Origin of the sequence: Pseudomonas monachiensis (genome assembly GCF_047345015.1) — a bacterium.
Taxonomy (GTDB): Bacteria; Pseudomonadota; Gammaproteobacteria; order Pseudomonadales; family Pseudomonadaceae; genus Aquipseudomonas; species Aquipseudomonas monachiensis.
Genome location: NZ_CP178857.1, coordinates 2,030,426 through 2,145,768, shown reverse-complemented (window position 1 = coordinate 2,145,768; position 115,343 = coordinate 2,030,426). Strand labels below are relative to the sequence as shown.

The following is a 115,343-nucleotide window of genomic DNA, read 5'->3' as shown; positions in this document are numbered from 1 at the left end:
TCCACCCGGTGGCCGGTCGTATGCCCGGCCACATGAACGTGTTGCTGGCCGAGGCCGAAGTGCCTTACGACCAGGTGTTCGAGATGGACGACATCAACTCCGAGTTCGGCCAGGCCGACGTGGTGCTGGTGCTGGGCGCCAACGACGTGGTCAACCCGGCCGCCAAGAACGATCCGAAATCGCCGATTGCCGGCATGCCGATCCTCGAAGCGTTCAAGGCCAAGACCATCATCGTCAACAAACGCTCGATGGCCAGCGGCTACGCCGGCCTGGACAACGAACTGTTCTACCTGGACAAGACCATGATGGTGTTCGGCGACGCGAAGAAGGTCATCGAAGACATGGTCAAGGCCGTCGAATAAACAAAGCTAGTATTTACTTGAGTTCCAGCGGTGCTCTGCTCTACGAGAGTCCAGCAACGTCCAAGGCACAGGCATACACCGCGGCTAACGTAGAGGCCCCCTTCGCCCTGCAACAACGGCCTCACGACGACACGCTGGTCCTTTCCGACGGCCAGTACGGAGACTGGACGCCGCGTGATCTGCGCCGTACCGGCGCGACCATGATGCAGGCCTTGGGGGTCAGCCTGGATGTCATCGATCGCTGTCAAACCATGTGCTGGCCGGTTCGCGGGTGAGACGCCACTACCTGCATCATGATTATGCCGAAGAGAAGAAGTGCACTAATGCCCTCTAACCTAGCTTCGTCGATGTATGGAAGCGGCTATTAGGGGGCAACATAGTCTCTATGGACCACTTGAAAAAAAGCGCATCCGTGCTAAAACCAATGTATTGAATATTATGTATTTCTGGATTCAATTAATGCGCACGACTCGTGTATTCGATGAGTCGGCCCAAGGACTGAGGGGCGGCGCAGAACGGTCGCGAGGTGCCAGGCGCCGGCTCATGGGCGCTACGCTCTTTTGCTCGTCATGTATCAGATGTTCGCCAACGTGGCCAATGCGCCAGTTTCAGGAATGATAGCGAGCTAATATGCCCTCCAAAAAATCATCATTAAGAATGAGCGGGCCTGGAGAAATTAGTACAAGCCCATTCCGTAGGTTCCCGGAAGTAGTTGACGCGATAGGGGGTTCCTCGCGAGGCGTTTTCAAAGACGCTGGTATCAGCCTTGAGCAATTTGCATATGAAGACAACCATCTCGCCTACATGGACGTTGCTCGTCTGTTCAACACGGCATTCGAACACACTCAGTGCCCCCATATTGGCCTGCTGATCGGTGAACGCTTTTCGCTGGAAAATTTGGGTCCGGTGGGTCAGCTTATGCGTCTTGCGACTACACCAGGCGATGCATTGAACGACCTGGTCGGGCATGCCAATCTCTATGATCGTGGCGCGACCCCACTGCTTCTTCCCTTGGCGGGCCAACACAGTTTGTTGGGATATGTCATTTATCGCCACGACCTGCCCAATCAATCATTGCTTGTCGACACTGCCGTCATGGTTGGCCTCCAAATGCTGCGGGCCTTATTAGGCGCTAACTGGACGCCCGTTCGTGTGCAGTTTTCATATCGCAAGCCATCAGACATCACCCCGTACATCAGAAAATTTCGCTGCAATATTCAGTTCAATACAAGCATTTCCGGACTTGTAATAAACAATCAGCAACTCCGACAAATTCAATGTACGGCGAATCCACGCTTACACCATCTACTTAAACTGACTATTTCGAGCGCCACGTCACATTTGACGATTTCAGAAAAAATAAAGAGTCAGGCATACGCTCTATTATTGCAAGGACAGGCAAACTCCAAGCACATCGCCAGTCAATTCTCATTGAATGAAAGAACGCTGCGACGCCGGCTGGGTGCGGAAGGTTCTCACCTCAAAGAACTGATCACCGACTCCAGAAGCAACTTCGCGCGGCAGCTCTTGAAAGATACGGATTTGCCGATATCCACGATCTCCCAGACCCTTCAATACCAGGATCCAAACGCCTTCTCCCGTGCATTCAAAACGTGGACAAATACGTCACCACAGCATTGGAGAAATGGGCTGGGGTAGCCTCCATTGGGGGTTGATTCAACCACATCCATACCCCCGTGATACCGCGCGCACTGTCCGAAAATGCAAGGTGCCTTTCTGATGATTGCCGTAAAGTGAACGCAACAACAGGCTGATTGCAAAGCTGATCTTCGGTTTTTTGTGTTGTTCATGAGGTTGGCGATTAGTTGCACCTGCGGGTGGAGTTCCGCGCAGACACTCAAGAAGGCCACACGAATAAAAGACGATGCCCAGGCCTTGGGGCGATGCAAGCGACATAGACTGAGTGATCTGATAGAGAGGGATTTCATGCAATTAAATAAAAGTGTGTTGTCGATTACTGTTCTTGGTGCGCTGACACTCTTGACCAGTGGCCGAAGTGTTGCCGGTGGCCTGATGTTGTACGAAATCGCCACCGACAACGTCGGACTGGCCAATGCCGGTGCAGCGGCCCGGGCACAAGGCCCTTCGACCATTGCCAGCAACCCCGCCGGCTTGAGCTACCTCAGCGGAACACAGATCTCCGCTGGCGCTCAGGTTCTTTTTGGTGACTTATCGTTCGATCGGGACAGTGAAACCAATACGCCGGGCACTGGCAGCGGTAACGCGCTCGATCCCATACCGGGTGGCAGTTTCTTCATCAGCCATCAACTGGATGATCGGTGGTCCGTCGGCTTCGGCTCCTATGGCGATTTCGGTCTGGCTGTAAACTACGACAATGACTGGTCCGGCCGTTATTTCGTGCAGAACGCGAGTATTGCGGGACTGTCACTGGTACCCAGTGTCGCCTATCGCTTCAACGATCAATGGTCCGTCGGCGTCGGACTCAAAGCCATGTACGGGATGCTGAAGAGCGAAGCCGCCATCGATCAGGCGCCGCTCGGACTGACACAACGGGGTGACGGCCAATACAAATACCGGGACAGCACCTGGGGTTACGGCGCCAACGCAGGCGTGATTTATGCCCCAAAGCCCGGTACCCGGATTGGCCTGGCTTACACCAGTCAGGTTGACCTCGACTTCGAGGATCGCCTGGATGTGAAGAGCAGTGCTCCGTTGGTGAGTCGCCTCAACAGCCTCAACACCAAAATCGACCTGAAAGTACCGCAAACGGCGACCCTCAGCCTGTACCAGCAACTGGATACGCAATGGGCCGTTCTGGCCTCGGTCAATTGGCAGGACTGGTCGAAATTCGGTGACATCGGCATTGACGTAGACACGTCCAGAACCGGTTCCCGGGCCGCTTCAATCGATGCGCATTACAAAGACACGTATCAATTGGCGCTTGGCGCTCAATACCAGATGAACCAGGACTGGGTCTGGGATTTCGGTGTCGCCTATGACACGTCCGCCGTGTCCGACGGTAATCGTACGCTCACCGTGCCCATGGGCGCCGCCTGGCGCTTCGCCACAGGCTTTACTTATTCACTGAATAAAGAGACAGACGTGAATTTCAGTTGGGTCACGGTGTGGATGGGGGACATGTCCGTCGATCAGCAAAAAACGTTGTCAGGCAATCGTGTCTCAGGCGAGTTCGACAACGCCTGGATTCAAGCCCTGACTGGCAACATGACTTGGCGCTACTGAGAAAAATCCAAGAGCGTTTCAGGTGTCATGCCTAGTATCTAGCCGTGGGCATGAACGCTCACGACACCGGCTTGTACAAAACTAACGAGGTGAAAATGAACAGGAAGTCTCACAGTGGCTGGACATTGGCTGCGGCGGTCGTCGTAGGTTCAACGCTTTTCACCGGGTGCACGAGCAAGCTCGATCCGATCACACAGGCCGACAAGGCCGATGTGGCCAAGGGCGTTCCCGCGCCGAGTCTGGAGCAAACCAAGGCGATCGCCGAGGAAGGCTTTATCTACGGCTTGCCGCTGGTCATGAACTACGCCGTAATGAACGAATTCGCGGTGGACTCCAAGTCCAGCCAGTTCAAGGCCCCCTTCAACCAACTGCACCACGATCATAAGGTCGCGACCCCCGCTGACACGGCCATCATTACCCCCAACAGCGACACGCCGTACTCCTTTCTCTGGACCGACCTGCGCGCCGAGCCGTTGGTGATCACCGTGCCGGCCGTCTCCAAAAAACGCTACTACTCGGTGCAACTGATCGACGGCAACACCTATAACTACGGCTACATCGGCAGTCGGGCCACGGCCAGCGCACCCGGGAGCTATTTGATTGCAGGCCCCGACTGGAAGGGTGCGACACCTCCAGGCATCGACAAGGTGTTCAGCTCCACGACCCCTTTCGCACTGACGCTGATCCGCACCCAGCTGTTCAATCCGGCCGACATGCCGAATGTCGAGAAGGTGCAGGCGGGTTACAAGGTCCAGCCGCTGTCCGCTTTCCTCCATCAACCCGCGCCGCCCGATGCGCCGAAGATCGCTTTCGTGCCGGCCACCACGGAGGGCATCAAGGCCAACTTCTTCGAGTACCTGTCGGCGGCGCTGCAGTATGTGCCGCCATCGGCTGAGGACAAGGCGATCCGTGCGAAGCTGGCCAGCATCGGCGTAGGCCCCGGTCGCAGCTTCGAATTCAAGGACCTCTCGCTCGAGCACAAGGCCGCGGTCCTGCTCGGGATGAAGGCCGGCGACGAGCAGGTCGACAAGTTCCTCTCGAACGGAATGAAGAATATCAACGGCTGGAGCGTCGGCGCGTTCTTCGGCGACCAGGCGTTCTACAAAGGCGACTGGCTGATGCGGGCTGGCGCGGCGAAGGCTGGTCTGTACGGCAATGACGCCGCCGAGGCGATGTACCCCTTTACGCGTACCGATGGCAATGGCCAGACGTTGAATACCGGCAAGCACAACTACACGCTGACCTTCCCTGCCGGCAAAATGCCGCCTGTCAATGCCTTCTGGTCGGTGACCATGTACGACGGCAAGAGCCAACTGCTGATCAAGAATCCGATCAACCGCTACCTGATCAATTCGCCGATGCTGTCGGCCATGAAAAAGAACGCGGACGGTTCACTGACGCTGTATATCCAGAAGGATTCGCCGGGCAAGACCAAGGAGTCCAACTGGTTGCCCGCGCCTGACGACACGGCCTATCTGGTGATGCGCCTCTATTGGCCGAAGGCCACGCCGCCTTCAATTCTTCCCGCAGGCAGCGGCAGCTGGCAGCCGCCGGCAGTGGTGGCATCGAAGTAACGCGACGCTTGCGACTGCTTGCAGTTAGCAAGCAGTCGCTCGATTGCTCAGGCTGAGATCCAGTGGGCCCTATTCCGAAAGGGCTAAGTCCACAGAGTCTGACCTTGAATAAAAGACATTCAGGAACACATCCCTCAAGGAGTACCGTTATATGAGCTTCTCGCACAAATGGATAACGAGTGCTGCACTGAGCAGCTTGTTATTGACCGGCTGCGTATCGAAAGTCACTGAAGTCGAGCAATACTCGGGCTACCTGTCCAACTACAACAACTTGCAGGAAGTCAAAACGGCAAGCGGCGGCACAACAATGCGTTGGGTCAGTCCGTCGTGGAACCCGAATGCCTATGACACAGTGGTGTTCAACAAGCTGGAGCTCTATCCCGCGCCCAAGCCCGATGAGCGGGTCAACCAGCAAACGCTGACCGACATCCAGAACTACATGACCAGTAAGGTCAAAGGCACCCTGGGTCAGAAATACCGTGTGGTTTCCAATACCGGCGCCGCGTCAGCGAGTTCCAAAACCCTGCTGATGCGTGCGGCGATCACCGGGGTGAATGCCGAAAACGAAGGGATGAAATGGTACGAAGTGGTGCCGATCGCCGCCGTAGTCGGAGCAACACAGGCCGCCACCGGCCACCGTGATCAGGACAGCACTTTGTTCATCGAGGCCGAGATTATCGATGCGAGAACCAACCAGACGGTCGCCAGGGTAGTCCGCAAGGTGTTTGGTACAACGCTGGAAAACGAAAGCCAGAAGATCACCGCCCAGGACTTCAAAGCGGCGATCGACAAGTTGAACGTCGATCTCTGGGCGTTCATTCGCAGTTAAGCCTTGATTGAACTGCCAACAGACGTTGGCTCAAGCATTGCAATCAAATACCAATAACGAGGTGCATCGCAATGAAAGTAATCCTGTCCTGGCTGTCAGTCACGTTGATGACGGTGCTGATAAGTGCCTGTTCCGCCGTCGGGTCAACCGATGGCGGCGCCGGTGAAATCGAGATTCGCTCAGGGAAGATCGAGCAGATATCGCTGACGCAGATGCAGACCAATCACGACAGTGGTGTCGGCGCCGTACTCGGTGGTCTTGGCGGCCTGGCGGTTGGCAGCTTGATCGGGGGCGGCACCGGGCGTGACGTCGCCATGGTTGCCGGCGCGCTCGCCGGTGCTGCTGGCGGTAACTACGCCGAGAAGAAAAAATATGACCAACCGATCGAGGCGCAACAAATCATCGTGCGGGTCAACAGTGGCGTGCTGGTATCGGTGACCCAACCGATCAATCCGTCCCTGACCAAGGGCTCGAAGGTGTATATCCAGGGCTCAGGCAATGATGCCCGCGTTGTGCCGCAAGGCAGTTAAGGCTGACTGTTCGGATTCGTAAAACACCGTACGTGCCTTCTTAACAAATTTTGTAGGAGCGAGCTTGCTCGTGATGGACTCAAGAGCGCTGCGTTTATTCTGTAAACACGCGATTCGTTAACGACCATCGCGAGCAAGCTCGCTCCTGCAAAACCTCCCACCGGCAACGGTAAACTTTACGCCCTCCTGCCTAGACCCGACAAATACATGACTGATTGGAGAAGTTAAACTTGTAAAGTAAGTAACCTCGGCATAATACAAGACGTATCAACAACAGAATGGGTGGCTGTTCGCTGTGCTTCAGTTAAGTACGGCCCACTGAGATTGAGGTATTCAAGTAACTTCTGCTTGTCGTTAGAAGGCTCCCGTTGATAGTCGAGGGGCCCGGGGCGATTGGTATCCAAGGAATTCGCATGAACAAGTACATTGAACGACTTTTGCTATCGTCTTTGGTTTTCGGTATTTCCGTTTCCAGTCAGGCCGACGATCAGGCGGAGCTGGCCAAACAGTCATTAAATCCAGTCGCGGCACTGTATAGCTTGCCCATCCAATACAACTGGAATCAGAAAATGGGGCCCTCTGGCAATGGAATCCAGAGCGTCACCAATATCCAGCCGGTTTTACCCTTCACACTTAATGACGATTGGAATCTGATCTCTCGCACGATCCTCCCGGTCATTGATCAGCATGGACTGGCACCGAGGGGCATTGCCGATAAAAGCGGAGTGGGCGACACCACGCAAAGCTTCTTTTTCTCTCCCAAAAGGCCCACCGAGGACGGCTGGATCTGGGGTGCAGGCCCCGCGTTGTTGTTACCGACCGGTAGTGATGAGCTACTGAGTAGCGAACAATGGGGGATTGGACCGACAGCGGTGGCGTTGAAGCAGGCCAACGGCTGGACGAACGGTATTCTGGCGAACCACATCTGGTCGCTGGACAACAACCCGGCCAATGACAAGGAGAAGGTCAATCAGACATATCTGCAACCCTTTCTGGTCTATACCACAGCGTCGTACACCAGTTTTGGCATTAATACAGAATCCACTTACGACTGGGAAGCCAGGGAGTGGAATGTGCCGATCAACCTGTTCGTGACGCAATTGTTCAAAGTCGGCAAGCAGCCCATGAGCCTTCAGGTAGGGCCGCGATACTGGGCGGACAGTCCTGAGGATGGTGCACACGGTTGGGGCTTTCGGGTGGCGTACACGCTACTTTTTCCTAAGTGAAACTATCCGTAAGACTTACTTTTAGCATCAGAGGACAAGTTGTTCTCATGTCAGCAGCGTAGTTTGATTTGCTGCTTATACTGACCGAGCAGTCTGAGCTTGTCATCCGTCGTGGTTCTCCTCGATCAGCGTCGCGCTTGCGCCGACCAGCTTCAGAAAAAAACAAAGACTTACAGCAAGAAAAGGAGCGTTATGAGATATCAAGTCGTGAGCAAACGCGACACTGAATATCCCCTGATCAGCAGTTAATCCCATCTAATGCGAAAAATGGAGTTTCAAGTTCATGATAACCACACTACCGAGAACATTTGGCTGTGCAATGGTATTGCTCGCGTCCTTTGGATTTACGCACGCCCAAGCAGCGGACATCACTCCCGCCGAAACAAAAGCCATCGCCGAGGAAGGCTACATCTACGGTCTGCCCATCGTGATGAACTACGCGACCATGTACGACTATGCCGTGGACAAGAACTCAGGCCAGTACAAGGCACCGTTCAACCACATTCACAGCATGCACAATGTCTTCACCTACAAGGACACGGCCATCGTCTCGCCGAACAGCGATACGCCGTATTCCTTGATGTTCATGGACCTGCGTAGCGAGCCGATCGTGCTCTCGGTACCGACGGTGGAGAAACCGCGGTACTACTCGGTGCAGCTCATCGATAACAACACCAACAACTTCGGTTACATCGGCAGCCGTACCACCGGCAGCGAAGCCGGCGATTACATGCTGGTCGGCCCAGACTGGAAAGGCGTGACCCCGCCTGGCATCAAGAAGGTGTTTCACTCCCAAACACAACTCCTCTTCGCGATCTTTCGCACCCAGCTCTTCAATCCGGCGGACATGCCAAACGTCGAAAAGATCCAGTCCGGTTATGCGGCCCAGCCGTTATCGGCTTATCTCAAGCAGCCCGCGCCGCCTGCCGCGCCGGCGATCAACTTTCCGAAGTTCGACAAGGCCCTGGCCAAGACCGACTTCTTCAAGTATCTGGGCTTTGCCTTGCAGTTTGCCCCGGCCACCCCGGATGAAGTGGCGATCCGCGCGAAGCTTGCCCGTCTGGGCATTGGCGCCGGCAAGGACTTCAACTTCCAGGACCTCTCCGCCGAGCAAAAGGCCGCTGTGGTCGAGGGCATGCAGGCTGGGCATGCGAAGGTTCAGGATGCAGTCAATCATCTCGGCACACAGGTCAATGGCTGGAACATCGTGAGTTCCGGCGGTAATGCCGCGTTTTACAAGGGTGATTGGCTAAAGCGCGCCGCCATCGCACAAGCAGGCATCTATGCCAACGACGCCGAAGAGGCCACGTATCCGATGGCCAAGATCCTGTCCGACGGGACGCCGCTTGACGGCAGCAAGCACAACTACACGATCACTTTTCCCGCTGGACAGCTCCCGCCGGTCAACGCCTTCTGGTCGGTGACCATGTACGACGGCAAGTCGCAACTGCTGATCAAGAATCCGGTCAATCGCTACCTCATCAACTCGCCGATGCTGCCTGACATGAAGAAAAATGCAGACGGCTCGTTGACGCTCTACATCCAGAAGGACTCGCCCGGCGCGGACAAGGAAAGCAACTGGCTGCCCGCACCGAATGATCTGATCTACATGGTGATGCGCCTGTATTGGCCGAAGACGGAAAACCCTTCCGTCCTGCCGCCTGGCAAAGGCACGTGGAGTCCGCCGGCGATCGTTAAAATCAATTGAGCACCTAACGACCGGTACAGCGGACGGCGCTGGCGTGCCGCCGCTGAACCGGGGCGTCAGGGTTTCACAGAGGCCCTGACGTCCGCTTTGATCACCCAAAGGCCAACGGTGGCCGCAAACCGTAGATATTGTTGTTTTGGCGTTATTTGCACGGCACTCCGTATGCCGCAATTCAACGCCATTGGATGGATCCCCCTCCTCAAGAGGGGGGCGGTGTGAGCACGGCCTGTTCACGATGCTCTTAACGCACCGTGTAAATCCTTCCACCGTCCAACAGAGAACAACAAGCATGTTTTATGAAAACATCGACACCTCCTCCATCAACGACGAGGACCTGCCGTGGGTTCCGTTCGCACCTTACAGCGATGAAATCTTCATCAAATACATCAAGTGCGACCCGGTTCGCGGGGAAACCATCACCCTGCTCAAGGCCCCGGCCGGGTCTTCTCTGCCCAAGCACCATCACTCCGGCACGGTCATCGTTTACACCATCAAGGGTGGCTGGAAATACCTGGAGCACGACTGGATCTCAAAACCGGGCGGCGTGGTGTTCGAAACCGCAGGTTCCAGCCATACGCCGATCGTGCTGACTGAATATGGCGATGAACTGATCACCTTGAACATCACCCAGGGCGACCTGCTGTATTACGACGATAACAACAACGTCGTGGCCATCGAGAACTGGAAATCCAGCGTGGATCGTTACCTGGCGTTCTGCAAAGCCAATGATATCGAGCCCAAAGACATCACCAGTTTTGCGGTCTGAGCAGCTCTCCAATCTCTCGGCCGTCCGGTGTTCGACCGGGCGGCTGCGTCGTTGCAATGAATAAAAAACGGAGACACTCATGTCCCAGAAGCTGCAACCCGCCGGACGTTTCACCCTGAAACTCTGCGCACTGTTGGCCAGCTCGGTCGCTTCCGCACAAGACTCGCTGCCCTTCCCGCCGACGCCTTCGGCCAGTGACGCCAAACCGACGCTGCAAGAATCCAAGCACCAGAAACGTCAGCAGCAATCCCGGCTTCCTGCCGAGGCCCCCAATATCCTGGTGATCATGCTCGATGACGCCGGCTTCGCGCAGTCCGACACCGTCGGCGGCGCAGTCCATACGCCGACCCTGAGTCGAGTCGCCGACAGTGGTGTGCGCTACAACGCTTTTCATACCGCTGCCATCAGCTCCGCTACTCGCGCCGCATTGCTTACCGGACGCAACCATCACCGGGTTGGCAACGGCGTCATCGCAGAGCTGGCCACTGACTGGGAAGGCTACACCGGCAAGATCCCCAAAAGCTCGGCGACCATGGCCGAGGTCCTCAAGCAATATGGCTACAGCACCGCCGCGTTCGGCAAATGGCATAACACACCACCCCTGGATACCACGGCGGCCGGTCCTTTCGATACGTGGCCGACGGCCTACGGTTTTGAACATTTCTACGGTTTCCTGGCCGGCGAAACCTCTCAGTACGAACCGCGTCTGTACCGCGACACAACGCCAATCGAACCGGCGCGAGATCCGAAATATCACCTCAGCGAAGACCTCGCCAATCAGGCCGTAAACTGGCTGCAAGACCATCAGACCTACGCGCCGGCAAAACCATTTTTCATGTATTGGACACCGGGTGCCGTACATGGTCCGCACCAGGTGAATGCGCAATGGGCCGATAAATACAAAGGCAAGTTCGACGGTGGCTGGGACGCCTATCGGGAGCAGACGTTCGCTCGCCAGAAAGCCCTGGGCTTTATCCCGCAGGACGCCGTCCTCACCCCACGCCCGGCGGAGCTCCCAGCCTGGGACAGCTTGTCTTCCGAACAGAAACAGTATCAGGCACGGTTGATGGAGGTGTATGCCGGCTTCCTGGAACATGCCGACACGCAGGCCGGCAAGATCCTCGACGAACTGGAGCGTGAAGGTAAACGCGACAACACGCTGATCTTCTATGTCTTCAGCGACAACGGCGCTTCTTCCGAGGGGATGGAGGGCACGATTAATGAGTTGCTGGCCCAAAACGGGATTCCAGTTCCCAAAGAGCAGCAGTTGAAAGTCCTCGACGAGATGTATGGCGGGTTGTCCGCGCTCGGCGGTCCTAAACTTGAAAGCATGTACAACGCCGCGTGGGCCTGGGCAGGTTCAGGGCCATTCGTAGGCACTAAACTGGTCGCCGGCTACTTCGGTGGTACGCGCACGCCGCTGGCCGTTTCCTGGCCGAAACAGATCAAGGCCGACGCCAGAGTTCGCGCGCAATTTCACCATGTCAACGACATTGCCCCGACGGTCTACGACGTGCTGTCGATCACGCCACCCAAAGAGGTCAACGGTATCGCTCAGGACCCAATGGATGGCGTCAGCCTGCGCTACACCTTCAACGACGCTCAGGTGAAGTCGAAAAAACCAGTGCAATACTTCGAAGTCTTCGGCAGTCGCGGCGTCTACAAGGATGGCTGGATGGCCTCGGTCTTTGGCCCGCGCAAACCCTGGGTGCAAGGCTTTGCGCAGTTCATGGGCTGGAATCCGGCGAATGACCGATGGTCGCTCTACAACCTGCAAAACGACTACTCCCAGGCCAACGACGTAGCCGCGAGCAATCCGGAAAAACTTGCGGAGCTGAAGGCCGAGTTTGACGTGCAGGCCAAGGCTAACCATGTCTATCCGATTGGTGCCGGTCTCTACCCCTTCCTCGATCCGACTGCACGAATCTCCAGCAGCCAACGCGAATGGCATTTCAGTGATCGTGTCCAGCGCTTTCCGGAGTTTGCGGCTCCGAACCTGCGCAATCAGAACAGCAAAGTTGTCGTCGACGCCGAGGTTCCAGCTAACGCCACCGGCGTGTTGTATGCCTTGGGCGGAATCGGTGGCGGGGTCAGCCTGTACATGGATGACGGTTTCCTGAACTACGAGTACAACGCGCTGGCTATCTCTCGAGTGAAACTGCGTTCGGCCGAACGAGTACCCGCAGGCAAAGTCAGTATCGAAGTGCTAACGACCCTGTCGTCAGCCAAGCCCGGAGCGCCGGCCAATCTGAGCTTGCGACTTGACGGGCAGGAAGCCGCCAAAGGGGTGACACCGTTCACTCCGGCACTGACGTTCACCGCCAGCGAAACCTTCGACGTCGCTCAAGACCTCGGTTCCCCCGTCACCCTGGACTATTTCGAGCGTGCGCCCTTCGCATTCAATGGCAAGGTCAAGGATGTACACGTGACGTATTTGCCTTGACCCTCAATGCCGCCCGGATAACCGGGCGGCAGACTGATGACTCCCGGACCCTGCCCCATGCCTACCCACGAAACCCCGCCCCAGGGCTTGCATCTCATGGCCAAACCCGTCGGGCCGATCTGCAACCTCGATTGCAGCTACTGTTTCTACCTCGAAAAAGAACAGCTTTACCCCCCTCGGGAACGCTTCAGCATGACCGACGAGGTACTGCGTCTGTATGTGCAGCGCTACATCGAGGCCCAGCCCACGCCTGAGGTCGAATTTACCTGGCAAGGCGGCGAACCGACGTTACTGGGGTTGGATTTTTTTCAACGAGCGGTCCTGTATCAACGCCAGTTCGCAGGGAACAAAGTCATTCGCAACACGCTGCAGACCAATGGCACGTTACTCAATGACGACTGGTGCGCGTTCCTCGCCCGTGAACGCTTCATGGTGGGGATCAGCCTCGATGGCCCGCGATTCGTTCACGACCTCTATCGCCCCGACAAGCGCGGACGCTCCAGTTTCGATGACGTGATGCACGGTCTCGAACTGCTCAAGCAGCATGGCGTCGACTTCAATGTGTTGGTTACCGTGGCGCGCGATGTCGCCAGATTTCCCTTGGAAATCTATCGATTCCTCAAGTCTGAGGGCGTTCGTCATATTCAGTTCAACCCCGTGGTGGAACGCAAGCCCAGCGCCTCACAGGTCAGTCTGGGTCTGCATTTCGCTATCCCGCCGGAATTGCGCTTGCACGTGGTGCCGGAGCCCGCGATGGTGACGGAGCAAACGGTCGCCCCCGAGGCCTATGGCGATTTTCTCATCACGATTTTTGACGAGTGGGTGCGCCAGGATGTCGGGGAGGTTCATGTCATGAACTTCGAATGGGCACTGGCCTCATGGTGCCAGCTGCCGGCCTCGGTGTGCCTGTTCAGCCCGCGCTGCGGCAAAGCGGCGATCGTGGAACACGATGGCAATGTCTACTCCTGCGATCACTACATGTATCCCGAGTATCTGCTGGGCAACCTGAAGACCGATGATCCTGCCGTGCTACTCGCCTCTGCTGCGCAACAAGCCTTTGGCGCCGCCAAGGAAGAGACACTGCCGACGTATTGCCAGCAGTGCGATTACCGCTTCGCCTGCCATGGCGAATGCCCGAAAAACCGCTTCATGAATGCGCCCAATGGCGAGCCGGGTCTGAACTACCTGTGTCCGAGCTACAAGAAATACTTTCGTCACCTGACGCCCTACATGAACGCCATGGCCCAACTGGTCAGCCACAACCAACCCGTGGCGTTGATCATGCAGGCCTTCGCCGGCCCGCTGATCGTGCCCCTGGATAAATAGCCTTTCAGCTCTGAAATCTGAAGTCGCGAAACTGTTCGCGAAGCTTCATCTTTTGCAATTTGCCGGTGGCGGTATGCGGCAGCGCTTCGACGAAGGCCACATCGTCCGGCAGCCACCATTTCGCCACGCGGCCTTGCAACACCGTCAGCAGATCGTCTTTGCTCGCGGTTCTACCAGGTTTGAGCACCACCACCAGCAACGGCCGCTCCTGCCATTTGGGATGAGGGATGCCAATCACCGCCGCTTCGGCGACGGCCGGATGACTGACAGCGGCATTTTCCAGATCAATCGAGGAAATCCACTCGCCACCCGACTTGATAACGTCCTTGGCGCGGTCGGTGATCTGCATGTAGCCGTCAGTGTCGATCGTTGCGATGTCACCGGTATCGAGCCAGCCCTCGCCATCAAGAATCTGCCCTCCTTCGCCGCCGTAATACTGGCTGGCGATCCATGGTCCCTTGACCAGTAGAAGACCGCTTGCCTTGCCGTCTCGCGGAAGTTCAGCGCCTTGCTCGTCGACAATCTTCATCGACACCCCAAACAACGCCCGCCCTTGTTTGGCCTGCAGGTCGAGCACTGCTTCCAGCGGAGCATCACGGTGTTTGGGCAGCGGATTGCAGATGGTGCCCAGCGGGGACATCTCGGTCATCCCCCAGGCATGCAAAACACGCGCATTGAAACGGGTTTCAAACGTATCGACCTGGCTGCGCGGCGCGGCGGCTCCGCCGATCACCACCCGGTTCAGGCACAGCTCTGTCGCCGGTTGCAAAGCCTGTGTCTCGACATGCTGTTGCAACATCATCCACACCGTCGGCACACCCAGCGCCAGGGTCACCTGTTCATCCCGCATCAGCGTGTAGAGGCTCTCGCCGTCAAGTGCGGCGCCCGGTAACACCAATTTTGCGCCACACATTGCGGCGGCATACGGCATACCCCAGGCATTGACGTGGAACATCGGCACGACCAACAACGCTGAATCCGCCGCCGATAGACCGAAACCATCCGAGGTACACAGCGCCAGCGAATGCAGGATCGAAGAACGGTGCGAATACAGCACACCCTTGGGATTGCCAGTGGTGCCCGAGGTGTAGCACATGGACGACGCCGTGCGCTCATCGAACTCAGGCCAGATGAAGTCATTGCTGTGCCCGGCGATCAGGTCTTCGTAGCACATCAAGCCAGGCACATCGATTGCCGGCATTTGCTCCCGCTCACACAGAGCGATGAACGCTTTGACTGTCTTCAGGCGCGGCGCGATCTGCTCGACCAACTCAGCGAACGACAGGTCGAAAAGCAGGTACTGATCCTCGGCGTGGTTGGCGATGAATTCGATCTGTTCGGGGAACAGCCGCGGGTTGATCGTATGCAGTACCGCGCCCATGCCCGACACACCGAAATACAATTCCATATGCCGGTAACCGTTCCAGGCCAGGGTGCCGATTCTGTCGCCAGGTTGTACACCCAACGCAACCAGCGCATTGGCCACTTGTTTAGCGCGTTCGCCGATGTCGGCGTAAGTGCAGTGATGCACCGCTCCATCTGCCATGCGCGAGGCAATTTCGGTGTGCGGATGCGCCTTCAGCGCATGTTCCAGAACGGAAGAAATCAACAGCGGTTGATCTTGCATCAAGCCCAGCATGGTTTTGTGTTCCTTTTATTCTTGTTTGATGTCGATGTTTCAGAAGCGGCAGAGACTCGCAGGTAGCCGAGCGGATAAAGCATGCAAGCAGCCGCTTCAAGGAGCACGACGGAGCAGGAAATACGACAGCGCCGGGATCAGCACCAAGGCGCCGACCATGTTCCAGATGAACATGAAGGTCAGCAGGATGCCCATGTCGGCCTGGAACTTGATCGGCGACCAGGCCCAGGTGATCACGCCCGCCGCCAGGGTGATGCCGACCAGCGCCACCACTTTGCCGGTGAACGCAACGGAGTTTTTGTAGGCTTCGGTCAACGACAGACCGGCACGCTGCTGAGCCAACTGAACACTGAGCAGGTACAGCGCGTAATCGACACCGATGCCGACACCCAAGGCAATCACCGGCAAGGTCGCGACCTTCACGCCCATGCCCAGCCAGACCATCAACGCCTCGCAGAGAATCGACGTCAGCATCAACGGCACGACCGCCACCACCACCGCTCGCCAGCTGCGGAAGGTGATGAAGCACAGCACGATCACCGCGCCATACACGTAGAACAACATGGTGCGATTGGCGTCGCGCACGACGATATTGGTCGCCGCTTCGATCCCGGCGCTACCGGCGGCGAGCATGAACTGCCGATCGTCGTTGCTGTGTTCACGGGCGAACTGATCGGCCACTTTGACCACGTGATCGAGGGTTTCGGCCTTGTGGTCGGAGAGATAAGCGATCACCGGCATCATCGAACAGTCACTGTCGAACAGTTCCGGGTTGTTCACCGAGGCCTGCTGCGCGCCGTAGTTGAGCACGTTCTGGTTGCGCGCTACGGTCAGCATTTTCGGGTTGCCTTCATAGGAACCCGCCGTGATCTGGCGCACAGCGTTGACCAGCGACACGGTAGTCTGCACGCCCGGTTGCTGTTGCAGCAGCCAGCCGAGACGATCGGCTTCCACCAGGGTTTCGTACTTCAGGCAACCTTCGCTGGCTGTTTTGACCATGACAGCAAACTGGTCGCTGGACAGCGAATAGTTGGCAGTGATGTAGGCGTTGTCGCGGTTGTAACGTGAGTCGGCGCGCAGTTCGGGTGCGCCCGGATCGAGATCACCAATCTTCAACTGCGTGCTGACCATGAAGCCACCTGCCGCCAGCAACCCGGCCACCACCACCGCCACCGTCGCCCAGCGACGCTCGGTAAAGCGGTCAAGCAGGCTCCACACATTGCCCAGCCCTTTTCCATTCACCTCCTGCCGTTCCTGACGCAGGCTGCGCGCCGCCGCCTTGGGACTGACACCCCAATAAGACAGCAGCACTGGCAGCAGCACCAGGTTGGTGAAGATCAGCACCGCCACGCCAATGCTGGCGGTGACGGCCAGGTCCTGGATCACCGGAATGTCGATCAGCATCAGTACCGCAAAACCCACGGCATCGGCCAGCAATGCGGTCAGTCCGGCCAGGAACAGACGGCGGAAGGTGTAACGCGCGGCGACCAACTGATGGGTACCGCGTCCGACGTCCTGCATGATCCCGTTCATTTTCTGCGCACCGTGGGATACCCCGATGGCGAATACCAGAAACGGCACCAGAATCGAAAACGGGTCGAGTGCATAACCGAACAAGGTGATCAGGCCCAGTTGCCAGACCACCGCAACCACCGAGCACAGAATCACCAGCGCGGTGCTGCGCACGCAACGGGTAAAGCCAAAGATGATGGCAGTAGCGATCAGCGCTGCGGCGCCGAAGTACATCATGATCAGCATCAGGCCATCGATCAGATCGCCCACCAGTTTGGCGAAACCGATCACGCGGATCTTGATCGGGCCTTTGCCCTCTTCACCGGCGAGGTGTACCGCACTACTGCCGGCAAACTCAAACTTGTTGCGTAGCTGCTCTTCAAGCATCCGCGAAAAATGGTGATAGTCGATTGCGGCGCCCGTGACCGGATCCTTCTCCAGCAGCGGCACCACAATCATGCTCGATTTGAAATTATTGCCGACAAGACTGCCGATGATGCCGGAACGGGCGATGTTCAAGCGCAGTTGCTCGACCCCACTGGCCGAGCCGTCGTAGGAGTCCGGCATGACCGGGCCACCACGGAAGCCCTCCTCCGTGACCTCGGTCCAGCGCACGGCAGGCGTCCACAATGACTTTATCCAGGCCCGGTCCACGCCCGGGGTCAGGAACAAGGTGTCATTAACCTGCTTGAGCACCTCCAGGTATTTCGGGTCGTAGATGTCGCCGTCGGTGTTTTCCACCACCACCCGAACCGTATTGCCCAGCCCGCGTAACGCCTGACGATTCTCAAGGTAGTTTTTGATGTACGGCTGACTCTGCGGAATCATCTTTTCGAAGCTGGCATTGAGCGTCAGCCCAGTGGCCGCGAAATAGCTCAGCAATACCGTCACGATCAGGCAGGTCAGCACCACCAGCAGGCGGTTGTTGAAAATCAGGCGTTCAAGGACATTGCCGGAGCGTGCATCGAAGCCCTTCAGCTCTCGGATCACCGGCATCGTATCGAGGTTGTAGTTACCCATGAAGTGGCTCGTCTCTTTTTATTATGTGGGATGTGGGCTCATTCGAAGGGCAACTGGCGCAAGCCCCGTGCGCCCGCGACCACCACGACGTCTGATGCGATGGCCTGCGCCGCAGCGGCGGGCCCCAGGCGGTCTTGTGGCTTTAGCGTGAAACTGGCGCCGTCGTCGGTGCTGACAAGCACATGCCCGGCCTGGCTGACCAGGATGATTCGGCCGTCGGCGGTGATCGTGCTCGCGGTGATGCTTGAGGACAGCCCCACTTCAACCTTGTCCCAGTTCACGCCGTGATCGACGCTGCGATAAACATTGCCCCGCAGGCCATAAACGAGCACCGAGCCCGGCTTGCCGGTGATGCCGAAATAGCTGCCGCCGTAGGGCGTCGGGAGGTTGATGAAGCGTTGCGTTGCCGGGTCCAGTTTCAATACCAGGCCTTGTTCGCCGACAATGAACAGGTCATCGCCGATTGCTCGTATCCCGTAGAAATTCAGTGCTCCCGGATTGTCGGTGCGATCCATCAACGGAACCCAGTTTCGGCCGCCGTCTTCAGTGCGGAAAATCAGATTGAACGCGCCGACGATATATCCGGTTTTATCATTGGCGAACCAAACGTCCAGAAAAGGTTTGTCAGCCCCTTCATCGACCATTCGTTGAGCCTCGGCCAATAACGCATCATTGGGCTGTTGCCCTTCTTGCTTCTGAAAATGTTCGAGCATGATCTGCCCCACCTGACGGCCATCGAGCTGACGCTTCCAGGTTTCACCCCTGTTGTCGCTGTGCAACACAATGCCATCGTGCCCGACCGCCCACCCCTGCGTCGGGCTCGGAAAATGCACGGCCACCAGATCGGAACTCACCGGCACTTCTGCCTGGTGCCAGCGGACGCCGTTGTCATCGGAATAAAAAATATGGCCGCGTTGGCCCACGGCGACCAGGCGCTGACCTGCACGGGTCAACCCGGTAAACACCCCGCCAATCGCCTTGTCACTCTGAATCGCGGGGCTCGACAGCACGTCGACAAAGTCAGCGGCGACGACGGATCTGGTGAATGGGGCAGCCAACGCCAAAATTAGCGCAGTGAGCGCAATCCATCTAAATGTATTCATGAGGTCTACTCGGCAAAAAAGCCGCCGAACAGTGCGATACACACTGTCGGCGACAAGAAAACACCTGCGTTATGGCTCAGCGAATACCCGTGCCGGCCAATGACTCAGGTGCCCATTGCGCTTTCGAAAGCGGGTCGATGTACTTGACGCCGCCGTACGGCCCGTAGATGCCGGTGATGTTGTAGCTGCCAGAGACCAGGTCATAAATCATGTGGTTATCAGAGTTCGGCGCCTGCACGTCATAGCTGTATGCCATGTGTGCAAAGGACCCGCGGTACAGCTTGCCGCTGGCGTCATATTCATCCGAAGCCAGGGCGATCCAGCTGTCTTCGTCGAGGTAGAAGGTGCGCTTGCTGTAGATGTGGCGTTTGCCCGGTTTCAGCGTGGCTTCGACTACCCACACGCGGTGCAACTCCCAGCGCATCAGGTCCGGATTGACGTGATGCGGCGTGGTGATATCCGCAGCGACCTTGTGATAGTTCAACTTGTACGTGTTGTAAGGAACGATCATTTCCTTCTTGCCGACGAGTTTGAAGTCGTAACGGTCCATTGCGCCGTTGAATACCCAGGCATCGTCATAGGTCGAAGCGCCGGCCGAGCCAGGGTTTGGCGTGTCGTAGGCGATATCCGGTGCGAGTTTCACGCGGCGCTGACCTGGCAGGTATTGCCAGCCACGACGCTCCATTTTCAGAGGGTTGACGGCATCCTGCACCAGGATGGCTTCGCCTGCGCGACGGGCCGGGGCCTGGTAGTAGAGTTTGGTCTTGAAGAACAGATCCGTTTCTTTCGCCGGGTCCATACGCTTGGGATCGTACAGCGGGTATTCCAGATAGGCATTACCGGACGTGGCCAGAATTGCCCTCCCGGAACTGTCGACGTTCCAGGAGTCATATTTCAAATTGGTGGCATACCCCTGATACCGCAGCAAGTGGTTCCACATGGCCTCATAGCCATCTTTCGGGATCGGGAACGGAACGCCCGGCAACGCGTTCTCCAGTGCTACCCCGCCTTCGAGTGTTTTAGTGCCGACGGCGTTTTTTGCGGTGTTATCCAGCAACCGTTGAGGCAGCGCAACGCTGCGATGAGTCGGAAACACATCGACCCGGAACGTCGGGTAACGCTTGAGCAGTTCTTGCGTGGTTGCGGTCAGTTTGTCGGTGTATTGACTGACGTTTTTGCCATCGACGACAACGCGTGGCTTGTCGGCCTCATAAGGGTCCGGACGGAACGAACTACCCGGTTGAAAACTGGCCGGCGCCGTGGTGAGACCGCCGGTGTAGGGCGGAATGGTGTTGTCGGCATTGCCGGTCTTTTCAGCGCCGACGCCTGTCAGGCTGTTGCCGAGTCTGGCTGCTTCATCGGGGGACACGGCTGCGTGTGCCGCACCCGCGATGGCAACGGTCAAGGCAGTGAACAAAAGCGTATTGACGAACTTCATGGAGTGACTCCTGCTATCAAGCAAAGACTTCGATCAAATGGTCGTTTTGAAGGTCAAAGTGACCATGCCCCGATCCTTGAGCTGAGGCTGAGTACCGCCGAAAGCAGTGGTCTGCCCCGGTACGCAGTTGTATTGGCCGTTGGCCCCAGGTGCGGCACCCTCGCCCTGTACACCTGCACCACCGGCTGAGCCGCAGGTGTCGAACGGACCAAAGTTGTCCACGTACTTCAGGTCAAACCGGTACTGGTTGTGCACGTCCATGCCAACGCCCACCGAGTAACTGCCGGAGTCCTTGTTACCCCCGAGCTGAACCGACGAGTTGCCCGCAAGGCCGACGCTGTAGTTGGCCGGCAGGTACATATCGATGCCGGGGAACACCTGATACCAGGTCGGGTTGAAGTTGACGCCCAGGACGTAGTTGTCCTTGGTGACCTTGTCGACACCGCGATACCAGTCTTCGCCTTTGAACAGCTGCTTGTTCTCGGTGACGTCCAGCCAGCGGCTGTAGGCGACTTCAACCAGCAAGGTCGAACTGTCCCAGACCGGTGTCGCACCGAAAGTGGTCAAGCCGTTGAGCACCGCGTGCACGGTGTTGCCCCGGGCCACGCCGTTATCACCATCAAAGCTGCTGATGAAGCCAGGCAAACCGGCAGCACCGGCTACCGGATTGACCGTTGCCGGCACGCTGGCCAGCGGCATGTTGTGGCGATAGTTCAGGTCGAAACCGACGCTGACACCTTCGATGCTTTTCGACAGGCTGATACCGTAGATATCGATGTCGTCGACATAGAACTGGTTGTAGCTGCCGGCATTGCCGGAGATCAGTTGCGCAGGGCCGACCGCCGTTGGCTGCAACACCAGGTTGGGCAGAATGTCGGAGGTTTTGCGGTAGTAGAAACCCAGCGTACCCTGCAGCCATTCCGGGCTCCACTTGGCCATCAGGCCAAAGTCACCCTGGTTGTCCGGGGTAAACGTATGCCCGTTGGACAGCCGTAAAAACTGGTTGGCACCCAGTGGGCCAGGTGTGCCGAACAGCGGGTTTCGGCCGCCGATCAACGACAGGTTGTGCCCGCCATTTTGAATGCCGTCGTTGAACCCCAGATAAGTGCCCGACTCCGGCAACCGCGCGGCGTCCCAGTCCAGGAAGTACTGCGCGGCGAGGGTCAGTTCCGGGTTGACCGTGAGGCTGGTGGACAACTGATTACGCGGAATGAACAGTTCTTTGGCTTCTGTTCCCGGGACCGCCAGCGACTTGGAAATATCCAGACCGGACTGGCCATAACTATTGCTATGGGCAAAGGCGAGGATGCTTTCACCCCAGTAAACGGTGTGCTTGCCGAGCTTGCCGCTGAGCAGTGACTCATCGCCGACTTCCGTGCTGCCAAACACGAAGGCATCAAGGATTTCCGAAGAAGGACCGTTGTAATACCGATCGGCGTAACCGCTTTGATGACGAGAGTCCGGCTTACCGTTGTTGAGCTGATTGGTCGAGGCGTTATCGCTGCCAATATCGTCGTAGGCGTGGTCGTACCAGGTGTTGGCGCTGACACGGAAACCGACTTTTTCTTTGTAAACCACGTCCAGTTCGGTCAGCACATCCAGTCGTTGAGAAACGGGACTGCCGGAGGAGAAGTTGCGATCCCCGTCATTGTTGTTCCACGAATTGGCCAACTTGCTGTTGGGGGCTTCCACGCGCTGGGCGTAGTTGAACTTCAGCGTGTTGTCGAAGCGAACCGCAAAGTCTTCATTCCCCGTGTTGATCTCCACAGCCCCTACGGGCGCGATGCCCAGGCCGGTGAGAATGGCGGAGGCCAACAACCCTTTGCGAAGGTTTGCATGGCAGATCTTATTATTTTTGTTCATCTAGCTTGCCACCTGCTCTATGGTTTACGAAAAGTCATGGGTTGAATCACGGCGTAGTGAGCCTCCTCTCAGGTGCGCTGCAAAAGGGTGACCGACACCGCCCGGCCCAGGGCGGTGCTATGTTGTAAAGCCGTGCGGGCACCAGCAATTTGCCTGCCGTCGGCCACGCCGCGCAGTTGCCAGACCAACTCGACCAGTTGCGCCAACCCGGTGGCACCCGGGGCGTGACCACGTCCCAGCAAGCCACCCGATGGGCACACCGCATTCATCTGTCCTTTCAGGCGGTGTCCTTGCTGCACGAATCGATCGATCTCGTCCTCCCGGCAAAAGCCCAGCGCGGCGCTATTGACCATGAAGTCGCCGACGCTTTGGTCGTGCAGTTCAACCACGTCGATGTCTTCCGCACCGAGGCCCGCCTGCTGATAGGCCAACTGCGCGACTCGCCGGGTGGTCGCCTGTCCGAGCACATCCAGCACGCAACCCGTTTCCTGCTCTGAAGCGCTGTCACTGCCCCTGACACTGGCCAACACGGTGACGTCCGCCCGAGCGCCGAAACGCAGGGCGAAGGCCGGGGTACAGAGCAGGATGGCCGCCGCACCGCAGGCGGGCGGGCACAGATAAGGCGGGAGCCAGCCGTCGCGATCCGGCACTCGGTTCAACACGGCGTAGGGATTGCGCCCGGCCTGGGCCCGTGCCCGCTCAAGCACTTGATCGAAGCTGCTTTGAGCAATGCCCATGCGTGTCAATAACCAACTGGTTTGGGCCGCGAACAGCAGCGCCGGTTGTTGTCGACGCTCGATAAAGCCGATGGGGTTCTCATCCTGCCTGAGCGTTGCCGACTCATCGCGAGCGAGATCTTTCAAACCGAAAAACTCACGATTGGAGATGTGTGCCGGCATGCACTCGACACCCACCAACAGGACACATTCAGCCTGGCCGCACAGCAGGCTATTGCGGGCCAGATGGAAAGCACTACTGGCCGACGCACAGCCATCGCCGAGGCTGAAAGTCGGCACCCCCGAGTAGCCAATCTGCGACAACATTTGCTCGGCGATACCGGCTTCTGCGTGTACGCAGGAAGTAAACACCTGGTCGACCAGGTCATAGTCGATCCGCGCATCGGCCAGCGCTGCACGAATAGCTTGCCCCGCCAATGCCGCATGACTGTCAGAGCCACCCAGCGGTAGAAACGGCACCATTGCTGCACCGGCGATCAGCACTTTTACAGACATAAACCTGCTCCCACTCACCGATACGTTGGTGCTTTTGTGGATTCAGACTATTGCGAAGTCGAAAAGCGTACCCCCCCATTGACTGGGGGGGTGGCTGGAAATCGGATTAGGGGGGGAGTTAAAGGATGATCCGAACGGATCACCTCGGGTGGTGAGTTCGCATCAGCTCGCTGTCTCGAGAATTCCCAGCATGTATGCGCGCGCGACTACATGCTGTCTTGTGCCGGCCTGGAATTTTCCAAACAGGTTTTTCAGGTGCCACTTCACGGTTTCCTCGCCGACATTCAGCGCCAGGGCGATTTGCTTGTTGGACAGGTTGCGAGCCAATAGCTGCAACACCTCGCGCTCCTTGGGCGTCAAGAGACGACTCGGGGACACGCTCAAGGGGGTGGATTCCGGTCGCGGAACAGGTGCGGGCGTAGAGGTCGCCGCAAGCAAATTGACGGTATCACGCTGGAGCGTCTGCTTCCATTTGATCAGGTCCGGATGGGTGTCCTGCACCACGCGTAACATACCGTTTTCTTGCGCGAGGCTGACAGCCTCCAGCAAATAGTCGGTGCCGCCCTGTCCGGTCGCCCGAAGTGCCAGCGCCCTGAGCAGCTTGATCTGCACGATGTCTCGCCCACGACGCAGGTATTCGGCTGTTTCGCCAACCCTGTCCAGCACCGCCAGCATCGCCTCCCAGTCACGTTGGGCCAGTAAGGCATAAGCGTTGGCTACCCCGGCCAGCAAGTCCAGCTCCGGACCCAGCAACCCTGCTCGCTCACGGGCAATAACCGGCGTGAAACTGTCCAGCCGGCGCCATAATGCCTGACAGGTATCGCTGCGTCCCTGCAAGGCATGCAGGCGTATTTGCTCTCCCAGGGAGGCAATGCAGAATCGTGGAATATTTCGCTCTTCTCCAAGGGCGAATAACGCCTCGAGCAGATCCTGCCCGCGATGCCCCTGCCCCTGAAGTGAGGCCAGTCGAGAGGCGGCGAGGAAACCCTGCACAATCGCATCGGGAGAGGCCAATCGCTCAACGATATCCAGCCTGTTCGCCAGCACCGTAGCGGTCTCCTGGACTTCCCCCTGTTCCAGCAACACCGTCGCCAGAGCGCTCGCTAACATGACCGCCACCGGACTGCGCCGACCGATGTCCCGTTCGGCATGCAACAGGCTGTCGTGCAACGCAGTACGCGCCGACACCATTCGACCCTCGTATAAATAGGCAAGACCGACCACCCACTCGCCATACCCGCGTATGGCATCAAGGCCAGTACTAGCCGCGTAACGCGGTGCTCGCTGAAGGATTCGTCGGGCTTTCTCCGGTTGTCCCTGCAACAGCGTCAGCCGGGCGATCTGGCTCGCGACAATCGCTTGCACCTTGATCGAGAATGAAGGCAATCGATCGACCCAAGGCATGATGAGTTCATGCGATTGATCCGGATGGTCCGCAAAGTAGGCGGCGGCGGCGGCGATGGCGGCCGCTTCACAACGTGTCGCCTCGTCGGCGGACGGATGCTGTTTAATGGCAGCAATCAATTGCGCGGCTTCTGCCTGACGCTCTCCCATGGCTAAAGTCCAGGCCGCCGCCAGGCAGATGCGCGGATGCGACAACACGTCAGCGGGACCAAGCTCCTCGACCCACTCCAGCACCCGACTGAACTGCCCTTGCAACATGACTTCGTACAGGCAATTGCCGATCAACGTATAGGCCGGTTGGGGCATGCCGGCCAACAGATATTGCCGGGCGGCCTGCTCCAGGAAACCGTGGTGCTCCAGCCACACAGCACCGCGCCGGTGATAACCCTGACGTTCCTCCAACGGCAAGTCGGCAAAACGACCGAGCAGAAATTCCCGCGCCAATGGATGGATGCGCACCCAGTCACTGTCGATGCTTTCAACAAAAATCGGTGTCGAGGCACATAACTCCTTCAGCAACTCACCCGAGCAAGCGTTGCCCGTCAGCGCCTCGCATAACAAGGGCTGGACCATTTCCAACACTGCAATGCCGGTCAGAAAGCGAACCTGCTCCTCCCGAAGATGTGCGAGTAAACTGTCGACGAAATAACGCTGGATATCACCCAGGCAAGTCGACAACTCTTCGACTGCCGCACTCCGATTCGGGCTCTTCTCCAACGCCGAAATCGCTAATTGCAGACCAAGCGGCCAGCCTTCGGTTATCTCGTGCAGTCGCACGCAGAGGTCGGCATCAACCCTTGTGCCGAAACGGTCATTGAGGATGGCGATCGCCTCTTCCACATTCAGTCGTAAAGCCGCAGTCATGATCGTCGTGAAAAGCCCTCTTGCCGCGAGGTCCGCCACCTGCAGATTCAACCGTGTGCGAGAGGCCATGATGATGCGCAAATTGGCCGGCGCGTTGTGCAGCAGGTACGTCAGGGAGTAACGGATCGTCAGCTCGGGCAGGGTATCCACTTCATCCAGAATCAATACGGTTTCGCTACCCAGATCGGCCACTTCCGCCAACCACTGCGTCAGCCCTTCCTGTTCGTCACGCCCCAGTCCCGCAATAGGTTCGAATGCGCGGGCAAACGATGGCCGACCGCTGCCAATTGCCATGGCAACTCCCAGCCCCTGGACAAAACGCGCACCATCATCCTGTGCATCCAGCGTCATCCAGGCCACCACGGCGCCGTGAGACAAACATTCACGACGCCATTGGGTCAGCAGAAAGGTTTTGCCGAAGCCTGCCGGCGCTTGAACGGCGATCACCACTTTGTCTGTCAGTTCCTGGGTCTGGATACCCAGGCGGTTTCGCATCCGTGCTGATTTCTGACTACGCGGCGGTGTGGTTTTGAGGATCAGTTGGGGTTCTATGCAATCCATTTCTTTCAGACCCTGGTGGTTGATAGACGCCTACCCAAGGAGCGTCTGAAGGTCGCTGGATACAGTTCCAAACGGTCGAACACTACCATGGAATGGTCCGGTGGTTTGAACCCCGGTGCAATCCAACGCAAGCCGCTTGCGTACTTTCGGTGCCGTGACCTGCTCGCCACGCAAAAGAATCCGCTACCTTCCAGCCAGGGCTCTGTATTCGGCCGGTGTACTGGCGTGCGCAACCTTGAACGCTGCCGTCAGGTGGCTCTGAGAACTGAAACCACACTCCAGTGCCACATGCAAAATAGGTAGATCGGTCTGCATGAGCAAATCACGTGCATGTTCCAGTCGTACATTCATCACATAGCGATGGGGCGGCATACCCATGGCGCGCTGAAACAGCCGTCGGAAATGAGCCGGGCTGACACCCGCCTGGCCAGCCAGCGTGCTGATCGACAGTTCCTGCCCCAGATGCTCGCGAATGAAGACCAGTACCGTATGCAGGCGCGCCAGATGAATATGCGGCGGATAAATACCTCTGCTCGCGTCAACTCGTAGCGCACGATACACCTGCTCAAGCATGACCATGGCCAATCTTGCCATGAACCCCTGATCAGCCCCTTTCCCAAGACTTAGCTCATCCATCAATTGCCGGGCCGCCGCGCTCACCAAACCATCACTGACGGGCAATGGCGCCTGCGCGCCAGCGCATAGCTCACGCAATTGTCGAAACACGCCATCAGTGCGCTCGGGCAGATAAAAAACCGCGAAATCAATGCTGCCGGAATAGTGCCATTGAGTGGCACAACCTGCAGGCAGCAGCATTGACAAGCGGGGCATCGATGTTGAGCGCAACTCGCCCCCTGCCCCCTCATCCGCCCGCGAGCCACCGAACTGGGTCAGCAGGGCCATGAAGTCAACGGGCGGGACGGATAAATCAGTCGTATGCAGGAAATAGCGCTCCGCATACAAGGGGATTTCACTGCACACCAGGCCGCCCAGCAAGGGCAATCCCAGTGTTTCATGGACCTGTTGCTGCGGATTCATGGGCATCTCGGGATGAGCATATTTTGACAAATATGACCGCTTTTCAGGTGAGTTGTCGATGTCGGGAAGAACAATAATCGGCCAAATATTCCGCCACTCGCCTTAATGCGAGGCGGGCACAACCGCTCGCCCGCATAACTGATCACAGCCAGGAGAACAGCGTGAGCAAGAAGACCGTCACTGTATTCGGCGCCACCGGGACTGCGGGCATCGCCTGCGTCAATGAGTTCATTCGCCAGGGCCTGGTCAATATCAATGTACTGGCGCGCCGCTCCGGCCAGATGGAACGCTCATCGTCGGGCATCAGCAAGAGTGAGGCGCAAAAACAGCTGCAGTACGCCGAATGGGCGCGTCAGGGCGTGACCATCAAGGAGGTCGACGTCACCATTGCCGAAGCGCTGGTCCCGGCGCTGCGCGGCACCGACTACCTGGTGTCCTGCGTCCCCCTCTACGCCACCGAATCGCAGATGCCGCTGATCTTTGCCGCCAAGGAAGCCGGGGTCGAACGCTTCGTGCCATCCGAGTACGGCGCGATCTACGAGTTCGAGCAGTTCTGGCAGACCGACACCACGCACCGCTTGATGGCCCGGCAGAAGGCGTTCATCCGGCGCATGATCGAATTGGCCGGCATGGACTACACCATCATTCCGGCTGGTGCCTGGATCGAGTACTACATGCTCGAGCCGGTGATGGTGATGGGCGATCCCGACGCCAGGCTGTCCTGGTCGACCGGCGCGGATGTCGGTCGCATCATTCCGCATGTGCTGGCCCACCCGGCCTCGCGCAATGCGATCTGTCCAGTCGCGGCCACGGCCTGGTGTTCGTGGAACGAGCTACTGGCCGCGCGCGAACAAGCCATGGGGCGCCCGATCGAGCGTAACGAGTTGACGCCCGAGCAGTGGCGCGCAGCCTACGCGGCTTCCCGTCCCGGTGCCATCCAGACCCTGCTGGCGATCGGCGTCGCCATGGTCGATACCCCAGCGGGCATGTCGCTGTGCGGCCACTGGAACAAGACCTTCCTCCCCGAGTTCAAGGGGACGCCGTTGCAAGAACTGTTCGTCGACACCGTAGAGCCTTTCGTCGAGGCCACGCGCGCCACGCTGATCGCCGCCGGCGAACTGCCGGCCGACGCCTGACGCGTCTCGAAAACCAGAGTGCAGGCCATAAGAAAAACCGAGTGATATGACGAGGCCCATCATGAAACTAAGCAACCGGATCAACCTGCCTGACATTTCAATAACCGGCTTTGAAACGCCCCTGAACGAGGTCGAGCGCGGCATCCAGGACAGCGTGCATCGCTTTGCCAGGGATTTCATGCGTCCCCTCGGCCAGGAACTCGACAAGATGACCGCAGAGCAGGTGGTCGCCCCCGGCTCGCCGTACTACAGCCTGTTCAGCGAAGCCGCCAAGTTGGGCCTGAGTTCCGATCTGCTGGCCGAACTGCCGCCGGAAACGGCTGTACGCGTCGAGTCTATGATCGGCGAGGAAATGGGCTGGGGCGATGCCGGCCTGGCGGTTTCCCTGGGCGTCAGCACCTTCCCGAACGAGATGGCCAAAGCCTTAGGGAACCAAGAGCTGATCGATCTGAGTGCCGGGAAAATCGGCTGCTGGATGATTACCCATCCGGACAAGGGCACTGACGCCGGCGCCTTCGACATGCAGCGCGACTGGGTGCCGGGGCAGTTGGGCAACAAGGGCAATCTCTTCGCCAAGGTCGGCGAGCACGAGATCGTCATCAACGGCCAGTGCTCGGCCTGGGTGTCCAACGGCGCGGTGGCCCAGGTGGCTCTGGCCTACATGACCGCCGACTATGGCAACGGCTTCTACGATGCCAATGGCTTGCCCTATGGCATCTCCGTCATCGTGCCCCTGGACTTGCCCGGTGTCAGCAAGGGCAAGCCGCTGGAGAAGATCGGCCAACGCGCGCTGCCGCAGGGCGAGGTGTATTTCGACAACGTGCGGATTCCCAAGCGCTTCGCCGTGGCCTTGCAGGACGAGTACTACGGCAACGTCGCTTCGACCTGGTCGTTCGCCGGCACCCACATGGCGCAATGGTTCACCGGCGTGGCACGTTCCGCCTTCGAACTGGCCCTCGCCTACTGCCATGAGCGCAAGCAGGGTGGCCAACTGCTGATCAACCACCAACTTACCCGCTACCGCATCGGCGACATGATGCGTCGTGTCGAGCTTTGCCGGGCTGTCGCCCGCCGCTCCCTGGCCTATGCGCGCCTGTCCCCGCAGGGGCACCCCTGTGCCACGGCTTCCAGCAAGGTCACCGTGACCGAAGAGGCCATGCGCGTAGTCAGCGATGCCTTGCAGCTGTTTGGTGGCAACGGCCTGACCCGCGAGTACCCCATGGAGAAGTTGTTCCGCGATGCCCGCGCCGCGCTGATCGAGGACGGCGAGAACATGATGCTCACCACCCGCCTTGGGTTCCTTGTCCAGGAGCTCTACGAAGACGGCTGGCCCCAGTACTGATCCAAAACCCGACTGACAATAAACTTTGGAGATAATAGAAATGGCTAAATTCCCCGTAGTTGTCTATGGCGCCAGTGGCTACACCGGCATGCTCACCATGGACTGGCTGATCGACCAGAACATCCCCTTCACCGCTGTGGCGCGCGATGCCAAGCGCGCGCAGGAAATGATGGCGCAACGTGTGGTACGCCTGGAGTCCGCGACCTATGAAATCATCGAGGCCGAGCACAACGTCGAGTCGCTGAGCGCCGCCTTCAAGGGAGCCAAAGTGGTCTGCAACACCGTTGGCCCCTTCGTCAACTTCGGTCTGACCACCGTCGAGGCCGCGCTCAAGGCCGGCTGCCACCACATAGATACCACCGGCGAGCAAAGCTACGTCCGTCAGGTTCGCGAGCAATTTGGCGAGCTCTATCGTCAGGCTGGCCTGCTGGTTTCGCCATCGCTGTCCTACATGTTCAGCTTCTCCGAGATCGCCGCCGAACTGGCGCTGGAAACCCCCGGCATCGACGTGCTGGAAACCGCCGCCCTGTGCCGCGGCCCGCGTGATGTCGCCGGGGTCAGCCTGGGCTCGGCGGCCTCGATTTTCGAATTGTTCCACCGGGAGCAGTTCTACCTGTGGGAAAACAAGCTGGTGCAGCACCCCGCCACCGCTTCGTTCAACATTGTCGACCCCAACTTCATGCAGCCGGTTTTCTGCCTGCCTTGGGGGGGAACCTCGCTGCCAATTTACTTCGAGCATGATCCGCGCGTGCGCGCCTGCACCTCCGCGGTCGGTTTCTACGACAACAATGTGATGCCAATGGTGCATGGCCTGAGCCAGAAGTGGGAAGCGGAATACAAGCACTTGTCCAAGGAGCAGCAGGACACGGTGGTGAAGAGCCTGGTAGAGGCCACCACGCCGAGCATGCCGCCCCGCGAACGCACCACCTTGCAACGCAGCGTCGACATCGCTATCGGCCGCGGTCACCTGTCCGCCGTGCGCGCTACCGTGCATGGCGTCACACCCTATATTTCCACCGGTGCCCTACAGGCCGCGGCGGCGATCAGGCTGCTCGACGACGACACCAACAAGGTCGGCTTCGCTTCCGGTTCCAAGGCTTTTGGACACCGCTATCTGCTCGGTTTCCTGGAGGAGCGCGGCCTGGCCCGTGCCACCGTTACCAAACTCTGATTACCGGCACAGGAACCATTTATGGCCATCATCGATTTTTACGATCGCGGCTGGGGCATCAACCCAGCCGGGGTCGCCTACATCCAGGGCGAGCGCTCTTACACCTTCAACGAAATCGGCGAGCTCTCGTGTCGCATCGCCAACAAGTTGCTCGCACTGGGCTTGCCGAAGGAAACCAAGGGTGCCGTCTGGTCAGGTAACGACGTCACCGCCTGGGCCTGCACACTGGGTCTATGGCGCGCCAACATGACCTGGATTCCAGTCAATGCGCGCAATTCCAGCGAAGAGAATCACTACCTCCTCGACGCATTCGACTGCGAGGTGATGTTCTACCAGAACGATTTCGCGCAAATCATCGCCGAGCTACGGTCCAGGCTGCCTAAGATCAAACACTGGATCTGTATCGATGCCGACGCTGTCGATGCACCTTCATTGGAGCTATGGAGTGCCGGCCAGCCGGCGAGCCGTCCCGAAGTCGCTTATGACATGGACGACGTGGTGGCGGTCTCACCCACTGGTGGCACTACGGGCACGCCAAAGGGCGTGATGAACACCCACCGCAGCGTGCAGACGTTCATCGCCCACTTCATGCTGACCTGTGCTTATCGCAATGGTGAAAAGCCGGTGAATATGGCCGCCGCACCGATGACCCACACTGCCGGCCTGTTGTCCGTACCCTGCACGGCGCAAGGTGGCACTGTAGTGGTCATTACCAAACCCGATCCGGCATTGATGTTGAACGCCATTGCGCAGCACAGGGTCAGCGAGCTCTTTCTGCCGCCAACGGTGATCTACAGGCTGTTGGAAATTCCCGGCATCGAGAAGCTGGACTTCTCCTCGGTGAAGTACCTGATGTACGGCGCGGCTCCCATGTCGGTAGACAAGCTGAAGAAAGCTATCGAGATTTTCGGCCCGGTCATGACCGGCGGCTATGGTCAGACCGAAGCACCGGCCAGCATCGCCAACTTTCGTCCTGACGAGCATCTGGTGGACGGCCAATTCGCCGACGACGAACGCCTGTCCTCGGTCGGCCGCCCTAACCCGCTGGTCCGCGTCGAAGTGATGAGCGATACCCACCAGATCCTGCCGCGCGGTGAAACCGGTGAAATATGCGTGCGCGGCGACCTGATCATGAAGGGTTACTACAAGCAGCCGGAGAAGACCGCCGAGACCATCGTCGACGGTTGGCTGCATACCGGCGACATCGGCCATATCGATGCCGAAGGCTATCTGCACCTCACCGATCGCAAAAAGGACATGATCATTTCCGGCGGTTTCAACGTCTATCCCAGCCAGGTCGAGCAAGTGCTGTGGGGACATCCGGCGGTTCAGGACTGTGCCGTGATTGGCGTGCCCGATGAAAAATGGGGCGAGGCCGTCAAGGCCGTGGTCGAGCTCAACCCAGGCCAGGAAACCACCGAGCAGGAGCTTATCGAGCTGTGCAAAGCCAGGCTGGGCAGCGTGATGGCACCGAAGTCGGTCGACTTCACGACCAGCCTGCCACGTAGTCCGGTGGGCAAGGTGCTGAAAAAAGAACTGCGTCAGCCGTATTGGAAAAACTCGGCCCGCAAGATCTGACACAACCGCGGATCTCAGGCCCGTCGAACGACCCGATCGGGAAAAAAATCGAGTCGATTTCAACCTCGGCCTGCACGTGGCCGAGATACGCCTGCCTGAACCTGGTAACGACCAGCAACTTCAGTAAGCCGCTGCCCAGGCGCACCCAACGTCAACCACGCCGTGGGGTGCGAACTGGACACTGACCCACTGAATATAAGGAATTTTCAATGAGCAATATCTATATCGCCGGCATCGCCATGACCGTCTTCGGTCGCCACATCGAACGCAGCCTCGACGACTTGGCACGCGAGGCTTTCCAGGGCGCATTGAAGGACGCCCACTGCACTGCCGCCGATCTCGATATCGCGTTTTATGCCGGCATGACCAATGGCCCATTGCAAGGCCAGCTCTCGATCCCGGGTCAGGTCGTGTTCAGCAAGATCGGTATTGAAGGCATTCCTATCTATAACATCGAGAATGCCTGCGCTTCGGGTAGCTCAGCCTTCAATTTGGCCGTGCAAAGTCTCAAGGCCGGTACAGCCAGTATCGCGCTGGCGTTGGGTGCGGAAAAGATGAACATCCCGGATAAACTGAAGGCCCTCTCGCTGTTCGAGGCTGGTTGGGACGTATCTCGCGCCGAAGAGAATTATCAGACGCTGGTAAAAATGGGCGAAGGTGTAGTGCCGCCCGCCGGGTCGGAATCGGACAAGCCTTACAGTAAGTTCATGGCCATCTATGCCGCATTGTGCCGCCAGCATATGAAAACCTACGGCACCACGCAGCGGCAGATCGCAGCGGTGTCGGCAAAAAACCACACTCACTCGGTCCATAACCCCTACTCGCAATTTCGCAAAGCCTTCGGTATCGACGAAATCCTTGCCGCCCCTCCGATCACTTATCCGCTCACCCTGCCAATGTGCGCGCCGCTGTCGGACGGTGCAGCAGCAGCCATCCTGTGCACCGAGGAAGGACTCGCACGCATCGGTGCCGACAGAAGCCGCTGCATCAAGATAGCGGCCAGCGTCATCCGTAGCTTCAGCCATCGCCGGCTCGATCAGCCGGAACTGAACGTCGGTCACCTGGCAGCTAACCAGGCCTATGAACAGGCGGGCCTGGGGCCGCAAGACATGCATGTCGCCGAAGTCCATGACGCCTCGGCGATGGGCGAAATCATTCAGGTCGAAAACCTGGGCCTGGTCCCGTTCGGTCAGGGCGGACCTGCGGCTGAACGTGGCGAATTCACGCTGGGCGGGCGCATCCCGGTCAATACCTCAGGTGGCCTGGAATCGAAAGGCCATCCACTCGGCGCTACCGGGATCGGACAACTCTACGAACTTGTGACGCAACTGCGCGGAGAGGCTGGCGCACGCCAGGTATATGGCGCACGCCATGCAATCCAGGAGAACGGCGGCGGTTTGCAGGGTATCGAGGAGGCAGCCGTCGCGATCCACATTCTCAGCAAATAGTTCTTGTCAGAAAAATTTGTAGTGGCCAAACCAATCAAAACAAGAAGGATAAAAAACATGTTCCAAAACAAAGTAGTCGTCATCACCGGCGCAGGATCAGGCATTGGTCGGGAGTTGGCTATCCAGATGGTGGAAGCTGGCGCACATGTCGCCCTGTCGGACATCAACCAGGTGGGTCTCGACAAAACCATGAAGCTATTGCCTGACGCCAGCAAAGCGAAAGGTTACCTCCTGGACGTATCGTCCTGGGATGCCTTCCAGGCTCATGCCGACGAGGTAAAGCGAGATTTTGGCACGGCGCACTTCGTCATCAATAACGCAGGTGCCGCAGTCATCGGGACAGTTGCCAACACCTCCATCGATGAGTACGAGTGGCAACTCGGTATCAACCTGTGGGGCGTGCTGTACGGTACCAAAGCGTTCCTGCCGATGATGCAGGCCCAGCGAGAAGGCTGCATCGTCAACATTTCCAGCGTATTTGGCCTGGTGGGTTTCCCGATGCAAAGCGCTTACAACATGTCGAAGTTCGCCGTACGGGGTCTCACCGAAGCGCTTTGGTCGGAACTTGAGGACAGCGGCGTGCGCGCCGTGTGTGTGCACCCCGGAGGAATTCGAACCAATATCGAGAAGTCCGGACGACGTTGTAAGGCCGCCGGCAAAACAGAAGAAAGGTTCACGGCACTGGCAGACAAGATGCTGCTGACGCCAGCGGCGGATTGTGCCAGCGACATCATCAAGGGGCTGCGCAAAGGAACCAAGCGCATTATCACAGGGAACAAGTCGAGCACCTTGTTCTGGATAAGCAGGCTGTTCCCCAATAGCTATCCGGCATTACTCAAGCTGCTTGGCTGAGGCCCGGAAGTTACAAGATGTCTCAGCGCGACGCGAAGCGTCACCACCTCTCAGGAACAATTCCATGACCGACAGTTATACCCGCAAGCTGTTTATTTCTGCCGCTTGTTTCAACGTACTCGCGGGTCTTCCATTACTTGTGGCTCTGCGACCCGTAGCTGCACTGTTGGGGCTGCAAATTACCCCCACCTCAACCCTCTTCATTCAACTCACCACGTGCCTGGTTATCATATTCGGCTGGGCCTATTGGATGATCGCTCGCGATCCGCTGCAGTATCGTCCCTATATCCTGCTCGGGATTATCCTGAAAGTACTGTTTGTTGTGGTGGTCTATGGTCACTGGCTGGCGGGCAGCATCCCCTGGCCATTGCCAGTAGCGGCATCGGGTGACATCGTCTATGCATTACTGTTCTGGCGTTATTTCCAGCGCGCTGAGCGTTGAACTTCGTCGTGCTGACCGTCGGTGCTGCTGGAGCATCAAGGATTGAGCCAGGAAAATTCGAACGCACCCAGCAACCAGGCCGGCCGGTAGGCCGCCTCGGTTGCTGTTGCGGGACACGCCCCTCGTGAGGCCGGGCGGCGTTCCGTTTTTACAAGTGACCCGCCGTAAGGGCGCAGCCCTGAGCGGCGGTTACCGCAGCAACGGATATGTACACCTTCAAAAATCCACACTGCCTGAAAATCAACGTCCTTGATCTCACACTTTGTTACCCCATACCCCAGCCGGGTGTAAAAAACTGCTTTGGTAACAGCCTCGCAGGCGGCCTCCCGCCCTGCACTCACTTGCCTGAAAAGCCCAGCCCAGAGCGCTGTACGCGCTTTCTCAAACGCCCACTGCGCGAATTGGCCGGGTGATTGCATATGCTTGTCTGTACAAGTATCTGCGTGTGCATAAGACATCTTGCCAAACAGTCAATATGCTTTTGCGTCACAAGCGCTTCCGATGGTCCCTGGGAATAAAATAATGAAAAAAGCATTTCTCACCCTTTCTGCATTAGCTTTGTGTGTGGCTGCCGGTTCTGCGCTGGCCAAGGAGTACAAAGAGTTGCGCTTTGGCGTCGACCCCTCTTATGCGCCATTCGAATCCAAGGCCGCCGATGGCAGCCTGGTGGGCTTCGATATCGACCTGGGTAACGCGATCTGCGCAGAGCTGAAGGTCAAGTGCAAGTGGGTCGAAAGCGACTTCGACGGCATGATTCCCGGCCTCAAGGCCAACAAGTTCGACGGCGTGATCTCTTCCATGACCGCCACGCCAGCGCGCGAGAAAGTTATCGATTTCTCAAACGAGCTGTTCTCTGGCCCGACCGCGCTGGTATTCAAGAAAGGCGTGGTCATCGGCACCGATCAGGCCTCCCTCAAGGGCAAGAAAGTCGGCTACGAGCAAGGCACCATCCAGGAAGCCTACGCCAAGGCCGTGCTGGACAAGGCCGGGGTAGAGACCCAAGCCTACGCCAACCAGGACCAGGTGTACGCTGACCTGGTCTCCGGACGCCTCGATGCCTCAATCCAGGACATGCTGCAAGCCGAACTGGGCTTCCTGAAGTCGCCGCCAGGCGCCGACTTCCAAGTCAGCGCGCCGATCGAAAGCCCCCTGCTGCCAGCCAAAACCGCCGTGGGTCTCAGCAAAGGCAACGCCGAACTCCAGGCATTGCTGAACAAAGGTATCCAGGCACTGCACGACAATGGCACCTATGCGGCCGTCCAGCAGAAGCACTTTGGCGATCTGAATCTCTACAGCGGCAAATAATGACCCTGCGCCCATTTTCGGATGGGCACTTTTCTGATTGACGTAGGGCTGCTCAATGCTAGAAAACCTATTGCAGATTCTTGGGCTGTCAGGCTTCAGCCTCAAGGGCTTCGGCCCGCTGTTGCTACAAGGCTCCTGGATGACTGTCAAATTATCCTTTCTGTGCTTGTTGGTAAGCGTTGGCCTGGGCCTGATCGGCGCCAGCGCCAAGCTTTCGAAATCAGCGCTGCTGCGCGTCCCTGCGCAGGCCTACACCACGCTGATCCGCGGGGTGCCGGACCTGGTGCTGATGCTGCTGATCTTCTATAGCCTGCAAACCTGGCTGACCTCGTTTACCGATTTCATGGAATGGGAATACATCGAAATCAATCCCTTTAGCGCCGGGGTCATTACCCTGGGATTCATCTACGGGGCTTATTTCACCGAAACCTTCCGTGGCGCCATCCTTGCCGTACCGCGAGGGCAGATGGAAGCGGCTACCGCCTACGGCCTGACCCGCGCTCAGCGCTTTCGCCTGGTGGTGTTCCCGCAAATGATGCGTTTTGCCCTGCCGGGGATCAGTAACAACTGGATGGTGATCCTCAAGGCCACGGCGCTGGTGTCAATCATTGGCCTGGCCGACCTGGTCAAGGTGGCCCAGGATGCGGGCAAGAGCTCCTATCAGCTGTTCTTCTTCCTGATTCTGGCCGCCTTGATCTATCTGGTGATAACCACCGTTTCGAACTACGTCTTGCGCCGGATGGAAATCTTCTACGCCGCAGGTACCCGGGAGGCCGTGCGATGATCGAACTTCTACAGGAGTACTGGAAACCTTTCCTGTTCCAGGACGGCAATCACATCACCGGGCTGGCCATGACCCTCTGGCTGCTGAGCGCCTCGATCTTCTTCGGCTTCGTGATGTCGATCCCGCTGTCGATTGCCCGGGTCTCGGACAATGTCTGGGTGCGCTGGCCGGTGCAGTTCTACACCTATCTGTTTCGGGGTACTCCACTCTATATTCAGCTGCTGATCTGTTACACCGGCATTTACAGCCTGGCCGCGGTGCGTGCCCAGCCCGTGCTGGATGCGTTCTTTCGCGATGCGATGAACTGCACCATCCTGGCCTTCGCCCTGAACACCTGCGCCTACACCACGGAGATCTTCGCCGGGGCCATTCGCAGCATGAACCACGGCGAAGTCGAAGCGGCCAAAGCCTACGGCCTGACCGGCTGGAAGCTGTACACCTACGTGATCATGCCGTCAGCCTTGCGTCGTTCGCTGCCTTACTACAGCAACGAAGTGATCCTGATGCTGCACTCGACCACCGTGGCCTTCACCGCGACCATTCCGGACATCCTGAAAGTCGCGCGGGACGCCAACTCGGCGACCTTCCTGACCTTCCAGTCGTTCGGCATCGCCGCGTTGATCTACCTGGCAGTCACTTTTGCGCTGGTCGGCCTGTTCCGCCTGGCTGAACGCCGTTGGTTGTCTTTCCTCGGCCCGGCTCACTAATTCAGGATGCTTGTTCATGTACAAACTGAGCGTTGAAAACCTGCACAAAAGTTATGGCAACCATGAAGTCCTCAAGGGCGTTTCGCTAAACGCCAGGACCGGCGATGTGATCAGCCTGATTGGCGCCAGTGGTTCGGGCAAGAGCACCTTTCTGCGTTGCATCAACTTCCTGGAAACGCCCAACGACGGCGCCATGAGCCTGGACAACCAGCCGATTCAAATGGTCCATGACCGCCACGGCATGCGCGTGGCCGACGCCAATGAACTGCAACGCATCCGCACTCGCCTGGCGATGGTGTTCCAGCACTTCAACCTGTGGAGCCACATGACCGTGCTTGAGAACATCACCATGGCCCCACGCCGGGTGCTGGGCGTCAGCAAGAAAGACGCAGAGGATCGCGCCCGACGCTACCTGGACAAGGTCGGTTTGCCGGCACGGGTGGCCGATCAATACCCGGCGTTTCTCTCGGGTGGTCAGCAGCAACGGGTCGCCATTGCCCGTGCCCTGAGCATGGAACCGGAGATCATGCTGTTCGACGAGCCGACTTCGGCCCTGGACCCTGAACTGGTGGGAGAAGTGCTCAAGGTGATCCAGGGGCTGGCCGAAGAAGGCCGCACCATGATCATGGTGACTCACGAAATGAGCTTTGCGCGCAAAGTGTCGAACCAGGTGCTGTTCCTGCATCAGGGGCAGGTCGAAGAACAGGGTGCGCCCGAGGACGTATTGGGTAACCCCAAGAGTGAGCGTCTGCGGCAGTTCCTCAGCGGCAACCTGAAGTGACCAGAGCGCCTTCGAGCAACCGCAGGGTCGCTCGAAGGCGCTGGTTCAACCCTCAACACGGAGGGCTGATGGTCCTCAATGACTCTTTACATCTCAACCTGCGTGCCCAACTCGATCACCCGATTCAACGGCAATTTGAAGTACTTCAGATTGCTGTTGGCATTCTTCAGCAAAAACGCGAACAGGCTTTCTCGCCAACGGGCCATGCCAATGCGCTTGGTCGGGATCACCGTTTCACGGCTCAGGAAATAGGTGGTGCGCATCGGGCTGAAGTCCAGCTCGGCCAAGTGGCAGAGACTCAACGCCAAGGGGACGTCGGGCTCCTCGATAAAGCCGAAGTGCAGGCTGACCCGGAAGAATCCTTCGCCATAGGCTTCAACCTCAAACCGTCGATCAGCGTTCACACGAGGGCTGTCTTCAGACACCACGGTGAGCAACACCACTTGCTCATGCAAAACCTGGTTATGCAGCAGGTTGTGCAACAGCGCATGCGGAACGGCATCGGACCTGGCCGTCAGAAACACCGCCGTACCTTGTACCCGATGAGGAGGCTGCGTGCGGATGCTACCGATGAACAGTGGTAGAGGCAGCGCGGTTTCGTCCAGCCGTTCAACAATGATCTTGCGGCCCCGTTTCCAAGTCGTCATCAAAATGAACAGGCCAATGCCGGCAATCACCGGGAACGCACCGCCCTGGAAGATCTTCGGTGCATTGGCCGCGAAGTACAGACTGTCTACCAGCAGAAAACCGAGCAGCATCGGAATGGCCAACCAGCGCGGGGTTTTCCATAGCAGCAGGACGACGGCCGAGGACAGGATGGTGGTGATCAGCATGGTGCCCGTCACAGCGACCCCATAAGCGGCAGCCAAAGCACTGGAAGACTCAAAACCAAGCACCAGCAGCACAACACCGACCATCAACGCCCAGTTGACCGTGCCGATGTAGATTTGCCCCTGCTCCTGGCTGGAGGTGTGCTGGATAAACATGCGAGGGACATACCCAAGCTGGATGGCCTGGTGGGTCAGGGAAAATGCGCCTGAGATCACGGCTTGAGAAGCGATGATGGTCGCCAGTGTGGAGAGTGCGACCATTGGCAGCAATGCCCAGCCCGGCGCAAGCAAATAAAATGGATTGCGCACCGCCTCAGGGTTTTCCAGGATCAAGGCACCTTGACCAAAATAATTGAGTAGAAGTCCTGGCAGTACCAAAATGAACCAAGCGCGGGCAATGGGCTTGCGACCGAAGTGCCCCATGTCGGCGTACAGTGCTTCGGCGCCCGTGAGCGCGAGTACCACTGCCCCAAGGATGGCCACACCGATTCCCGGATGAGCGATAAAAAAATGCGCTCCCCAGTACGGATTGAGCGCTTGCAGTACTTCCGGTCTCTGGAAAATGCCATAGATCCCCAGTGCACCCAACACCACAAACCACAGCACCATCACCGGGCCGAACAGGATACCGATGCGAGCCGTGCCGTGTTTTTGTATCAAGAACAGCGCCACCAGCACGATCAATGACAAAGGCACCACCCAGTGCTCTATTCCATCAAACGCCAGCTGTAGTCCTTCAACCGCAGAGAGCACCGAAATAGCCGGGGTAATCATGCTGTCCCCGTAAAAAAGTGCCGCACCAAACAGACCGAGCAGCACCAGTGCCTTGCTCATGCGCGGATAAGGTAAGGCCGCGCGGCGGGCTAACGCCGTCAACGCCATGATGCCGCCTTCGCCCTGATTGTTGGCCCGCAGGATAAACAACACGTATTTGATCGAGACCACCCAGATCAACGACCAGAAGATCAACGATAGAATGCCCAGCACGCCATCGTGGTTGGCCTGGACACCGTAGTGACCGGCAAACACTTCCTTTAGCGTGTACAGGGGGCTGGTGCCGATATCTCCATACACCACTCCGACAGCAGCGATAAGCAGTCCCGCCGCTGAAGATTTGCGATGAGGTTTTTCAATGGCATGGGGCGATGTTTCGCTCACTTTCTACGTCTCGAGTATTGAGGGCCGAAAACGCATTCCGTGAGAATTCAAGGCCGGTGGACTTCAGTGAAACTGCCATCAAATTCAGATGAGTCGTAAAGACCGTCGTCCTTGCACAGCCAAGTGATCACTCGTTCTGAAGGGCCTGCGACAGACCCGCACCACCTTCTACTCCCCCGCAAGCAACATTGAACAGCCTAAGGAAATCTTGAGGGTAAAGACGAAGAAGCCGAGAGTTGCGAGGCATAAAGGCAATGTCAATTTTCCCGGCCAGTATCGTTGCGAGTAACAAAAGCCATCGTAAAAAAAGCGTAATTTTTCCGCCGCCATACCCTCCGTCATCAGTCGGCATCTTTAGTCCTGCGTCCTCATAGCATCGTTATTCTTCCGATACTCATGGTCCCCCCCAGAGAGGCAACCTTCGACATTTTCCATGGAGAGGGCTTCGAGCAGCACCTGCTCCAGGATGGCAAAAAAACATTTGATGTGAGCCTGTTTCAATGCCTGAGGCCGGGTCACCAGATAGACTTCCATATCTGGAAGTTGGAGATCCGGGAACAACTCGATCAAGTCCTTTGCCAGAATACGGGGCAGTACGGCCACACCCATTCCTCGCCTCACCGATTCGAGCTGAACCGCGAACGCGTTCACACTGATCTGCGCGCGGTCCAGACCACCGGCCTTTGCCGCACGCATTTGCGGCAACATGTCCAGCGGGGGAAGCAAGGCAATATTGACCGCAGTGGCCGGGGTCACCCCTGGAAACCGCTTCAGATAACCTGCATCAGCGAAGACACCGTAGGCGAGCCGGCCTATTGGTCGATAAATCAGCGACGGCTCACCCAGATGAGTTGTACGTACAGCAATGTCTGCCACGCCGCGGACGATCTTGTGAAAGTCGGCTGTTACCATCAGCTCCACCGAGCAACGCGGGTGCAGAGAAGTGAAGCGACTCGCGGCCTCCAGCACACAAGACGAGAACCCCTCTCCTGCGCTGACCAGGACACTGCCAGATAACTCTGTGTGTACCCCGGATAGGCCAGCAGCGGTTTGACGCCTCAAGCCAGTTTCCGCGGCCAGGGCAACTTCCACGAGGGATTGGCCCCGTGAGGTCAACCAGCATCCTTCAACGCCCCGTTCGACGAGTGGCTCGCCCAGTGCGACCTCAAGTTGGGTCAGGCGGCGGGACACGGTAGACGCCGCGATACCCAGCAACTGGCCAGCTTGAAGAAAGCTGCCACGCCGCGAAACTGCCAACAGCAGACGAAGATCGTCCCAATTTGCTTGCAACGCCATGCGTCCTGTCCTCCCTGGTCTGCATATGTGCAAATCCATTATGCAGTAGTCGCTGTTTTTCGAGGGAGGCCTCAAAGGTATATCTACAGGCCCTCGAAACGAATGGAATGGATTGTATGACTACTGGCCCCAACGACTATGCGGAACGCGCCGCAAGAGCCTTCAATTGCCGTGATGTGGAGGCGATGCTTGCGTTGGTTTGCGAAGACTTCATCTACGTCGATGGCATGGGGGTTCAAGCCGGTCGTGAATCCATGCGCAAAAGAGAGACTGCGCTGTTCTACGCATTCCCCGATGCCCAAGTGACCTTCACCCCATTCATGGTCGCTGACGATCGTTTGGCGCTGACTGCCCTGCTGACCGGCACCTTCGCCGCCCCCCTGGTGCTGCCAGGCCGGGTGATTGCACCCCATGGACGCCATATTACCGTGCACTACGCCGCACACTTCACCTTCAAAGACGGACTGGCCATCCGTGAAGAGGTCTTCTTCGACAGTGCGGTGTTGATGCCGTTAGCCGGACAGGGTGAGGGTTGAGCCATGCGCAGCGCATTTGTTACTGGAGCAACCGGCTTGCTGGGCAACAACCTGGTGCGTGAATTGGTCGCTCGTGGCTACAGGGTCAAAGGCCTGGTCCGCTCAAGAGCCAAAGGTGAACAGCAGTTCAACAATCTGCCGGGTGTGGAGCTGGTCGTGGGTGACATGGCCGATGTCGACGCATTCGCCGCATCGCTGCAAGGCTGCGATACGGTGTTTCACACCGCGGCGTTCTTTCGCGATAACTACAAGGGTGGCAGGCACTGGCAGGAACTCGAAAAAATCAATGTCGCCGGTACGCGGGACCTGATTCACCAGGCCTACCGCGCCGGTATACGACGGTTCGTCCATACGTCTTCCATTGCCGTGCTCGACGGCGCACCTGGCGCGTCCATCGATGAGACATGTCTGCGGGCCGACGCCGACGCGGATGACTACTACCGCAGCAAGATCCTCGCCGACCGTGTCGTCTTGTCATTCCTGGAAGCACATCCCGAGATGCATGCCTGCATGGTCCTGCCCGGTTGGATGTGGGGCCCTGCCGACATTGGCCCGACCTCTTCGGGACAGTTGGTCAACGATGTCGTGAACGGCAAGTTGCCCGGGCTGATCCCTGGCAGCTTCTCCGTTGTCGATGCCCGTGATGTGGCATCGGCGCTGATTGCCGCAGCCGAACATGGCCGACGAGGTGAGCGCTATCTCGCGGCGGGCCGGCATATGACGATGGGTCAGCTGATCCCGGTTCTAGGACGTATAGCGGGCGTCAAGACGCCCGTTCGACAACTACCGCTGCCGTTTCTATACACCCTGGCGGCTGTGCAGGAGATCTATGCACGCCTTACCGGCAAGCCCATTCTGCTGAGCATGGCCACGTTGCGCCTGTTGGTACGAGAGAAGGACCGCACCTGCTTCAACCATCGCAAGAGTGAACAGGAGCTTGGCCTGAGTTTCCGGGCGCTAGAGCTGACAATCACTGACACCGTGGCGTGGTACCGTGATCACGACTGGTTTGAAAACCACGGTGCTGGCACACGAGGCGTACCTTGAGTTCCCGAGACCGCACTTACTGGTCATTTACCACGCACCAGAACAAGGACGTAAATTTGTGAACAGGGAAATAATCCTGATGCGTCACGGCCAGCCAAAACTGGCCGCTACCGACAAAATCTCAGCGATCGAGATGAAAGAATGGATCGAGCAATACAACCGATCCGAAATTACCCACCACCCGATCCCGCCTGCCAGTATGCAACTCGCCGCAACCGCCACGGTGATTGTTTCAAGCAGCGCGCCTCGTGCGCTGACCTCCCTCCAGGCGCTCGGCCTGAAGCCTGCACTGGTCGACGCACTTTTCTGCGAAGCACAACTACCTTGTGGTCATTGGAAGCTGCCACGGTTATCGCCGTTTACCTGGGCATTTATCCTTCGAGTCTTATGGCTGTGCGGCTACTCACGCAACGTCGAATCCGCCAGCACTGCGAGGATCCGCGCCAGCACGGCAGCCAAACGATTACAGTCCCTTGCCAGTGATGGACCGGTTCTGCTGCTCGGTCATGGTTTTATGAACCGAATGATCGCCAATCAACTGGTCGCTGACGGTTGGGCTCGGCAAAAACGTAACGACAGCCAGTATTGGAGTGCGACCGTGTATCAGTACGACGGTGTGTAAGAGGCGCCACCTGTACAGTTCGATGCCCGGCATCCACACATCGACTGCCGCACAGGCCATGGCCAGATCGTTGTTGGCGCCCGTGGTTTTCAACATGTCCCAGACCACTGTGGTAACGGTGTCGAATACCGGTTCAGTTAATCATCACCTCGTCCAGTGCCTGCGCGAGGGTGCTGACCGTGCGCTCGATATTGTGCAGCTTTTCGAGTCCGAACAGACCGATGCGGAAGGTCTGGAAGTCGGCCGGCTCGTCGCATTGCAACGGCACTCCGGCGGCGATCTGGAGGCCGTGCTCGGCAAATTTCTTGCCGCTCTTGATGTCGGCATCATCGGTGTAGCTCACCACTACGCCAGGGGCCTGAAAGCCGGCTGCGGCCACGCTTTTGATGCCTCTGCCGCTCAACATTGCGCGCACCCGATCACCCAGGACCTGTTGTTCGCCGCGGACCTTTTCGAAACCATAGGCTTGCGTCTCTTTCATCACCTCGTTAAACCGCGCGAGGGAATCGCTGGGCATGGTCGCATGGTAGGCATGCCCGCCCTGTTCGTAGGCCTGCATGATCTGAAGCCACTTTTTCAGGTCGCAGGCGAAGCTGCTGCTTTGCGTCTGCTCGATGCGCTCAAGGGCCAAAGAACCGAGCATCACCAGGGCGCAGCAAGGGGAGGCGCTCCAGCCCTTCTGCGGCGCGCTGATCAGCAGGTCGACTGCGCATTTGCGCATATCAACCCAAAGCGTGCCGGAAGCGATGCAGTCCAGCACGAACAGGCCACCCACCGCATGCACGGCGTCGCCGACGGCCCGCAGGTAGTCGTCGGGCAGGATAATCCCTGATGAGGTTTCAACGTGGGGGGCGAAGACAATCTGCGGCCTCGAAGCCGCAATGGCTGCCAGCACTTCGTCCAGAGGGGGTGGGGCGTAGGCAGCCTGGCGACCGGTGTCGACCGGTCGGGCTTTCAGCACCGTGGTGGCCGCCGGAATGTTGCCCATCTCAAGGATCTGGCTCCAGCGATAACTGAACCAGCCGTTGCGTATCACCAGACACTGCTGGTCGGTGGCAAACTGTCGCGCCACCGCTTCCATGCCGAATGTGCCGCTGCCCGGGACCACCGCGACAGCCTGGGCGTTGTAGACCTGTTTCAGGGTCCTGGAAATGTTCTTCATCACGCCTTGAAATGACTGCGACATGTGGTTAAGCGAGCGGTCGGTGTAGACCACTGAGTACTCGACCAGCCCCTCGGGATCGATACTGGGATATAGCTTTGACATAGGGTGACTCCTTTGGCAGAGATCTCAGTGGTATCGACCCTGCCCTAAGCCTTGGCAAATGACAAGATTGCTCGGGATTGAATTGCGACTTCTGTCGAGCAGCGCATCATTTTTTTGATCCGGCGTGATCACCACGCAATCAAGTTCGTTCAAGCCAGGCACGGGCGATTTCTTCGCGCGTAGCAAACCAGACATCGCTGTACTGCCTGGCATACTCGATGAATTGCTTGATCGCCCTTACTTTCCCGGGACGGCCCACCATGCGTGGATGCAGCCCGATCGACATCATGCGGGGTCGCTAGCGCCATATCGGCAATACCAGCCCACGGGACGTTTGCCACAGGTACGTTCGAAAAATTCGATTGCCAGGCGCATGTGCTCTCTCGAACCATTGCCTATGCGGAATTTGTGCCGGTTTAGAGGGGGTCAGTCTTGCTTCAGCTCGTGGGTCAATTCGGCGCGAGCATCAACGCTGGCCATTACCTCGCCGATTTCTATAGCCCGATTGGGCGTCCGTCGGAACGGCGGGCGTCGATTCAAGGCTAGATCCAGGATAACCGTGGGAGTAAATGTGGGGGTAATTTTGCAGGCATGAAAAAGCCCAATCTTTTCAGATTGGGCTAAGTCAGTGAATTATATGGTCGGGACGGAGTGATTCGAACACTCGACCCCTGGCACCCCATCTTCTTTTTCATACTTCTTGAAAGCTTTCAAAATTTTACTCTGGAATATTCAAAGCTAGTATTTACTTGAGTTTCAGCGGAGTTCTGCTCCACAAAGGTCCAGTAACGTCCATCAAGAGCCGACGTTTTTGTGGGGGGAAAAGTAGGGGGAACCGATTTTATGGCCAAAATCACCATAAAAGAACTCGAGTCGCTGACCGCCAACGATGCCGGTCGAATCCTCCGGGAGGATGGCAATCTGGCCGGTCGAATCTCAATGCGTAAGGACGGTGTGTCGGTCAGCTTTTTCTATCGGTATTGCTGGGGCGACCAGAACAAAGAGTACTCCTGCGGATCCTGGCCGCGCAAATCCCTGACGGATATCCGCAAGGCGCGCAACCAAGCCCGTGCGCTTATTGATGAGCAGATCAATCCCAACGAGCACAAGAAAACCGCGAAGGTGCAGGCATACGCCGCCGCTAACGTAGAGACCGACACCTAAAAACAACGAAGGTGCAAACACTGACCGTCCAGGATCTGGTCAAGGCCTGGCTGCTGGATGGTGTCGCGCGTAAAGACGGCAATGCCGAGTTGCAACGACGCTTTAACAAGGACCTTATGCCAGCACTCGGCAAGACCGCAGTGAGCAGCGTCTCCGAACATGATGTCCGGGCGCTGATCCAGGCCGTGGTCAACCGCGGCGCTCACCGGCAGGCCATCAGCTTCTTCGCCGACCTCACCCAGTTGTTCAACTAGGCTAGAAAGCGCCAACCTTGGCGGGCGTTACTGGTTGAGGGTGATCCGACTGAACTGGTCGACATCTCCCCCCTGATTGCAAACCTCCAGTCCTTGAAGAGGGCCGCTTCCTTGATGGAGGTGAACCAGGCTGGTCAGTGGTTCCTGGACGCAGCTCAACTATCAGCTTGCCTTCATCAAGGCCTTGGCTATGCCCTTGAGCAAAGCCCTCTGCCAAGCCTTCGGTTTTACCCTCCGGGCGCCCTTCAGTCCGCCCCTCAACGCGGCCCAGTTCCACTCCATGGCCTCTACCCGACTCGAAGCCCTCTCCTACGCCGACCAGGTGCTCAGCTTTCCAAGCCGAGCGCTGCTTGAAACCTACGGCGTCGAGAATGAGGTTGGCGAGACCACTGAAAAAGCCACCCTTTACCGGCATCACGCTTCTGTCAGGGACGGGCGATTTTCCTTCTGCCTCGGCCTGGGCCAGAGGTGATGGGGAATTAGGGTCTGTTGTTGGTGAATCCACTAGCTGAAGGCTCCCTGCTGTCCTAGAGCGTGCCTGACAGACGTGGCACGCCTTTGTGAAGAAAGGTCAGAGGTTAACACCATAATTGTAACGCCAAGCTTCTAACGCCTGGGTTTGCTCTGACGGATGAAATGCAAACTACGAGGCAGAGGCGCCATGAGAGCGTCTGCGGAGCTATGGCGGGCCAGGGTGTTTTGGATTGCTTTGCCCTGAAAAAGAAGCGTAGTGTCTGCTGCTAACGCCTCACCAACGGAGATGGATCAATGAGCAAAAGTTTTCGTGACCGCATCCAGACAATGAATGCGATGTACAAGCTGCCCATCCATGAGGCTCCGCACCTCTTCCCGGATGCAGAAGATCGCCTCCTGAAATTCAAGCGGACGCTGCTCGACGAAGTCGCCGAGATCGATGACATTACTGAGCAGATTCGTCGAGGAGACGATGCCATCGATGTTCAGGTCGCCATTGCAGACCTTCTCGGCGACGTCATCGTGTATTGCCGCTCCGAGGCAATGAAGTACGGCATCCCTCTTGAAGCCGTACTGGAGCTGATCATGGACAGCAACGAGAGCAAGCTAGGTGCCGATGGCAAGCCTATCTACGATGAGAATGGGAAATTCCTCAAGGGCCCCAATTACTGGAAACCCGAGCCCCAAATCAAGCAGCTCCTGGCAAGCCTCCCGGCCCAAAAGTAACCCTACGTTTCAGAGGTGATAGCTTGGCAATTAACCACGTGGGGAAGTGCCGGAGCCTGGTTGAGATTGAGGAAATCATCTCCCAGATCGAGTACTCCGACAGCGATACCGTGTTTCGCTTCCCTATAGACACCCTCGGCGCTCGACATAGCCCGATGCATGACGCATCGCGACTGCAGATGGTCGTTACGCTCGCTCGCCAAAAACTCGAAGATGACTATCTGGACATTCATCCAAACGCTCAAGAACTGGATGCTCAGCAGGCTGTTTGTGATTACTCACCTGGGATTGCAGGGGTTCGGCTGTCCAAGGGAATACGGATTGGTAGCAAGGAAATTGATCGCCGAGACGTTCTGACCTTCGCGACCAAAAGAATGCAAGCGATGGATGCTCAAGAGTTTGACGACCTTGTCAAGGGGCGCTGTATAGACCTCCTGTGCGTCGGAGGTTCCAAAATCCAGTATCTGAAGCCGCTGTTTTCTTCGCGAGGCAAGGCTAAAGAGAAAGACGGCATGGCCCCAGTGATGCGCACGCTAGTGGATCGTACAACGCAGCAAAGCAGGGCCAAAGTACCTGAGTCCCTGGTCGATGCGCTCGCTTTGTTCTCTGCTGAGCTTATTCAAAACACCCAAGAGCACGCGATCACAGACCATACTGGCAGGCCGTATCTCTCGCATGTCGAGGGGGTGCTGATGGGCTGGACACGGTTTTACGAGTCGACCTTCAAAGACGATTTCTCTGGCCACCCCGATCTGAACAAATACTGGAATGATGAAGCTGCTAGAACCGAAACCGGAGCCAAGAGCCTCCGGGCATTCGAGATCAGCTATTTTGACTCAGGGCCAGGGTTAGTCAGCCGCTTCACTGGCAAGCGCGTGCAAGAGATGTCACTCGAAGATGAACGACGAGCGCTTCTCCGTTGCCTGCAGCACAAATCAACGTCGAAATCCCAGACAGCAGCAGGTGAAGGCTTGCCCTCGGTCTTGCAAGAGTTGAGGCAGATCGGCGGGCTGATGAGGATCCGCACGGGAAGGCTGTCGATGTTCAACGCCTTCACGCCTGGCGATAACCGTGACCTCTTTGCTTTCAATGACTGGACTGAAACCAACCTTTCGCCCGTTCAAGGTGCGGTCATTTCTATTCTCGTACCGCTGAGGGCTCAGTGATGGAACGCTTTTATTCCTGGCGGCACCTGAAACACTGCCCCACGCACGGCAGCATTGAAGCCCTAGTGCTCTGCTATAAACGCTGCCAGCTGACCGAAGGCAATGTGTATACCGATGTAGAGACCGCCCTCAAGAGTGATGCCAATCTTCCCGATTGCGTGTACATCGTGGGCTCTACCGAGCAATGCAACACGTTCAAGGCAGCCTGGGATCCGGCCAATCTGCACCTGCAAACCATGATCAAGCGCGGCATGAAGGCTGGCTTTGACTTCGTGAAGCAATACACCTTCGTTGAGTGGGATGGCACAAACTTCAATCAACACGCCCTTGGAGCGCATACGGGCCCTTACAACGTGGATCTGAAGCTTCTCATAACCCGTGGCGTAAACAGCCTTATCGAGAAGAACAGTGCTATTCACCAGGCCCCCTCTGGCCATGTGTTCAAGCACCCTTCCCAACGCCGGAACAAGGTCTTCATCCAAGCAAGGGAAATCGCCTCAGGCGAGGCAGAGTTGTACGTCGTCGCATACTTGATCACGCTATGCCACGGGCAGGCCCTGCAAGGGAGCACCAAGGTTTTCATCGATACCATGGGTATCTATGCTTACGTCAAATGCGCTCTGGCCCTGTGCCGCTCCGAGGCAGAGATAGTCAGCTTCCACTCCTATGATGAGTTGGAGAAGATCAATCCTCCATCAGATCCCTATTTCTGCATTGTCTCCGCCTCGACGTCCGGAAGCATGGCAAAGAAGATGGCAAGCAGCGTTTGGGATCCTCAGCGAATCGCCACCATCGTCGATGTGACGTCCCAGGGACGAGCCGGCGACGTAATGGTCGCGCTTGATAATATGGGGGTCGCTTTCCCTGACTTGAAAGTCAGCGACGGCACCCTGATCGAGATCATCGGCGAAAATTTCTCGTCAAAAGCCAAGCCTCCTCGACCAGTCGTTCTCGGACAGCCACATACTCCGAAAGCATTGGCCGATTTCCATCAGTTTTTTGGCTTTTCGATACACCCTTTCAATACCCGAGTTGGAACGAAGAGCAAGCTGCTGCAGCTTGATGTCATCGAGTTGCTGGAACACGCAGAGTTTAAGAAATGGCTCGACGCAGAAATTGACTGGTCATTCCCCCTGACCGTAAGTCACGTTATCCACGCCGATGACGAGGCTTCCAAAGCTCTCGCAGTGATCGTCGTGGCTCGCCTGCGCACTCGCTTGGCTGCTGGTTCGTCGATTACGGTGCTTCCATACCACGAACTGGAGAAGGACAACTGCAAAGACGCCACCGGCGTAGTGATCGTTTCCACCGTCGCCCGAGATGGCGGCGTGCTTCGCGAAATCAGTCGCGATCTGCGTTCGTACATCAAAGCGTACATTCCGAGGCATTTTCTTTCCCCGATCGGTATCCCCCAGACGAACGCGTCATGGAACCAATTGCGTATGTTCTTGGTTCGCAACCCCACGACCAGGGAGTACGGCTTTTCCAACTGGATACAGCTCCCACTTGGTGAAGACTCCAATGACAACTCTTGGCATCGCTTGATCGAAACTCACAAGGCTCATTCGGAACAAAACATCCATGACCTAGGCCTTGAGCACCTGCCCAACACCTCCAACATCCTGCCGTCCCTCGATCTAGCTGGAAAGGCAGCCTTAAGTGCGTTTCGAGGATTTTTGCTTTCGCCACGAGGCAACCCGCTGCGGCTCTCAGAAGGTTTTCTCTTTTTCGGAAACAAAACTGAGATTGCCAGGCGCTACGCTGACGTTGAGCCCAGCATGGTGCACCTCACCATGGCAGCCGTGCTCCAAAACGCCCGGGAACACAAAGATCACGAAAGGCGTCTCTGCCCCAACGGCTACGAGTCGGTCGTATTGGCCCCAGAGTGCTTCCTCAGATTCAACGAGGCCATCCTGCAAGCGTGCATGCTGAGGGCATGCCACCCAGCGGAGTTGGACTACTCATCCAGCCCTGAGCTCAGCAAGGTGATGAAAGAGCTGTTAGTGAAGGTGTTTGCACGTTCGGACAAGGACTTCGGCGACGCAGCCCTTGAGTTCGCTGCTGCCATCGCCGTAGGCTCGCTTCGGCTGGCGAAAACGGATATGGAGACTCTGCTGGACGATGCGCTGAAGCAGCACGCTGGCAATACGTCCGAATTGCTCGGGATGCTTGTGCTGGCCAAGCAAGCTAATCACTAGAATGACCCGCTGAAAGTCGGCTTGCCGGCCATGGCATGTCGAATACAGAGAGACCAAGCAGTAGTTCAGGCAATGAAGTGGCAAATTCGATGGGCCCAATCAACGGCTCACTAATCTTGCTGGGCTACGGATCTGCGAGCCAGACGGTGGCGTCCGTTGGGACAGGCAGCATGAGCTGCCTGGTCTCGTTAGGCTGAAAACTCCTAGCGCGGCTGATGGATCAATTGAGCCACGACTCAACAGTTTCCGCACCATACTGTACTTTCCAGGCCTTCAGACCTTTGTGATTTCCCCCTTTGGTCTCTATAAATTCACCCGTGTGGGGGTTTACCTGATAGTGCCCCGGCAACATCGATTCGACAGTGCACCACGGCAATTTTTCGGTCTGAGCGATGGCGTCCACACTGTACAGTGGACGTCATGCATGCCATCGGAGCTGATTCGTCGTGAGCAGTGACGATCGCGTTGATCTAGCCAGAGACGGTGACCTCTCCAGGCCATCCTCCGCTGAGCCACCAATTGAGCAGTGCAAGGATTCGCGATGCCCAGATACCTCAGTAACAGCGCAATACGTCTTTTGGAAGCGAGCCAAGAATCTTTGGCCTTGGCGCTGCATTGCCTGGGCACTCCAAATCGGGGAAGCCTGAGAGTTGAGGTAGCTCGATACTCCCCCGCGATTGGATTGATCGGAGCCGCCGCTGAGCAGGCTTTGGCTGCAATTATCGTTCAGGTTCGGGGCGATGAGGCTCTGGCTGCGTCCCCCACCCAGTACAAAAGCGCGCGACAGATTTTGTCGGACATGAGGGATTTACTCCGCGCGCCCATTCCTGCCAGCTCTTTCCTGACCGCAGGCGTAGCCGACCCCGCTCAACACCGCGAGTCGATCCTGCAGGCATCAGAAGGATTTTCTGTGCTTTTCACCTACCGGGCGACCGGGCTCCATGCTGGCCTTGGCTTGTCTCGCACAGTGACACTGAAACAAGCCGTGAAGGTTCACAGTTTCCTTGAGCTCCTAACCAGGTCAACTCGTATCCGCGCCTATATGGATCGGTTGCCGATACCACCAGATGAAGTCATCGACCAGACTGTATTGATTGATGACCTCATTCAAAAATTCCAAAGCACCGATGCAATTACCGAGCGGGTCAACGCCTTACGATCTTTGTTCCTGATCCTCCCCGAAGTCCCCCCAGAAGCACCGGAGTGGCTTGAAGCGTTTGACCGCTCCGTAGTCTCGCCACGCCCTGCTGACATCACTTTGCTTTTGGAAACACTTGAACGCGCGGCACCAATGAGGTTCCGTCGCATGAATGCAGGGGGCCAAGCACTACCAGTAGTTGTCCGGCCAAACGACCCAAATGCGTTACCTATCGCCTTGCAGGACATGCGCCAAGCCTTTGGCCACGCGCGTGAGCAGTTTGGCGCAGACGTGGGAAATGCAAATGGACGGCTCGATCAAGGTATTCTGGATCTGCCCCCAGAGTCCTTCTTGCTCGATTTGTGCCTCCAAGGCCCTGAGCAGCTACGCGAGACTCTGGATCGGCAAACGCTCACCGGTCAAGAGGTGTGGCCTTTCGTGGCTACTGCATTGAGCCAGCAAGGAACAGAGCGCCCATACTGGTTCTTGGTATCGATGGTCGACGACATCGGTCAGCTAATCGGCCAGCTTCGCAGGGCTTCGGCGGTATCGGCTCAGGGACAGTTCAAAGAACGCTGTACCGCAGCCATCAGAGCCCTTGAGGCCAAAAGACAGGAGCGCACACTTCCGCCAGCTACTGAAATTGCGACCTTTACCGTCACACAATCTGCTGCGGCTGAAACCGCACGAGAAAGCATCCCCGACTCGATGGAGCGCAACGAAGGCACTGTTCGTGAAGCCTCTTTGGAAGCAATGCCGCCACTAGCCGCGTTATATGCCGGCGAATTCACTGCCGGTCAGGCTTTTCCTGCGGTGTATGCGTCCGAGAATCCAGATTCTAAGAAATACTGGACTCGCCAGTTGCTCATAGCAGCGACCGATGCCAGCGACCGCTCAATGCTCATCACTGCCCTGCGAGACCCTGAATTCGCCAACCTAAAGACGGATGCTCGAAAAGCGCTGCGCCTGGTAGATATTCTGACCTACGGGCCGAATATCGAACTAGGGTGACCACGATCCGTTCAACGACATCGGAGCCCCCCTGCGCATGCCTCGAACCCAGCAAAACCTCACCAGCCTGCGAGATACCTTCAGTCAGATCTTGGGCAACCAGAAAGACCACTACACGGATACACGGATCCCTGAATTGCTTTTCAGGCTAGGGCTGGATGATTGCACTGAGTACAGCTCCAAAAGGCAACACCTTGAGAAAGCAGTAGAAGCTTCAAGTGATGCTCAAATGTTGGCTGCCGCTCAGACGGCCTTGGAACTGATCGGCTTTGCGGCTCATGAGCGAGACCAGCTTCAAGAGCTGGTGTGGGACGATGGAACAGCGCCTGTCATCCCCGGTCGTTACCGAAGAGAGCTGGCAGAAAGGCTCAACCCCATCGAGCTATTCATAGACAGGGCTGCTTTTGAACACGTGCTCGGTGAGTTCTGGCAAATCGACACGATGTCGTTTGTGAATTTGCTGCGACCGACCCCGACACTTCGCCAAGAAATTGTCCGCCACTACATCGAAAATCCCGATTGGGATGCGGTGACAATCTTCGACAAGCTCGGAGCGTTTCAGTCCTCGCATGCCCGATTTGGCCGATTCGTCGAAGCCTTGGCTTCCTCGCGGGTATTGCCCAGCGAACCCGCTCAGCGAAAATTCATTGAGATCGTCAACGATACCCTCAAAACGTGTGGAGTCCACATTGTCGTCGGGGTGGGGGACGATGCCTTCCTGACGGCCTCCTTGGCTTACGTAGGATCAGCCAAGCAGTCCTCCCCCAAGAACCTGATCTTCGCCTCCACCACGAAGCCAGATCTGCGACTCGGCAACGCCCTGGACAACGATATCGAGGTGATGTCCGACCCAACGGATATCCTGATCTATGACCGACCTATCGGAAGCACCGGCCTCTTGTGGCGCGACCTACAGGCTTGGTATGCCAAAACCTATGACATCGAGGAAGGCCAGGCCAAAAATCGCCTATATCGGCGCCTGGAGGCCTGCCTGCCTAAATCATCGCCCCCTCAAGCGCTAGCCTTCAGCAGCTTTTTCAAGGCCTTCACGACACACATTCCTGAACTTCCAGTCTTACTGCCCGAGGTCTGGTTTCACTGGGATCCCCTGACGGTCTCACGGCGCGGCAAGGAGGCATTGCTCAGGTCGCGCATGGACTTCCTTCTACTATTGCCGGGCGGGGTGCGGGTTGTCATCGAGATTGATGGCAAACACCACTATTGCGATGCAACCGGACGCTCAAGTCCCCGCCTCTACGCCGAGATGATGGCAGCTGACAGGGCTCTAAGGCTGGTGGGGTATGAGGTCTATCGATTCGGTGTTCACGAGCTTCAGCAGCCTAATGCCGAGGAGGTGCTGATAATATTCTATCGCTCGCTGTTTGAACGTTACTCATTGCTGCCGGCACCGTGATTCACTGATCCCATAAGCCGAAGATCGCTTAGCCTTTCCGCGAAGTAATTGATCAACGCCGATGCTTGCGGCCTCTTCCTGGATTCACATTGCTCCTCCAAATCCACAGATGGCACCATGTGGAAGACCTGATCATCACGATAGAATTTCAGCGAGACGCTGGGATGCTCACCCTCGCCCCCCGAAGGCTCACATTCTCAAAATCTACCAAGGAAATCGAAATTCATGAACAGTGTTTTTGAAGGTACCTTCCCTACTGACGCGAGCCCAGAGGAAATCTTCCCGCAAAACGCGCTCTCAATATTGCCATTCGTTCCGGAGGCCATATCAGCCTGGGCGTCAGGAAACGACCTGCATACCTTCATTCACAAACTACTTGAAGGTACGGGTTATGAAGATCAGGCAGATGAAAGGCTGGAGGGAGCGATCAACCAAGCCCTGGCTTTGGCAGACCACTTTGCAGAGACCGCGAGTCATTCAATGCCGGCGCCTGGTGCACGAACCCAAGCACCCGTGATGGTCGACTTTGAGCATGACCCTGTGTTCGGACGGTTAGCCAAGACATTGATAGCTTGGCAAGAGACCATCGGCAACGTCTTGTCCGAAGCAGGATATTTTTCTCTTTCACACATGCTTGAAACCCGGTCTGATCTGATGTGCTCTGTACAGCTGGCGGGCGCGCTGTACTACCGTCAGTCCATGCAAGTGCTGCGCGGATTCATCGAAAGCGTCATTTTACCAATCCATTTTTGCAGACGGCCCGAGCTGTTCAAGAAATGGAAATCTAACGAGTACCAAGCGCCTTCGATACGTGGCAAGGACGGAGTTCTATCGCGCCTGAAAAAAGATGGGATCATTTCGACAGAGCTGGAAACTACCATCTCCGATGCCTACAGCCTGCTCAATGGGTATATCCATGGTAGCGAAGAGAAACTGAACAACACTGGCGTGGATCGAGGCGAGTGGGAAGGTCATACATTCCAACAGGCGCGGTTCGAGGCATGGGCGCAGGTCTTTGCCTCACTCATCGAGGCCTCCCTCCCTCTCGTCAAAATCAATTTATCTCAGTGGGCAACAGCCAGGTTAGATTGGGAATTGTTCTGTAGCATATGCCATGGTCATGACCTCGAAACCAAGCAGCAAAGAATTGACCCACCGATGACTCAGCATCAGTGTAAGCAATGCAGTCATACCTTCTGGAGGAATGAGGACGGCCAGCAATTCGTGCATGCAACCGTAGAATTTCTCGACTGATCATTTCATGCGCTCAGGGCTGTGGAGAAGACCTCAACAGCCCGCCATGCAAACAGACTTTTCAGCTGACCTGCACGGGGATAGCCCAAGCCAAGCCCACGAGTTAATATTTGGGCGTTATTAGCTCTCCACGACTCCATGACTCGGGACTCAAGACTCAGGGCTCCCATGACGCTGATCGGGAAGGTTTAAGCTTTGGCCTGTACCTTCACCCAAACCAATCATTCGTGTTTACAGAGAGCCGAAAGCTAGTAAGTCGATCACCGCGCCATGTAAGGGTGACCGACAAACTATACAGTCGGATCAGCCTCGTAGTGGGAAGAAGCCGTATCTCCCACTCTTTCTGCTTTTCGTGAAGTGCTGATAATTCAAATGAGGGATGAGCGCCATATCAGGCTCCTTGTTCTCAAATACAATCACTTGAGAATCTTTGAAGTTGTCGGCAATATCCTGATAGAACGCATAAATCACGTCCGCTGCCACTTCCTCAACATCTTCCTCAGGCTCCGGATCCCCTTCTTTGTATGTCGTCAGTGGCGAATCAAGCACCACAAAACCAGGGTGGCGCCCAGAGAGTTTTAGTAGATTCATCAGCCCTAGAGCAAATGCAGAAGACGCGATGGCTCGATACCCCTTGCCAAAATTGCCTCTCGCACTCCCACCAATGGTGATGTCCCGTGCTTTGAAGTTGAATTCCACCGGGGCGTGATTCGGGAAACTCCAGCGCTGCAAGATATCCTGAATCGCTTTAACCAAAGGCTTGGCAGACTCCTCAAAGCTTTCAGGGGTGTATTTGTTTTGCTCCTCAAGCAGCAATACACCCAGCTTTTTCAGCTCCCCTCTTAGCTTGGCCTTATTCGTAACGTACTTATCCAGCGCCGAGTGATCCTGGTTGAGGCATGAGGCTAGCTCCTTCAGATCGCTCACCAGCTGCACTGAGCTCTGAATCTCTGTGGAGATCAACTTCTCCAGTGCTGCGATGGACGTTTTGGTAGTCTCAGCGGTGGAAGTATTCCGTTCAATCGCTGCCGCCAGGGATCCCTGTGCCTCCCCAAGCTCATGGAGGTTTTTCGAAATTCGCTCCAGCTCGAAGGAAACCCCCTTCTTGATGTCATCGACATCGGTTGTGCATGATTCGGAGTCGAAATGATTGCCACAGGTTGGACAAAGCACCGCGTCTGACTCGTCGAGTAAGACTGCCGCTTGCTCAATTCCCTGTAGACGCTGGCGGTCTGATTCATATTTCTGGCCAAGCATGCCAAACCGCCCCAGTAGGGCCCTATCTTCAGCAATTTTTCCTTCGACCACTTCCAGTTCGGAGATATAGCTGGCCTTTTGGGTGAATAGCCCTTCACTCGAATGAAAAGCGCCTTCCAGCTCAGTTTCAGCCACCTTGAGCCGAAGCTTAACTTGGGTCGTAAAAGAACTGAGCTTCTGGAGTTCAAGCGCCTCAGCCGCGTCGTCACCTGGATAGAATTGCTTGATAATGTCTTCGACAGCAGCTGCCCTGTGCCTCAATGCCCCTTTTGACGCCAACTCCTTTTTAGCCTGTTTAACCCCGGTGTCGTCTTTCCCCGTCAGCAACAGCTTCAGAATGGATGTCTCCATAGTGCGCTCATCTTTCTGACCCGTACCCAGTGGAGAGTACTCAGCCACGATTCGCGTTTCATCCATCAAAAATACTTTTTCGAAATCACGAAGAGAGAACGAAGCGTTATTGAGAGAGGCTGTACCTTTCAACAACAGCTTTCCATTCAACCCCAACCTATCCAGAAATTGATTGGAGATCGAATTCATCTTTGTAGGGTTATGTTTCACCCCCAGGGTTTGAACCTTCCCCTCTTCATCGTAAAGGGTAGGCTTAGAACTTTCTGAAAGGTGCCTCTCAATGGTGAAGGAGCGCCCATCATCATGCACAAACTTAACCTTGAGAGTGGTGTAGCCCTGCGACTCGTTGATAGGCTTTGGAGGCGTATTTGCACCAAGGGCAAACTTCAGGCACTGAACAATGTAGGACTTACCAGTGTTGGAGCCGCCTTGAACAACGTTCGCACCCTTCTCAAAATAAACAGCGGCGTCTGCACGGTCAGGGCCACTCACGACAACGCTTTCAATATACATCAGACCACCCTGTCAATTTTATAAATAGTGCGGCGTTGAGCAGCGAGAAAATCAACATTAGCCTCGACCCAAGAAACACGTCTTCTGAAATCCACATGGTATTCAGTACTCAACTTGGCGGCAAACACACTACCCGCACTGGTGATAGAGTATCGAACACCTTTCTCATCAACTTGGGAAGTAATCAAACCTTTAGCGGTAAATAGTTTTATGGCGTCTGGGAAAATTTCTCGCCTACGCACAAGTTCGGCAAGTCGATTCAAAAGGACTGGATGCAGGCTTGCATCCCCTTGAAAGTCACTACTATAAATAGAGGCATAGTCAAAAAAGATAAGTTCGTCGAGATCAAGCTGCCGGGCTAAGCCTGCAAGCAACAGAACAATGCGTGCACCAACTTCCACAGGGCTGTTGTACAAATCCTTTGAGCTCGTCATCTATTTCTTAATCCATTTAAACTTTAGGTCATTCACCAGTTGATGACATAGCCCCTTTCGATCGGAGGTCTGCAAGAAATGCCGAAGTGGATGAGAGTCATATGGAATATTAACGGACTGCGTGCTTACTTCGAGAAAACGTTGATACCCATCATCGAATTTCTTACGCACCACGCTGTGCAAGCCTTCGTGGCACTCACCTTTGAGGCTTTCATAGCATCCTGTAGGAAAAGCATCGCGCGAAAATATCTCCAGTGACTCAGCGCTGAAAAAGTTAATCCGCGCTCGCTCAAGATCGTCCTTATACTCAGAGTCCATGACGCTACTGAATGAATACTCTGCACCATCGGCATCAGAGAACGCATCTAAAAGCGCATCAATATAAATTTTCTCATTATCACCAACAGCGCTGGGCTCAGGCTTCCGAACCTGCGGTCGCTTAAGATGATAGCTTCCAAACCGCGTCGTGTGATATGGCGTCAGGGCGTGCCTATCAATTAACTCCTGTGAAGACATTTCATCAACAAATGAAAAATCAAGGGTATTTATATAATCCAACAGACCACCCTCAAGAGGAATGGACTCCGTCTTCGTAATCTTATCCTTACATACCTTATCCCAACGCTTAATGATCTCAGCCTTGATGCGAGACTTCTTGGACAGCATATCGATGCAATCAGAGCTGCAGCCTTTCGGGGAAACAAAGCGGTACTCACGCGGCAGGGTGTAATCCTCCCTCCACGTGTAGTAAACCAGCTTACCCAGCTCCCCAACTACGTTTGCTACGCTCAGTTTATCTTTGTAGTGCTTGCATTGGTAATTGTCCCACCCCGTTGCATGCCGCGCGATGACATCGCGCCCCTTGTCTCCCGCACCAGCACAGCGAGTGACCGATTCGTAGTCTTTACCTAAGTAAGAGACGAACTCCAGCGTAAAGATTTCCCAAGTATCCGAAGACATGATCTGCAGGCGATCCAGGGGATGAACTGTTTCACCTTTTTCTACATCCAGTGCTGTGAGCTCGAATTCCGGGGGTGGAGGGAGCTTAATGACATTTTCACCAAAAGACATTAGCTACTCCTCTGCGACAAGGTGCTTTGCTTGCTAAGTTGTAATTAGCCCATATCATAATCCGAGGTCGCGCTCCACCTGTAGAGTCTGGATACGATCTGGCATCTCACCAAGGATTTTATTTGGATTCTTCCGCAAGGCGCCCGTGAGCTTCTTCAGGAAACGCTGATTCAACTCCATATTCCCCATCAGTTCGGCAATAATGATTTCAGGGTCAACGTCAGCTTCTTCCAGTCCAATTGCCAGCGCCGCGCGGGCTGCGCCGATGGGTTTGTCCATCGCGTATTCGACTAGATCGGCAGGATGAAAAGCATATTCCTGCTTCTGTTCCTGGCCCTTTTCCTGCTCCTGCTCACTCATGCATGAGTTCCTTAGTTGTCGGCATATTGTTCGTCTGGGGATTCGTCTGGGTTCTTGAGTTATTGGGCTTTCAGGCTTTCAAGCGGGTGCTCTTCTAATCGCATGCACGACTAAGACTCCCAAATAGCCGCCTCGGGATATGATGGTCGTCTGTCTGCGTTTCTGTGGCGTAGCTGATCCATGCCGAATTCCTACCGCCCTACTCTCCCCTTAGGCGGGGGTGGCTGGGCATCTAAGTGTCCATAGGTAATGGCACAATACTATCTTTAATGCGCCGTGCTGGGGAACCCGACGGGGCGCCTGGAGGGCTAACTGGAGGAGTCGTGCGGGGCACTTGGGGACTGAGGGTTATGGAATTGCGGGCTTTGTGTGGGGGGGGGGTGTAGCCGGCATGTTCATCGATTTTAGAAAAATGGACAATGGACAAAAAAATAAGCTACTGATTTGTATAGATTTGACATGTCCATTTATGGATTTAGCTCACACGTACAGAACTTATCGGACGCGGCCACGACTTTTTCCTAATCGTCGAGAACAAGATTTCAGCCGATTCAATAAAGAGACCACGCGTGAGCGCTAACGCCTGCGTCTACCCACGTGAAAGCCGTGAGAATTCCACCCAGAGCCAGCGATTTTGTGGGGGTAAAATCGTTCACAAATAAAAAGGGTCGCGAGATAAAATCTCGCAACCCTTTGAAAAATATGGTCGGGACGGAGTGATTCGAACACTCGACCCCTAGCACCCCATGCTAGTGCGCTACCGGACTGCGCTACGCCCCGACTAGGCGTGAAACTCGTCCCTCACCTCGAGGAACGCTCAAGAATATATCGCAAGCTTTTGAAAACTGGAAGTATTTAAAAGCGAGAATTTATTTCTTGAGCACCACCAGAACATCTTCGAGCTCGGCGATCATCTGGCGGATCATTTGCTTGTATTGGGTGGTGTCGTCTTTGGCTTCATCACCGGACAAACGCAAGCGCGCTCCGCCGATGGTGAACCCCTGATCGTAAAGAAGCGCGCGGATCTGCCGGATCATCAGCACGTCCTGGCGCTGATAATACCGGCGGTTTCCGCGGCGTTTGACAGGGTTGAGTTGAGGAAACTCCTGCTCCCAGTAGCGCAGCACGTGCGGTTTGACCGCACACAGCTCGCTGACTTCACCAATGGTGAAGTAGCGTTTGCCCGGGATGACGGGGAGTTCGTCGTTATGACTTGGTTCCAGCATAAGCCTCAACTCGGGCCTTCAACTTCTGCCCTGGACGAAAGGTGACCACACGGCGAGCCGTGATCGGGATTTCTTCCCCCGTTTTCGGATTGCGGCCAGGCCGCTGGCGTTTGTCCCGAAGGTCGAAATTGCCGAAACCGGACAATTTGACTTGTTCGTTGTCTTCGAGAGCGTGCCTGATTTCTTCAAAAAACAGTTCGACCAATTCCTTGGCCTCCCGTTTGTTCAGGCCCAGCTCTTCATACAGACGTTCCGCCATCTCAGCTTTCGTCAGAGCCCCCATACGTCACTTCCTTAACGTGGCGTTCAACCTTTGTTCGAGCGAGGTGAGGATGTTTTGCGTTGCGGTATTCACCTCATCGTCATTAAGAGTGCGCGATGGATGCTGCCAGGTCAAGCCGACTGCAAGGCTTTTTCTATCAGGATCAATGCCTTTACCCTGATACACGTCAAATAGCCTGAGGTCTGTCAGCCATTCGCCTGCATTTTCACGGATTACGTCCAGTACAGCCGTGGCTGCAACGTCTTTGTGCGCAATCAGTGCAAGGTCACGACGCACTTCAGGAAAGCGCGATAACTCGTGGAATTTAGGCATTTTGCCCGACGCCACTTCCGCCAGAACCAGCTCGAAGACGAAGACTGGACGGTCGAGACCGAGGGTTTTCGACAATTCAGGGTGGATCGCGCCAATGAAGCCGACCAGACGACCGTCACGCTCGATGCGCGCGGTTTGACCTGGGTGCAGCGCCGGGTGCTTGCCCGGTACGAAAGTGAACGCATCCAGGGCACCGGCGAAGCCCAGCACCGCTTCCACGTCAGCCTTGACGTCGAAGAAGTCGACGGTATCGCGACCTTGCGCCCAGCCTTCCGGCAGACGACTACCGCAAACAACGCCTGCCAACATCGGCTCTTGCTTCAAACCTTCAAGCTGACCAACGAAACGCAGGCCGCTTTCGAACAGACGCACGCGATCCTGCTGACGGTTCAGGTTGTGCTGAAGCGCCTTGACCAGACCCGGCCACAGCGACGAACGCATGGCGGCCATGTCATTGGAGATCGGGTTCGCCAGCAGCAACGGCTCCACACCCGGATTAAACAGTTCGAACTGTTTCGGATCGATGAAGCTGTAGGTAATTGCTTCCTGATACCCACGGGCAACCAGCAGTCGGCGCAGCTCAGGCAGGTCGCTACGGGCTTCTGCCTTGGCTTGCGGCGCCAGACGCGCTTGCGGGTAACGAACCGGCAAACGGTTGTAGCCGTACAGGCGTGCCAGTTCTTCAATCAGGTCGACTTCCAGGCTGATATCGAAGCGATGGCTTGGCACTTCTACACGCCACTGCCCTGCCCCGTCGGCAGTAATGGTCAGGCCCAAGGCATTGAGCAGACGCTCCACTTCAGCCGAGTCCATTTCCATACCCAGCATCTGGGTAATGCGCTGGGCACGCAGGGTGATCGGAGCAATTTTCGGCAGGTGCTGTTCGCTGACGGTCTCGATGATCGGACCCGCTTCACCACCGGTGATATCGAGCAGCAAGCCGGTCGCGCGCTCCATGGCTTCGCGGGCCAGCTGCCAGTCAACGCCGCGCTCATAGCGATGGGATGCGTCAGTGTGCAGGCCATAGGAACGGGCCTTGCCTGCTACGGCGATCTGGTCGAAGAAAGCGCTTTCCAGGAACACATCGCGGGTGGTCGCGGAGACACCACTGTGCTCGCCACCCATGACACCGGCGATTGCCAGTGCGCGGGAGTGGTCGGCAATCACCAGCGTATCGCTACGCAGGCTGACTTCCTGACCGTCGAGCAGTACCAGCTTCTCGCCCTCTTCGGCCATGCGCACACGGATGCCACCGTTGATTTCGGCGAGATCGAAAGCGTGCAGCGGCTGACCCAGTTCCAGCATCACGTAGTTGGTAATGTCGACGGCAGCGTCGATGCTGCGCACATCTGCACGACGCAGGCGCTCAACCATCCACAGCGGCGTAGGCCTGGACAGGTCGACATTACGAATCACACGACCGAGGTAGCGCGGGCACGCGGCGGGCGCCAGCACTTCTACCGAACGCACTTCGTCGTGGGCGGCAGGAATCGAGGCCACCACCGGACGGACCACAGGAGCGGCGTACAGTGCACCCACTTCACGGGCCAGACCGGCCAGGGACAGGCAGTCGCCACGGTTCGGGGTCAGATCGACCTCGATGCTGGCGTCTTCCAGGTCCAGATAAACGCGGAAATCCTCGCCCACCGGCGCATCGGCCGGCAGCTCCATCAAGCCGTCATTGCCTTCACCGACCTGCAGCTCGGATTGCGAGCACAGCATGCCGTTGGACTCAACGCCACGCAGCTTGGCCTTCTTGATCTTGAAGTCGCCCGGCAGCTCGGCGCCGATCATGGCGAAAGGAATCTTCAGGCCCGGGCGCACATTTGGCGCACCGCAAACAACCTGGAAGGTTTCCGAACCGTTGCTGACCTGGCACACACGCAGCTTGTCGGCGTCCGGGTGCTGCTCGGTGCTCAGCACCTCGCCAACGACCACGCCACTGAAAACACCGGCGGCCGGCGTAACGCTATCGACCTCAAGACCGGCCATCGACAGACGAGCAACCAGCTCGTCGCGACTTACCTGCGGGCTAACCCAGCCACGCAGCCATTGTTCACTGAATTTCATCCTGCTCTCCTAAGAATTCGTTACGACTAGCGAAATTGCGCGAGGAACCGCAAGTCGTTGTCGAAGAACAGACGCAAGTCGTTCACGCCGTAACGCAGCATGGCCAGACGCTCAACGCCCATGCCGAAGGCAAAGCCCGAGAACTCTTCCGGGTCGATCCCGGACATGCGCAGCACGTTCGGGTGAACCATGCCGCAGCCCATCACTTCCAGCCAGCCGGTCTGCTTGCAGACGCGGCAGCCTTTACCGCTGCACATCACGCATTCCATGTCGACTTCAGCCGATGGCTCGGTGAACGGGAAGTACGAAGGACGGAAACGTACCGCCAGTTCCTTTTCGAAGAACACCCGCAGGAACTCTTCGATGGTGCCTTTGAGGTCGGCGAAATTGATGTCACGATCGATCAGCAGGCCTTCGACCTGGTGGAACATCGGCGAGTGGGTGATATCGGAGTCGCTGCGGTATACACGGCCTGGGCAGACGATGCGGATCGGCGGCTGTTTCGACTCCATGGTGCGGACCTGTACCGGCGAGGTATGGGTGCGCAACAACATGTTCGCATTGAAATAGAAGGTGTCATGCATCGACCGGGCCGGGTGGTGGCCTGGGATGTTGAGCGCTTCGAAGTTGTGATAGTCGTCTTCGACCTCAGGGCCTTCGGCGATGCCGTAGCCAATACGGGTGAAGAACTGTTCGACGCGTTCCAGAGTGCGGGTAACCGGATGCAGACCACCGGAGGTCTGACCACGGCCAGGCAGGGTCACGTCAATGGACTCGGCAGAGAGTTTGGCAGCCAGATCGGCTTCTTCAAACAATGCCTTGCGCGCATTAAGGACCTCTGTGACACGCTCCTTGGCAACGTTGATCAGCGCACCGACCTGCGGACGCTCTTCTGCCGGCAAATTCCCCAGGGTCTTCATCACCTGAGTCAATTCACCCTTCTTGCCAAGGTAGTGAACCCGGATTTGCTCCAGGGCATTGATATCTTCAGCGCTTTGCACAGCCTCTAGAGCTTGAGAGACGAGCGCATCCAGGTTTTCCATGTACAGACTCCAGATACAAAATAGGGGAAGAGCTTGAAGGCTCTTCCCCTATTTATGACGTTTAACACCTGGCCCCACAGATGCGAGGCCGGGTGACTGTCGGGGGTACTTAAGCCAAGGTGGCTTTAGCTTTCTCGACAATCGCAGCAAACGCCGCTTTTTCGTTCACTGCCAGATCAGCCAGAACCTTACGGTCGATCTCGATGGACGCTTTTTTCAGGCCGGCGATGAAACGGCTGTAGGACAGACCGTTGATACGAGCACCAGCGTTGATACGAGCGATCCACAGAGCGCGGAACTGACGTTTTTTCTGACGACGGTCACGGTAGGCGTATTGGCCTGCCTTGATTACCGCTTGCTTGGCAACACGGAATACGCGGGAGCGTGCGCCGTAGTAGCCTTTAGCAAGTTTCAGAATTTTTTTGTGACGCTTACGGGCAATGACGCCACGCTTTACACGAGCCATGAGTTACTTCCTCTATTCTTGACTAAAATTAACGAAGGCGCAGCATGCGCTCGACTTTTGCCACGTCAGACGGATGCAGCAAGCTGCTACCGCGCAGTTGACGCTTACGCTTGGTCGACATTTTGGTCAGGATGTGGCTCTTGAAAGCGTGCTTGTGCTTGATACCGTTAGCAGTTTTCAGAAACCGCTTAGCAGCACCACTTTTGGTCTTCATTTTTGGCATGTTCGGATACTCCGCATTCAGTTGATAAACATAATCAGAAGGCCTGCCGTGCCCTGTTGATTACTTCTTCTTTTTCGGGGCGATGACCATGATCAGCTGGCGTCCTTCCATCTTAGGATGCTGTTCGACCGAACCGTACTCGAGCAAGTCACCTTCAACTCGCTTGAGGAGTTCCATCCCCAGCTCCTGGTGGGCCATCTCACGGCCGCGGAATCGCAAGGATACCTTGGCCCTGTCCCCATCACTCAGGAAACGTACCAGGTTGCGCAGTTTTACCTGGTAATCCCCTTCCTCCGTCCCTGGACGAAACTTGATTTCTTTAACCTGAATCTGCTTCTGGTTTTTCTTGGCCGCAGCAATCTGCTTCTTCTTTTCGAAGATCGACTTGCCGTAGTCCATCAGTTTGCAAACAGGGGGTACTGCATCGGCGGAAATTTCCACCAGATCCAGCTTGGCCTCTTCAGCCTTAAGAAGCGCGTCTTCAATTGACACAATCCCAAGCTGTTCACCTTCAGCCCCAATTAACCGAACCTCGCGTGCCGAGATATTCTCGTTGATCGGGGCTTTCGGTGCAGCTCGTTTATCTTGTCTCATTTCACGCTTAATAATAATTACTCCGAATCTGGGCGACCACGCCGGGAAACCGCTTGCGCGAGAAACTCAGCGAACTGGGCGACGGGCATCGAGCCCAGGTCAGCACCTTCACGAGTACGCACAGCGACAGTCTGCATCTCGACTTCCCGATCTCCGATAACCAAGAGATAAGGAACCTTGAGCAAAGTATGCTCGCGGATTTTAAAGCCGATCTTTTCATTTCTCAAGTCAGACTTGGCACGAAATCCGCTTTCGTTGAGGGTTTTTTCAACTTCAGCGGCAAAATCGGCCTGTTTATCAGTGATATTCATCACCACTGCCTGGGTCGGCGCCAGCCACGCAGGGAATGCACCCTCGTAGTGTTCGATCAGGATTCCGACGAAGCGTTCGAAGGACCCCAGGATCGCCCGGTGCAACATGACCGGGTGCTTGCGGCTGTTGTCTTCGGAGACGTATTCGGCTCCCAGACGGACAGGCAGGTTAAAATCGAGCTGCAGGGTACCACATTGCCAGACGCGACCGAGGCAATCTTTCAGCGAGAACTCGATCTTCGGACCGTAGAACGCACCCTCGCCCGGCTGCAGATCGTACGGCAGGCCCGCGCTATCAAGGGCTGCGGCCAGTGCAGCTTCGGCGCGATCCCAAAGTTCGTCGGAACCGACGCGTTTTTCCGGACGAGTGGACAGCTTCATTTCGACATCTTTAAAGCCGAAATCGGCGTAGACGTCCATGGTCAGCTTGATAAACGCAGCGGACTCGGCCTGCATCTGCTCTTCGGTGCAGAAGATGTGGGCGTCGTCCTGAGTGAACGCGCGCACGCGCATGATGCCGTGCAAGGCACCCGACGGCTCGTTGCGATGGCATGCACCAAATTCGGCCAGGCGCATCGGCAACTCGCGGTAGCTCTTCAGGCCCTGGTTGAACACCTGCACGTGGCAAGGGCAGTTCATTGGCTTGATCGCGTAGTCGCGGTTTTCCGACTGGGTGGTGAACATGTTGTCGGCGTAGTTGGCCCAGTGCCCGGATTTCTCCCACAGGCTGCGGTCAACGACTTGCGGCGTCTTGATTTCGAGGTAGCCGTTATCGCGCTGAACCTTGCGCATGTACTGCTCTAGCACCTGGTACAAAGTCCAGCCGTTCGGGTGCCAGAACACCATGCCCGGAGACTCTTCCTGGGTGTGGAACAGGCCCAGGCGCTTGCCGATCTTGCGGTGATCGCGCTTTTCGGCTTCTTCAATGCGCTGGATGTAAGCCGCCAGTTGCTTCTTGTCCGCCCATGCGGTGCCGTAGACGCGCTGCAATTGCTCGTTCTTGGCATCGCCGCGCCAGTAGGCGCCGGACAGCTTGGTCAGCTTGAAGGATTTAAGGAAGCGGGTGTTCGGCACGTGCGGACCGCGGCACATGTCGACGTATTCTTCGTGATAGTACAGGCCCATGGCCTGCTCGTTCGGCATGTCTTCGACCAGGCGCAACTTGTAGTCTTCGCCACGGGCCTTGAACACTTCGATCACTTCGGCGCGCGGAGTGACTTTCTTGATCACGTCGTAATCTTTCTCGATCAGCTGCTGCATGCGCTGTTCGATGGCCGCCAGGTCGTCCGGAGTGAAAGGACGCTCGAAGGCGATGTCGTAATAGAAACCTTCATCGATGACCGGACCGATGACCATCCTGGCGCTCGGGTACAACTGCTTGACCGCGTGGCCAACCAGGTGGGCGCAAGAGTGGCGAATGATCTCCAGCCCCTCTTCATCCTTTGGCGTGATGATTTGCAGCGACGCATCGCTGTCGATGATGTCGCTGGCGTCGACCAGCTTGCCATCGACCTTGCCGGCAACGGTGGCCTTGGCCAGGCCTGCACCAATGGATGCGGCGACCTCGGCTACGGAAACCGGGTGATCGAATGAACGTTGACTGCCGTCGGGAAGAGTAATAGTTGGCATGGCGCCTCCTCTCCTAGTGGTGACCCCTACCAAAGGTCACGTGGGTTGGGATGAGCCAGTACAAGATCCGGTCCAGGCCATTCAATGACGAACGCCTGCCTTACAGCGGCAGGAGCCTTGCGGCCAACCGGAAAACCGAACCAGAGTGACTGGGATTCAAATCAGGGTTAATCGTGCATCTGCCGCTACCGGGACTGAAGGTCCGCCGGAGCCTGCAAACGCCCGAGCGAGGCATGCTAGCACAGATGAACGGTCGTCGATGCACACAGACTTTGTACGGGGGCAAATCGGGCATTTTTATGCCAGAGTGCTGAACTTGAACACCGCTTCGCCCCTCAGATAACACGTCATTGACCCACAAGGAGCATCCCAGCATGCGTCTGAACCGTTTGTTCGCCGTAGTTGCCCCCATCGTTCTGCTGCTGCCATTGGCCGCCCACGCCGATTGGCCAAAGGGTGAGCGCGAGAAATACATGGCGCAATGCGTCCCTGCAGCGGCACAAAAGATCGGTGATGCGAAGGCAAAAGCCGTCTGTGGTTGCGGCGCCGACCAGCTCAAATCCTATCCTGCCAAAGACCTTCAGGCATTGATGGACGGCAAGGCAAGTCAAGAACTGGCAAATCAGGCGATGCAGAAAATCGCCACTTGCAGGGTCGATACCGGGGCGAAGAAATAAGCGTCTGGCATTGATTTTTTCACCTGCACTGACCGAAAAAACAGACCGAATGTCACTTTGACTGAGATTTTTTGAAGGTTTTACAGCTTTTTTTTCGTCTTTTCTTTCGGCTGAAAGCCTTTTAAAACGGGGCCTCCAGCGATAGGAAGCACCAAAGACCGCTCGACAGCAAGGCAAACAGCTCGCCCGGGGGGCTCCCAAAGCGAACATTTCGACTATGATACCCGGGTGTGCCCAGTTGGCCTGAGCAGCACAGTACTACTGAAAATATATGTTTCTTGGAGATACACCATGTCTAATCGCCAAACCGGCACCGTTAAATGGTTCAACGATGAAAAAGGCTTCGGCTTCATCACTCCTCAAGGTGGCGGTGACGACCTGTTCGTACACTTCAAAGCTATCGAAAGCGACGGTTTCAAAAGCCTGAAAGAAGGCCAGACTGTTTCCTTCGTGGCTGAGAAAGGCCAAAAGGGTATGCAAGCTGCTCAAGTTCGCCCAGAGTAATTTCCAGGCGCACTAAAAAAACCCCGTCCATGTGACGGGGTTTTTTATGGCTGAAACAAAAGCCGAACGATCAGCCGCAGTTGACGCGCGTCACTACCCGGCTGGCATCGGTGTTCAGGTTCAGGCGATCGGAGCGGTACTCCAGCGTCACCATATCGGTTGGCAGCAGGAACCGTGCACTTTGCGCCCCTGCGCGGGTACGCGCCTGCTCAAGCAGCTGCGGCGATGCCTGTTTACCGATAGTGAACTCGGCAGCCTTTGCCTCACAGCGACTGTGACCCGTGTCAGTTGTCGCAACATCCGTTGTTGCCGACTCCGTAGAGGGAGTGCTGCAACCGGCCAGTGTGGCAACGGCCAACAAAGTACCCAATGACGCGAGCTTCCAAGGCATGAAGCCTCCTTATTCAATGATTAAGCTGAGATCGTGCGACAACCAGACTGGCGTTTGGTTTCACAGGGAGCACCCTGCCCATGATCCGGACGAGCCGCGATTCTGCCTGAGCGTCGCCCTGCCCTTAACCACTGAATCGTGACTGAATATGAACGACGCTCAATAGACGTCGATGTAGTCGTAAGGAGGATTGGGCCAGTTCTCTTTCAAGGCATTGAAGATTTGCATGACCCAGACTTCATCGCTGGCCGCGACCCGCCCGACATAACCTGAGCCCTTGGCCCAGGTTTCGAGCCGGAACGACAAGCCGTCGATATCGGTACCGCCCACGACACCCGAGGAGATGTAGGCGATGCCTCCCTTGGTGACCCGCAACTGGGTGTGCTCATCGTCACTGGCGCCGGCCAGCAACTGACGCACCGCCTCGAGGGTCAGGCCATCCGGGGAGTTCAAATCGATCTGCACAACGTGCTCCTTGAATATTCGACAAAGGCCAAGTGTCGCATAGCCCTCCTTTCATACCTAAGTCGGCGTGTCAAAAGCCCCGCAAAATGGTTAACTCGGCACTCAGACTTCCCCGACTTCACGAGCGCCATCATGACCACCGTAAGCATCGACGCTGACATCAAGGCCAAGTGGCAAGACGGCCACAGCTCCTACAGCCCAAGCAGCACGGAAGAGCTCGCCATTATCGGTATCGACCTTCTGGTCAGGGACCTTGGAACCGAAGCCGCCCAATCGTTCATCGAGCAGATTTTCGAGAAACACCTGTCGGACCAAAAGACCTGAGCAGTTAGCGCGAGGGAGTGAAACCCGCAGGCAAGCGCCTGCGGCAGATGATGCTTACTTCAGGCGGGCCAGGCGCTCGGTCAGCAGATCGAAGAAGCCCTGGGCATCGCCGCTTTCTACCCAGAAGGCATTCTTTGGCGCTTTCAAGCCGTCATACCAGTCGACGATGGTTTGTCCAAAGGTCGGTCCTTCGCGGCTGTCGATCACCACGTTGACCGAACGACCGCTGAACAATTGCGGCTTGAGCAGGTAAGCGACAACCGTGGCGTCATGCACCGGGCCGCCCGGAAGGCCATAGTGCTCCATGTCGCCCTTGATGTACTCATTGAGAATACTGCCCACCAGACGACTGGCGTTGTTGTTCAGCGCGGCAATCTGATTCAGGCGCGCTTCGCTGGTAAGGATCTTGTGGGTCACATCCAGCGGCAGGTAGGTCAGCTTCACACCACTGTTGAGCACCACTTCGGCCGCTTGCGGATCGGCGAACAGGTTGAACTCGGCCACCGGCGTGATGTTGCCGCCGTTGAAATGCGCGCCGCCCATGACCACCACTTCCTTGATGCCCTGAACGATACCCGGCTCCTGGATCAACGCCAGGGCCAGGTTGGTCTGCGGGCCAAGCATGGCGATGGTAATGCTGTGAGGCTCGGCAGATTTAAGGGTATCGATCAGATAAGGGATGGCACTGCCCTTGGCCAGGCCTTTGCCGGGCTCATACACGGCAATGCCCGACAACCCTTCCTTGCCATGAATATCCTCGGCATAGATGGGTGTGCGCACCAGGGGTTTCGGCGCCCCCGCATAGACCGGAACCTCTTCGCGCCCCGCCCACTCGCGGGCCAGTCGAGCATTGCGCGAGGTCTTGTCCAGGCGAACGTTGCCGGCAACGGTGGTCAATGCCCGGACATTCAGCTCTTGCGGCGATGCCAGGGCGAACAACAGGGCAACGACGTCGTCAGCCCCCGGATCGGTGTCGATGATCAGGTCGATCTTTGGGGCCGCGTGGGCGTTGGTTGCGGTCTTCAAGGTCAAAAGCAGCAGGCTCCGGAGCAGTGGGTGCAGTTTCTGAGCATAGCGATACGGGGCGCACGCCTTGTGCCAGGGACATCAAAACGCGTACAGCCCGTCAAAACGTAACCCCGGCGACCAGCACAATGTTGCAGTACGGCTGGCATTCGCCTGTACGAACAATCGCCCTGGCTTGTCGGCTCAGGACCTTGAATTGTTCATGAGTGAGCAACTCGCGCCGCCCCAACGCACCTTCGCCGTCCAGCTCTTGCAGCGCGACCAGGGCCGACGGCTTTTTATCCAGGATTTCCTCAGCCAGCACATGGCTTTCGACCTGCATCTCACTGAGCACCACCTTCAAGGTACTGACAAAATCCGGAATGCCATGGGTCAGGGCCAGGTCGATCAATTCAACGCCCGGTGGAACCGGCAGCCCGGCATCACCGATGACGACCAGGTCGCCATGCCCCAATGAAGCGATCAGCCGCGATAGCGCAATGTTGAGCAGAGGTGTCTTTTTCATGGGGTTTTAAACGCCTGTACATCGCTCAAGACGGGAATCGAAGGTTGCGCGCCAGCACGGGTGACCGACAGCGCCGCGGCCACCTGTCCGAAGCGGATCGCCTGCGCCTCATCTTGACCCGCGGCCAGTGCCGCAGCGAAACCGCCGACAAACGTGTCGCCGGCCGCCGTGGTATCGACAGCCTTTACTACGGGCGCGGGGAAATGTTCGAAGCGATGGCCATCGGCAAACAGCGAACCTTGCGCACCGAGGGTGATGATCACTTTGCCGGCGCCCAGGGCAATCAGGCGGGTCGCCGCGGCTTGCGCAGTTTCGAGGGAGTCCACCGACACACCGCTCAGTGCCGACGCTTCGCTTTCGTTTGGAATCAGGTAATCGATGGACGCGTACCAGTCCGACGGCAGCGGGCGGCTGACCGGTGCCGGGTTGAGGATGACTGTCTTGCCCAGTTCGCGACCGCGCTTGAGCGCATGGCCAACGGAAGCATCGGGCACTTCCAGCTGACAGATGAGCACGTCCGCCGCCTGTATCACCGAATCAAAACGGTCGATGGCTTCAGAGGTCAATGCCCCGTTGGCGCCGGGGACGATCACGATGGTGTTCTGACTGCTGTCGTCGACCACTATCAACGCCACCCCACTGGAACCATCAACGATGCTCACCGCCTGGCAATCGATCTGCTCGGCCAACAGCGCCCCGCGCAGCACCTCACCATAAGCGTCATTGCCCACGCAGCCGATCATCGACACCTGGCCCCCCAGCCGCGCCGCAGCCACGGCCTGATTGGCGCCCTTGCCGCCGGAGACGGTGGTAAACGACTGCCCAATCAGCGTTTCACCGCCCTTGGGCAAGCGTGGCGCCCGGGTCACCAGGTCCATGTTCAAACTGCCTATCACCACTACTTTTGCTGGCATACATTGCTACTCATCGATTCTGTTTCGGCGGCGCTGTGGGTTCAGCGGCTTTCTGTTTTCAATGGCTTTTTGTTTCAACGACTTTCTGTTTTCAACGGCACTGGGCAAACACGCCAGCCAGCGGCGCCGTCGATTCACGTATGACGATACTCGGCGTCACGATCCGCTGATCGGTCGCCAGGCCCGGCGTGGCGATCCGCCGTAAAAGCACTTCGGCAGCCATTTCGCCGAGCTGCAGGATCGATTGCCCGACCGTGGTCAACGACGGGTAGACATAGCGACTCATCTGGATATCGTCGAAGCCGATCACCGACAACTCGCTCGGCACGCGAATATTGCGCTCGGCGGCGGCCCGCAGCACGCCGATGCCGATCATGTCGTTGGCGGCAAAAATGGCGCTAGGCGGATTGCTTTCCAGCAGAATCGCGGCGGCGCTGTAGCCGCCGGTGCTGGTGAAATCGCTTTCCAGCATGCGCCCGGACGAGACTTCGATGCCCGCCTCCTTCAAGGCCCGGCGATAACCCGCCAGTCGCATCTGCGCCACGCTGGTGTTTTCCGGCCCGCTGATGGTGGCGATATCCCGGTGCCCCAACTCCAGCAGATGTCGGGTCGCCAGATAGGCGCCGTATTCATGATCGATACGCACCAGGTCCGCATCGACACCGTCCAGTCCGCGGTCGACGATCACCATGGGCGTGCGGACGCCTTTCAGGCCTTGTACCAGGCCACTGTCGCCACCGGCTGAGGCGACAATCAGGCCGTCGATGCGTTTTTCCAGCAGCACGCGCAGGTAGCTGCGCTGCTTGTCCGGATTGTCGTCGGAGTTGCACAGGATGACGCAGTAACCGTTTCGCTCGCAGTAATCCTCGATACCCCGGGCCAGTTCGGCGAAATACGGGTTCAGGCTGTTGGGCACCAACAGGCCGATGGTCGCCGTGGTCTTGGCCTTGAGCGAACGGGCCACGGCGCTGGGGACGTAGTCGAGGGTCTGGATTGCCGCCTCGACCTTGATCCGGACTTCTTCACTGACCGGGCGGGTCCTGTTCACCACATGGGAAACCGTGGTGTAGGAAATGCCGGCAAGGGCTGCCACATCTTTGATAGTCGCCATGACTCAGGTCCGCCGGCTTGCGCGTTGACTGCGATAAGTATCCAGCACCACCGCCACCACGATCACCGCACCGGTAATGATGCGCTTGGTCGGCTCGGTTGCCCCGATCTGCGCCAGCCCCGCGGCCAGCACGGAAATGATCAGGACGCCAAAAAACGTGCTGATCACCGAACCGCGCCCGCCCATCAGGCTGGTCCCGCCGATCACGACGGCCGCGATCACCTGCAACTCAAGACCGGAGCCGGCATTCGGGTCGGCGGCTTCCAGGCGAGAAATCTGGAACAACGCGGCAATACCGGCCAGCAACCCCATCAGGCTGAAGACCAGGATCTTGTATGGCTTGGGGTTGATCCCCGCCAGCCGTACGGCCTCTTCGTTGGTACCGATCCCGATCAGGTAACGACCGAACACCGTGCGGGTCAATACGGCCTGGGCGACGAAAATGATCAGCAACGCAATGATGAACGACGGCGAAATGCCGAAGGCGATCGGATTGGACAACCAGGCGAACGCATCGCCGATGTAGGCCGTACGCGAACCGGTCATCTGGTACGCCACCCCGCGAGCCATTTCCAGCACGCCCAGGGACACGATGAACGACGGAATCCGCCACGCCACCGTGATCGAGCCGGTGACGGTACCGGCGAGCGCCGCGACGGCCATGCCCAGCAGCGCCGCCGGCAGTACGCCCCAGCCCCAGCCGAGAATCGCCACGCTCACGGTCGAGGCCGCCAGCGCCAGCACCGAGCCAACCGACAGGTCGATGCCACCGATGATCAACACAAAGGTCATGCCGACCGCCAGCACCATCAGGTCCGGAATCTGGTTGGCCAGGGTGCTGAAAGTATCGTAGGACAGAAAATGACTGCTCAGCACCGAGAACAGCACGATCATCGCCAACAAGGCACCCGCCAGGCCCAGATAGGTGCCCAGGCCGTAGAAGTTGCCACTGCGTTTGCCGGCGGAAGAAACGGTATTCATGGAAGATCCCTAGGCGCGGCTTCAACGAGCTGCGCATCACGTTTTTGGTAGCCGGCGAAAGCAGCGGCGAGCAATTCATCCTGGGTCCAGCTGTCGCGATCGAAGGTATCGATCAGGCGCCCGGCCGACAGCACGCCGATCCGGTCGCAGATCAGCATCAGCTCGCGCAAGTCGCTGGAGACCACCACCAGCGCCTTGCCTTGGCGAGTCAACTCGCCGAGCAGGTTATAGATATCGAACTTGGCGCCGACGTCGATGCCGCGGGTCGGCTCGTCGAACAGCAGCACCGAGCAATCGCGCTCCAGCCAACGGCCGATGACGACCTTCTGCTGATTGCCGCCGGACAACTCGGACACCAACTGTGCCGGACCGGAACTGCGAATGCGCATGGCGTCGATCTGACGCTGGGCCAGGGCGTTCTCGCCATCGTTGTCGACAACGCCCGCGCAGGAGATGCCGGGCATGTTGCCCAAGGCGATATTGGCGCCGATCGATTGCGTCAACAAAAGGCCTTCGCCCTTGCGATCTTCGGTGATCAACGCGATGCCATGCCCGACCGCATCCACTGGCGAACGCACATTGATGACCTGCGCCGGCGCCCCCAGGGCAACCGTGCCGCTGTCGGCGATATCGGCACCGAAGATCAGGCGCAGCAACTCGGTGCGCCCTGCGCCAATCAAACCGGATATCCCGAAAATCTCTCCGGCACGGACTTCGAACGACACGCCGCGAACCTTGTCGGCACGGCTCAGGCCCTTGACCGTCAACATCGGAGCGCCGATCTTGCGCGCCCCCATATCGATGTGTTCGCCGAGCTCGCGACCAACCATCAAGGTAACCAGTTGCTCGCTGCTGTAGTTGGCCATCGGCTCGACACAGACCAGGTTGCCGTCGCGCAGCACGGCAATGCGCTGCGCGACCCGCGCCAGTTCTTCAAGGCGATGGGAGATATAGATGATCGATACGCCGCGCGCCTGCAGGCGGGTGATCTGCTCGAATAGCATTTCGACTTCACGGGCAGTGAGCATCGCCGTCGGCTCATCGAGAATCAGCACATGACAATCGCCAATCAGGTTGCGGGCGATCTCGACCATTTGCTGATGGCCGATGCCCAGTTCGCCGACCAGGGTGTCCGGGTCAATGGCGTCGAGCCCGACATGAGCCATGGCCTCGATGGCCGCCTTGCGCAACTGCTTGCGACTGATCCAGCCGCCTTTGCTGGGCAGGTTGTCGAGAAACAGGTTTTCCGCCACCGACAAGGTCGGCAGCAGATTGAGTTCCTGCATGACCATGCGGATACCCAGCGCTTCAGCCTGAGCCCGGCTACCCGGACGATAGTCCTGCCCCTGAAACCGCATCTGGCCGGTGGTCGGCGTGACCAGCCCGCCAATAATCTTCGAAAGCGTGCTTTTGCCTGCACCGTTCTCGCCGGTCAACGCCAGCACTTCCCCGCGCATGAGCGTCAGGTCGATGCCGGTAAGAACCGGCTGGGCGTAGGTCTTGCCGATACCGCTGACCGAGAGGACAGCGTCCGGAGCGCAAACTGACATAAAAACTCTCCATGCGCCCGTCCGGCTGGACGAGCGCCGTTGCGTCGCCAGAAGGTTACTTGGTGACCAGCTCTACCGGCGTTTCGATCACGCCATTGGCGCCGCCTTCGACCTTCTCGCCCTTGAGAATCTTCAATGCAGTCTCGATGCCGAACACCGCCTGTCTGGCCGCGAACTGGTCCGCGGTGGCCAGCACGCGACCGTCCTTGAGCATTGGCTGGATGGCATTGATGTTGTCGTAGCCGACCACTTGCACCTTGCCGGCCTTGCCCGCGGCGCGCACGGCGGATACCGCGCCGACCGCCATGCTGTCGTTGCCGGCCAACAGGGCCTTGGTTTGCGGGTATTCGCTGAGAATCGACGCGGCGACCTTGTTGCCCTTGTCGATTTCCCAGTCACCGGATTGCAGGGACACGACCTTGATCTGCGCCGCCTCCATCGCATCTTTGAAACCCGCGGTCCGCTGCTGGGCATTGGTGGTCGTGGACACACCTTCGATGATGCCGACTTCGTCACCGGCCTTCAGCTGTTTGGCCAGGTAATCCCCCACCAGCCGTGCGCCCTTGCGGTTGTCCGGGCCTACGAACGGAACATTGATGTTTTTGCTTTTGACGACGGCGGGGTCCAGTTGGTTGTCGATGTTGATCACGGTGATACCGGCATCGATGGCTTTCTTGATCACCGGGACCATGGCCTTGGAGTCTGCCGGTGCAATCACCAGTGCATTGACCCTGGCCAGGATCATCTGCTCGACGATGCGCGTCTGGCCTGCGGTGTCGGTTTCATCCTTGATGCCGTTGGAGATGAGCTCGAATTCGCCGGAGTGATCTTTCTGGTACGCCTTGGCGCCATCTTCCATTGTCAGGAAGAATTCGTTGGCCAGGGATTTCATGACCAGTGCGACTTTCGGCTTTTCAGCGGTTTCAGCAAAAGCCGAAGAGACAGGCAATGCAGCGGATGCGGCAGCCAGCATAGCGACAGCGAGAAGACGTCCAGCGAATGGCAGCTTCATGGGTTCACTCCGATCTTATGATTATTGTGAGCAACGCTTGCGCTGGCGTAAGCTTCACGGCCCACCGCGATGAAAAGCCATCATTGGAGCCGCGCAAACGTTTGCGTGAACCAAACTATGCGAACCCTGCCGGATTTTGTCAACGACCTGAAAAATGCTTTCAGAGATGCGTGGCGAAAAAACGGCATTCAACTCATGCCGTGGTGTTGACCACCGATCCCGTGCCGGAACCCTTGGCCAGCTCCTTGATCAGGCTCGCACTCACTTGCAGGATGGCGCCGTTGGTGTCGGCAACCTGCCCCTGAATGGCCGCTACCGCGGTGGTCTTGACTTCCGGACTCGGATAGGACGCCGCCTGGGCTTGCGCCAGCTGCTGTTGTTGCTCACGCAATTGCTGCTGCAATTCCTTGAGGCGTTTGAGCAAGACCTTCACCGCCACGCTGGTGTTATCGCTGGTTTGCGATTCGGCCTGTGCGCCGGCACTCTCCCCCAGACCAACCGGGCCCGTCTTGACCTGATTGCCGTCGCTTTTTTTTGCACCCGGCGCTTGAGCAGCCGCATCAGCTGTCGCGTCGCTCAAGGCACGAAGGGTAGTGGCCGATTTGCCACCGATGGTGACGCCGGCGGCATTGGGAATGCCAACAGATAACGACATGTGAACTCCTGAAGAAAAAGATCCCTTGAAGGAGCATCGACCGACGCGGCTGTTTCTTTAATGGTCACTGATGATTTGACGCGTTGAAATCTTAAACAGAACTGCAATCCGTTTCGGAGAGCCGAACGCAAAATCTGCATATGTTCGGCAATCCGAACATCCAGACTCAAAATCACACCTGACACAAACAGCAATACCATTACAAATCATTAACTTAAGCGTGTTTTTTCGATTCTGAGTATTACTGGTACAGATCCTGCTTTTCCCTCACACCCCCAGCGTTCAGGTTCGTCTGGGGCGTATCTAGATGAACTTGCATCTGCACCGTCTCACAACTAGAAGAGAAAAATAATGACATCTGCACTTAAGACCTTTGTTCCGGGCGCCTTGGCCCTCCTGCTGCTTCTGCCCACTGCCCTTCAGGCTAAAGAAGCCGAAACCCAACAGAAACTGGCCAACGTGGTAATCCTGGCCACGGGCGGCACCATTGCCGGTGCGGGCGCCAGCGCCGCCAACAGCGCGACCTATCAAGCGGCGAAAGTCGGCATTGAACAGTTGATCGCCGGCGTCCCAGAACTGAGCCAACTGGCTAACGTTCGCGGCGAACAGGTCATGCAAATCGCCTCCGAAAGCATCACCAACGAAAACCTGCTGCAACTGGGTCGTCGCGTAGCCGAACTGGCCGACAGCAAAGACGTCGATGGCATCGTGATCACCCACGGCACCGACACCCTTGAAGAAACGGCGTACTTCCTGAACCTGGTGGAAAAAACCGAGAAGCCGATCATCGTCGTGGGCTCCATGCGCCCAGGTACCGCGATGTCCGCCGATGGCATGCTGAACCTGTACAACGCGGTGGCCGTGGCCAGCAGCAAAGACGCGCGGGGCAAAGGCGTGCTGGTGACCATGAACGATGAAATCCAGTCGGGTCGCGACGTCAGCAAAATGATTAACATCAAGACCGAAGCGTTTAAAAGCGCCTGGGGTCCGCTGGGCATGGTGGTCGAAGGCAAATCCTACTGGTTCCGCTTGCCAGCCAAGCGCCACACCATGGATTCCGAGTTCGACATCAAGAACATCAAGAGCCTGCCTGACGTCGAGATCGCCTATTCCTACGGCAACGTCAGCGATACCGCCTACAAGGCCCTGGCTCAATCGGGCGCCAAAGCCATCATCCACGCTGGCACCGGCAATGGCTCGGTATCCTCGCGGGTAGTCCCTACCCTGCAAGCCCTGCGCAAGGACGGCGTGCAGATCATTCGTTCCTCCCATGTCAACGCCGGTGGCTTTGTATTGCGCAACGCCGAACAGCCTGACGATAAATACGACTGGGTCGTTGCCCACGACCTGAACCCGCAGAAGGCCCGGATCCTGGCGATGGTCGCACTGACCAAGACCAACGACAGCAAAGAACTGCAACGGATGTTCTGGGAATACTGATTTGCCCTCGCCCGACCGGATCCGGTCGGGCACCCCGTGCGCCATTCGCCAGTTTTGGCGAGTGGCTGCCGCTGGATCTTACAAAAAAACTCCCTTCGCCTTACGCCAAACGGAACAAATCGCTGTCAGAGGATTTTCTTGGTTTTTAAGCAGTTGCGAAATGGCCTACAGTTAAATACTGTATGCACGTACAGCTTAATAAGGATAATTCCGTGGACACCACCTCTACCTCTCCTGACACCTATGTACGCATGGGCCTGCGCGTTCAGAAAATCATCAACTCTCCCACCGCACAAAAGGCCAGGGCAGCATTGATCTTCCGCCTGCCTGACGAACCGGTGGACGAATGGGAACGCTTGCTGGAAGAAATCGACGAGAACGACAACGTCACCCTCGCCTATCGCGACGATGGCGGCGTGCAGATCTTCTGGGTTGTGCCGAAGGAAGATTGAGTCGATGAGTGTCCGCTGGTTTGCCTTGCTGTTTCTGTTTGTTGTCATGGGTGCGCAAGCCGACGCGCCGCGCACCTTCACCGAAGCGAAAAAGGTCGCCTGGAAGCTCTACGCGCCCCAGTCCACCGAGTTTTACTGTGGCTGCAAGTACACCGGTAACCGGGTGAACCTTGCCGCCTGCGGTTACGTGCCGCGTAAAAATGCCAAACGCGCATCCCGCATCGAGTGGGAGCATATTGTTCCGGCCTGGCAAATCGGTCATCAACGCCAGTGCTGGCAAGCGGGCGGTCGCAAGAACTGCACCCGCTACGACCCGGTTTACCAGAAGGCCGAGGCTGACTTGCACAACCTGGTGCCCAGCATTGGCGAGGTCAATGGCGATCGCAGCAACTTCAGCTTTGGCTGGCTGCCCGAGCAGTCGGGGCAATATGGTTCATGCCTGACCCAGGTCGACTTCAAGGCCAAGAAAGTCATGCCCCGCCCTTCCATTCGCGGCATGATCGCCCGTACCTACTTCTACATGAGCAAGCAGTACGGCTTGCGCCTGTCGAAACAGGATCGGCAACTGTACGAAGCCTGGGACAAGACCTATCCGGTACAGGCCTGGGAACGCCAACGCAACCAGAGCGTGGGGTGCGTCATGGGGCGCGGCAACGAGTTCGTCGGCCCGGTAGACATGAAGGCCTGCGGTTGAAATCCGGAACGAGACACCTGAAACGACAAAGGCCTCGAGGTTAAACACCCAAGGCCTTTTTTGTTTCTTCAACGCCTGCGCTACAGAACGCTATTGAGCGACCGGACGCTCAAGCACCAGCAATTCGATGTTCTGCTTCTTCGCGCGAGTGAGCGCCGCGCGGACTTCATCCTGCTTGGTTTCGGCCTCGGCTTTCGAATTGAACGGCCCCATCAGGACTCGGGTATTGCCATTCTCCTTGACGACGCTGGACATGAAACTGTGCTCGATCAGCCAGCCACTCAAATCGCTGACCGCCTGAGGGGTTTCACCTCGCACCTCAAGATCCCATTGGGGGCCGGATACCGGCGCGGGTACGGCCGCCATGGCCGGCTTGGGCTTCGGCGCATCCACAGTGCTGCCCTCGCCACATCCCGCCAATGCCAATATCGCGATGACCAAAACCATTTTGCGCACGACGCTTCCCTCCAAATGCATAAAGCGGCGATTTTAACACCCATGAATACTTCGCGAGTGCCGCAAAATGGGCTTAAAACAACGAGAATGATGGTTGCGGCCTCTGTATAGTTACGCCTTGGGAATTAATGCCGCATCTGCGCGTCAGAAAGAGGCACCCAAACCGCGAGACTTCGCACTAATCTATACATAACACCGACCTCTGCACTGTCCGAATCAGGTGCCCCACAAAGCAATCAAGGAGAAGACCATGCTGATACTCACCCGCAAAGTCGGTGAAAGCATAAACATAGGTGATGACATTACGATCACCATCCTCGGCGTAAGCGGCCAGCAAGTCAGGATCGGCATCAACGCTCCGAAGGACGTTGCAGTGCATCGTGAAGAAATTTACCAGCGCATTCAGGCCGGCCTGACCGCCCCGGAAAAGCCGCAATCCTGAATCCTGTTGCAGTCAGTAGCCAGCCCGTTCAGTCCGGAATCACGGCTGGCTAAAGATTCAGCACCCCATCGCCCTGCTCATTCGCCCCACTCAAACCCCAGGGGTCGATACTAGCGGCAAGTTTTACTCTATTGCTGTCAGACTTTTCTGGTTTGCCCCAGGGAAGGATGCGTTCACTGCGCGGTCAACCAAGCATCACGCCTCGCGCCATGCCCGTCGCCGCTACCACCATCAGCAGCACCAGCAGCGCCTCTATATGACTGATCCGTGCAAACAGCTTCGCACGGCCGGTATCGATCGACACTTTACGGGCAAGCGCTATCCGCCACTTGATCAGTGTCACCATAGGCGCGATTTCCAGTAGCAAGATCAGGACGAACAGCGACATCTTCAGATGAAACAACGGCTGATGCAGGTAATAGTCCGTGCCCTTCTCGTACCCGCCAAACGCTCGCATCCCGCCACTGATCAATAAAACGACAGCTGAAATACCCCAGATATTGTCCGCCATCAGAACACTGCGCACCTCCGCAGCCCCATCGGCCAAGCGCCGAAAAGCCGTGCCTCGAACCAGCACCGCCCAGAATCCCAAGGCAAATGCCAGAAGATGAACCGCCGCCAGAAACCAGTGAGTCAGCATAGAGAAACCCCTGCCAGGTCGAAGTTGTATGAGCCTGTCAGTAGTAGCCCATGAAATGGCTGCGTGCACGGCATCCAGGGACAATGCCCGGAGCACAATACGACAGACCAACTAGACTCCACTGCGCTGGTATTGAGCGTCCGCGACGGTACCCGCCCCAACAGCAACTCACTCCCACCGCGTTGAACTGAGTAAACAAAATCATGTGTGAATCATGTGATTCAAGCTCTGCTTCAAACACAACAGGCCGTCGTCGTTTTCTTCAATTTGCCGGATTGAGCGCAGGCGCCCTGCTGCTGACCGGCACACTGCCCGGCAAGATCATCCTGGCAGCCGAAAAAGCGACAGCCCCACCCAAACCACAAAACGTAATCAGTCCCGACATGGCGTTGAAAAGACTGATGGAGGGCAATGCACGATATGTAGGCGGCACTTCCACAACCCACGACTTCAAGGCAGAGCGAGAGGCCCTGGTGTCCGGCCAGAATCCATTCGTGGCCGTGCTGAGCTGCTCCGACTCGAGGATCGCCCCGGAATATGCGTTCGACACTGCGCGCGGCGATCTTTTCTCCATCCGCGTCGCGGGCAACTTCGTTACGCCGGAAGGCCTGGCCAGTCTTGAATACGGCGTTGCCGTACTGGGCGCCCCGCTGATTCTCGTACTCGGGCATGAGAGCTGCGGCGCCATCGAGGCCGGTATCAAGGCGGTCAAGGACCAGACGATTTTCCCCGGCCATATCCCGAAACTGACTGACGCACTCAAGTCAGCAGTCGAGGCAGTACTCAAGCAGCCCGGGAACCTGATGGAAAACGCCACCGCGCAAAACGTCAAGAATTCGGTCAACAGCCTGAAACAGGCCTCGCCATTGCTGACTGATGCGCAGAGCAAAGGCGCGCTGAAGATCGTGGGCGGCATCTATCGCCTGGCGAGCGGCAAGGTAGAGTTGATCGCCTGAACCGCAACGCGCACAGCGTCAGCATCGGTGCATAAGCCCGCATGCAAAGAGCCCAGCGCGACGGCTGGGCTCTGATTATCTTCGGTTTTGCATCATTTTATCCGCGAGGACCCTGGCCCTCTCGATCAACAGGTTCTGCCTGTCCTCATGAGTAGCCTCGCCCACAATCGGGGCAGTCAGATTGCTTTCGGCAATCAATGCAGCGCAGAAATATCGATCCCAGACAGCCGTGTCCACAGGTGCCTGCTTGCTCATTTGATCGGCGTTCATAGGCGGCTCCTTTTGATAAGGTCGCATTGCCAGTTTACGCCTGAATGACAAAAAATCCGGACCATCATTCACAGTCACCTGCCATTCGTCGCCTGCCAGAACACAACGAGGAATTCGCCCCTATCCATGGCTTGAGGCTTGCTAAGATCGCCCGTAGCAGCGCCGCAATGACAGGATTCTGACGCCGCAGCCATTCAATCAATGCTTAAGGACGCCAGCGATACGCTTGGTCAGTCACCGGGAGATGTAACGTGTCAACGCTCAACGAAATCGCAATGAACCACGCGAGAATGGCCAAGGAACAAGCAGGAAAGTCGACCGAACTGAGCGAGCGCCACCTCCAGATCGTAGGGAGCTTCGAAGTACCGTCCATTGAAGTACAACAGAACATCCCACTGCACCTGATCGCGGGAGCCCAGGAAGGCCACCATGGCCTTGCAGCTACCTTTGCCCTCTGACACCTACTGAGGCTGGCGACGATCTGAACGGTTTACCCGGCAATCATCCGGCATCCGCTCAGCAATCGTCGCGCCTTGATGGCCCGGCACTACTTTTCTGATCCGGGCATCTCATCTTTCAAATACCGCGAAGTGATTGCCAGCCGAATGCAATGTTCAGCAAAAACACGCAATGACTTGTGGATTGAAAATCCATGAACTAGACATAACTCCACAGTCCGCTTCCCCAAAGATCGGTAACGATTCTTTGGACAACAAAAAAGGGCCCACCTTTCGGTGAGCCCTTCCAGACCGCCCAGCAGAGCGGATTTTGTTTGGTAGGCGCGATTGGACTCGAACCAACGACCCCCACCATGTCAAGGTGGTGCTCTAACCAACTGAGCTACGTGCCTGCTGTGAGGCGGCATTCTACGGAATTCCGGAGGGGTGTCAACACCTTTTTTCGCGCTAACCCTATGAATATGCAAAATATTTAATTTTGCCGCTACAAAGAAGATTTTCCGGGTGGCTGGCGGGGGATTTTCAACTCGGGTAGGATCAACGCACTCGTAAAATATATTAAACAGAGGCTGCCGGATGGCTAACACTCCCTACCCCGAGTCCTACTACGCCGCATCGGCCAATGCGGTTCCGCCGCGCCCGGCGTTGCAGGATGACGTGGAGACCGATGTCTGTGTGATTGGCGCCGGTTACACAGGGCTATCCTCTGCCTTGTTTCTGCTGGAGAACGGTTTCAAGGTCACGGTGCTCGAAGCCGCCAGGGTAGGTTTCGGGGCGTCCGGGCGTAATGGCGGCCAGATCGTTAACAGCTATAGCCGCGATATCGATGTCATCGAACGCACGGTCGGTCCCAAGCAGGCCCAGTTGCTGGGCCAGATGGCGTTCGAGGGTGGGCGAATCATTCGTGAACGGGTCGCCAGGTACGACATTCAGTGCGACTTGAAGGACGGTGGCGTGTTCGCCGCGATGACCTCCAAGCAAATGGGTCATCTCGAATCCCAGAAGCGCCTGTGGGAGCGTTTCGGGCACACCCAGCTCGAGTTGATGGATCAACGTCGCATCCGCGAGGTGGTCGCCTGTGATCAGTACGTCGGCGGGATGCTCGACATGAGTGGCGGCCACATCCATCCGCTTAACCTGGCGCTGGGTGAAGCGGCCGCGGTCGAGTCCCTGGGCGGGACGATTTACGAGCAGTCGCCGGCGGTGCGCATCGAGCGCGGCGTGAATCCGGTAGTGCACACGCCGCAGGGTAAGGTCCGGGCGAAATTCATCATCGTCGCCGGTAACGCTTATCTGGGCAACCTGGTGCCGGAACTGGCCGCCAAGTCGATGCCTTGCGGCACGCAGGTGATTACCACCGAGCCCCTGGGTGAAGAACTGGCGAAGACCCTGCTGCCTCAGGATTACTGTGTCGAAGATTGCAATTACTTGCTCGACTACTACCGCCTCAGTGGCGACAAGCGTCTGATTTTCGGTGGTGGCGTGGTGTACGGCGCGCGGGATCCGGCGAACATCGAAGCGATCATCCGGCCGAAGATGCTCAAGGCCTTCCCGCAACTCAAGGACGTGAAGATCGATTACGCGTGGACGGGCAATTTCCTGCTGACGTTGTCGCGCCTGCCTCAGGTCGGACGGCTGGGCGACAACATTTACTATTCCCAGGGTTGCAGCGGTCATGGCGTGACCTACACGCATTTGGCGGGCAAGGTGCTGGCTGAAGCGTTGCGCGGCCAGGCAGAACGTTTTGATGCGTTTGCCGACCTGCCCCATTACCCGTTCCCGGGCGGCCAGTTGCTGCGCACACCGTTTGCGGCATTGGGTGCGTGGTATTACGGATTGCGGGATAGATTCGAGTACTGACTGCTAAAACAAAAGGCCCGCTGCGATGCGGGCCTTTTGTTTAGATCAACATCGAAAGATCGCAGCCTGCGGCAGCTCCTACATGGGAATGCGTTCTGCGTAGGAGCTGCCGCAGGCTGCGATCTTCTGATCTTAAAGCCGGTCCCGTGGGATACCGCTGCGAATCCGCAGGATGTCCGCCAGTACCGCCAGGGCAATCTCGGCTGGCGTCTTGCTGCCCAGGTTCAAGCCGATTGGCGCATGAATCCGCCCCAACTCGACATCCCCCAGTCCACCAATACGCCGCAACCGCTCGAAGCGCTTTTGCGAAGTCTGCATGGAGCCCATCACACCGATGTAAAACGCCTCGGTGCGAACGGCCTCCATCATCGCCAGGTCATCGATACGTGGATCGTGGGTCAACGCCACCACCGCCGTGTCGCTGTGGCACCCGCCGTCGGCAATGAACACCGAAGGCAGTTGGCGACGAATCTCCACGTTTTCCAGCACGACGCCTTCGAGCACTTCGTCCCGCGGGTCACATAGAATCACCTCGAACCCAAGCCCCACGGCAAACTCCGCACAGGCCTGGGCGACACTGGAATACCCCGCCAGCAGCAAGCGCTGGGCTGCGCCGACGCGCACGCGCACCCGGTCGATTTCACGCTCGATACGCACACCCTGTTCACGATCATCGAACAGACTGCGCGCACCGCTTTGCAGATCGACTTCGCGGATCAACCGACGCCGGCCCAACAGCGCCGACTCCAGCTCCCGCAGATGCGCTTGCACCTCGCAATCGGCCTCAAGCTTCTCGACCAGCACATCCAGCACCCCGCCACAGGGCAGGCTGACGCGCGAGCGTGGGTCGTCGCCTTCGCCATAACGAACAACGCTGACCGGCTCCAGAAACGCGCCCTCGGCGACTCGCTCGAGAAAGTCTTCCTCGACACAGCCACCGGACAACGAGCCAATCCAGTGCCCCTGCGTGTTTACCGCCAGCAGCGAACCCGGTGCGCGCGGTGCCGAGCCGTAAGTGGCCAGCACCGTACACAGCCAGATGCGCTGACCGGCCGCCGACCACTCCAGCGCCCGGCGCACCACTTGCAGATCCAGATGCTGCATATCAGTGGGCCTTGTGCTCGAGCGGCGGCGCATCGGCCCGCAACTTCTGCACGTCGTTTACAGCCAGATCATTCGGCTGACCGCCCCAGCCTTGTCGCAGGTAGTTCAGCAGGTCCGTGAGCTGTTCGTCGCTCAATTTCGCGGCGAACCCCGGCATCGGTTGCATGTGTTCGAAACCGGAGAACTTTTGCTCACCAATACCGTCGTCGATCACCCGTACCAGATTACGCGGATCTTCCAGGCGCAGCGTGGTGTTGCCGCGCATGGCCACGGCGATGTGCGGCTTGCCCTCACCGCCCGGCGCATGGCAACCGGCGCAGACATTCAAATATTCCTGACGGCCACGCTGGGCACTCGGGCTCAGCTTGTCCAACGGCACTTCGGTGAGCACCTTCGCCGCCGGTGGCTGATCGCCGAGCAGGAAGGTCGCCATCGCCGCCAGGTCCGGATCGCTGAGACCCTGGGTGCTGTTGTGGAACACCGGGAACATCTCGTTGAACATCGTGCCCTGGGCGCTCATGCCGTGCTTGAGGAACGAGCTCAGGTCCTGATGATTCCAGCCACGGGCCGCCAGGTCAGTGGCCAGCAGGCTCGGCGCCAGATAGCCATTGAGAATGCCGCCGGTCATGCGTTTGTCCATCTGCATCGCACCGGGCAGGCCGCGTGGGGTATGGCACTCGCCACAGTGACCCAGCACGTCGACCATGTACTGGCCGCGCTTCCAGGCTTCGCTCTTGCCTTCAGCCGGCTCCAGCTTCACGTCCTTGCCGTACATCATGTTCCAGCCCATCAGGCCCGGGCGCACGTTGAACGGGAAGCTCAGGCTGGTGACTGGCGCGGCACGCTCGATCGGCTCGACGGTTTTCAGGTAGGCATGAATCGCGTCGGAATCCGCACGCGGGATCAGGTGATACGAGGTGTAGGGCATCGCCGGATACAGGTTCGCGCCATCGCGGCGCTTGCCTTCGGTCAGCGCGGCGAAGAACTCGTCATCGCTGTACAAGCCAATGCCGTGCTCTTTGCTCGGGGTGATGTTGGTGCCGTAGATCGTGCCGAACGGCGACACGATCGGCAGGCCGCCCGCATAGGGCGCACCACCCGGTGCGGTGTGGCACGCCATGCAGTCGGCGGCGCGGGCGAGGTACTCGCCTTGCTTGACCTGCGCATCATCCGCGTGAGCTGCCACCACAGGCGCAGCCAGACCAACCGCCAACGCCAGGCGGCTAAGTAGAAGCTTCATGCTTAACCCTCCTTGACCAGGCCGAGATCGGTCAGCACGTTGCGGGTGGCGCTGTAGTAGCGCACGTACCCGGTGCAACGGCAGATGTGATGACCGAGGCTGTCCTCGATGACTTTTTCCAGTTGGCTTTTGACGATGGGCTGACGCTGCAGCTTCTCCACCAGCACGGTCGCGGCATTGACGAAGCCCGGCGCGCAGTAGCTGCACTGGAAGGCGAATTCATCGACGAAGCGCTGCTGGATCGGGTTCAGCTCGGTGACCTTGCCCTGCTCGTCGCGGGTCGCATGGCCTTCGATGGTCCGCACTTTCTTGCCTTCGAAATAGTGTGCGCCGGTGATGCAGGTGCGCACTTCTTCACTGGTGCCGTCCGGGTTGTCGACGATCACCACGCAGGCGTGGCAGATGCCCTGGCCGCAGCCCAGGCGCGAACCGGTGAGGTTCTTGTATTCGTGCAGGTAGTCGATCATCGGCAGGTCATCAGGGATGTCCAACGGGCCGACGGATTGACCGTTGAGGGTCAGTTGAAGCGGACGGTTAGCCATTGAGGGCCTCCTTGATGCGTGCAGAAGTGATAGGCAGGTCGCGGACACGTTTACCGATGGCATGGGCCACGGCGTTACCGATGGCGCCGACCACCGGGATCATCACCACCTCGGCGATGCCCTTGGACGGGTCGCTCGGCGACAGCGGCGGCAGGATGTCCGCCGTCTGTTTCCACACCGCAACGTGACGCGCCATTGGCAGGCGGTAACGGTTGAAGTTCCAGTCCCCCTCCCCCGGCCCGCCTTCGTACAACGGCATCTCTTCCATCAGCGCGTGGCCGATGCCCATGGCGATCCCGCCTTCGAGCTGGCCCCTGACCAGTTCTTCGACCAACACCCGACCGCACTCGACCCACGAGTGATGGTTGAGTACCGACACTTCGTTCGAACCCTTGTTGACCTTCACTTCCACCAACGTCGCGACCGGGCTGTAGTAAGTCACCGCCGCGTTGTTCAACTGGGTTGCCGGGTAGGCGATACCCTGCCGATCCAGCAGATGGAAACCGGCGCTGTTCATCTGCGCCTTCTTCGCCTTCGGTGCACCGTCGCCGTACTTCACGGCCAGGCCGTCGAGCGGCAAGCGCTCACGCACGCCGTCGATGCTGAACTCGGCCTCGGCCCAGCTCCAGCGGTTGAAACCGTGCACGGTGGCGCCGCTCACCAGGCCGCGTTCGTGAACGCGCTTGGCGAGCATGGCGAATGGCAGTGGCTCCATGCCGTTGGCCGTGAGCTTGCCGTCGACCCAATGGGCGTCTTCGCGGCGCACCACGTAAGGGTTGGCCTGGCCGCCGTAAGGGCCTTGGCGCCAGATCTCCATCGCCGCTGGCCACAAGCCGTGGTTGAACAGCACGCGCGCCGCTTCACGGGTGGCGTGACTGAAGTAGTACGCCGAGTTGGTCGCCGACGAGGCCGATGCAACCTTGCCGACCCAACGTGGGTTGCGCAGGAAATTGTCCTGCTCGGCCTGGCTCATGATGTACGGGTTGCCGCCACTGACCAGCTGCAACTCTTTCCATTCGGTTTCGCCGGTCTTCACTTCGTGCGCCGCAATACCGAGGAAATCGGCCACGACCATGGCCTGGGAGGTGGACATGCCAGTACCGATTTCGATACCGATGTGGCGCAGGCTGATGCGACCTTCGGCAGTGAATTCAATGCTGGCCATCGGCGCTTCGGAACCGGTACCGAAGTCCTTCTGGCAGATGGCGAAACCCACCCCGTACCAGTTGTCCGGATCGGCGGCTTCGCGTTGCTTCTTGATCGCGTCGCGGTTTTTCCAGGTGTCGTGGACCGCCGCCTTGTCGAGAATCTCGTGCAGGCGCAAGGCACCGGCCGGGATCGCGCCCTGGGTGTTCTTCATACCCGAGCGCAGTGCGTTCTTGCGGCGCAACTCGATGGCATCGACACCGAGGCGACCGGCGATTTCGTCGACCATCATCTCGGTCGCCGCCATGCTCTGCAGGGTGCCGTAGCCACGCATCGACCCGGCTTCAACGGCGCGGGAGTGATAGGCCGTGACCTGCAGATCGTTCTGCGGCATGTAGTAGATCGACTGTGCCGCCGTGGCGCCCACCGCCGCCACCGACGGGCTGTAGTTGATCCGCCCGCCACCGTCGACGCTCATCTCGGAGCGAAAAATCTTGAAGCTGTGGTCGTTCTTGTCCACCGCCAATTGGTAGCGGATGTCGAACGGGTGACGCTTGATGCCGCTCTGGAACTGCTCGTAGCGGTCGTTGGCCAGGCGTACCGGCACACCGGCGCCGTACAACGCCGCCAGCGCTGCGTAGTAGACGAAAATGTTGTGGTCTTTGGAGCCATAACCGACGGTGTAACCCGGGTGCATGTTCAGGTTGGCCAGGCCGAAACGCGACGGCGCGATCATCTTCGCGGTCTCGGTCGCGGTTTCCAGCGGGCACTGTGTCGCCACCACGAAATGCAGGGTCTTGGTCGCCGGGTCGTACCAGCCGTTGCCGTTGTCCGGCTCCAGGGCGGCCGGTTCGATCGACGGGGTCTTGTAGCGCTCGTCGAATACCAGCCAGTTGTCCGGCGGCGTATCGATCTGCTGCTTCATGCGGTCGGCGTAGAACAACCCGCGCTCGGTCAGGTTGCCGTGCAGGTTCGGCTGGGAGTTCCACACCGGACGACGGTTTTTCAGCATCGGGAACAGGATCGAATCCTTGAGGCTGGCGAACTCGTCTTCGTCCGCCGAGGTCGCACCGCCGACGCGCACGTAGCGGAAGCTGCCGTAAGGATCGCCTTCGTAGAACGGCGCTTTCTCGCCGTAGCGGATTGCCTTGTCATTGAATTTGAGTTGGTTCTTGGCCTGACGGAAGCGCTCGAAATCGTTCCAGATCAGGATCGCCACCGGGTGCCCGATAAACATCGGCACCTTGCCGGCCGGCAACAGCGGATCCGGGGCGTGCTCCTCAGGGAACACGATTCCGTCCTTGACCAGGTCTTCGGCGGTGACGATGCGGTCCGGTTGCAACTCGGTACCGAGCCACGACAGGTCGATGCCTGCAAAGATGTAGTCGGCCTTGATGGTTTTGAGCAGCATGGCGTGGCCTTGCTGCTGCGGCCAACCCGGCATGTCCTTGGCGCGAATGTCGCGGGCAAAGACCTTGCTGCCGCAGACCTTGGACAAGGCATCGTTACGGGCGCGCGCCTTGCCATTGTTGCCGAGCCACTGCTCGGACGGCACGGTCACGCTGCTCTCCATCAAGGCGGCCAGCGCCTGGCTGCTCAATGGTGTGAGCGTCACGCTCACACCCGCTACCAGCCCGCCCTGAAGGAACGAGCGCCGGGATATATCACGGTTGGACATGGATCATCCTCTGGGCGGTTATGGGGTCCGCCCTTCTGGTTATGTTCTGGAAATCTCGAGTCTTGCAGAAGCCCTTTTCGACGATGCAAAGGGCTGTTGTTGACAGTGCAAAGCTGACCGAAAGGTTAAGTTTATAGGCTTATGCCTTTGCGGAAAACTAAAAACTGACCAAGGAATCAAAAAACCGCGACTTTTCGACGCAGCAGTTCGATGAACAACCCCAACCCTTGCGCAATAGCAACCCGGAGGGTGCCAGCTGCACCAGCAGCGCCACCACCAGGCCCATTTCAAGATAGTCGCGCAATGCGGTTTCCGACAGGACCATGATCGCGTCGGTCAGCGGCATTTCCCCGGGCGTAGCAACGGGCAGGTCGAACAGTATTCGGCAGGCTCGGTGGCCAGGTAATAGAAGCAACAGGTGCGGCGAAAGCGAATGCTGTGTTGTCCGTCGTCCACCGGCGTCGGCGGCCGGCGGAAATGGCTCAGCGGGTTGTAGTCGAGGCCGAACAGCGCGGGTTCGGCCTGGGTCATCAGCCACTGGAAGTCCGCTTCGCAACGCTCGCGTATCGATGGGTCGTCGATTTTCGCCATGCGTTTTTCATACAGCGAATAAACGCGCACGGCGGTGTTTTCCCAGAGGATGCGCCGGGAAACTCCGGTGACACGATTGAAGGTTTGCCACAGCGGTTTCAGCAGTCCGGCGAACAGTCCCTGCACCAAGGCTTCCCGCCAGGCCTCGCGTTCATTGATCCCATACGTCAGCGGCTCACCGAGATGCAGCGGCATCGAAGAAGTCCACAGTCCCTCATCGTGGCCGTATTCGATCACCGTGTTGTCGAGTGTCAGCAACAGCCCTTTGTCATACACCGACATCGCATACAAACAGGCACCGGTCGCCAGAAACGACAAGCGCTTGCCCAGCAGCGAGGCGGTGATCGCCCGGGTTGGTGAGCCGATCACCGGGCCCAGGGTGTCCAGTAATTGCTCGCACACGTGCTCCTGCAACATGTCCCGGGCCATCAGCGAACGCAACGGGTCGCGCTCGTCACCGTCCTTGAGGCGCAAGCCGCCGGACAACGCGGCCCACTCGGTCAATGTGAAATGACGCGCCAGACTCATCGCGGCAATTCCCGGCCGAACGGAATGCACAGCGGCGTGCCGAAGAACGGATCGGCAATGATCCGGCAATTGAGGTCGAACACAGTCTTGACCAGGGCCTCGGTCAACACCTCGTCGGGCCGTCCCTGGGCAAAGGCCGTACGGTTATGCACCGCAACCATGTGATCGGCATATCGACAGGCCAGGTTGAGGTCGTGCAGCACCATGATGATGGTCTTGTTTTCCAGCCGGTTGAGGTCGCGCAGCAGGTCCAGCACTTCGATCTGGTGCGCCAGGTCGAGAAAGGTGGTGGGTTCGTCGAGCAGCACGATGCCGGTGTCCTGGGCCAGGGTCATGGCGATCCACGCGCGCTGGCGCTGGCCGCCGGACAATGCATCCACCGGTCGATCCGCCAGGGCTTGCAGACTGGTTTGCGCCAGCGCGCGGTTGACCATGGCTTCGTCTTGCGCCGACCACTGTTGCATCCAGCTCTGATATGGATAACGTCCCAGCGCCACCAACTGCCGAACGGTGATGCCCTCCGGCGCGCTGGGGGTCTGGGGCAAAATGGCCAGCTCCCGGGCCACGGCGGCCGTGGACTTTTGCTGGATATCCACACCGTTGAGAATCACCGAGCCCTGCTGCGGCTTGAGCAGTCGGGCGAAGGATTTGAGCAAGGTGCTTTTGCCGCAGCCGTTGCTGCCAATCAGTACCGAAATCCTGCCCTGGGGCAGTTGCATGTCCAGCGCGTCAATAATCACCTGGCGCTGATAACTCAGGGTCAGGCCGCGACTTGCAATCGACGTCATACGTTGAATTCCTCAATGACGCTGTTTGATCAACAAATAGAGAAAAAAGGGTGTACCCAGCACGGCGACAAAAATCCCGGCCGGCAGATCCAGCGGCAAAAACAGCACACGCCCGGCGAGGTCGGCCAGCACCACGAGGTTCGCCCCGACCAGCGCAGCCATCACCGCCTGACCGCCGAACCCCGGGGCCACCAGACGCTTGGCAATGTGCGGTGCAATCAGCCCGACAAAGGCTATTGCCCCGCCCCAGGCAATCGCCGCACCGGCCAATGCCACGCTCACCAGCAACAAACCGGCGCGCAACCACTGCACGCGAACGCCAATGCCTTGGGCCAGTTGGTCATCCAGTTGTTGCACCATCACCTGCCGGGCCAGCAGCACCAGCAGCGGGCAAATACCCAACAACCAGCGACCCAGCGCCAGCGGTTCCGGCCAACTGGCGCCGTACACGCTGCCGGTCAGCCAGACATAAGCCGACAGGGTCGTAGTCAGCGGACTGAAGACCAGAATGAAGGTGGTCGCGGCGGTCAACATCGCGCTGATACCGACCCCGATCAACACCAGGCGCAGCGGTGAAGCCCCCTGTTTCCAGGCCAGCAGATAGATCGCCAATGCCGCCAGCCCCGCGCCGGACATCGCCGCCAGCGGCAGATACTGTTGGCCCAGTGCGACGGAGAAAAACGACAGATACAACACCGCCGCCGCACTGGCACCACTGGTGATACCCAGCAGGTCGGGCGACGCCAGCGGGTTGCGGATGATGCTTTGCAGAATCAGCCCCGACACCGACAACGCCGCCCCTACCAACGCCGCCAGCAGCACGCGCGGAAAGCGCAGTTGCTCGACGATGAACGTCAGGCTGGGGTCCTGGCTCGACAGCAGAATCCGCAGAACCTCCAACGGCGACAGCATGACTTTGCCCAATGACAGTGAGCCGAGCATGATCAGCGCCGTGACCATCAACGCCGCCAGCAACCGCCACAACGTGGCGACATTGATCCGCCGGGAAAACCCGCTACGGCGCCAGGTCAGGACCTTATCCATAACGGCCTCCACGCCGGGCCAGCAGAATGAAAAACGGTGCGCCGAACAACGCCGTCATCACGCCCACCGGCACCTCCTGCGGCAGGATCAACACCCGCGACAAGGTATCCGCCAGTAGCAGGACTATCGCCCCAAGCAGCGCGCACCCCGGCAGCGACCAGCGATGATCGATGGACAAGCCCTTGCGCACCATGTGCGGCACCAGCAAGCCGATAAACCCGATGCTGCCGGCCAATGCCACGGCACTGCCCGCCAGACAGATCACCAGCACGCTCATCAGCAGCCGGATCAATCCGGTTCGCTGACCCAGGCCGGTGGCGATCTCCTCGCCTGCGTTAAGTACGTTAACCTGCCCCGCCAACAACATCGCGCCGAACAGCCCGAGTACGCCACAGATCAGCATTGGCGCGGCGACCGACAGGCTACGCTCGGTCAACGAGCCCGCCAGCCAGAACAGCACCGTGTCCAGGCCATCCTGATTGGCCACCAGCAACGCCTGGCTGAATGCGGAGAACAACGCGGCCATCGCCGCCCCCGCCAGCACGATGCGCAACGGACTGAGACTGCCCTGCCCCATGTTGCCGATCAGCCACACCAGGCTGCCGGCCACGGCCGCGCCGATGAACGCGCACCACAGCCAGGCATCCGGGGATGACAGGGAAAACAGCGAGGAACACAGGATGATAAAAAAAGTCGCGCCGGCATTGATCCCGAACAAGCCGGGGGACGCCAGCGGATTGCGCGTCAGCGCCTGCATCAAGGCCCCCGCCACTGCCAGGCTCGCGCCCACGGCCATCGCCATCAAGGTGCGCGACAGGCGTGTGGTGGTCACCAGTACATGGCTGACGCTGAGCGGGTCGGGATGCACGAAGGCAGCGGCAATTTGCGAAAGCGGAATCCAGGTCGCTCCGACTGCCAGGCTCAGCACACTGCTGAGGAGCAACACGACCCCGGCACAGCACAGTTTCAAACCATTGCTCATCAGGCCGCATCCGCCGTGACCAGCCGCGCCACATCATCGAGCATCAGGTTCGCCCCGAGCATCCCGCCCGACAGGCTCCAGGCCACCCCGTCGACGCGCCATACCTGCCCCTGTTGCGGTGCACGCATTTGCTGCCACAGCGGATGCTGCACCAGGCTTTCATAGTTTCGCTGCACTGCCGGTTTCTCCGCGCGCAAGAAGACAAAGAAGATGTCGGCATTGACCACCGCCAGACTCTCCTTGCTGGTGAGCTTGATCGATACTCCGCTCGCCGCCTGACTGGCCTCACTCCAGCCAAACCCCAGCTCGGTGATCACCGAACCGGGAAAACTGGCCGGCAAATAACTGCGGATATGGTCTTCACGGACATCCAGAATCGACACCGTGGGTGGCCAGCGCCCGGCGAATGTGTGCTGCAGTTGCTGGCGCAGTTGTGCCGTGCGCAACTGCCAGCGGGCCAACACCTCGTCGGCCCGCTGCTGGCGGTGCAAGGCCAGGCCCATCAGTGCCAGGGTCTTCTTGAATTCGAACACCTCCTCCAGCATCACCACCGGGGCGATCTGCTTGAGCAAGGGTGCGATGCGCTCATGGCGAAAGCGCGAGGCGATGATCACGTCCGGCTTGAGCAGCGCGATGTCCTCAAGGCTCGGCTGGGTTTCCAGGCCGACATGGGGCACCGGCTCCAGCGCCGAGCGCAGATAGCGATAGGTGGGCTTTTCACTCCAGGAATCGACGATGCCGCAGGGTGTGATGCCCAACGCCACGGCGCTGTCGGTGGCGCCCTGAAACAGGGTGATCACCCGCAGCGGCGCGGCGTCGGCCAGAGCCCACGCCGATGGGGTAAACCTCAGTGCAAGCACGCCCAGGGACAGGCGCAGCAGCGTGCGCCTGGAGGGCGTTTTGACCTGTTCGTTCTTGAGTGGGTTAGTGAGACTGGGCATGCTCTGGTCCTCTGCAATCGATGCATGACACAACTCGGCGGCGCCCTTCCCTGTGGCGCAACGCACGGTTGAATCGATTCAGAAGTCGACGGTTGCCGAAAGGAGGTAGGTTCGTGGCGTCGCGAGCGTCAATCCTGGCTCGCTGTCATCCGAGGCCCCGGCGGAACTCCAGTAGCGCTTGTCAGCCACGTTCTCGACATTGGCCCGCAGGGTGATGTTCTTTTCCTCGACCTTGAAGGCGTAGCGAGCGCCCACGTCGAAACGCGTCCAGGCGTCGATTTCCTTGTTATTGGACTGGTCCAGATACTGAGAGCTGGAATACATGCCGCGGCTGATCAGGGTCAGGCCTTGTACACTTGGCACGTCCCACTCGGCCCCCAGGTTGACGTTGTACTCCGGCGTGGCAGGAGCGCGGTTGCCGTCAAAGGTACCATTGGTGGTGTTGGTCAACTCGCTGTCGATGTACATCACGCCGCCGAGCAGGCGGAAACCGTTGAGCGGCTCACCGAACACACTGACTTCCACACCGGTGTTTTCGCGTTTGCCGTTCGGGCCGAAAACCCGCGTCGTGGCGTTGGTTTCATAAGCTGGCTGCTTGATCCGGAATACCGCAGTGGTAATGGCGAACGCACCCGCATCATATTTGGCACCGACCTCGACCTGCCGACTGATGAACGGCGGGAAGATTTCGTCCTCGTTCACCGAGGTCGACGGCGCGATCTTGCCCTGGCTGAGGCCTTCCATGTAGTTGGCATACAACGAGAGCTTGTCGGTGGCCTTGAACAGGATGCCGCCCGAGGGCGAAACCTTTTCTTCATCGTAGCCCGTATCGCCTTTGACATTATCCGCCCAGTCGTCAACCTGCACTCGCTGCCAGCGGGCGCCGATGGTCAGCAGCACTCGGTCATCGAAGAAACCCAATGTGTCGGACAACGCCACGCTGCTGGAACGGTTCTCGGTATACACCTCGGAATCAAGGCGCGTGGGAGTGACAGGCGTCGGTGTTTGCACCGGGTTGTAGATGTTGCTCGGGGCAGCGGCATAACGGGCGCCGCCGTTTTCGAAGTCCATGTAGAAATAGCTGGCAGCCAGGTTGATTTCATGGCTCACCGGACCGGTATGGAACCAGTTGCGCACCCCGGCGTTGGCCGTCCGGACATTTTCGTCACGGGTGAAGTCACGTGGCAGAACGCTGAAATTACCCGCGTCGTTGGTGACCGCTACGGCGTGCCGGAGGAAGTCATGATTACTTTTACGCGCGCCCGCGCCGGCGTACACCATGACAGAATCGCTGACATCGTACTCGCCGGTCACCGTACCGAAGGTGTCCTTGGTCCGCGCCTTGCTCCACGGCTGCGCATAGTTGTGGCGAACATCGCTGGCGTGCGGAACCTGTGCGTTGGCACCCACCTGCACGCGTTCCTGCGGGGCATCGGTGTCCCGCTCGTTATGTCCGATGTCCGTCGAGAGCCGCAGGCGTTCACCGCGAAAATCCAGGCCCAGCACAGCCATCTCGCGGTCAACGCTCTGGTGATCCCATTCGGTGTCGCCGGACTGCTTCACGCCGTTGAAACGAACACCGAACATGTCTCCCTCACCAAAGCGCCGACCGATGTCCACGGCCCCGCCGACCTGGCTGTCGGAAGCATAGTTGCCGGTAAACGACGTAATGGGCACGTCGGTTGCGCGCTTGGGCACCACGTTGATCCCGCCACCCACGCTGCCCCGCGGCGAGATGCCATTGATCAGCTGGCTCGGGCCTTTGAGGATGTCGACGCGGTCAGCCATCTCCATGTCAATGGTGTAAGTCGGCAGGATGCCGTAGAGACCGTTGTAGGAGACATCACTGTTGAACAGGCTCATTCCACGAATGGTGAACTGCTCATACCGCCCACCCGCCGGGTTGGTGGCGCGAACCGAGGGATCGCTGGCCACGAGGTCGCCCAAGGTACGCGCCTGAAGGTTTTTCACCAACTCACTGGTGTAGGTGGTCTCGCTGAACGGCGTCTCCATGAAATCTTTCGAGCCCAGCAAGCCTTGCGACCCACGGCGTGCGACCTGCCCGCCGGCATATGGATCACCGTGCGCCGTGTCTGCCGTCGCGTAAATAGAAGTAGCGCCCAATTGCAGGCTGCTTCCTGTTGGCACCGGGGTCAGCATGTACGCCTGTTCGCCCACTGGAAGCAGTTGCAGACCGGAACCCTGCAGCAGTTGGGCGAAGCCCTCCTCCACCGCGAAGTCACCGGAAAGACCGGGGCTGGTTCGCCCGCTCACCAGTGCCGGGTCCACTGACAGATTGACCCCGGCCAGCCCGGCGAAACGGGTCAGCGCAGCGTCGAGACCTCCGGCTGGCACCTGATAGCTGCGGCGCGGCGCGTCTTCGGCCCAACCGGCAGAGATGAACAACGGACAGGCACTCAGGCTCAACAACAGACTCAAGTGCAACAACGGGCGCAACCTGGATGGAGCCGGACGCATACTGCAAGACATCACTGCGGGCATTGTGAATCTCTCTGATTTCGTTTCGCTTACCTTGAATGACAAGCGAGGCGAAAAAAGGGGACACGCTTTAAACACTATTTTTGCGCTGCACCAGCGTTACCCAGTAACGCGTACGCGAATGCACTTCCAGCGGCAGGCTGGCCGCGAGCAGAGCCAGAATGCGATCGGTGTCTTCAAGGCGAAAACTGCCGGTGATGCGCAGCGATTCCAGCTCGGGCTCCCAACGCAACACGCCCAGACGATAGGTGCCGAGTTCGCGCAGAAAATCCCCCAAGGGCTGGTTCTGCGCCATCAGCACACCCTCACGCCAGCCCGGGGCCAGCACGTCAAATGGCTCCACGGCACCGACACCCGCCGCTTGAAGGCTGACTTGCTGGCCACCGCGCAACGAAAAGACCGGTCCGTGCAGAGGCTGCAACTGCACCGTGCCTTTGAGCGCTTGCACCTTGCAGCCCGTCTGCCCCTGACGAACACACACCTCGCCCTGACTGACGACCACTTGCCCGAAGTGCGTGAGAATCGTCAGCGGCGAGATCCCGGGCACATTCAGTGCCATTTCACCTTCCACGAGGGTCAGGCGCCTGTGCTTGAGGTCGATATCGACGGCACTGGCAGTGTTCAGTTGCACAGAGCTGCCGTCGGCCAACCGGACCTTTTTGCTTTCCCCGGTGGCGGTCCGCAGGTCGGCACTCCAGGCATCCAGAGGCAACTGTCGACTGATCAGCCAGGCAGTCGGCAGCAAAGCCACCGCCCCGACAGCGCGCTTGAGCACCGTACGTCGACTGGCTTGTGGCCGGCCCAGACTGGCCATGGCAAGGGCCGGTGGCAGGTCGGCAAAGCGTTGGCGCAAGAGTTGCGCTTTCTGCCAGGCCTGCTCGTGACTGGAATGGCTATCGCGCCAGCTCTGCAACTGCGCCCGATCCTGCTCATTGGCGCAGCCGGATTCCATGAGGGCCAGCCACTGCGCGGCGGCCCGCACGACTTGCCGGGCCTGGGCCGAAGGTGCCGAACCGTTCACATGTCCACCAGCAGGCAATGTTCGTAGGCTTGAGCCATGTAGCGCTTGATCGTGCGTTCCGATACTTGCAGGCGCTCGGCAATCTCTTGATAGCCCAGGCCTTCCAGCTGACTCAAGAGAAACGCTCGGCGTACCGGGCCCGGCAATCCATCGAGCAATTCGTCCAGGGCCTGCAGGGTTTCCAGCAGGATCCAGCGTTGCTCGGGGGACGGCACGCAGTCCTCGGGCAGCAACGCCAATGCATCGAGATAGGCTTGCTCCAGGCTGCGGCGCTTGTAGAAGTTGGCCAGCAGCCGCTTGCCGACTGTCGCCAGGTAGGCGCGAGGCTCTTGCAGGTCGGCGATGCGCTGAGAGCTGGCGAGCAAACGAACGAAGGTGTCCTGGCTCAGATCCGCAGCGTCGCTGCCGTTGCCCATGCGTCGTCTCAACCATCCTTCGAGCCAGCTCCGGTGATCGCGGTACAGGTCGTGGAAGGTTTGCTCCGGCGGCAACGCTGCATCACTCATCTAAAGGAACCCTGCGCGAAGAAATATTATAAATGCGACTCATTCTAATTAGTGTTGATAACTCAAACCAAGTCCTTTGTGCAAATCGCACCCGGTAAATGCTTGAATAATTTGATGACAGGCCGAGATATCGGCCGCGCGGCGCCGGTTTATCGAGGCTGTGGATTATTGAGGGGAGTTTTCAAGAGACAACGGAATTCACTGGCCATCCGCGCGTGGTCGGCGGATGCGAAACCGTGAGGGTCGTGAGGAAGGAGAAAAAGCCAAATCGCAGAAACAAAAAACCCCGGTCTTTCGACCAGGGTCTTTGCTATCGACTCGAAGTAACCAATGGTTTCTTCGTAGCTCCAAGGCGTTCAGTGGGCCTCGGGGCAGATATGGCGCAGCGGACGGGACTCGAACCCGCGACCCCCGGCGTGACAGGCCGGTATTCTAACCGACTGAACTACCGCTGCGTATCGCTTTGGACTTGCGCCCAAGTAACTCGGTCTGATTGAAAACTCAGTAGCTTTTCAATCTCGAATCAGAACATGCCTGACTCGGAAAATATGGCGCAGCGGACGGGACTCGAACCCGCGACCCCCGGCGTGACAGGCCGGTATTCTAACCGACTGAACTACCGCTGCGCGTCGGTGGAGGCATTTCAGCCTACCTCTTGCTTTCGCAAGTATCTCGGAAGTGGTGGGTGATGACGGGATCGAACCGCCGACATTCTGCTTGTAAGGCAGACGCTCTCCCAGCTGAGCTAATCACCCGTTTGCATCTCCGAGGCCGCGAAATTTACGCAGGTAGCGAACCTAAGTCAATAGCAGGATTGAAGTTTTTCTGAAAAAGACAAAATCATTTCATTCCGGCCAGTGTCGGCAACCATCAGTCCACGCCGCCCGGAGCCTGCTCGCGATGAGGGCGATACATCAACGCCAGTATCACTCGCTGTAAATCATCTTCTTGGTCATGCCGCCATCGACCACGAATTCCTGGCCGGTGACAAACCCGGCGTTTCTCGACAACAACCAGGCCACCATCGCCGCCACATCCTCAACCGTGCCCACCCTGCCCGCCGGATGCTGGGCATGATCGGCTTCGCTCAACGGTTCGGCACGCCGTACCGAAGGATCGCGCGCGTCGATCCAGCCAGGGCTGACCGCATTGACCCGGATCTCCGGACCAAGGCTGATGGCCAACGCATGCGTCAGGGCCAACAGACCGCCCTTGCTCGCCGCATAGGCCTCTGTGTCGGGTTCCGACTGCCCGGCGCGGGTCGAAGCCAGATTGACGATGGCGCCGCTGTGAGCGCGCAGGTACGGCGCACAGTGCTTGGCCAGCAACATCGGCCCACTGAGGTTCACCGCCAACACCCGATTCCAGTGAGACAGATCGAGGCTTTCCAGGGTGATGTTGTGCGGATCGGCAACCGCCGCGTTGCATACCAGCGCATCCAGTCGCCCGAACTGGCCGAGCACCTCGGCCACGCCCAGCGCGACCTGCCCTTCATTCGAGACATCCATGACAATGAACCAGGCGTTGTCGCCCAGCACTTTCGCCACTTTCGAACCGCGCTCCCGGTCCAGATCGGTCAGCACGACTTGCCAGCCTTCGCTGATCAGCCAGGCCGAGATCCCCAGGCCAATGCCCCGCGCAGCACCGGTCACCAGCGCTACGCGGCCATTCGAGCCAGTGGTCGGCGTAGACAACTGGATCACAACGCAGCCAGGCCGCGCGCCAGATCGGCTTGCAGGTCCGCCACGTCTTCCAGACCGACCGCAACGCGGATCAGGCTGTCACGAATGCCCGCCGCTTCACGCTCCTGAGGCGCCAGGCGACCATGGGAAGTGGTGCTCGGATGGGTGATGGTGGTTTTGCTGTCACCCAGGTTGGCGGTGATCGAAATCAGGCGCGTGGCATCGATAAAGCGCCAGGCGCCCTCTTTGCCGCCCTTCACTTCAAAACTGACGACCGCACCGAAACCCTTCTGCTGGCGCAGCGCCAGTTCGTGCTGCGGATGGCTTTTGAGGCCGGCGTAATGGACTTTCTCGATGCCGTCCTGCTGCTCCAGCCACTCGGCCAGTTGCTGGGCGTTGGCGCAATGCGCCTTCATCCGCAGGTTCAGGGTTTCCAGGCCCTTGAGGAAGATCCAGGCGTTGAACGGGCTCAGGGTCGGCCCGGCGGTACGCAGGAAGCCCACCACTTCTTTCATCTGATCGCTGCGACCGGCAACCACGCCCCCCATGCAACGGCCTTGGCCATCGATGAACTTGGTGGCCGAGTGCACGACGATGTCCGCGCCCATTTTCAGCGGCTGCTGCAACGCCGGAGTGCAGAAGCAATTGTCGACTACCAGCATCGCGCCTTTGGCGTGGGCGATTTTCGACAGCTCGGCGATGTCGACCAATTCGGCCAGCGGATTGGACGGCGACTCGACGAACAGCAATTTGGTATTGGCCTTGATCGCCGCATCCCAACCGGACAAGTCCGCCAGGGCCACGTAATCGACTTCGATACCGAAACGCTTGAAGTACTTCTCGAACAGGCTGATGGTCGAGCCGAATACGCTGCGCGACACCAGTACATGATCACCAGCGCTGCACAGGCTCATCACCACGGCCATGATCGCGGCCATACCGGTGGCGGTGGCCACGGCCTGCTCGGCGCTTTCCAGCGCGGCAATGCGCTCTTCGAAGGCGCGTACGGTCGGGTTGGTATAACGCGAATAAACGTTGCCCGGCACTTCGCCAGCGAAACGCGCAGCGGCGTCGGCAGCGGTACGGAACACGTAGCTGGAAGTGAAGAACATCGGATCACCGTGTTCGCCTTCCGGCGTGCGGTGCTGACCGGCGCGTACGGCCAGGGTATCGAACGCTACACCTTCGAGGTCGCTGTCCAGCCGACCGGCATCCCATTCCTGACTCATGCTGTCACTCCTTGCCCTGCTCTTGATAGATGAAAGTATTTTTTGCCAGATACAAAACCGGCCCCTCAGGGCCGGTAGAAACTCAGTTGTTGTACAGATCGATGATCGCACTGACTGCCTGCGTCTTGACCTTGGAGGCATCGTTGCGTGCCTGCTCGATCTTGTTCAGGTAAGCCTCGTCGACGTCGCCGGTGACGTACTGGCCGTCGAACACCGCGCAATCGAACTTGTCGATCTTGATCTTGCCGCCACCGACCGCTTCGATCAAGTCAGGCAGGTCCTGATAGATCAGCCAATCAGCGCCAATCAGGTCAGCCACGTCCTGGGTCGTACGGTTGTGGGCGATCAGCTCGTGAGCGCTCGGCATGTCGATGCCGTAGACGTTCGGGTAGCGAACCGCTGGTGCCGCGGAGCAGAAGTAGACGTTCTTGGCGCCAGCTTCGCGGGCCATCTGGATGATCTGCTTGCACGTGGTGCCGCGAACGATGGAGTCATCCACCAGCATCACGTTCTTGCCGCGGAATTCCAGCTCGATGGCGTTGAGCTTCTGGCGTACGGATTTTTTCCGTGCGGCCTGGCCCGGCATGATGAAGGTCCGGCCGATGTAGCGGTTCTTCACAAAGCCTTCGCGGAACTTCACGCCCAGGTGGTTCGCCAGCTCCAGCGCGGCGGTGCGGCTGGTGTCCGGAATCGGGATGACCACGTCGATGTCGTGATCCGGACGCTCGCGCTGGATCTTCTCGGCCAGTTTCTCACCCATGCGCAGGCGGGCCTTGTAGACCGATACGCCGTCGATGATCGAGTCCGGACGTGCCAGGTAGACGTGCTCGAATATGCACGGCGTCAGGGACGGGTTGGTCGCGCACTGACGGGTGTACAGCTTGCCCTCTTCAGTGATGTAGACCGCTTCGCCCGGTGCCAGGTCGCGAATCAGGGTGAAGCCCAGCACGTCCAGGGAAACGCTTTCCGAGGCGATCATGTACTCGACGCCTTCGTCGGTGTGACGCTGGCCGAACACGATCGGGCGGATGCCGTGCGGGTCGCGGAAGCCGACGATGCCGTAGCCGGTGATCATCGCTACAACGGCATAACCACCGACGCAACGGTTGTGCACGTCGGTGACGGCGGCGAATACGTCTTCTTCGGTCGGCTGCAACTTGCCGCGCTGGGCCAGTTCGTGCGCGAACACGTTGAGCAGCACTTCCGAATCGGAACTGGTGTTGACGTGGCGCAGGTCAGATTCGTAAATCTCCTTGGCCAGTTGTTCAACGTTGGTCAGGTTACCGTTGTGCGCCAGGGTGATGCCGTAAGGCGAGTTGACGTAAAACGGTTGAGCTTCAGCCGAAGTCGAGCTGCCCGCGGTTGGATAACGCACATGGCCAATGCCCATGTGACCGACCAGGCGCTGCATGTGACGTTGCTGGAACACGTCACGCACCAGGCCGTTGTCCTTGCGCAGGAATAACCGGCCATCATGGCTGGTCACGATACCGGCAGCGTCCTGGCCGCGGTGCTGGAGGACGGTTAGCGCGTCATACAGCGCCTGATTGACGTTCGACTTACCGACGATACCGACGATGCCACACATGCGACGCAACCCCTACTTAATGGATCTGAACTGAGCACTACTCACTGAGGCGTTTTGGCCGTCGGCAAGAGTTGCTCCTTGAACGGAATATCAGCGGGTACGCTGATTCCGCTGGCAAGCCACTGACTGCTCCACCCGAGGATCAGGTTTTTGGACCAGTCTGCAACCAATAGAAATTTTGGCACGAGTTGTGACTCTTTCCACCACCCGTCCTGCTGTACCGGCCCCAGGCTCAACAGCCCGACGGCGATGACCACCAGCAACCCGCCACGCGCGGCGCCGAAGGCCATGCCGAGGAATCGGTCGGTCCCGGAGAGCCCGGTGACGCGAACCAGTTCGCCGATAAGATAATTGATCATTGCGCCTACGATTAAAGTGGCGACAAACATGATGGCACAGCCCGTGATTATACGTGCCGATGGCGTTTGAATGTACCCGCCGAGGTACTCGGACAGTGAGCCACCGAACATCCAGGCTACGACTCCTGCGATGATCCAGGTCAGCAGCGACAGAGCTTCTTTGACGAAGCCGCGGCTCAGACTGATCAATGCGGAGATGGCGACGATTGCTACGATCGCCCAGTCAACCCAGGTAAATGGCACAGTGCAGCCTACAGACGGATAAGGCGGCGCATTTTAGCAGAGCCCATGCTTATCGGTAAGCTGCGATTGTCAGTGCATTTCATATCGAGGCGATAGTTTTAGCCACGTTCCGGCTGAAAGCGCACCACAAACCCCTTGAGGTTCTGCTGGCGGTTCAGCAAGTCACGCAGCCGATCGGCTTCAGCGCGTTCGATCAACGGCCCGACAAACACCCGGTTTTTGCCGTCGGCGGTACGGATGTAGGCGTTGTAGCCCTGGCTGCGCAGGGTTTTCTGAAGTTTCTCTGCGCTTTCACGGTTCGACAGGCTGGCCAGTTGCACCGACCAACTGACGGACAAGCCATTGGCATCGATACGGCTTTGCGTGGTGTCCGGCTTGCCCGGTGCCGCGGTGATCGGCTGGGCCGGCGCTGTTGCAGGCTTGGCCGCCAATGCCGGGACCGGCGCGGGCACAGCCGGCTTGGCTGCTGGCGCTGCTGGCGCTGGAGCGACCGGAACAGCTGGCACCGCCAATTCCTGCTGGGCGATTTCGTCATCGCTCGGCACGGGCTCCTGAGGTAAAGATTGCGGCTCAGGCACCACCACGGGCTCGACCTGCACCTGGGGCATCGCCGGCGCCTGCGGAGCCGCTGGCGCTTCGACCGTCACCTGGCGTTGTTCGTCCTGGCGGGAAAACAGCATCGGCAGAAAAATCACCGCCAGCGCGACCAACACCAGGGCGCCAACCATGCGCTGTTTGTATGCCTTATCCAGCAATGCCATTTGCCGCTTCCTCCGTGGAGCGCCGGGCCAGCCATTCAAGGGCCTCGGCGACACAATAAAATGATCCGAACAACAGGATTTCGTCGTCGTTCGTGGCCTGCGCGCACTGCCCTTCCAGGGCGGCCGCGACGCTGCCGTATGACGTGACCGACGCACCAAGACCTTGCAGCGCGGCGTGCAGATCCGCAACCGGACGCGCCCGAGGCGAATCCAGCGGTGCAACGGCCCAGTGCTGGACACTAGCACTCAATTCGCCGACAACACCACCCAGGTCTTTGTCCGCCAGCAGCCCGAACACCGCCAGACGCTTGCCGACCGGCGGGCGACTGGCCAGGCGACGAGCCAGATACTCCGCCGCATGGGGGTTATGCCCCACATCCAGCAATAGATTCAAGCGCTTGCCTTGCCACTCGAACTCACGGCGATCCAGACGACCGACCACCTTCGTTGCCCGCAGCGCCTCGATAATCTGCGCATCCACCCAAGGCAAGCCGAGCAGCAGGTACGCCTGCAACGCCAGCGCAGCGTTTTCCATCGGCAGATCGAGCAGTGGCAGGTCGCGCAGTTCAACCGCGCGCCCTTGCCCATCGACACCGAGCCACTGCCAGTTGTGATCGGTCACACCGAGGTCAAAATCGCGCCCCCGCAGGAAAAACGGGCAACTGAGCTCGCGCGCCTTGTCCAGCAGAGGTTGTGGAGGATTCAGATCGCCGCAGAGCGCAGGCGCGCCCTGACGGAAAATACCGGCCTTCTCGAAGGCCACGGACTCCCGGGTATCACCCAGGTAATCCGCATGATCGACGCCGATACTGGTGACCAGCGCCATGTCGGCATCCACCACGTTGACCGTGTCCAGACGACCGCCCAGTCCGACTTCCAGCACCACTGCATCGAGCCCGGAGCGCTGGAATAGCCAGAATGCCGCCAGGGTGCCCATTTCGAAGTAGGTCAGGGAAGTGTCGCCGCGCCCGGCCTCTACCGCGGCAAAGGCTTCGCACAGCTCGGTGTCCGTGGCTTCGATGCTATTGACCGTTACCCGCTCGTTGTACCGCAGCAGGTGCGGGGAGTTGTAGACCCCCACTTTCAAGCCCTGGGCCCGCAGCAAGGACGCCACGAACGCACAGGTGGAACCCTTGCCGTTGGTCCCGGTGACCGTGATCACCCGAGGCGCCGGCTTGCCCAATCCCATGCGGGACGCTACCTGCTGCGACCGCTCCAGGCCCATGTCGATGGCCGAAGGGTGCAACTGTTCAAGGTAGGCGAGCCATTCGCCAAGGGTACGTTGGGTCATAGGTTGGCAGGTACCGGTGGAACCACGATCGGCTCGATGGGTGTAGCCACGAACTTCGGCGTCGGCAGGCCCATCATTTGCGCCAGCAGGTTGCCCAGGCGCGGACGCAGTTCCTGACGGTCGATGATCATGTCGATGGCGCCGTGCTCCAGCAGGAACTCGCTGCGCTGGAAGCCTTCCGGCAGTTTTTCACGCACGGTCTGCTCGATCACGCGCGGACCGGCAAAACCGATCAATGCCTTCGGCTCGCCGACAATCACGTCGCCCAGCATCGCCAGACTGGCGGAAACGCCGCCGTAGACCGGATCGGTCAACACGGAGATGAACGGGATGCCTTCTTCGCGAAGACGAGCCAGCACCGCGGAGGTCTTGGCCATCTGCATCAGGGAAATCAGCGCTTCCTGCATCCGCGCACCGCCGGAAGCGGCGAAGCAGATCATCGGGCAACGTTTTTCCAGGGCGTAGTTGGCGGCGCGCACGAAACGCTCGCCGACGATGGCGCCCATCGAACCGCCCATGAAGGAAAACTCGAACGCCGAAACCACCACCGGCATGCCCAGCAAAGTACCGCTCATGGAAACCAGCGCATCTTTTTCGCCGGTCTGCTTTTGTGCAGCGGTCAGGCGGTCCTTGTATTTCTTGCCGTCGCGGAATTTCAGACGGTCAACCGGCTCAAGGTCCGCACCCAGCTCGGCACGGCCTTCAACATCGAGGAAGATGTCGATACGGGCACGGGCGCCGATACGCATGTGATGGTTGCACTTGGGGCAAACGTCCAGGGTCTTTTCCAGCTCCGGACGATACAGCACAGCCTCGCAAGACGGGCATTTGTGCCAAAGACCTTCAGGCACCGAGCTCTTCTTGACCTCGGAACGCATGATCGAAGGGATCAGTTTGTCTACTAACCAGTTGCTCATGCTTTCTTTCTCCAGTACCGGCGGCCCGAACGCTCTGGTTCGCGGCCCCGTGTATGCCCTAGCGCTAAATTCATGTGTGCGAAGAGGGTCGATGGACTGCCACGGTCAGCGCGAAACATGACCTGCGTGCAACCAAAAACCCTCGGATCTGCCTGCTGTGTGCAGTGCATCCGCTTTGTACAGTGCAGTGGACGGCGGCAGTCTGCCAGCCGTCACATCAACAGGTGCTACCGCGTACCGCTTTGATAAATGCCTGGATCTTTGCGTGATCCTTGATGCCCTTGCTCGCCTCTACCCCGCCGCTGACATCCACGGCATAAGGCCGCACGCGCGCAATCGCTTCGGCGACGTTATCCGGCGTCAGACCACCCGCCAGAATGATCGGCTTGCTCAAGCCTTGCGGTATCAATGACCAGTCAAATGCCTCGCCGGTTCCTCCGGGAACGCCTTCGACATAGGTGTCGAGCAGAATTCCGCTGGCACTGGCATAAGCATCGCAGGCCGCGGCGATGTCATCACCCGCCTTGACCCGCAGCGCCTTGATGTACGGGCGGTGCCAGCCTTCGCACTCGGCCACGCTTTCATCGCCGTGAAATTGCAGCAGGTCCAGGGGCACCGCATCGAGCAGCTCGCCCAATTCGCACCGGCTTGCATTGACGAACAAGCCCACGGTGGTCACGAACGGCGGTAGCGCCTTGATGATCGAGCGCGCCTGCTGGAACGTCACCGCACGGGGGCTTTTGGCGTAGAACACGAATCCGATGGCGTCCGCCCCGGCCTCGACGGCTGCCAGCGCATCCTCTATGCGGGTAATCCCACAGATCTTGCTGCGAACGGCTGACATGTCGACACAACTCCAAGACAAATCCGGGAAAGTCCCGGATGGTAACAAAAGCATTCGAGGGCGTCAGCCGCCAAGTTCCGAGAAGCCGGTCAGAAAGTGTGGACCAATGTAACGCTCGGGCAACTCGAACTCGTCACGGTACTCGACCTGCACCAGATACAAACCGAATGGATGCGCGGTCACGCCACCGGTCCGTCGAATCCGGCTCTCCAGCACCTCTTTCATCCACTCCACGGGGCGTTCTCCAGCGCCAATGGTCATCAGCACGCCGGCAATGTTGCGCACCATGTGATGCAGGAACGCGCTGGCGCGAATATCCAGCACGATCATCTTGCCGTGACGGGTGACGCGCAGGTGATGCAACTCCTTGATCGGCGACTTGGCCTGGCACTGACCGGCGCGAAAAGCACTGAAATCATGGGTGCCGAGCAGGTACTGGGCGGCCTCCGCCATGCGTTCGACGTCCAGCGGACGGTGGTTCCAGGTCACTTCTTCGTTCAGGTGCGCCGGGCGAATCTGATCGTTGTAGATCACGTAGCGATAACGCCGGGCAATGGCCTTGAACCGCGCATGGAAGTGCGCCGGCATGACCTTGGCCCAACTGACACTGACATCGTGGGGCAGGTTGATGTTGGCGCCCATGGTCCAGGCCTTCATCGAACGCTCGACCCGGGTGTCAAAATGCACCACCTGCCCGCAGGCATGCACCCCGGCGTCGGTACGCCCGGCGCACATCAGCGAAACGGGTGAGTCGGCGACTTTGGACAAGGCGTTTTCGAGGGTTTCCTGCACGGTAAGCACCCCGGACGCCTGGCGTTGCCAGCCGCGGTAGCGCGAGCCTTTGTATTCGACGCCCAGCGCGATCCGGAAAAAGCCGTCGGCTGCCATTTCGGCGGCCGGGTTATCTATATTTGCCAAGGAGGGACAGCCTGATGATGTACCAAAGGTGGGCATTATAAGGCCGCCGGGCGGGGATGCCAGAGGGATCTCCATTGACTGTTCCGGCGCCTTCGCGGGCAAGCCCGCTCCCACAGGGTTCTGTGGCGTTCACAAAACCTGTGGGGCTTGCCCGCGAAGGCGCCACAGCAAACGACATCAACTCATCGGTCAAACAAAAACGGCAGCCTCAATGGGCTGCCGCTTTTTTTACAACCTGCCGATCACTCAAGCCAGGCGCGAAAGCATTTCCTCGGCTTCACTCTTCTGCTCGGCACTGCCTTCGCTTACTACCTCATTGAGGATGTCGCGAGCACCGTCACTGTCGCCCATGTCGATATAGGCCTGAGCCAGATCGAGCTTGGTAGCGGCTTCGTCAGTGCCCGAGAGGAAGTCGAAGTCATCATCGCTATCCAGTGCGGCATCCGCTTCGGTAAAGGTCGGCTCGCCGATGCTGCTGGACAGGCTCTCAAGCTCGGCGTTGACAACATCCAGCTCTGCCGCGAACGCATCCGGCGTGCCCAGTTCGTCCAGTTCGTCGGCCAGCGACAGATCGAAATTGGCCGGCAATTCCAGGTCATCCAGCGCGACCTCAGGAACAGCCGGGGTTTCGGCAACCGGAAAATCCTTCACACCCTCATCCAGATCCAGCAGGAAATCGTCTTCTGCCAGCATCGCCGGCGACGGTTGCGCACCGAGATCCAGGTCGAGGTCGAAGTCCGACAGATCGTCGAGGTTTTCCTTGATTTCAGTCTGCTGCTGCAACACCGACTCAAAACTCAGATCGTCGTCCAGCGGGAACTCGTCCAGGTCCGCTGGTGCTGCCACCTCAGGCTCCGGTGCAGGCACAGGCGTCACAGGTGTAATCGCGTCCAGATCATCCAGGCTCAGGTCGAAGGCGCTGTCGAGGTCATCTTCGAACGGTGTTGGCTCTGGCTCTGACGCCGGTGCTTGCGGCTCATCAAGCAACAGGTCCTTGACGTATTGCGCGTCCAGCTCCGCAGCAACGGCGGCTGCAGCGATGCCACCGGCAGCCACCAGCACCATGGCCGGGAAGCGGTTTTTGAGCTTTTCAACCTGGGCGAAGTTGTCGCCATTGGCCACCAACTGACGCTCCTGGCCGACGAACGCATCGCGGTCGCCTTGCTGGCCATAGACTTCCATCAGCTTCAGGCGCAAGTCGCTGCGCTTGGGCTCTTGCTTGACACCGTCCTCCAGCAACGCGGCAGCCTGGTTCAGGCGACCGGCATTGATGTGCGACTGAGCCTGGCCCAGCACGTCGCTGGAACGTTCGGCAGCCGGCGCCACCAGTGGCGCGGCGATCGGCGTGGTCATCACCACCGGTGCAACCACCGGCGCGGGCGTGGGAGCTGGCGTCGGAGCAGTCGCCAGCTTCACGCTCGGCGGTGGAACTTCCAGGCCATCGAAGCTACTTTCCGGCAAGTCGAGATCGGCCGAGAACGGCTGTTCTTCGGCCAGGGCACGGGCCATGCGCAGATGTTTTTCGGCTTCTTGCTGGGCTTTGCGGCGACGCGCCAGCAACAGCAGCAGGAGTAGCAGAATCACCGCACCGCCACCGACCAGGCCCAGCAGCACCGGATTGGTCAGCAATTCATTGAATTTCTGATCGTCGGATGCCGCCGGTGCCGCCTCGACAGGCTTCTCGGTCGGCGCCGGAGTTGCCTCGGGCGCAGGCGCAACCGGTGCAGTTTCAGCCGGAGCAGGTGCCGTGGCCGGGTTGGCAGCCAGCTCGGCCGACATTGCCGGCGCGGTCGCAGCCGCTGGTGCAGTCGCAGCACCCTCGGTTTGCAACTTGGCCAATTGATTGTTCTTCAGCTCGATCAAGCGTTGCAGCTTGTCCACCTGGCTTTGCAGGTCGGCCATGCGGCTTTTCAGTTCGGCGTTATCACGACGACTGGTGTCGAGGCTTTCCTGGGTCACCGCCAGCTTGTTGCTGAGGGCCTTGGCATCTCCCGCCACCCCTTTACCAGGGTTCTTGCCGGATTCTGCAGACACCAGGCTCAGCTTGTCGGTGGCCGACTGCGCCGGAGCACCCTCGGTGCGAGCGCGATTGGTAGCGTCGAGCTGTTGCTGCCCTGCCCCGGGTTTCGCCACATAGCGGCGGCCCTGGCGCCAGGCCTTGTTCTGCGCGGCCACTTCAGCAATGGCCTTGGCTTGCGGCAGGCCCGTGCTCTGCGCCTGGTCCGGCATGCGCAGCACCTGGCCGGTTTTCAGGCGGTTGATGTTGCCGTCGATAAAGGCATCCGGGTTCAACGCCTGGATGGCCAGCATGGTTTGCTGGATCGAACCGCCATTACGCGCCTTCGCGGCGATTTCCCACAGGGTATCGCGCGGCGTGGTGGTGTATTGCGACGGCTTGGTCGCACCGGTGACGGGCGCAGCAACCGTTGACGTCGGCTGCGCAGCCGCTTCAGCGGTTTGCGGCGAGAACTTGGACGGATCGAGCAGCACACTGTAGTCGCGCAGCAAACGGCCGTTCGGCCACATGACCTGAACCAGGAACTTCACCATGGGTTCGGACAGAGGCTTGCTGGAGGTCACGCGCAGGATGCTTTTGCCGCTGGCGTTGAGCACCGGGGTGAAGGTCAAGTCGTTGAGAAATGCCTGGCGGTCGACACCGGCCTTGGCGAAATCCTCTGGTGAAGCCAGGCTCGGCACCACTTCGGCAGCGGTGAGATCCTTGACATCGAGCAGCTCGATTTCTGCCACCAACGGCTGGTTGAGCGTCGATTTCAGGGTCAACTCCCCGAGCCCGAGGGCATGCGCCATACCGGAGGACAGCGCCGAGGCGGCCGCTATTGCTAACACCAGTTTGCGAACTTGAACCATTAGCTCATCCTTAGTTTGAACATTCCTCGGCCAGCGAGAAGGTATTGATAGTCGCTGCCGTAAGGCATTGCGCGCAACGGCGAGGGTCGTCGCGCGCGATCATTTCATTGATGCCCGGCAAAGCCCCGCAGAGTGGCTCTGCCTTCAGTACTCCGGCAAGCATAGGCTCGCGAGGAATCATTCGACAAATTGTTGCAAAGTATCTTTTACAGCAGGTCTTTAATCAACAACTCGGCCAGTTGCACAGCGTTGAGCGCCGCGCCTTTGCGTACGTTATCTGACGTCAGCCACAGATTAAGTTCCGACGTGTCGTCAATACCATGACGAACCCGACCAACGTAGACCACATCCTGCCCTACTGCATCGCCCACCGGGGTCGGGTAATCACCGGCTTCCACCAGCTCGATGCCGGGCGCATCTTCCAGGGCCGCATTGACTTTCCCCAGGTCGATTTCACTCGCGGACTGCAGGGTCACGCTATAGCTATCGCCAAAAAACACCGGGGCTTGAATGCAAGTGACGGAAATCTTCAATGAAGGCCGCGCCATGACCTGACGCAGCTCACGTACCAGGCGTTTTTCCAGCAACGTATGACCTTGCTCATCCGGCTTGCCGACCTGGGCCAACAGGTTGAAGGCCATCTGCCGATCAAAGAATTTCGGCTCCAGCGGCCGCACATTCAGCAGTTCAGCGGTCTGCCGGGCGAGCTCGCTCACGGCTTCACGGCCCTGGGCCGATACCGCAAGGCTCGCGGTCAGGCTGATGCGCTGCAAATCGAGCAAATCCATCAGTGGCGCGAGCACCACTGCCAGCGTGGTGGCCGACGGGCTTGGGCTGCTGACCTGAAAGGGCTTTTTCAAACCGGCCAACACCTGGGCGTTGGCCTCTGGCACGACCTGCGGCGCCTTTTCGGCCGGCAAGGCACCGGAGAGATCGATCACCGAGCAACCGGCATCGCTGGCGCGGGAAGCGAAACTCAACGAAACCGCCGGGCCGGCGGCAAAGAATGCTAATTGCACCTTGCTGAAGTCGAACTCATCGACTTCCCGTACCCGCACGTTCTTGCCGCGAAACGGTACCGAACTGCCGGCCGATTCGCTGCTGGCCAACAGGTGCAGGGTGCCGATCGGGAAATCGCGCTCTTCGAGAATCTGCACGAGTGTTTCGCCGACAGTACCGGTGGCGCCGATCACGGCAATATCAATGGTCTGGCTCATGGGTTTTACCTCTGGCGAAACGGGGGGAGCGGCACTTTACCGGGTGGTTGGCGGTTCGGCAATTTAGAACAAAAGATCGCAGCCTTCGGCAGCTCCTACAAAGGAATGCGAGCACCTGTAGGAGCT

General features: G+C 58.3%; 102 protein-coding genes, 5 tRNA genes and 4 pseudogenes (1 of these 111 cut by a window edge). 44 read left to right on the top strand and 67 right to left on the bottom strand.

The annotated features are described in order from the left end of the window. The 12 genes and pseudogenes from ACMDB8_RS09700 to ACMDB8_RS09645 all read left to right on the top strand — a co-directional run. Window positions 1-362, top strand: partial view of an NAD(P)(+) transhydrogenase (Re/Si-specific) subunit beta gene (locus tag ACMDB8_RS09700; protein WP_223459269.1) — the end only. It extends 1,075 nt beyond the left edge of the window; the window shows 362 of its 1,437 coding nt (coding positions 1,076-1,437); its start codon lies off the left edge, out of view; the stop codon is at window positions 360-362. Window positions 363-466: 104 nt separating this feature from the next. Next, window positions 467-696 (top strand): annotated as a pseudogene (locus ACMDB8_RS09695) (site-specific integrase); the annotation flags it as partial. A 296-nt stretch (window positions 697-992) separates the two neighbouring features. Next, window positions 993-2,021, top strand: a complete 1,029-nt coding sequence (locus tag ACMDB8_RS09690) for an AraC family transcriptional regulator (RefSeq protein ID WP_223541032.1) — start codon at window positions 993-995, stop codon at window positions 2,019-2,021. 288 nt (window positions 2,022-2,309) lie between these two features. Next, window positions 2,310-3,587, top strand: coding sequence for an OmpP1/FadL family transporter (locus tag ACMDB8_RS09685; RefSeq protein WP_082562914.1), 1,278 nt, complete (start codon window positions 2,310-2,312; stop codon window positions 3,585-3,587). 95 nt (window positions 3,588-3,682) lie between these two features. Next, window positions 3,683-5,161, top strand: a complete 1,479-nt coding sequence (locus tag ACMDB8_RS09680) for a DUF1254 domain-containing protein (RefSeq protein WP_082562928.1) — start codon at window positions 3,683-3,685, stop codon at window positions 5,159-5,161. A gap of 151 nt (window positions 5,162-5,312) precedes the next feature. Further along, the gene (locus ACMDB8_RS09675; RefSeq protein WP_056723155.1) at window positions 5,313-5,990 is read left to right on the top strand and encodes a DUF3313 domain-containing protein; all 678 of its coding nucleotides are present in this window, start codon (window positions 5,313-5,315) and stop codon (window positions 5,988-5,990) included. Between the two features lie 71 nt (window positions 5,991-6,061). Then, window positions 6,062-6,520, top strand: a complete 459-nt coding sequence (locus ACMDB8_RS09670; RefSeq protein ID WP_056723157.1) for a glycine zipper 2TM domain-containing protein — start codon at window positions 6,062-6,064, stop codon at window positions 6,518-6,520. A 413-nt stretch (window positions 6,521-6,933) separates the two neighbouring features. After that, on the top strand, window positions 6,934-7,746 hold the full coding sequence (locus ACMDB8_RS09665; RefSeq protein WP_056723160.1) for a hypothetical protein: 813 nt from the start codon (window positions 6,934-6,936) through the stop codon (window positions 7,744-7,746). 319 nt (window positions 7,747-8,065) lie between these two features. After that, window positions 8,066-9,454, top strand: a complete 1,389-nt coding sequence (locus tag ACMDB8_RS09660; protein ID WP_409079120.1) for a DUF1254 domain-containing protein — start codon at window positions 8,066-8,068, stop codon at window positions 9,452-9,454. 289 nt (window positions 9,455-9,743) lie between these two features. After that, window positions 9,744-10,220, top strand: coding sequence for a 2,4'-dihydroxyacetophenone dioxygenase family protein (locus ACMDB8_RS09655; protein ID WP_056723163.1), 477 nt, complete (start codon window positions 9,744-9,746; stop codon window positions 10,218-10,220). A gap of 79 nt (window positions 10,221-10,299) precedes the next feature. After that, window positions 10,300-12,663 carry an arylsulfatase gene (locus ACMDB8_RS09650; protein ID WP_056723166.1) on the top strand — a complete coding sequence of 788 codons (2,364 nt, stop codon included), beginning with the start codon at window positions 10,300-10,302 and terminating at the stop codon, window positions 12,661-12,663. Window positions 12,664-12,720: 57 nt separating this feature from the next. Then, entirely contained in the window at window positions 12,721-13,989 is a 1,269-nt protein-coding gene (locus ACMDB8_RS09645; protein ID WP_409079121.1) for an anaerobic sulfatase maturase, read from the top strand. A gap of 4 nt (window positions 13,990-13,993) precedes the next feature. Here the strand turns inward: ACMDB8_RS09645 and ACMDB8_RS09640 are convergent, their stop codons facing one another. The 8 genes from ACMDB8_RS09640 to ACMDB8_RS09605 all read right to left on the bottom strand — a co-directional run bounded on the left by ACMDB8_RS09640 (window position 13,994) and on the right by ACMDB8_RS09605 (window position 27,663). After that, the gene (locus ACMDB8_RS09640; protein WP_409079122.1) at window positions 13,994-15,628 is read right to left on the bottom strand and encodes a 3-(methylthio)propionyl-CoA ligase; all 1,635 of its coding nucleotides are present in this window, start codon (window positions 15,626-15,628) and stop codon (window positions 13,994-13,996) included. 96 nt (window positions 15,629-15,724) lie between these two features. Beyond that, the gene (locus ACMDB8_RS09635) at window positions 15,725-18,160 is read right to left on the bottom strand and encodes an efflux RND transporter permease subunit (protein WP_056723171.1); all 2,436 of its coding nucleotides are present in this window, start codon (window positions 18,158-18,160) and stop codon (window positions 15,725-15,727) included. 38 nt (window positions 18,161-18,198) lie between these two features. Beyond that, on the bottom strand, window positions 18,199-19,263 hold the full coding sequence (locus ACMDB8_RS09630; RefSeq protein ID WP_056723173.1) for a WD40/YVTN/BNR-like repeat-containing protein: 1,065 nt from the start codon (window positions 19,261-19,263) through the stop codon (window positions 18,199-18,201). Window positions 19,264-19,339: 76 nt separating this feature from the next. Then, window positions 19,340-20,701 (bottom strand): DUF1329 domain-containing protein, encoded by a 1,362-nt coding sequence (locus ACMDB8_RS09625; protein ID WP_218543110.1) that lies wholly within the window; start codon window positions 20,699-20,701, stop codon window positions 19,340-19,342. Between the two features lie 33 nt (window positions 20,702-20,734). Next, window positions 20,735-22,564, bottom strand: coding sequence for a DUF1302 domain-containing protein (locus ACMDB8_RS09620; protein WP_223541029.1), 1,830 nt, complete (start codon window positions 22,562-22,564; stop codon window positions 20,735-20,737). A gap of 68 nt (window positions 22,565-22,632) precedes the next feature. Continuing rightward, on the bottom strand, window positions 22,633-23,796 hold the full coding sequence (locus ACMDB8_RS09615) for a thiolase C-terminal domain-containing protein (RefSeq protein ID WP_056723178.1): 1,164 nt from the start codon (window positions 23,794-23,796) through the stop codon (window positions 22,633-22,635). Window positions 23,797-23,958: 162 nt separating this feature from the next. Further along, window positions 23,959-26,625, bottom strand: a complete 2,667-nt coding sequence (locus ACMDB8_RS09610) for a LuxR C-terminal-related transcriptional regulator (protein WP_223541028.1) — start codon at window positions 26,623-26,625, stop codon at window positions 23,959-23,961. 183 nt (window positions 26,626-26,808) lie between these two features. Further along, window positions 26,809-27,663, bottom strand: coding sequence for a helix-turn-helix domain-containing protein (locus ACMDB8_RS09605; protein ID WP_056723182.1), 855 nt, complete (start codon window positions 27,661-27,663; stop codon window positions 26,809-26,811). A 161-nt stretch (window positions 27,664-27,824) separates the two neighbouring features. On the opposite strand from ACMDB8_RS09605, the gene ACMDB8_RS09600 reads away from it, so the two are divergent. From ACMDB8_RS09600 to ACMDB8_RS09550, 11 genes are all read left to right on the top strand, one after another. Further along, complete coding sequence (locus ACMDB8_RS09600) at window positions 27,825-28,799, top strand: NmrA family NAD(P)-binding protein (RefSeq protein ID WP_056723183.1); 975 nt, start codon at window positions 27,825-27,827, stop codon at window positions 28,797-28,799. Window positions 28,800-28,860: 61 nt separating this feature from the next. Beyond that, window positions 28,861-30,141: an acyl-CoA dehydrogenase family protein gene (locus tag ACMDB8_RS09595; protein ID WP_156385736.1), complete on the top strand. Its 1,281-nt coding sequence runs from the start codon at window positions 28,861-28,863 to the stop codon at window positions 30,139-30,141. 40 nt (window positions 30,142-30,181) lie between these two features. Beyond that, window positions 30,182-31,312, top strand: coding sequence for a saccharopine dehydrogenase family protein (locus ACMDB8_RS09590; RefSeq protein WP_409079123.1), 1,131 nt, complete (start codon window positions 30,182-30,184; stop codon window positions 31,310-31,312). 21 nt (window positions 31,313-31,333) lie between these two features. Beyond that, window positions 31,334-32,890: an AMP-binding protein gene (locus ACMDB8_RS09585; protein ID WP_056723186.1), complete on the top strand. Its 1,557-nt coding sequence runs from the start codon at window positions 31,334-31,336 to the stop codon at window positions 32,888-32,890. Window positions 32,891-33,099: 209 nt separating this feature from the next. Further along, window positions 33,100-34,338 (top strand): thiolase family protein, encoded by a 1,239-nt coding sequence (locus tag ACMDB8_RS09580; RefSeq protein WP_056723188.1) that lies wholly within the window; start codon window positions 33,100-33,102, stop codon window positions 34,336-34,338. Window positions 34,339-34,395: 57 nt separating this feature from the next. Next, window positions 34,396-35,190: an SDR family NAD(P)-dependent oxidoreductase gene (locus ACMDB8_RS09575; protein ID WP_056723190.1), complete on the top strand. Its 795-nt coding sequence runs from the start codon at window positions 34,396-34,398 to the stop codon at window positions 35,188-35,190. Between the two features lie 64 nt (window positions 35,191-35,254). Then, complete coding sequence (locus ACMDB8_RS09570) at window positions 35,255-35,632, top strand: hypothetical protein (RefSeq protein WP_046028203.1); 378 nt, start codon at window positions 35,255-35,257, stop codon at window positions 35,630-35,632. A gap of 522 nt (window positions 35,633-36,154) precedes the next feature. Then, a complete protein-coding gene (locus ACMDB8_RS09565; protein ID WP_056723194.1) occupies window positions 36,155-36,937 on the top strand; it encodes a transporter substrate-binding domain-containing protein in 783 nt (260 codons plus the stop codon). A 55-nt stretch (window positions 36,938-36,992) separates the two neighbouring features. Next, window positions 36,993-37,721: an ABC transporter permease gene (locus ACMDB8_RS09560; protein ID WP_056723196.1), complete on the top strand. Its 729-nt coding sequence runs from the start codon at window positions 36,993-36,995 to the stop codon at window positions 37,719-37,721. Continuing rightward, on the top strand, window positions 37,718-38,428 hold the full coding sequence (locus ACMDB8_RS09555) for an ABC transporter permease (RefSeq protein ID WP_056723198.1): 711 nt from the start codon (window positions 37,718-37,720) through the stop codon (window positions 38,426-38,428). The genes ACMDB8_RS09560 and ACMDB8_RS09555 overlap by 4 nt, the downstream gene beginning before the upstream one ends. A 16-nt stretch (window positions 38,429-38,444) precedes the next feature. Next, the gene (locus ACMDB8_RS09550; RefSeq protein WP_409079124.1) at window positions 38,445-39,209 is read left to right on the top strand and encodes an ABC transporter ATP-binding protein; all 765 of its coding nucleotides are present in this window, start codon (window positions 38,445-38,447) and stop codon (window positions 39,207-39,209) included. Between the two features lie 86 nt (window positions 39,210-39,295). On the opposite strand, the gene ACMDB8_RS09545 is transcribed toward ACMDB8_RS09550, so the two are convergent. From ACMDB8_RS09545 to ACMDB8_RS09535, 3 genes are all read right to left on the bottom strand, one after another. Beyond that, window positions 39,296-41,197 (bottom strand): potassium transporter Kup, encoded by a 1,902-nt coding sequence (locus ACMDB8_RS09545; protein WP_223541027.1) that lies wholly within the window; start codon window positions 41,195-41,197, stop codon window positions 39,296-39,298. A 127-nt stretch (window positions 41,198-41,324) separates the two neighbouring features. Further along, a complete protein-coding gene (locus ACMDB8_RS09540) occupies window positions 41,325-41,549 on the bottom strand; it encodes a hypothetical protein (RefSeq protein ID WP_056723204.1) in 225 nt (74 codons plus the stop codon). 2 nt (window positions 41,550-41,551) lie between these two features. Then, a complete protein-coding gene (locus ACMDB8_RS09535; protein WP_056723206.1) occupies window positions 41,552-42,493 on the bottom strand; it encodes a LysR family transcriptional regulator in 942 nt (313 codons plus the stop codon). Window positions 42,494-42,609: 116 nt separating this feature from the next. Here ACMDB8_RS09535 and ACMDB8_RS09530 point away from each other — a divergent pair, with 116 nt between their 5' ends. From ACMDB8_RS09530 to ACMDB8_RS09520, 3 genes are all read left to right on the top strand, one after another. Next, window positions 42,610-43,029 carry an ester cyclase gene (locus ACMDB8_RS09530; protein WP_056723208.1) on the top strand — a complete coding sequence of 140 codons (420 nt, stop codon included), beginning with the start codon at window positions 42,610-42,612 and terminating at the stop codon, window positions 43,027-43,029. 3 nt (window positions 43,030-43,032) lie between these two features. Beyond that, window positions 43,033-44,076, top strand: coding sequence for an SDR family oxidoreductase (locus ACMDB8_RS09525; protein ID WP_056723210.1), 1,044 nt, complete (start codon window positions 43,033-43,035; stop codon window positions 44,074-44,076). A 79-nt stretch (window positions 44,077-44,155) separates the two neighbouring features. Next, window positions 44,156-44,698 carry a histidine phosphatase family protein gene (locus tag ACMDB8_RS09520; RefSeq protein ID WP_223541026.1) on the top strand — a complete coding sequence of 181 codons (543 nt, stop codon included), beginning with the start codon at window positions 44,156-44,158 and terminating at the stop codon, window positions 44,696-44,698. 133 nt (window positions 44,699-44,831) lie between these two features. Here ACMDB8_RS09520 and ACMDB8_RS09515 read toward each other — a convergent pair whose 3' ends face one another. Beyond that, window positions 44,832-45,965, bottom strand: a complete 1,134-nt coding sequence (locus tag ACMDB8_RS09515) for an aminotransferase class V-fold PLP-dependent enzyme (protein WP_056723211.1) — start codon at window positions 45,963-45,965, stop codon at window positions 44,832-44,834. A gap of 843 nt (window positions 45,966-46,808) precedes the next feature. Here ACMDB8_RS09515 and ACMDB8_RS09510 point away from each other — a divergent pair. The 5 genes and pseudogenes from ACMDB8_RS09510 to ACMDB8_RS09490 all read left to right on the top strand — a co-directional run. Further along, a pseudogene (locus ACMDB8_RS09510) lies at window positions 46,809-47,461 on the top strand (integrase arm-type DNA-binding domain-containing protein); the annotation flags it as partial. A gap of 118 nt (window positions 47,462-47,579) precedes the next feature. Next, window positions 47,580-47,855 carry a hypothetical protein gene (locus ACMDB8_RS09505; RefSeq protein WP_409079161.1) on the top strand — a complete coding sequence of 92 codons (276 nt, stop codon included), beginning with the start codon at window positions 47,580-47,582 and terminating at the stop codon, window positions 47,853-47,855. A gap of 296 nt (window positions 47,856-48,151) precedes the next feature. Next, window positions 48,152-48,583: a hypothetical protein gene (locus ACMDB8_RS09500; protein WP_008037541.1), complete on the top strand. Its 432-nt coding sequence runs from the start codon at window positions 48,152-48,154 to the stop codon at window positions 48,581-48,583. Between the two features lie 23 nt (window positions 48,584-48,606). After that, the gene (locus ACMDB8_RS09495; RefSeq protein WP_008037542.1) at window positions 48,607-49,749 is read left to right on the top strand and encodes a hypothetical protein; all 1,143 of its coding nucleotides are present in this window, start codon (window positions 48,607-48,609) and stop codon (window positions 49,747-49,749) included. Further along, on the top strand, window positions 49,749-51,947 hold the full coding sequence (locus tag ACMDB8_RS09490) for a hypothetical protein (RefSeq protein WP_069557007.1): 2,199 nt from the start codon (window positions 49,749-49,751) through the stop codon (window positions 51,945-51,947). The genes ACMDB8_RS09495 and ACMDB8_RS09490 overlap by 1 nt, the downstream gene beginning before the upstream one ends. A 220-nt stretch (window positions 51,948-52,167) precedes the next feature. Here the strand turns inward: ACMDB8_RS09490 and ACMDB8_RS09485 are convergent. Next, a pseudogene (locus tag ACMDB8_RS09485) lies at window positions 52,168-52,275 on the bottom strand (transcriptional regulator); the annotation flags it as partial. Between the two features lie 213 nt (window positions 52,276-52,488). Here ACMDB8_RS09485 and ACMDB8_RS09480 point away from each other — a divergent pair. The 3 genes from ACMDB8_RS09480 to ACMDB8_RS09470 all read left to right on the top strand — a co-directional run bounded on the left by ACMDB8_RS09480 (window position 52,489) and on the right by ACMDB8_RS09470 (window position 56,764). Next, window positions 52,489-54,096, top strand: coding sequence for a hypothetical protein (locus ACMDB8_RS09480; protein WP_409079125.1), 1,608 nt, complete (start codon window positions 52,489-52,491; stop codon window positions 54,094-54,096). A gap of 37 nt (window positions 54,097-54,133) precedes the next feature. Beyond that, the gene (locus tag ACMDB8_RS09475) at window positions 54,134-55,510 is read left to right on the top strand and encodes a hypothetical protein (protein ID WP_409079126.1); all 1,377 of its coding nucleotides are present in this window, start codon (window positions 54,134-54,136) and stop codon (window positions 55,508-55,510) included. Between the two features lie 225 nt (window positions 55,511-55,735). After that, entirely contained in the window at window positions 55,736-56,764 is a 1,029-nt protein-coding gene (locus tag ACMDB8_RS09470; RefSeq protein ID WP_409079127.1) for a hypothetical protein, read from the top strand. Window positions 56,765-57,067: 303 nt separating this feature from the next. On the opposite strand, the gene ACMDB8_RS09465 is transcribed toward ACMDB8_RS09470, so the two are convergent. The 13 genes from ACMDB8_RS09465 to thrS all read right to left on the bottom strand — a co-directional run bounded on the left by ACMDB8_RS09465 (window position 57,068) and on the right by thrS (window position 68,907). Continuing rightward, window positions 57,068-58,885 (bottom strand): AAA family ATPase, encoded by a 1,818-nt coding sequence (locus ACMDB8_RS09465; RefSeq protein ID WP_409079128.1) that lies wholly within the window; start codon window positions 58,883-58,885, stop codon window positions 57,068-57,070. Further along, entirely contained in the window at window positions 58,885-59,319 is a 435-nt protein-coding gene (locus ACMDB8_RS09460; RefSeq protein WP_409079129.1) for an ABC-three component system middle component 2, read from the bottom strand. Before ACMDB8_RS09460 ends, ACMDB8_RS09465 begins: the two co-directional genes overlap by 1 nt. Next, entirely contained in the window at window positions 59,320-60,390 is a 1,071-nt protein-coding gene (locus ACMDB8_RS09455) for an ABC-three component system protein (protein WP_409079130.1), read from the bottom strand. A gap of 54 nt (window positions 60,391-60,444) precedes the next feature. Then, complete coding sequence (locus tag ACMDB8_RS09450) at window positions 60,445-60,750, bottom strand: hypothetical protein (RefSeq protein WP_008037556.1); 306 nt, start codon at window positions 60,748-60,750, stop codon at window positions 60,445-60,447. A gap of 703 nt (window positions 60,751-61,453) precedes the next feature. Then, window positions 61,454-61,530, bottom strand: a tRNA-Pro gene (locus ACMDB8_RS09445). Window positions 61,531-61,619: 89 nt separating this feature from the next. Then, window positions 61,620-61,976, bottom strand: a complete 357-nt coding sequence (locus tag ACMDB8_RS09440) for a MerR family transcriptional regulator (protein WP_003179985.1) — start codon at window positions 61,974-61,976, stop codon at window positions 61,620-61,622. Then, window positions 61,957-62,259: an integration host factor subunit alpha gene (gene ihfA / locus ACMDB8_RS09435; RefSeq protein WP_002553164.1), complete on the bottom strand. Its 303-nt coding sequence runs from the start codon at window positions 62,257-62,259 to the stop codon at window positions 61,957-61,959. Before ihfA ends, ACMDB8_RS09440 begins: the two co-directional genes overlap by 20 nt. Window positions 62,260-62,262: 3 nt before the next feature. Then, window positions 62,263-64,641, bottom strand: coding sequence for a phenylalanine--tRNA ligase subunit beta (pheT, locus tag ACMDB8_RS09430; RefSeq protein WP_056722253.1), 2,379 nt, complete (start codon window positions 64,639-64,641; stop codon window positions 62,263-62,265). Window positions 64,642-64,667: 26 nt separating this feature from the next. Further along, window positions 64,668-65,684 carry a phenylalanine--tRNA ligase subunit alpha gene (pheS, locus tag ACMDB8_RS09425; protein ID WP_007975711.1) on the bottom strand — a complete coding sequence of 339 codons (1,017 nt, stop codon included), beginning with the start codon at window positions 65,682-65,684 and terminating at the stop codon, window positions 64,668-64,670. A gap of 109 nt (window positions 65,685-65,793) precedes the next feature. Continuing rightward, complete coding sequence (rplT, locus tag ACMDB8_RS09420; protein ID WP_007905879.1) at window positions 65,794-66,150, bottom strand: 50S ribosomal protein L20; 357 nt, start codon at window positions 66,148-66,150, stop codon at window positions 65,794-65,796. Window positions 66,151-66,178: 28 nt separating this feature from the next. Beyond that, entirely contained in the window at window positions 66,179-66,373 is a 195-nt protein-coding gene (rpmI, locus tag ACMDB8_RS09415; RefSeq protein WP_002553160.1) for a 50S ribosomal protein L35, read from the bottom strand. Window positions 66,374-66,433: 60 nt separating this feature from the next. Beyond that, window positions 66,434-66,985, bottom strand: coding sequence for a translation initiation factor IF-3 (gene infC, locus ACMDB8_RS09410; protein WP_172435341.1), 552 nt, complete (start codon window positions 66,983-66,985; stop codon window positions 66,434-66,436). Next, window positions 66,985-68,907 carry a threonine--tRNA ligase gene (gene thrS, locus ACMDB8_RS09405; protein WP_056722251.1) on the bottom strand — a complete coding sequence of 641 codons (1,923 nt, stop codon included), beginning with the start codon at window positions 68,905-68,907 and terminating at the stop codon, window positions 66,985-66,987. Before thrS ends, infC begins: the two co-directional genes overlap by 1 nt. Before the next feature lie 374 nt (window positions 68,908-69,281). Between thrS and ACMDB8_RS09400 the strand changes: the two genes are divergently transcribed. Together ACMDB8_RS09400 and ACMDB8_RS09395 are read left to right on the top strand one after the other, a co-directional pair. Further along, window positions 69,282-69,584: a hypothetical protein gene (locus ACMDB8_RS09400; protein WP_056722250.1), complete on the top strand. Its 303-nt coding sequence runs from the start codon at window positions 69,282-69,284 to the stop codon at window positions 69,582-69,584. A 291-nt stretch (window positions 69,585-69,875) separates the two neighbouring features. Further along, entirely contained in the window at window positions 69,876-70,088 is a 213-nt protein-coding gene (locus ACMDB8_RS09395; RefSeq protein WP_003179963.1) for a cold-shock protein, read from the top strand. 70 nt (window positions 70,089-70,158) lie between these two features. Here ACMDB8_RS09395 and ACMDB8_RS09390 read toward each other — a convergent pair whose 3' ends face one another. Together ACMDB8_RS09390 and ACMDB8_RS09385 are read right to left on the bottom strand one after the other, a co-directional pair. Next, window positions 70,159-70,479, bottom strand: coding sequence for an I78 family peptidase inhibitor (locus ACMDB8_RS09390; RefSeq protein ID WP_008047240.1), 321 nt, complete (start codon window positions 70,477-70,479; stop codon window positions 70,159-70,161). A gap of 159 nt (window positions 70,480-70,638) precedes the next feature. After that, window positions 70,639-70,944 (bottom strand): hypothetical protein, encoded by a 306-nt coding sequence (locus ACMDB8_RS09385; protein ID WP_223541001.1) that lies wholly within the window; start codon window positions 70,942-70,944, stop codon window positions 70,639-70,641. Between the two features lie 132 nt (window positions 70,945-71,076). Here ACMDB8_RS09385 and ACMDB8_RS09380 point away from each other — a divergent pair, with 132 nt between their 5' ends. Further along, window positions 71,077-71,268, top strand: coding sequence for a hypothetical protein (locus ACMDB8_RS09380; protein ID WP_046041585.1), 192 nt, complete (start codon window positions 71,077-71,079; stop codon window positions 71,266-71,268). Window positions 71,269-71,322: 54 nt separating this feature from the next. Here the strand turns inward: ACMDB8_RS09380 and ACMDB8_RS09375 are convergent, their stop codons facing one another. The 8 genes from ACMDB8_RS09375 to ACMDB8_RS09340 form a co-directional block, all read right to left on the bottom strand. Further along, on the bottom strand, window positions 71,323-72,300 hold the full coding sequence (locus ACMDB8_RS09375) for a nucleoside hydrolase (protein WP_236709736.1): 978 nt from the start codon (window positions 72,298-72,300) through the stop codon (window positions 71,323-71,325). Between the two features lie 94 nt (window positions 72,301-72,394). Continuing rightward, entirely contained in the window at window positions 72,395-72,799 is a 405-nt protein-coding gene (gene rbsD / locus ACMDB8_RS09370; protein WP_056722246.1) for a D-ribose pyranase, read from the bottom strand. Continuing rightward, complete coding sequence (gene rbsK, locus ACMDB8_RS09365) at window positions 72,796-73,713, bottom strand: ribokinase (protein WP_056722245.1); 918 nt, start codon at window positions 73,711-73,713, stop codon at window positions 72,796-72,798. The genes rbsD and rbsK overlap by 4 nt, the downstream gene beginning before the upstream one ends. Before the next feature lie 91 nt (window positions 73,714-73,804). After that, window positions 73,805-74,824 (bottom strand): LacI family DNA-binding transcriptional regulator, encoded by a 1,020-nt coding sequence (locus ACMDB8_RS09360; RefSeq protein WP_409079131.1) that lies wholly within the window; start codon window positions 74,822-74,824, stop codon window positions 73,805-73,807. Between the two features lie 3 nt (window positions 74,825-74,827). Beyond that, window positions 74,828-75,805: an ABC transporter permease gene (locus ACMDB8_RS09355; protein WP_056722241.1), complete on the bottom strand. Its 978-nt coding sequence runs from the start codon at window positions 75,803-75,805 to the stop codon at window positions 74,828-74,830. After that, on the bottom strand, window positions 75,802-77,355 hold the full coding sequence (locus ACMDB8_RS09350; RefSeq protein ID WP_409079132.1) for a sugar ABC transporter ATP-binding protein: 1,554 nt from the start codon (window positions 77,353-77,355) through the stop codon (window positions 75,802-75,804). Before ACMDB8_RS09350 ends, ACMDB8_RS09355 begins: the two co-directional genes overlap by 4 nt. 55 nt (window positions 77,356-77,410) lie before the next feature. Beyond that, window positions 77,411-78,367: a sugar ABC transporter substrate-binding protein gene (locus tag ACMDB8_RS09345; RefSeq protein WP_056722237.1), complete on the bottom strand. Its 957-nt coding sequence runs from the start codon at window positions 78,365-78,367 to the stop codon at window positions 77,411-77,413. 193 nt (window positions 78,368-78,560) lie between these two features. Next, the gene (locus tag ACMDB8_RS09340) at window positions 78,561-79,022 is read right to left on the bottom strand and encodes a hypothetical protein (protein WP_409079133.1); all 462 of its coding nucleotides are present in this window, start codon (window positions 79,020-79,022) and stop codon (window positions 78,561-78,563) included. 351 nt (window positions 79,023-79,373) lie between these two features. On the opposite strand from ACMDB8_RS09340, the gene ACMDB8_RS09335 reads away from it, so the two are divergent. The 3 genes from ACMDB8_RS09335 (at window position 79,374) to ACMDB8_RS09325 (ending at window position 81,608) form a co-directional block, all read left to right on the top strand. After that, window positions 79,374-80,462 (top strand): asparaginase, encoded by a 1,089-nt coding sequence (locus ACMDB8_RS09335; RefSeq protein WP_056722233.1) that lies wholly within the window; start codon window positions 79,374-79,376, stop codon window positions 80,460-80,462. Between the two features lie 182 nt (window positions 80,463-80,644). Further along, on the top strand, window positions 80,645-80,914 hold the full coding sequence (locus ACMDB8_RS09330) for a DUF1654 domain-containing protein (protein WP_043302188.1): 270 nt from the start codon (window positions 80,645-80,647) through the stop codon (window positions 80,912-80,914). Window positions 80,915-80,918: 4 nt separating this feature from the next. Then, window positions 80,919-81,608, top strand: coding sequence for an endonuclease (locus ACMDB8_RS09325; RefSeq protein ID WP_409079134.1), 690 nt, complete (start codon window positions 80,919-80,921; stop codon window positions 81,606-81,608). Window positions 81,609-81,698: 90 nt separating this feature from the next. Here the strand turns inward: ACMDB8_RS09325 and ACMDB8_RS09320 are convergent, their stop codons facing one another. After that, the gene (locus ACMDB8_RS09320; RefSeq protein ID WP_409079135.1) at window positions 81,699-82,064 is read right to left on the bottom strand and encodes an SPOR domain-containing protein; all 366 of its coding nucleotides are present in this window, start codon (window positions 82,062-82,064) and stop codon (window positions 81,699-81,701) included. Window positions 82,065-82,314: 250 nt separating this feature from the next. Here ACMDB8_RS09320 and csrA point away from each other — a divergent pair, with 250 nt between their 5' ends. Continuing rightward, a complete protein-coding gene (gene csrA, locus ACMDB8_RS09315; RefSeq protein WP_007975691.1) occupies window positions 82,315-82,506 on the top strand; it encodes a carbon storage regulator CsrA in 192 nt (63 codons plus the stop codon). 184 nt (window positions 82,507-82,690) lie between these two features. Here the strand turns inward: csrA and ACMDB8_RS09310 are convergent, their stop codons facing one another. Next, window positions 82,691-83,146, bottom strand: a complete 456-nt coding sequence (locus tag ACMDB8_RS09310) for a DUF2214 family protein (RefSeq protein ID WP_056722226.1) — start codon at window positions 83,144-83,146, stop codon at window positions 82,691-82,693. Between the two features lie 203 nt (window positions 83,147-83,349). On the opposite strand from ACMDB8_RS09310, the gene ACMDB8_RS09305 reads away from it, so the two are divergent. Beyond that, a complete protein-coding gene (locus tag ACMDB8_RS09305) occupies window positions 83,350-84,102 on the top strand; it encodes a carbonic anhydrase (RefSeq protein WP_056722224.1) in 753 nt (250 codons plus the stop codon). Between the two features lie 75 nt (window positions 84,103-84,177). Here ACMDB8_RS09305 and ACMDB8_RS09300 read toward each other — a convergent pair whose 3' ends face one another. After that, window positions 84,178-84,372, bottom strand: coding sequence for a hypothetical protein (locus tag ACMDB8_RS09300; RefSeq protein WP_056722222.1), 195 nt, complete (start codon window positions 84,370-84,372; stop codon window positions 84,178-84,180). Window positions 84,373-84,623: 251 nt separating this feature from the next. Here ACMDB8_RS09300 and ACMDB8_RS09295 point away from each other — a divergent pair, with 251 nt between their 5' ends. Beyond that, complete coding sequence (locus tag ACMDB8_RS09295; RefSeq protein WP_056722220.1) at window positions 84,624-84,830, top strand: hypothetical protein; 207 nt, start codon at window positions 84,624-84,626, stop codon at window positions 84,828-84,830. A gap of 315 nt (window positions 84,831-85,145) precedes the next feature. Here ACMDB8_RS09295 and ACMDB8_RS09290 read toward each other — a convergent pair. Next, window positions 85,146-85,222: transfer RNA gene (locus tag ACMDB8_RS09290), tRNA-Val, on the bottom strand. Between the two features lie 184 nt (window positions 85,223-85,406). Here ACMDB8_RS09290 and ACMDB8_RS09285 point away from each other — a divergent pair. Further along, window positions 85,407-86,690 (top strand): NAD(P)/FAD-dependent oxidoreductase, encoded by a 1,284-nt coding sequence (locus ACMDB8_RS09285; protein ID WP_409079136.1) that lies wholly within the window; start codon window positions 85,407-85,409, stop codon window positions 86,688-86,690. A 132-nt stretch (window positions 86,691-86,822) separates the two neighbouring features. On the opposite strand, the gene ACMDB8_RS09280 is transcribed toward ACMDB8_RS09285, so the two are convergent. From ACMDB8_RS09280 to ACMDB8_RS09150, 27 genes and pseudogenes are all read right to left on the bottom strand, one after another. After that, the gene (locus tag ACMDB8_RS09280; RefSeq protein WP_223540994.1) at window positions 86,823-87,794 is read right to left on the bottom strand and encodes an XdhC family protein; all 972 of its coding nucleotides are present in this window, start codon (window positions 87,792-87,794) and stop codon (window positions 86,823-86,825) included. Between the two features lies 1 nt (window position 87,795). Next, window positions 87,796-89,034 (bottom strand): c-type cytochrome, encoded by a 1,239-nt coding sequence (locus tag ACMDB8_RS09275; RefSeq protein WP_409079137.1) that lies wholly within the window; start codon window positions 89,032-89,034, stop codon window positions 87,796-87,798. 2 nt (window positions 89,035-89,036) lie between these two features. Beyond that, window positions 89,037-89,576, bottom strand: a complete 540-nt coding sequence (locus tag ACMDB8_RS09270; RefSeq protein WP_409079138.1) for a (2Fe-2S)-binding protein — start codon at window positions 89,574-89,576, stop codon at window positions 89,037-89,039. Then, window positions 89,569-92,400 carry a xanthine dehydrogenase family protein molybdopterin-binding subunit gene (locus ACMDB8_RS09265; protein WP_409079139.1) on the bottom strand — a complete coding sequence of 944 codons (2,832 nt, stop codon included), beginning with the start codon at window positions 92,398-92,400 and terminating at the stop codon, window positions 89,569-89,571. Before ACMDB8_RS09265 ends, ACMDB8_RS09270 begins: the two co-directional genes overlap by 8 nt. A 176-nt stretch (window positions 92,401-92,576) precedes the next feature. Then, a pseudogene (locus tag ACMDB8_RS09260) lies at window positions 92,577-92,740 on the bottom strand (LysR family transcriptional regulator); the annotation flags it as partial. Beyond that, complete coding sequence (locus tag ACMDB8_RS09255; RefSeq protein WP_409079140.1) at window positions 92,737-93,519, bottom strand: IucA/IucC family C-terminal-domain containing protein; 783 nt, start codon at window positions 93,517-93,519, stop codon at window positions 92,737-92,739. The gene ACMDB8_RS09255 and the pseudogene ACMDB8_RS09260, both read right to left, overlap by 4 nt. Then, entirely contained in the window at window positions 93,516-94,307 is a 792-nt protein-coding gene (locus ACMDB8_RS09250) for an ABC transporter ATP-binding protein (protein WP_223540989.1), read from the bottom strand. The genes ACMDB8_RS09255 and ACMDB8_RS09250 overlap by 4 nt, the downstream gene beginning before the upstream one ends. Window positions 94,308-94,319: 12 nt before the next feature. Continuing rightward, complete coding sequence (locus ACMDB8_RS09245) at window positions 94,320-95,351, bottom strand: FecCD family ABC transporter permease (RefSeq protein ID WP_056722206.1); 1,032 nt, start codon at window positions 95,349-95,351, stop codon at window positions 94,320-94,322. Continuing rightward, entirely contained in the window at window positions 95,344-96,333 is a 990-nt protein-coding gene (locus ACMDB8_RS09240) for a FecCD family ABC transporter permease (protein ID WP_056722204.1), read from the bottom strand. The genes ACMDB8_RS09245 and ACMDB8_RS09240 overlap by 8 nt, the downstream gene beginning before the upstream one ends. Further along, window positions 96,333-97,274 (bottom strand): ABC transporter substrate-binding protein, encoded by a 942-nt coding sequence (locus ACMDB8_RS09235; RefSeq protein WP_223540988.1) that lies wholly within the window; start codon window positions 97,272-97,274, stop codon window positions 96,333-96,335. Before ACMDB8_RS09235 ends, ACMDB8_RS09240 begins: the two co-directional genes overlap by 1 nt. Before the next feature lie 78 nt (window positions 97,275-97,352). Beyond that, window positions 97,353-99,776: a TonB-dependent receptor gene (locus ACMDB8_RS09230; protein WP_409079141.1), complete on the bottom strand. Its 2,424-nt coding sequence runs from the start codon at window positions 99,774-99,776 to the stop codon at window positions 97,353-97,355. 67 nt (window positions 99,777-99,843) lie between these two features. Beyond that, on the bottom strand, window positions 99,844-100,794 hold the full coding sequence (locus tag ACMDB8_RS09225) for a FecR domain-containing protein (protein WP_223540986.1): 951 nt from the start codon (window positions 100,792-100,794) through the stop codon (window positions 99,844-99,846). Continuing rightward, window positions 100,791-101,300 carry a sigma-70 family RNA polymerase sigma factor gene (locus ACMDB8_RS09220; RefSeq protein WP_056722197.1) on the bottom strand — a complete coding sequence of 170 codons (510 nt, stop codon included), beginning with the start codon at window positions 101,298-101,300 and terminating at the stop codon, window positions 100,791-100,793. Before ACMDB8_RS09220 ends, ACMDB8_RS09225 begins: the two co-directional genes overlap by 4 nt. A 378-nt stretch (window positions 101,301-101,678) precedes the next feature. Continuing rightward, window positions 101,679-101,755: transfer RNA gene (locus ACMDB8_RS09215), tRNA-Asp, on the bottom strand. A gap of 94 nt (window positions 101,756-101,849) precedes the next feature. After that, window positions 101,850-101,926: transfer RNA gene (locus ACMDB8_RS09210), tRNA-Asp, on the bottom strand. Window positions 101,927-101,979: 53 nt separating this feature from the next. Then, window positions 101,980-102,055: transfer RNA gene (locus ACMDB8_RS09205), tRNA-Val, on the bottom strand. A 171-nt stretch (window positions 102,056-102,226) separates the two neighbouring features. Continuing rightward, window positions 102,227-103,003 carry an SDR family oxidoreductase gene (locus tag ACMDB8_RS09200; RefSeq protein WP_409079142.1) on the bottom strand — a complete coding sequence of 259 codons (777 nt, stop codon included), beginning with the start codon at window positions 103,001-103,003 and terminating at the stop codon, window positions 102,227-102,229. After that, window positions 103,000-104,211: an O-succinylhomoserine sulfhydrylase gene (locus tag ACMDB8_RS09195; RefSeq protein WP_056722193.1), complete on the bottom strand. Its 1,212-nt coding sequence runs from the start codon at window positions 104,209-104,211 to the stop codon at window positions 103,000-103,002. The genes ACMDB8_RS09200 and ACMDB8_RS09195 overlap by 4 nt, the downstream gene beginning before the upstream one ends. A gap of 82 nt (window positions 104,212-104,293) precedes the next feature. Further along, a complete protein-coding gene (purF, locus tag ACMDB8_RS09190) occupies window positions 104,294-105,799 on the bottom strand; it encodes an amidophosphoribosyltransferase (RefSeq protein ID WP_056722191.1) in 1,506 nt (501 codons plus the stop codon). A 41-nt stretch (window positions 105,800-105,840) separates the two neighbouring features. Beyond that, entirely contained in the window at window positions 105,841-106,401 is a 561-nt protein-coding gene (locus ACMDB8_RS09185) for a CvpA family protein (protein ID WP_056722189.1), read from the bottom strand. Window positions 106,402-106,499: 98 nt separating this feature from the next. Continuing rightward, a complete protein-coding gene (locus ACMDB8_RS09180; RefSeq protein WP_409079143.1) occupies window positions 106,500-107,162 on the bottom strand; it encodes an SPOR domain-containing protein in 663 nt (220 codons plus the stop codon). After that, window positions 107,146-108,453 (bottom strand): bifunctional tetrahydrofolate synthase/dihydrofolate synthase, encoded by a 1,308-nt coding sequence (gene folC / locus ACMDB8_RS09175; protein ID WP_409079144.1) that lies wholly within the window; start codon window positions 108,451-108,453, stop codon window positions 107,146-107,148. The genes ACMDB8_RS09180 and folC overlap by 17 nt, the downstream gene beginning before the upstream one ends. Beyond that, window positions 108,450-109,370 carry an acetyl-CoA carboxylase, carboxyltransferase subunit beta gene (gene accD / locus ACMDB8_RS09170; protein ID WP_056722184.1) on the bottom strand — a complete coding sequence of 307 codons (921 nt, stop codon included), beginning with the start codon at window positions 109,368-109,370 and terminating at the stop codon, window positions 108,450-108,452. The genes folC and accD overlap by 4 nt, the downstream gene beginning before the upstream one ends. A gap of 217 nt (window positions 109,371-109,587) precedes the next feature. Beyond that, complete coding sequence (locus ACMDB8_RS09165) at window positions 109,588-110,214, bottom strand: phosphoribosylanthranilate isomerase (RefSeq protein WP_056722182.1); 627 nt, start codon at window positions 110,212-110,214, stop codon at window positions 109,588-109,590. A 63-nt stretch (window positions 110,215-110,277) separates the two neighbouring features. After that, window positions 110,278-111,102: a tRNA pseudouridine(38-40) synthase TruA gene (gene truA, locus ACMDB8_RS09160; RefSeq protein WP_056722181.1), complete on the bottom strand. Its 825-nt coding sequence runs from the start codon at window positions 111,100-111,102 to the stop codon at window positions 110,278-110,280. Window positions 111,103-111,378: 276 nt separating this feature from the next. Continuing rightward, on the bottom strand, window positions 111,379-114,000 hold the full coding sequence (locus ACMDB8_RS09155) for a FimV/HubP family polar landmark protein (RefSeq protein WP_409079145.1): 2,622 nt from the start codon (window positions 113,998-114,000) through the stop codon (window positions 111,379-111,381). A gap of 206 nt (window positions 114,001-114,206) precedes the next feature. Next, a complete protein-coding gene (locus ACMDB8_RS09150; RefSeq protein WP_056722177.1) occupies window positions 114,207-115,217 on the bottom strand; it encodes an aspartate-semialdehyde dehydrogenase in 1,011 nt (336 codons plus the stop codon). Between the last annotated feature and the right edge of the window lie 126 nt (window positions 115,218-115,343).

What these genes read in the sequence shown, in the direction of transcription:
- ACMDB8_RS09455 (WP_409079130.1), bottom strand. Translation starts at nt 60,390, where the DNA reads ATGTCTTTTGGTGAAAATGTCATTAAGCTCCCTCCACCCCCGGAATTC.
- ACMDB8_RS09155 (WP_409079145.1), bottom strand. Translation starts at nt 114,000, where the DNA reads ATGGTTCAAGTTCGCAAACTGGTGTTAGCAATAGCGGCCGCCTCGGCG.
- ACMDB8_RS09450 (WP_008037556.1), bottom strand. Translation starts at nt 60,750, where the DNA reads ATGAGTGAGCAGGAGCAGGAAAAGGGCCAGGAACAGAAGCAGGAATAT.
- ACMDB8_RS09395 (WP_003179963.1), top strand. Translation starts at nt 69,876, where the DNA reads ATGTCTAATCGCCAAACCGGCACCGTTAAATGGTTCAACGATGAAAAA.
- ACMDB8_RS09520 (WP_223541026.1), top strand. Translation starts at nt 44,156, where the DNA reads ATGCGTCACGGCCAGCCAAAACTGGCCGCTACCGACAAAATCTCAGCG.
- ACMDB8_RS09220 (WP_056722197.1), bottom strand. Translation starts at nt 101,300, where the DNA reads ATGAGTGATGCAGCGTTGCCGCCGGAGCAAACCTTCCACGACCTGTAC.
- ACMDB8_RS09680 (WP_082562928.1), top strand. Translation starts at nt 3,683, where the DNA reads ATGAACAGGAAGTCTCACAGTGGCTGGACATTGGCTGCGGCGGTCGTC.
- ACMDB8_RS09400 (WP_056722250.1), top strand. Translation starts at nt 69,282, where the DNA reads ATGCGTCTGAACCGTTTGTTCGCCGTAGTTGCCCCCATCGTTCTGCTG.
- ACMDB8_RS09240 (WP_056722204.1), bottom strand. Translation starts at nt 96,333, where the DNA reads ATGAGCAATGGTTTGAAACTGTGCTGTGCCGGGGTCGTGTTGCTCCTC.
- ACMDB8_RS09245 (WP_056722206.1), bottom strand. Translation starts at nt 95,351, where the DNA reads ATGGATAAGGTCCTGACCTGGCGCCGTAGCGGGTTTTCCCGGCGGATC.
- pheS (WP_007975711.1), bottom strand. Translation starts at nt 65,684, where the DNA reads ATGGAAAACCTGGATGCGCTCGTCTCTCAAGCTCTAGAGGCTGTGCAA.
- ihfA (WP_002553164.1), bottom strand. Translation starts at nt 62,259, where the DNA reads ATGGGGGCTCTGACGAAAGCTGAGATGGCGGAACGTCTGTATGAAGAG.
- purF (WP_056722191.1), bottom strand. Translation starts at nt 105,799, where the DNA reads ATGTGTGGCATCGTCGGTATCGTCGGTAAGTCGAACGTCAATCAGGCG.
- ACMDB8_RS09325 (WP_409079134.1), top strand. Translation starts at nt 80,919, where the DNA reads ATGAGTGTCCGCTGGTTTGCCTTGCTGTTTCTGTTTGTTGTCATGGGT.
- rbsK (WP_056722245.1), bottom strand. Translation starts at nt 73,713, where the DNA reads ATGCCAGCAAAAGTAGTGGTGATAGGCAGTTTGAACATGGACCTGGTG.
- csrA (WP_007975691.1), top strand. Translation starts at nt 82,315, where the DNA reads ATGCTGATACTCACCCGCAAAGTCGGTGAAAGCATAAACATAGGTGAT.
- ACMDB8_RS09330 (WP_043302188.1), top strand. Translation starts at nt 80,645, where the DNA reads ATGCACGTACAGCTTAATAAGGATAATTCCGTGGACACCACCTCTACC.
- ACMDB8_RS09575 (WP_056723190.1), top strand. Translation starts at nt 34,396, where the DNA reads ATGTTCCAAAACAAAGTAGTCGTCATCACCGGCGCAGGATCAGGCATT.
- ACMDB8_RS09270 (WP_409079138.1), bottom strand. Translation starts at nt 89,576, where the DNA reads ATGGCTAACCGTCCGCTTCAACTGACCCTCAACGGTCAATCCGTCGGC.
- rplT (WP_007905879.1), bottom strand. Translation starts at nt 66,150, where the DNA reads ATGGCTCGTGTAAAGCGTGGCGTCATTGCCCGTAAGCGTCACAAAAAA.
- ACMDB8_RS09585 (WP_056723186.1), top strand. Translation starts at nt 31,334, where the DNA reads ATGGCCATCATCGATTTTTACGATCGCGGCTGGGGCATCAACCCAGCC.
- ACMDB8_RS09475 (WP_409079126.1), top strand. Translation starts at nt 54,134, where the DNA reads ATGCCTCGAACCCAGCAAAACCTCACCAGCCTGCGAGATACCTTCAGT.
- ACMDB8_RS09590 (WP_409079123.1), top strand. Translation starts at nt 30,182, where the DNA reads ATGGCTAAATTCCCCGTAGTTGTCTATGGCGCCAGTGGCTACACCGGC.
- ACMDB8_RS09465 (WP_409079128.1), bottom strand. Translation starts at nt 58,885, where the DNA reads ATGTATATTGAAAGCGTTGTCGTGAGTGGCCCTGACCGTGCAGACGCC.
- ACMDB8_RS09195 (WP_056722193.1), bottom strand. Translation starts at nt 104,211, where the DNA reads ATGAGTCAGGAATGGGATGCCGGTCGGCTGGACAGCGACCTCGAAGGT.
- ACMDB8_RS09490 (WP_069557007.1), top strand. Translation starts at nt 49,749, where the DNA reads ATGGAACGCTTTTATTCCTGGCGGCACCTGAAACACTGCCCCACGCAC.
- ACMDB8_RS09350 (WP_409079132.1), bottom strand. Translation starts at nt 77,355, where the DNA reads ATGTCAGTTTGCGCTCCGGACGCTGTCCTCTCGGTCAGCGGTATCGGC.
- ACMDB8_RS09625 (WP_218543110.1), bottom strand. Translation starts at nt 20,701, where the DNA reads ATGAAGTTCGTCAATACGCTTTTGTTCACTGCCTTGACCGTTGCCATC.
- ACMDB8_RS09660 (WP_409079120.1), top strand. Translation starts at nt 8,066, where the DNA reads ATGGTATTGCTCGCGTCCTTTGGATTTACGCACGCCCAAGCAGCGGAC.
- folC (WP_409079144.1), bottom strand. Translation starts at nt 108,453, where the DNA reads ATGACCCAACGTACCCTTGGCGAATGGCTCGCCTACCTTGAACAGTTG.
- rpmI (WP_002553160.1), bottom strand. Translation starts at nt 66,373, where the DNA reads ATGCCAAAAATGAAGACCAAAAGTGGTGCTGCTAAGCGGTTTCTGAAA.
- ACMDB8_RS09570 (WP_046028203.1), top strand. Translation starts at nt 35,255, where the DNA reads ATGACCGACAGTTATACCCGCAAGCTGTTTATTTCTGCCGCTTGTTTC.
- rbsD (WP_056722246.1), bottom strand. Translation starts at nt 72,799, where the DNA reads ATGAAAAAGACACCTCTGCTCAACATTGCGCTATCGCGGCTGATCGCT.
- ACMDB8_RS09675 (WP_056723155.1), top strand. Translation starts at nt 5,313, where the DNA reads ATGAGCTTCTCGCACAAATGGATAACGAGTGCTGCACTGAGCAGCTTG.
- ACMDB8_RS09500 (WP_008037541.1), top strand. Translation starts at nt 48,152, where the DNA reads ATGAGCAAAAGTTTTCGTGACCGCATCCAGACAATGAATGCGATGTAC.
- ACMDB8_RS09525 (WP_056723210.1), top strand. Translation starts at nt 43,033, where the DNA reads ATGCGCAGCGCATTTGTTACTGGAGCAACCGGCTTGCTGGGCAACAAC.
- ACMDB8_RS09345 (WP_056722237.1), bottom strand. Translation starts at nt 78,367, where the DNA reads ATGAAGCTGCCATTCGCTGGACGTCTTCTCGCTGTCGCTATGCTGGCT.
- ACMDB8_RS09690 (WP_223541032.1), top strand. Translation starts at nt 993, where the DNA reads ATGCCCTCCAAAAAATCATCATTAAGAATGAGCGGGCCTGGAGAAATT.
- ACMDB8_RS09580 (WP_056723188.1), top strand. Translation starts at nt 33,100, where the DNA reads ATGAGCAATATCTATATCGCCGGCATCGCCATGACCGTCTTCGGTCGC.
- ACMDB8_RS09670 (WP_056723157.1), top strand. Translation starts at nt 6,062, where the DNA reads ATGAAAGTAATCCTGTCCTGGCTGTCAGTCACGTTGATGACGGTGCTG.
- ACMDB8_RS09535 (WP_056723206.1), bottom strand. Translation starts at nt 42,493, where the DNA reads ATGGCGTTGCAAGCAAATTGGGACGATCTTCGTCTGCTGTTGGCAGTT.
- ACMDB8_RS09380 (WP_046041585.1), top strand. Translation starts at nt 71,077, where the DNA reads ATGACCACCGTAAGCATCGACGCTGACATCAAGGCCAAGTGGCAAGAC.
- ACMDB8_RS09340 (WP_409079133.1), bottom strand. Translation starts at nt 79,022, where the DNA reads ATGTCGTTATCTGTTGGCATTCCCAATGCCGCCGGCGTCACCATCGGT.
- ACMDB8_RS09250 (WP_223540989.1), bottom strand. Translation starts at nt 94,307, where the DNA reads ATGACGTCGATTGCAAGTCGCGGCCTGACCCTGAGTTATCAGCGCCAG.
- ACMDB8_RS09230 (WP_409079141.1), bottom strand. Translation starts at nt 99,776, where the DNA reads ATGCCCGCAGTGATGTCTTGCAGTATGCGTCCGGCTCCATCCAGGTTG.
- ACMDB8_RS09595 (WP_156385736.1), top strand. Translation starts at nt 28,861, where the DNA reads ATGAAACTAAGCAACCGGATCAACCTGCCTGACATTTCAATAACCGGC.
- ACMDB8_RS09255 (WP_409079140.1), bottom strand. Translation starts at nt 93,519, where the DNA reads ATGAGTCTGGCGCGTCATTTCACATTGACCGAGTGGGCCGCGTTGTCC.
- ACMDB8_RS09180 (WP_409079143.1), bottom strand. Translation starts at nt 107,162, where the DNA reads ATGGCATTGCTGGATAAGGCATACAAACAGCGCATGGTTGGCGCCCTG.
- ACMDB8_RS09645 (WP_409079121.1), top strand. Translation starts at nt 12,721, where the DNA reads ATGCCTACCCACGAAACCCCGCCCCAGGGCTTGCATCTCATGGCCAAA.
- accD (WP_056722184.1), bottom strand. Translation starts at nt 109,370, where the DNA reads ATGAGCAACTGGTTAGTAGACAAACTGATCCCTTCGATCATGCGTTCC.
- ACMDB8_RS09605 (WP_056723182.1), bottom strand. Translation starts at nt 27,663, where the DNA reads ATGAATCCGCAGCAACAGGTCCATGAAACACTGGGATTGCCCTTGCTG.
- ACMDB8_RS09280 (WP_223540994.1), bottom strand. Translation starts at nt 87,794, where the DNA reads ATGCAGCATCTGGATCTGCAAGTGGTGCGCCGGGCGCTGGAGTGGTCG.
- ACMDB8_RS09515 (WP_056723211.1), bottom strand. Translation starts at nt 45,965, where the DNA reads ATGTCAAAGCTATATCCCAGTATCGATCCCGAGGGGCTGGTCGAGTAC.
- ACMDB8_RS09150 (WP_056722177.1), bottom strand. Translation starts at nt 115,217, where the DNA reads ATGAGCCAGACCATTGATATTGCCGTGATCGGCGCCACCGGTACTGTC.
- ACMDB8_RS09285 (WP_409079136.1), top strand. Translation starts at nt 85,407, where the DNA reads ATGGCTAACACTCCCTACCCCGAGTCCTACTACGCCGCATCGGCCAAT.
- ACMDB8_RS09355 (WP_056722241.1), bottom strand. Translation starts at nt 75,805, where the DNA reads ATGAATACCGTTTCTTCCGCCGGCAAACGCAGTGGCAACTTCTACGGC.
- ACMDB8_RS09390 (WP_008047240.1), bottom strand. Translation starts at nt 70,479, where the DNA reads ATGCCTTGGAAGCTCGCGTCATTGGGTACTTTGTTGGCCGTTGCCACA.
- ACMDB8_RS09530 (WP_056723208.1), top strand. Translation starts at nt 42,610, where the DNA reads ATGACTACTGGCCCCAACGACTATGCGGAACGCGCCGCAAGAGCCTTC.
- ACMDB8_RS09630 (WP_056723173.1), bottom strand. Translation starts at nt 19,263, where the DNA reads ATGAATACATTTAGATGGATTGCGCTCACTGCGCTAATTTTGGCGTTG.
- ACMDB8_RS09610 (WP_223541028.1), bottom strand. Translation starts at nt 26,625, where the DNA reads ATGGATTGCATAGAACCCCAACTGATCCTCAAAACCACACCGCCGCGT.
- ACMDB8_RS09560 (WP_056723196.1), top strand. Translation starts at nt 36,993, where the DNA reads ATGCTAGAAAACCTATTGCAGATTCTTGGGCTGTCAGGCTTCAGCCTC.
- ACMDB8_RS09275 (WP_409079137.1), bottom strand. Translation starts at nt 89,034, where the DNA reads ATGAAGCTTCTACTTAGCCGCCTGGCGTTGGCGGTTGGTCTGGCTGCG.
- truA (WP_056722181.1), bottom strand. Translation starts at nt 111,102, where the DNA reads ATGGCAGCCGACGGCTTTTTCCGGATCGCGCTGGGCGTCGAATACAAA.
- ACMDB8_RS09310 (WP_056722226.1), bottom strand. Translation starts at nt 83,146, where the DNA reads ATGCTGACTCACTGGTTTCTGGCGGCGGTTCATCTTCTGGCATTTGCC.
- ACMDB8_RS09335 (WP_056722233.1), top strand. Translation starts at nt 79,374, where the DNA reads ATGACATCTGCACTTAAGACCTTTGTTCCGGGCGCCTTGGCCCTCCTG.
- ACMDB8_RS09640 (WP_409079122.1), bottom strand. Translation starts at nt 15,628, where the DNA reads ATGCTGGGCTTGATGCAAGATCAACCGCTGTTGATTTCTTCCGTTCTG.
- ACMDB8_RS09650 (WP_056723166.1), top strand. Translation starts at nt 10,300, where the DNA reads ATGTCCCAGAAGCTGCAACCCGCCGGACGTTTCACCCTGAAACTCTGC.
- ACMDB8_RS09565 (WP_056723194.1), top strand. Translation starts at nt 36,155, where the DNA reads ATGAAAAAAGCATTTCTCACCCTTTCTGCATTAGCTTTGTGTGTGGCT.
- ACMDB8_RS09685 (WP_082562914.1), top strand. Translation starts at nt 2,310, where the DNA reads ATGCAATTAAATAAAAGTGTGTTGTCGATTACTGTTCTTGGTGCGCTG.
- ACMDB8_RS09470 (WP_409079127.1), top strand. Translation starts at nt 55,736, where the DNA reads ATGAACAGTGTTTTTGAAGGTACCTTCCCTACTGACGCGAGCCCAGAG.
- thrS (WP_056722251.1), bottom strand. Translation starts at nt 68,907, where the DNA reads ATGCCAACTATTACTCTTCCCGACGGCAGTCAACGTTCATTCGATCAC.
- pheT (WP_056722253.1), bottom strand. Translation starts at nt 64,641, where the DNA reads ATGAAATTCAGTGAACAATGGCTGCGTGGCTGGGTTAGCCCGCAGGTA.
- ACMDB8_RS09235 (WP_223540988.1), bottom strand. Translation starts at nt 97,274, where the DNA reads ATGCCCAGTCTCACTAACCCACTCAAGAACGAACAGGTCAAAACGCCC.
- ACMDB8_RS09665 (WP_056723160.1), top strand. Translation starts at nt 6,934, where the DNA reads ATGAACAAGTACATTGAACGACTTTTGCTATCGTCTTTGGTTTTCGGT.
- ACMDB8_RS09550 (WP_409079124.1), top strand. Translation starts at nt 38,445, where the DNA reads ATGTACAAACTGAGCGTTGAAAACCTGCACAAAAGTTATGGCAACCAT.
- ACMDB8_RS09480 (WP_409079125.1), top strand. Translation starts at nt 52,489, where the DNA reads ATGCCCAGATACCTCAGTAACAGCGCAATACGTCTTTTGGAAGCGAGC.
- ACMDB8_RS09460 (WP_409079129.1), bottom strand. Translation starts at nt 59,319, where the DNA reads ATGACGAGCTCAAAGGATTTGTACAACAGCCCTGTGGAAGTTGGTGCA.
- ACMDB8_RS09620 (WP_223541029.1), bottom strand. Translation starts at nt 22,564, where the DNA reads ATGAACAAAAATAATAAGATCTGCCATGCAAACCTTCGCAAAGGGTTG.
- ACMDB8_RS09360 (WP_409079131.1), bottom strand. Translation starts at nt 74,824, where the DNA reads ATGGCGACTATCAAAGATGTGGCAGCCCTTGCCGGCATTTCCTACACC.
- ACMDB8_RS09165 (WP_056722182.1), bottom strand. Translation starts at nt 110,214, where the DNA reads ATGTCAGCCGTTCGCAGCAAGATCTGTGGGATTACCCGCATAGAGGAT.
- ACMDB8_RS09555 (WP_056723198.1), top strand. Translation starts at nt 37,718, where the DNA reads ATGATCGAACTTCTACAGGAGTACTGGAAACCTTTCCTGTTCCAGGAC.
- ACMDB8_RS09305 (WP_056722224.1), top strand. Translation starts at nt 83,350, where the DNA reads ATGTGTGAATCATGTGATTCAAGCTCTGCTTCAAACACAACAGGCCGT.
- ACMDB8_RS09440 (WP_003179985.1), bottom strand. Translation starts at nt 61,976, where the DNA reads ATGCTGGAACCAAGTCATAACGACGAACTCCCCGTCATCCCGGGCAAA.
- ACMDB8_RS09635 (WP_056723171.1), bottom strand. Translation starts at nt 18,160, where the DNA reads ATGGGTAACTACAACCTCGATACGATGCCGGTGATCCGAGAGCTGAAG.
- ACMDB8_RS09300 (WP_056722222.1), bottom strand. Translation starts at nt 84,372, where the DNA reads ATGAACGCCGATCAAATGAGCAAGCAGGCACCTGTGGACACGGCTGTC.
- ACMDB8_RS09655 (WP_056723163.1), top strand. Translation starts at nt 9,744, where the DNA reads ATGTTTTATGAAAACATCGACACCTCCTCCATCAACGACGAGGACCTG.
- ACMDB8_RS09615 (WP_056723178.1), bottom strand. Translation starts at nt 23,796, where the DNA reads ATGTCTGTAAAAGTGCTGATCGCCGGTGCAGCAATGGTGCCGTTTCTA.
- ACMDB8_RS09265 (WP_409079139.1), bottom strand. Translation starts at nt 92,400, where the DNA reads ATGTCCAACCGTGATATATCCCGGCGCTCGTTCCTTCAGGGCGGGCTG.
- ACMDB8_RS09540 (WP_056723204.1), bottom strand. Translation starts at nt 41,549, where the DNA reads ATGCCGACTGATGACGGAGGGTATGGCGGCGGAAAAATTACGCTTTTT.